Annotated in this window: 79 protein-coding genes and 2 pseudogenes; 50 read left to right on the top strand and 31 right to left on the bottom strand. The window is 45.2% G+C overall.

Going from position 1 to position 84,696, the window contains the following annotated elements; all coding sequences use genetic code 11:
- A pseudogene (locus GMES_RS22825) lies at positions 1-224 on the bottom strand (hypothetical protein); the annotation flags it as partial.
- Between the two features lie 206 nt (positions 225-430).
- On the opposite strand from GMES_RS22825, the gene GMES_RS11655 reads away from it, so the two are divergent.
- The 3 genes from GMES_RS11655 to GMES_RS11645 all read left to right on the top strand — a co-directional run bounded on the left by GMES_RS11655 (position 431) and on the right by GMES_RS11645 (position 2,132).
- Positions 431-742 (top strand): hypothetical protein, encoded by a 312-nt coding sequence (locus tag GMES_RS11655; protein ID WP_033187101.1) that lies wholly within the window; start codon positions 431-433, stop codon positions 740-742.
- A gap of 129 nt (positions 743-871) precedes the next feature.
- Positions 872-1,291 carry a GFA family protein gene (locus GMES_RS11650; protein ID WP_006992896.1) on the top strand — a complete coding sequence of 140 codons (420 nt, stop codon included), beginning with the start codon at positions 872-874 and terminating at the stop codon, positions 1,289-1,291.
- Positions 1,292-1,604: 313 nt separating this feature from the next.
- The gene (locus GMES_RS11645) at positions 1,605-2,132 is read left to right on the top strand and encodes a DUF3750 domain-containing protein (RefSeq protein ID WP_006992895.1); all 528 of its coding nucleotides are present in this window, start codon (positions 1,605-1,607) and stop codon (positions 2,130-2,132) included.
- Positions 2,133-2,225: 93 nt separating this feature from the next.
- On the opposite strand, the gene GMES_RS11640 is transcribed toward GMES_RS11645, so the two are convergent.
- From GMES_RS11640 to GMES_RS11630, 3 genes are read right to left on the bottom strand one after another with little or no spacing between them, the layout of a single operon-like run.
- Positions 2,226-3,152, bottom strand: a complete 927-nt coding sequence (locus GMES_RS11640) for a polysaccharide deacetylase family protein (protein WP_006992894.1) — start codon at positions 3,150-3,152, stop codon at positions 2,226-2,228.
- Positions 3,152-4,135 carry a polysaccharide deacetylase family protein gene (locus GMES_RS11635; RefSeq protein ID WP_006992893.1) on the bottom strand — a complete coding sequence of 328 codons (984 nt, stop codon included), beginning with the start codon at positions 4,133-4,135 and terminating at the stop codon, positions 3,152-3,154. Before GMES_RS11635 ends, GMES_RS11640 begins: the two co-directional genes overlap by 1 nt.
- Positions 4,136-4,180: 45 nt before the next feature.
- Positions 4,181-4,840, bottom strand: coding sequence for an isochorismatase family protein (locus tag GMES_RS11630; protein ID WP_006992892.1), 660 nt, complete (start codon positions 4,838-4,840; stop codon positions 4,181-4,183).
- Between the two features lie 328 nt (positions 4,841-5,168).
- On the opposite strand from GMES_RS11630, the gene GMES_RS11625 reads away from it, so the two are divergent.
- The 5 genes from GMES_RS11625 to GMES_RS11605 all read left to right on the top strand — a co-directional run bounded on the left by GMES_RS11625 (position 5,169) and on the right by GMES_RS11605 (position 10,495).
- Entirely contained in the window at positions 5,169-5,897 is a 729-nt protein-coding gene (locus GMES_RS11625) for a hypothetical protein (RefSeq protein ID WP_006992891.1), read from the top strand.
- A complete protein-coding gene (locus GMES_RS11620) occupies positions 5,897-7,141 on the top strand; it encodes a class I SAM-dependent methyltransferase (RefSeq protein ID WP_006992890.1) in 1,245 nt (414 codons plus the stop codon). Before GMES_RS11625 ends, GMES_RS11620 begins: the two co-directional genes overlap by 1 nt.
- A complete protein-coding gene (locus GMES_RS11615; RefSeq protein WP_006992889.1) occupies positions 7,138-7,515 on the top strand; it encodes a hypothetical protein in 378 nt (125 codons plus the stop codon). Before GMES_RS11620 ends, GMES_RS11615 begins: the two co-directional genes overlap by 4 nt.
- A 407-nt stretch (positions 7,516-7,922) precedes the next feature.
- Positions 7,923-9,869, top strand: a complete 1,947-nt coding sequence (locus GMES_RS11610; protein ID WP_006992888.1) for a TonB-dependent receptor plug domain-containing protein — start codon at positions 7,923-7,925, stop codon at positions 9,867-9,869.
- Between the two features lie 134 nt (positions 9,870-10,003).
- Positions 10,004-10,495 carry a DUF6314 family protein gene (locus GMES_RS11605; protein WP_006992887.1) on the top strand — a complete coding sequence of 164 codons (492 nt, stop codon included), beginning with the start codon at positions 10,004-10,006 and terminating at the stop codon, positions 10,493-10,495.
- 58 nt (positions 10,496-10,553) lie between these two features.
- Here the strand turns inward: GMES_RS11605 and GMES_RS11600 are convergent, their stop codons facing one another.
- Positions 10,554-11,414, bottom strand: a complete 861-nt coding sequence (locus GMES_RS11600) for an EamA family transporter (protein ID WP_006992886.1) — start codon at positions 11,412-11,414, stop codon at positions 10,554-10,556.
- Between the two features lie 503 nt (positions 11,415-11,917).
- Here GMES_RS11600 and GMES_RS11595 point away from each other — a divergent pair.
- Positions 11,918-12,946 carry a YHYH protein gene (locus tag GMES_RS11595; protein WP_006992885.1) on the top strand — a complete coding sequence of 343 codons (1,029 nt, stop codon included), beginning with the start codon at positions 11,918-11,920 and terminating at the stop codon, positions 12,944-12,946.
- Between the two features lie 2 nt (positions 12,947-12,948).
- The gene (locus tag GMES_RS11590; RefSeq protein ID WP_006992884.1) at positions 12,949-13,455 is read left to right on the top strand and encodes a hypothetical protein; all 507 of its coding nucleotides are present in this window, start codon (positions 12,949-12,951) and stop codon (positions 13,453-13,455) included.
- A 533-nt stretch (positions 13,456-13,988) separates the two neighbouring features.
- Here GMES_RS11590 and lpxL read toward each other — a convergent pair.
- Positions 13,989-14,888, bottom strand: coding sequence for an LpxL/LpxP family Kdo(2)-lipid IV(A) lauroyl/palmitoleoyl acyltransferase (gene lpxL, locus GMES_RS11585; protein ID WP_083879606.1), 900 nt, complete (start codon positions 14,886-14,888; stop codon positions 13,989-13,991).
- Between the two features lie 242 nt (positions 14,889-15,130).
- On the opposite strand from lpxL, the gene GMES_RS11580 reads away from it, so the two are divergent.
- The 15 genes from GMES_RS11580 to GMES_RS11515 all read left to right on the top strand — a co-directional run bounded on the left by GMES_RS11580 (position 15,131) and on the right by GMES_RS11515 (position 29,507).
- A complete protein-coding gene (locus GMES_RS11580; protein WP_006992881.1) occupies positions 15,131-15,583 on the top strand; it encodes a hypothetical protein in 453 nt (150 codons plus the stop codon).
- Between the two features lie 162 nt (positions 15,584-15,745).
- Positions 15,746-15,922 carry a Txe/YoeB family addiction module toxin gene (locus tag GMES_RS22255; RefSeq protein WP_081974907.1) on the top strand — a complete coding sequence of 59 codons (177 nt, stop codon included), beginning with the start codon at positions 15,746-15,748 and terminating at the stop codon, positions 15,920-15,922.
- Positions 15,923-16,223: 301 nt separating this feature from the next.
- Positions 16,224-16,532, top strand: a complete 309-nt coding sequence (locus tag GMES_RS11575) for a RedY/HapK family protein (RefSeq protein ID WP_006992880.1) — start codon at positions 16,224-16,226, stop codon at positions 16,530-16,532.
- A gap of 8 nt (positions 16,533-16,540) precedes the next feature.
- Positions 16,541-17,383, top strand: coding sequence for an SDR family NAD(P)-dependent oxidoreductase (locus GMES_RS11570; protein WP_006992879.1), 843 nt, complete (start codon positions 16,541-16,543; stop codon positions 17,381-17,383).
- Between the two features lie 76 nt (positions 17,384-17,459).
- On the top strand, positions 17,460-18,356 hold the full coding sequence (locus GMES_RS11565) for a polysaccharide deacetylase family protein (RefSeq protein WP_006992878.1): 897 nt from the start codon (positions 17,460-17,462) through the stop codon (positions 18,354-18,356).
- Complete coding sequence (locus tag GMES_RS11560) at positions 18,353-19,183, top strand: HpcH/HpaI aldolase/citrate lyase family protein (RefSeq protein ID WP_006992877.1); 831 nt, start codon at positions 18,353-18,355, stop codon at positions 19,181-19,183. Before GMES_RS11565 ends, GMES_RS11560 begins: the two co-directional genes overlap by 4 nt.
- A 16-nt stretch (positions 19,184-19,199) precedes the next feature.
- Entirely contained in the window at positions 19,200-19,718 is a 519-nt protein-coding gene (locus GMES_RS11555) for a MaoC family dehydratase (protein WP_006992876.1), read from the top strand.
- Between the two features lie 16 nt (positions 19,719-19,734).
- Positions 19,735-20,910 (top strand): acyl-CoA dehydrogenase family protein, encoded by a 1,176-nt coding sequence (locus GMES_RS11550; RefSeq protein ID WP_006992875.1) that lies wholly within the window; start codon positions 19,735-19,737, stop codon positions 20,908-20,910.
- Positions 20,911-21,009: 99 nt separating this feature from the next.
- Entirely contained in the window at positions 21,010-22,200 is a 1,191-nt protein-coding gene (locus GMES_RS11545) for a CaiB/BaiF CoA transferase family protein (protein ID WP_006992874.1), read from the top strand.
- A gap of 50 nt (positions 22,201-22,250) precedes the next feature.
- The gene (locus GMES_RS11540) at positions 22,251-23,411 is read left to right on the top strand and encodes a CaiB/BaiF CoA transferase family protein (RefSeq protein ID WP_006992873.1); all 1,161 of its coding nucleotides are present in this window, start codon (positions 22,251-22,253) and stop codon (positions 23,409-23,411) included.
- A 16-nt stretch (positions 23,412-23,427) separates the two neighbouring features.
- Positions 23,428-24,489: a chromophore lyase CpcT/CpeT gene (locus GMES_RS11535; protein WP_006992872.1), complete on the top strand. Its 1,062-nt coding sequence runs from the start codon at positions 23,428-23,430 to the stop codon at positions 24,487-24,489.
- A 305-nt stretch (positions 24,490-24,794) separates the two neighbouring features.
- Entirely contained in the window at positions 24,795-27,083 is a 2,289-nt protein-coding gene (locus GMES_RS11530) for a TonB-dependent receptor (RefSeq protein WP_006992871.1), read from the top strand.
- Positions 27,084-27,205: 122 nt separating this feature from the next.
- The gene (locus GMES_RS11525) at positions 27,206-28,615 is read left to right on the top strand and encodes a flavin monoamine oxidase family protein (RefSeq protein WP_006992870.1); all 1,410 of its coding nucleotides are present in this window, start codon (positions 27,206-27,208) and stop codon (positions 28,613-28,615) included.
- Between the two features lie 82 nt (positions 28,616-28,697).
- Complete coding sequence (locus GMES_RS11520) at positions 28,698-29,018, top strand: MliC family protein (protein ID WP_006992869.1); 321 nt, start codon at positions 28,698-28,700, stop codon at positions 29,016-29,018.
- Positions 29,019-29,195: 177 nt separating this feature from the next.
- On the top strand, positions 29,196-29,507 hold the full coding sequence (locus GMES_RS11515) for an EthD family reductase (RefSeq protein WP_006992868.1): 312 nt from the start codon (positions 29,196-29,198) through the stop codon (positions 29,505-29,507).
- A gap of 34 nt (positions 29,508-29,541) precedes the next feature.
- Here the strand turns inward: GMES_RS11515 and GMES_RS11510 are convergent, their stop codons facing one another.
- Positions 29,542-30,489, bottom strand: coding sequence for an NAD(P)H-dependent flavin oxidoreductase (locus tag GMES_RS11510; protein WP_202807747.1), 948 nt, complete (start codon positions 30,487-30,489; stop codon positions 29,542-29,544).
- A gap of 498 nt (positions 30,490-30,987) precedes the next feature.
- On the opposite strand from GMES_RS11510, the gene GMES_RS11505 reads away from it, so the two are divergent.
- The 3 genes from GMES_RS11505 (at position 30,988) to zapE (ending at position 33,869) form a co-directional block, all read left to right on the top strand.
- Positions 30,988-31,410 (top strand): PaaI family thioesterase, encoded by a 423-nt coding sequence (locus tag GMES_RS11505; RefSeq protein ID WP_006992866.1) that lies wholly within the window; start codon positions 30,988-30,990, stop codon positions 31,408-31,410.
- 218 nt (positions 31,411-31,628) lie between these two features.
- The gene (locus tag GMES_RS11500) at positions 31,629-32,507 is read left to right on the top strand and encodes an alpha/beta fold hydrolase (protein WP_006992865.1); all 879 of its coding nucleotides are present in this window, start codon (positions 31,629-31,631) and stop codon (positions 32,505-32,507) included.
- A 135-nt stretch (positions 32,508-32,642) separates the two neighbouring features.
- Positions 32,643-33,869, top strand: a complete 1,227-nt coding sequence (zapE, locus tag GMES_RS11495; protein WP_006992864.1) for a cell division protein ZapE — start codon at positions 32,643-32,645, stop codon at positions 33,867-33,869.
- A gap of 68 nt (positions 33,870-33,937) precedes the next feature.
- Here the strand turns inward: zapE and GMES_RS11490 are convergent, their stop codons facing one another.
- A complete protein-coding gene (locus GMES_RS11490) occupies positions 33,938-34,957 on the bottom strand; it encodes a GGDEF domain-containing protein (RefSeq protein WP_039987290.1) in 1,020 nt (339 codons plus the stop codon).
- Positions 34,958-35,489: 532 nt separating this feature from the next.
- Here GMES_RS11490 and GMES_RS11485 point away from each other — a divergent pair.
- Complete coding sequence (locus GMES_RS11485; protein ID WP_006992862.1) at positions 35,490-36,872, top strand: alkaline phosphatase D family protein; 1,383 nt, start codon at positions 35,490-35,492, stop codon at positions 36,870-36,872.
- A 111-nt stretch (positions 36,873-36,983) separates the two neighbouring features.
- Here GMES_RS11485 and GMES_RS11480 read toward each other — a convergent pair whose 3' ends face one another.
- The 5 genes from GMES_RS11480 to GMES_RS11460 form a co-directional block, all read right to left on the bottom strand.
- Positions 36,984-39,452, bottom strand: a complete 2,469-nt coding sequence (locus tag GMES_RS11480; RefSeq protein WP_039987288.1) for a TonB-dependent receptor — start codon at positions 39,450-39,452, stop codon at positions 36,984-36,986.
- Positions 39,453-39,699: 247 nt separating this feature from the next.
- A complete protein-coding gene (locus tag GMES_RS11475; protein WP_006992859.1) occupies positions 39,700-40,266 on the bottom strand; it encodes a VOC family protein in 567 nt (188 codons plus the stop codon).
- Between the two features lie 137 nt (positions 40,267-40,403).
- Complete coding sequence (locus GMES_RS11470) at positions 40,404-41,102, bottom strand: Crp/Fnr family transcriptional regulator (RefSeq protein WP_006992858.1); 699 nt, start codon at positions 41,100-41,102, stop codon at positions 40,404-40,406.
- Positions 41,103-41,127: 25 nt separating this feature from the next.
- Positions 41,128-42,147: a VOC family protein gene (locus GMES_RS11465; protein ID WP_006992857.1), complete on the bottom strand. Its 1,020-nt coding sequence runs from the start codon at positions 42,145-42,147 to the stop codon at positions 41,128-41,130.
- A complete protein-coding gene (locus tag GMES_RS11460; RefSeq protein ID WP_226990289.1) occupies positions 42,147-43,229 on the bottom strand; it encodes a VOC family protein in 1,083 nt (360 codons plus the stop codon). The genes GMES_RS11465 and GMES_RS11460 overlap by 1 nt, the downstream gene beginning before the upstream one ends.
- Before the next feature lie 107 nt (positions 43,230-43,336).
- Between GMES_RS11460 and GMES_RS11455 the strand changes: the two genes are divergently transcribed.
- The 3 genes from GMES_RS11455 to GMES_RS11450 all read left to right on the top strand — a co-directional run bounded on the left by GMES_RS11455 (position 43,337) and on the right by GMES_RS11450 (position 44,537).
- The gene (locus tag GMES_RS11455; protein ID WP_153811076.1) at positions 43,337-43,558 is read left to right on the top strand and encodes a hypothetical protein; all 222 of its coding nucleotides are present in this window, start codon (positions 43,337-43,339) and stop codon (positions 43,556-43,558) included.
- A 60-nt stretch (positions 43,559-43,618) separates the two neighbouring features.
- Positions 43,619-43,771: a hypothetical protein gene (locus tag GMES_RS22460; RefSeq protein ID WP_006992854.1), complete on the top strand. Its 153-nt coding sequence runs from the start codon at positions 43,619-43,621 to the stop codon at positions 43,769-43,771.
- 292 nt (positions 43,772-44,063) lie between these two features.
- Positions 44,064-44,537, top strand: coding sequence for a GNAT family N-acetyltransferase (locus tag GMES_RS11450; protein ID WP_006992852.1), 474 nt, complete (start codon positions 44,064-44,066; stop codon positions 44,535-44,537).
- A 139-nt stretch (positions 44,538-44,676) separates the two neighbouring features.
- On the opposite strand, the gene GMES_RS11445 is transcribed toward GMES_RS11450, so the two are convergent.
- Positions 44,677-45,579, bottom strand: coding sequence for a sugar phosphate isomerase/epimerase family protein (locus tag GMES_RS11445; protein WP_006992851.1), 903 nt, complete (start codon positions 45,577-45,579; stop codon positions 44,677-44,679).
- A gap of 47 nt (positions 45,580-45,626) precedes the next feature.
- The gene (locus GMES_RS11440) at positions 45,627-46,634 is read right to left on the bottom strand and encodes a LacI family DNA-binding transcriptional regulator (protein ID WP_006992850.1); all 1,008 of its coding nucleotides are present in this window, start codon (positions 46,632-46,634) and stop codon (positions 45,627-45,629) included.
- Positions 46,635-46,938: 304 nt separating this feature from the next.
- On the opposite strand from GMES_RS11440, the gene GMES_RS11435 reads away from it, so the two are divergent.
- The 12 genes from GMES_RS11435 to GMES_RS11380 all read left to right on the top strand — a co-directional run bounded on the left by GMES_RS11435 (position 46,939) and on the right by GMES_RS11380 (position 61,578).
- The gene (locus GMES_RS11435; protein ID WP_039987299.1) at positions 46,939-48,117 is read left to right on the top strand and encodes a Gfo/Idh/MocA family protein; all 1,179 of its coding nucleotides are present in this window, start codon (positions 46,939-46,941) and stop codon (positions 48,115-48,117) included.
- A 155-nt stretch (positions 48,118-48,272) separates the two neighbouring features.
- Entirely contained in the window at positions 48,273-49,325 is a 1,053-nt protein-coding gene (locus GMES_RS11430) for a sugar phosphate isomerase/epimerase family protein (protein ID WP_006992848.1), read from the top strand.
- A 123-nt stretch (positions 49,326-49,448) separates the two neighbouring features.
- Positions 49,449-50,669 (top strand): nucleoside permease, encoded by a 1,221-nt coding sequence (locus tag GMES_RS11425; protein ID WP_006992847.1) that lies wholly within the window; start codon positions 49,449-49,451, stop codon positions 50,667-50,669.
- A complete protein-coding gene (locus GMES_RS11420; protein WP_006992846.1) occupies positions 50,662-51,576 on the top strand; it encodes a hydroxypyruvate isomerase family protein in 915 nt (304 codons plus the stop codon). The genes GMES_RS11425 and GMES_RS11420 overlap by 8 nt, the downstream gene beginning before the upstream one ends.
- 53 nt (positions 51,577-51,629) lie before the next feature.
- The gene (locus GMES_RS11415; protein WP_006992845.1) at positions 51,630-53,315 is read left to right on the top strand and encodes a GMC oxidoreductase; all 1,686 of its coding nucleotides are present in this window, start codon (positions 51,630-51,632) and stop codon (positions 53,313-53,315) included.
- Between the two features lie 2 nt (positions 53,316-53,317).
- Positions 53,318-53,917 carry a gluconate 2-dehydrogenase subunit 3 family protein gene (locus GMES_RS11410; protein ID WP_006992844.1) on the top strand — a complete coding sequence of 200 codons (600 nt, stop codon included), beginning with the start codon at positions 53,318-53,320 and terminating at the stop codon, positions 53,915-53,917.
- Positions 53,918-53,986: 69 nt separating this feature from the next.
- Positions 53,987-54,751 (top strand): 3-keto-disaccharide hydrolase, encoded by a 765-nt coding sequence (locus GMES_RS11405; protein WP_033187064.1) that lies wholly within the window; start codon positions 53,987-53,989, stop codon positions 54,749-54,751.
- 308 nt (positions 54,752-55,059) lie between these two features.
- Positions 55,060-56,628 carry a sodium/sugar symporter gene (locus tag GMES_RS11400; protein ID WP_006992842.1) on the top strand — a complete coding sequence of 523 codons (1,569 nt, stop codon included), beginning with the start codon at positions 55,060-55,062 and terminating at the stop codon, positions 56,626-56,628.
- A 241-nt stretch (positions 56,629-56,869) separates the two neighbouring features.
- Positions 56,870-58,090, top strand: coding sequence for an aldose epimerase family protein (locus GMES_RS11395; RefSeq protein ID WP_006992840.1), 1,221 nt, complete (start codon positions 56,870-56,872; stop codon positions 58,088-58,090).
- 6 nt (positions 58,091-58,096) lie between these two features.
- Positions 58,097-59,104: a LacI family DNA-binding transcriptional regulator gene (locus GMES_RS11390; protein WP_006992839.1), complete on the top strand. Its 1,008-nt coding sequence runs from the start codon at positions 58,097-58,099 to the stop codon at positions 59,102-59,104.
- Between the two features lie 15 nt (positions 59,105-59,119).
- Positions 59,120-60,547, top strand: coding sequence for an MFS transporter (locus GMES_RS11385; protein WP_006992838.1), 1,428 nt, complete (start codon positions 59,120-59,122; stop codon positions 60,545-60,547).
- Positions 60,548-60,561: 14 nt separating this feature from the next.
- Positions 60,562-61,578, top strand: a complete 1,017-nt coding sequence (locus GMES_RS11380; protein WP_006992837.1) for a LacI family DNA-binding transcriptional regulator — start codon at positions 60,562-60,564, stop codon at positions 61,576-61,578.
- Between the two features lie 16 nt (positions 61,579-61,594).
- On the opposite strand, the pseudogene GMES_RS22820 reads toward GMES_RS11380, so the two are convergent.
- The 13 genes and pseudogenes from GMES_RS22820 to corA form a co-directional block, all read right to left on the bottom strand.
- Positions 61,595-62,100: pseudogene (locus GMES_RS22820) on the bottom strand (diguanylate cyclase domain-containing protein).
- A gap of 192 nt (positions 62,101-62,292) precedes the next feature.
- Positions 62,293-63,141 carry a GAF domain-containing protein gene (locus GMES_RS22020; protein ID WP_052013412.1) on the bottom strand — a complete coding sequence of 283 codons (849 nt, stop codon included), beginning with the start codon at positions 63,139-63,141 and terminating at the stop codon, positions 62,293-62,295.
- A 477-nt stretch (positions 63,142-63,618) separates the two neighbouring features.
- Positions 63,619-63,900, bottom strand: coding sequence for a carboxymuconolactone decarboxylase family protein (locus GMES_RS11370; protein WP_006992835.1), 282 nt, complete (start codon positions 63,898-63,900; stop codon positions 63,619-63,621).
- 320 nt (positions 63,901-64,220) lie between these two features.
- Entirely contained in the window at positions 64,221-65,120 is a 900-nt protein-coding gene (locus tag GMES_RS11365) for a F0F1 ATP synthase subunit gamma (RefSeq protein WP_006992834.1), read from the bottom strand.
- The gene (locus tag GMES_RS11360) at positions 65,113-66,699 is read right to left on the bottom strand and encodes an alternate F1F0 ATPase, F1 subunit alpha (RefSeq protein WP_006992833.1); all 1,587 of its coding nucleotides are present in this window, start codon (positions 66,697-66,699) and stop codon (positions 65,113-65,115) included. Before GMES_RS11360 ends, GMES_RS11365 begins: the two co-directional genes overlap by 8 nt.
- A 68-nt stretch (positions 66,700-66,767) precedes the next feature.
- A complete protein-coding gene (gene atpF, locus GMES_RS11355) occupies positions 66,768-67,676 on the bottom strand; it encodes a F0F1 ATP synthase subunit B (RefSeq protein ID WP_006992832.1) in 909 nt (302 codons plus the stop codon).
- Between the two features lie 3 nt (positions 67,677-67,679).
- The gene (locus GMES_RS11350) at positions 67,680-67,958 is read right to left on the bottom strand and encodes a F0F1 ATP synthase subunit C (RefSeq protein WP_006992831.1); all 279 of its coding nucleotides are present in this window, start codon (positions 67,956-67,958) and stop codon (positions 67,680-67,682) included.
- A complete protein-coding gene (locus GMES_RS11345; RefSeq protein ID WP_006992830.1) occupies positions 67,958-68,677 on the bottom strand; it encodes a F0F1 ATP synthase subunit A in 720 nt (239 codons plus the stop codon). Before GMES_RS11345 ends, GMES_RS11350 begins: the two co-directional genes overlap by 1 nt.
- Entirely contained in the window at positions 68,667-68,993 is a 327-nt protein-coding gene (locus GMES_RS11340) for an N-ATPase subunit AtpR (RefSeq protein ID WP_006992829.1), read from the bottom strand. Before GMES_RS11340 ends, GMES_RS11345 begins: the two co-directional genes overlap by 11 nt.
- Positions 68,983-69,375, bottom strand: coding sequence for an AtpZ/AtpI family protein (locus GMES_RS11335; RefSeq protein ID WP_006992828.1), 393 nt, complete (start codon positions 69,373-69,375; stop codon positions 68,983-68,985). Before GMES_RS11335 ends, GMES_RS11340 begins: the two co-directional genes overlap by 11 nt.
- A 4-nt stretch (positions 69,376-69,379) precedes the next feature.
- Entirely contained in the window at positions 69,380-69,769 is a 390-nt protein-coding gene (locus tag GMES_RS11330) for a F0F1 ATP synthase subunit epsilon (protein WP_006992827.1), read from the bottom strand.
- Positions 69,759-71,372: a F0F1 ATP synthase subunit beta gene (gene atpD / locus GMES_RS11325; protein ID WP_039987281.1), complete on the bottom strand. Its 1,614-nt coding sequence runs from the start codon at positions 71,370-71,372 to the stop codon at positions 69,759-69,761. Before atpD ends, GMES_RS11330 begins: the two co-directional genes overlap by 11 nt.
- A 196-nt stretch (positions 71,373-71,568) precedes the next feature.
- Positions 71,569-72,636 (bottom strand): magnesium/cobalt transporter CorA, encoded by a 1,068-nt coding sequence (corA, locus tag GMES_RS11320; protein WP_006992825.1) that lies wholly within the window; start codon positions 72,634-72,636, stop codon positions 71,569-71,571.
- A gap of 129 nt (positions 72,637-72,765) precedes the next feature.
- Between corA and GMES_RS11315 the strand changes: the two genes are divergently transcribed.
- The 3 genes from GMES_RS11315 (at position 72,766) to GMES_RS11305 (ending at position 78,508) form a co-directional block, all read left to right on the top strand.
- Positions 72,766-73,761, top strand: coding sequence for a D-cysteine desulfhydrase family protein (locus GMES_RS11315; RefSeq protein ID WP_006992824.1), 996 nt, complete (start codon positions 72,766-72,768; stop codon positions 73,759-73,761).
- Positions 73,762-74,118: 357 nt separating this feature from the next.
- A complete protein-coding gene (locus tag GMES_RS11310) occupies positions 74,119-76,164 on the top strand; it encodes a putative bifunctional diguanylate cyclase/phosphodiesterase (RefSeq protein ID WP_006992822.1) in 2,046 nt (681 codons plus the stop codon).
- Between the two features lie 292 nt (positions 76,165-76,456).
- Positions 76,457-78,508 (top strand): GAF domain-containing hybrid sensor histidine kinase/response regulator, encoded by a 2,052-nt coding sequence (locus GMES_RS11305; protein WP_039987276.1) that lies wholly within the window; start codon positions 76,457-76,459, stop codon positions 78,506-78,508.
- Between the two features lie 110 nt (positions 78,509-78,618).
- Here GMES_RS11305 and GMES_RS11300 read toward each other — a convergent pair whose 3' ends face one another.
- Both GMES_RS11300 and GMES_RS11295 read right to left on the bottom strand, forming a co-directional pair.
- The gene (locus GMES_RS11300) at positions 78,619-79,785 is read right to left on the bottom strand and encodes an endo-1,4-beta-xylanase (protein ID WP_006992820.1); all 1,167 of its coding nucleotides are present in this window, start codon (positions 79,783-79,785) and stop codon (positions 78,619-78,621) included.
- 158 nt (positions 79,786-79,943) lie between these two features.
- Positions 79,944-80,843 (bottom strand): LysR family transcriptional regulator, encoded by a 900-nt coding sequence (locus GMES_RS11295; protein WP_039987273.1) that lies wholly within the window; start codon positions 80,841-80,843, stop codon positions 79,944-79,946.
- Positions 80,844-81,005: 162 nt separating this feature from the next.
- On the opposite strand from GMES_RS11295, the gene GMES_RS11290 reads away from it, so the two are divergent.
- The 3 genes from GMES_RS11290 (at position 81,006) to GMES_RS11280 (ending at position 83,025) form a co-directional block, all read left to right on the top strand.
- Entirely contained in the window at positions 81,006-81,506 is a 501-nt protein-coding gene (locus GMES_RS11290; RefSeq protein ID WP_006992818.1) for a lactoylglutathione lyase family protein, read from the top strand.
- Positions 81,507-81,947: 441 nt separating this feature from the next.
- Positions 81,948-82,205: a hypothetical protein gene (locus tag GMES_RS11285; RefSeq protein ID WP_006992817.1), complete on the top strand. Its 258-nt coding sequence runs from the start codon at positions 81,948-81,950 to the stop codon at positions 82,203-82,205.
- Between the two features lie 136 nt (positions 82,206-82,341).
- Positions 82,342-83,025 carry a DUF4386 family protein gene (locus GMES_RS11280; RefSeq protein ID WP_006992816.1) on the top strand — a complete coding sequence of 228 codons (684 nt, stop codon included), beginning with the start codon at positions 82,342-82,344 and terminating at the stop codon, positions 83,023-83,025.
- A gap of 648 nt (positions 83,026-83,673) precedes the next feature.
- Here GMES_RS11280 and GMES_RS11270 read toward each other — a convergent pair.
- On the bottom strand, positions 83,674-84,657 hold the full coding sequence (locus GMES_RS11270; protein WP_006992814.1) for a hypothetical protein: 984 nt from the start codon (positions 84,655-84,657) through the stop codon (positions 83,674-83,676).
- Positions 84,658-84,696: the final 39 nt, after the last annotated feature.

Here is an 84,696-nt window from a genome sequence, read left to right as displayed (position 1 = left end):
GCGCTCTTCTACCCAGCCTCGGCGATGCTCGTAGCTCTGGCCAGAGTGCTTGTCAGTGCCACATAAATATGATTGACGCACGCAGCGGGAAACACAATGACAAATTTATCGGGAATAAAATTTGAACAGCTTTAGCTGGCTTCGAAGAAGTGAACGACATGGATGTTGTGAATAAAATAGGGCGTATCGATTAAACTAATTTGGCTTTTTCGAGGTTGAGGCATAATCCGTCTACCCGACAGAATGAAAGACAAATCAAGTGTAGTCCAGCCCTGAAAATTGACCATTTTTAACATGGGTGTCTTTACTTTGTCTTCACTTTGTGGGTGTCTTTACTTTGTTTTACTTTGTTTTACTTTGTTTTACTTTGTTTTACTTTGTTTTACTTTGTCATGCGCTACGGTGAAGTCAAAGGTCAATAGGAATATATATGAAGAAAATAGGATTTATAATAGTGCTAGCGTTTGCGATTGTTGGCTGTAAGTCGACCACAAATGAACCGACGGCTAGCAGAGAAGCAAAACAGATTTTCAGATTAACGAACAATATGACTTGTGCTAGTAGGAATGCGGGACAAAAAGAGTACTGCAATTGTTTCGTTGATAAGTTGGATGAGGTTACACCGCCGGAAGTAAAGCAAAAAATAGTTAGTGATAGAAAAGCTTTTCAATCAGAAATACTAGCCGTCATGTTGGATAACCGTGAGCAGTTAGAGGTCTGTGACCAATACAAAACTCCATAATCGTAAAATAGCTCTTTAGGTGCGTTAATAATCATGTCGCATAACAATAAAAATGAAGACGGATATCTCAGAAAAGCGCTGAGCTACCGCTTATTTTGGTGATATGTAATCGAAAGTAAGGAGGCTTTTATGGCGAATAAATATCGAGGTTCATGCCTTTGTGGTAGTGTGAAGTACGAGCTTTTAGGTGAGTTCCAGTCTTTCTTTTTATGTCATTGTACTCGTTGTCAAAAGGGTACAGGCTCGGCTCATGGTGCAAATTTGTTTGCTAAAGCTGGCACCTTAATCTGGGTAAACGGTGAAAGTGATGTCAGAACGTATAAGCATCTAAATTCATTTCATGCAAAAAGCTTTTGTTCAAAATGCGGGTCTGCAATCCCAACGTTTGCAGAAAGTATTAACAGTGTAGTGGTTCCGGCTGGCAGCCTTGATAGTCCAGTTCCAATTCCGCCTACTGCTAAAATTTTTGTAGGTAGTAGCGCTAAATGGTCTATGAAATTGTTCGATGTACCTAGCTACGAAAAGCTTCCAGAACAAGCTAAGAGCTAAACACATAACAAGAGACTATGGCGTCAACTGCTCATTTTTGAGCCACGATCTTGCGCCACTTATTTCGCTGGCCCACGGCAAAGCCCCAAAGCCTGCATGAGCCAACACCTCGATACACTTCTCTAGTGCAGTTGATGTATTTCGATATTAAGTAAACTTTGCAATTCAAAGTCCCTGTATCACTGGGCTATGACGAAATTGGTAACAAGTGTCTTCTTGCTTCGCCGATGCAATTTTGCTTTATTGTCAGTTAAATGGTGAATGAATAACCTGAGCTCTAGGTAGTAAAAACAAAATATTTAACGAGGGAATAATGAAAGTATTGGTGTTGATTGTATTAGTCAGCCTGTTGGCAGCCTGTACAAACAGAGATTGGCGCACGGCATCACGTGAGCCTGCAGGTCTTGCCCTTGACCCGGTAATAGAGACGCAAGCATCCATTGAGGTTTATGCCGCAGATGCCTTTAGTTGGCGTGGTTGGTTTGCGGTGCATACGTGGTTGGCGGTTAAGCAAGAAAACGAGCCTGAATACACTGTGTATGAAGTGGTTGGCTGGCGAGTTAATGATGGCTTACCTGCATTGCGCGAATACCAAACATCTACACCAGACCGTTTTTGGTATGGAGCGAAACCGGAAGCGGTTTTATCTATTCAGGGGGAGAAGGCCGCTGAGCTTATCCCTAAAATAACTGATGCTGTTAATAGATACCCTTGGGCGAACGAGTACACTTTATTCCCAGGACCAAACAGTAACACTTTTCCAGCCTGGGTGGGTTTGCAAGTACCTGAATTGGAACTAGAAATGCCGTTTCGGGCGATAGGCAGTGGTTACGCGGATTAGCAGGTCAAGCATTAATGAGCAGCAATTTTTTGCGTTGCGGGGTGAACACAACCCGCCAAATAAAAATGCTCAGCAGGTTGGTTATTTAGAATATTAAGGCATGACTTGTGACTTGAAGGCACTCAGAATATCACTGGCACTGGCGCTGTAAACATCTTGACTCATCACGTATTCAAGCACGCGCTCAAGGGCGCCAATGCGGTGTGGTTGTCCTAGCATCCACGGGTGAATATTTAAGCTCAGAATTCGACCGCCACTCTCTTTTGCTTCTTTTATTAAAAAGTCACAGGCATCGATCATTTGCTCTGCGTAGGCATCTTCACTGTGCAAGTTATTGAGCATGATAAATGCGTCGTCCAATTCATTGGATAACGGCATGGCCCATAAATGACCTTGCTGCGTCTTAAAGGTGTAGGGCATGTCATCGTTTACCCAGTCGCAAAAATACTTAATGCCATTAGCGGCCAACAGCTCAGGGGTGTTCTCACTTTCATTGCGCCCAGGGCTTAACCAGCCTGTAATGTCTTGTTCTGTTAATTCGCGTAATTGATTTACCGAATCTTGTACTAACTGGGTTTCTAGTTGTTTGTCTTGGCCGCCGAAATGCAGGGCATCCATGTGCATGCCGTGGCACATCACTTCATTGCCGCGCTCTTTAACGGTGTTGAGTAAATACGGATTGCGCTTGGCTAGCTCGGTGTTCATAGCAAAGGTAGGGGTGACACCGTATTTATCAAACGCTTTTAAAAAGCGGAAGATACCCACGCGATTTCCGTAGTCACGCAAACTAAAATGACGCAGATCGGGGTAGGGCATGGTCATGCCGCCTTGAATTTTAAACGGCTCTCCTTTTTGATCCAGCGGGAAAAACTGCAAAGGTACATTCACCCACAGTGCGAGCTTTTTGCCCCCAGGCCAAGTGACGTTGGGTCTGTCAGTGAGCATCGACCAATCGTAACGGTCGTGATCCATGCCATGACTGCGATGAGCGTATTCTAGGTATGATTTATCTAGCGCCATTATTTCGCTCCTTTATTGAAAGCAGCATTCAGGGCAGCAGCGTTGAAAGCCGCATTCTTTTGCGCAATGTCTGTTTTAGCGTGCTCGTAGTAATGCTCAAGGTAGTAATCAGCAATCTCTTTGCCTGTGGTCACCCACACATCATCGTGACTGGTGATGTAATCAAGCGCTTCTTCAAATGCCTTCATCCGATGTGGGCAAGACACCTGATAATTATGCGTAGGAATACACATAATGGTGCCTGATTCATTCGCTTCGGCATAAAGTCGGTCAAAGTTTTTCTTGAGCATCTGGCCATAACGTCTGGGCTCAATTTTGTTCACCACAAAGGCAATGGTGTCGTTCATTTCCAATGAATAGGGAATAGACACAAACGGTTTATTACTGCGTGTGTGAATAGGCGTGGGCTGATCGTCATGGAACAAATCACAGGTATAAATGCCGCCCTCATTGCCAAACAACTCAGTGCCTACTTCGGCGAAAAAATCTAAGGTGAGCTCTGAATGGGACAGAGCCGGTGCCAAATAACCCGCACATTTTTGCCCTGTGTGCCTGTATATCGTTTCCATGGAGTCTTTGATCATGTCGCGCTCTTGCTGCTCTGACATGCCGTAGGTGTAGCGAGTATTGTAAATACCGTGGCTGAAAAACTCCCAATTCCGCTCTTTGCACATTTGAATAATTTCAGGGTGATGGTCGCACAGCGCAGTTGATAACGAAATTGAGCCGCGAATGCCGTATTTATCCAGTAAATCCATTTGGCGCTGATGGCCCACGCGATTCCCGTAATCACGGATACTGTAGCCTTGTGTTGCTGGGTAGGGTTGCGGCCACGCTTTGCGAGATGGGTTAGCGGGCGGGTTTAGCTCGTAAAATTCAATATTCGGTGCCACCCAAAAAGCCATTTTTTTATCCCCTGGCCAACGAATTTTAGGGCGATTTTCGTAAGGCCAATAATCGTAAAATCCGGGATCGCTTTTCATATCTGTCTGCCTATTTTGTCCTGTCGTCTGCCGCTTAAAGTTTTATTACTTAGCGAGCCACTGATTCACTTCATCTAAGGTGAGTACGTCGGCGTATTTAAGAGACAAGTCTGTTAAATTCGCATAGTGATAACTCTCATGTTTATCCGCCACGCATTCCTCTGGCACTATGGTGCGATAGCCACGAGATAAAGAATCGACGGCTGTGGCGCGAATGCAGCCTGAGGTAGAGCCGCCGGTTAAAATGACCGTGTCCACTTGGTGCCATACCAGCAATGACTGCAACTGGGTTTCAAAAAAGGCTGAGGGCATCTTTTTAAGATAAACCACATCTTTGACGTAATCGATTTCGAGGCGATCATCAAACTCACTGCGCCTCGAATCAAACTTAATGTTTTGTAGTGAATCCGGGGTGTCCGTGCGCGTGCCCCAAATGCCGGCATCTTCAGCACCTTCCATGTAAGCAACATGGGTCCACACAACTGGCCAGCCTTTGGCGCGAAAGGTTTTCGACATCTCATTGATGTATTCCATTTGCCGCGGGTCGGTCTCGTACGCAGTGGCAAATTCATCTGTGCAGGTATAGGCCTTTTGCGGATCGATGTTGACCAACACCGCTTTATTACCAAAGCCAAAACGTTTACGCGCTGGGTTGTTTTTTACGTCGTTATAAATCTCTTTTGCGGTCTTAGTGGTCGTTTGCATTGGGTTACCTTCAAATCTTTGATAATTGTCATAGGTTTTATGGCTGATATTGACAACAATTTAACCTTGAATTGCGTTAAATTTTGGTGCATTTTATAGTTAATGTGCTATTGATATAACAATTATATTTATAACTCAGTTTTGGCACTCCATGCAAATATAATTGCTAACCAAATTGACATCGACCAATTCACTCAGTTGATTTAAGTGATACTAAATAAGCAACAGTTTTATTCAGGTACTTTTTACAGGGTAACTTAACAGGGTAGCGTTAAACCGTACCTCTTACTCTACAACGTACCTTACACAGATAAAGGCAGGCCCATACATGAAGCACAGAACAATTCGCGGTACGATCCAGTACACCAGCAGAAAACCAGAAAAATTCGGTCAAGAAAGAGGACGTGAGTTTTTTAGCATCACGACTCAATCTGATGGTATACAAGTCATGCATGCTCACTGCGAAATAGACGACGAGCCTAATGTGGTGCGCGATGTTGTGCAGTCTATGCGTCAAGACTGTAGCCCAATAGACTGCAGCGTTAGATTGTCTGTGGGGGATAAGTACGAAGGCAGCGGCTGGATCCGTTTTACCGATACGTACGCTGAATGTGAAACCCATAACCAAAGAGACGGGCGCATCAGCCAGCGGATTGAGCTTGAACAGGGCGTAAAATGGTTGCAATCGCATCCCATAGTTGGGGACGGTATTTTGATGAAGCTATACGATTTATCACAAGGGCCAGGTAAGACCTTTTTCCCAGATATTATGCTGACCTCACCTGATCATCGCGGCGCGACAGGGCCTTTATTATTCAAAATGAATGGCCTAGGTATTCGCTACGTAGGCGAAGAAAACATTGTGGTTCAAGCGGGTAAATTCATCGCTCGGCACTTCCAAGTGGTAGATACCGCAGGTAATTTACCTGAAGAGCATCCTCCCTATGACTTGTGGGTAAGTGCTGACGACGACTATTTGTTGCTTAAAGCCGGTGTAGAGGGCTACATGCAAACCCATTATGAATTAACCGATTATCAAATTATTGGAGGCGAATAATGAGTAACAGCAATGCGTTACCTTCGTGGGACGTGCTCACCAAGCACGATGTATTTCCGGTAGCGAGTCACGATGAAGTGGCTCGGCTGAATTTTCTGACGCATCTGAACGTGCATTTAAGCAGCCAAATATTGCCCGGAGTCAAAACCGCTTTTGATAAACAGGTTAAGCCCGCCATTATCGCGCAAACAGGCAAAGAGCCAACGTCACGCCATGACGTTCGCAAACATATGCTGAACAACGGCTACTTTCAAATGTGGAGTGCCCTGCGCCGTAACACCATGGAAATGCGCCACCAAGCTGCACGCGCTCAAGTGCTTGGGCAAATTGAAGGCATAGTGGCAAAGGTAAATAAGGCCTGTGAAAATGATGCCAATATCCAGCTAGATACCAGCGTGAGTATTCCGCCCAATGTGGGCTCTGTGGATATACATTGTCAGCCTGGCTGCTACTACCAAGAATACTTCGAGAACGATGTTACCGTAGCTGCAAGTTATGATTTAGGATTGTTCGTGACCACGGCCGGTCTATTAGGCGCGTTAAGTGACGGCGGCGGGCAGGGCATTGCTAACTGGCTTAAAACCCAGCACCCAGATTTTGCCCCTAAGCGTATTTTGGATATTGGCTGTACTGTGGGTCACAATGCGTTGCCATTGGCAGAACATTTCCCAGATGCACAAGTGATTGCAGTTGATGTGGCGCGCCCAAGTTTACGCTATGCCCATGCACGCGCCAAATCGCTAGGGTTAAATAACATTCAATTTGTACAAGCCAACGCTGAAGATCTCAGCCAATATGATGACGGCTCATTCGATTTAATTACCACTTCGATGTTTTTACATGAACTGTCTCATCAGTCTTTACCCAAAATACTCAAGAACATTAACCGCCTGCTAGCCGATGGCGGCTTGAACTTACACCTTGAACAACCCCAGTACACAGGCATGGACGTGTACCAGCAATTTATTCGCGACTGGGATACGTACTTTAATAATGAACCCTATTGGGGGCCGATGCATGAGCTTGATTTACCTAAAGTCTTCGCTGAATGCGGCTTCGACCCTAACGATTTATTTGATGTAGGCGTGGTATCCAAAGTAGACGAAAAGATATTTGGTAAGCCAAAAACAGACGGTGAAGATTACGGTCGCTCACCTGTTTGGAATGCCCTTGGGTTATGGAAAGGACAGCATGTAAAAAGTAACGCAAAAAAAGTCACAAATACAAGTGAGAATGCAGCATGAGCGAGATTAAAAAAGACCTGACAGAAAGCGAAAAAACGAATTTAGCAGGCAGTAAAGCCAAAGGTCAGCGCCCTTACTTTTTAGTCGATAAGCAAACTGAGCAAGCCCTATCAGTGGCCATGACGCTGGCCATGGAGCTGTCAGTGACTAAAGAGCGCTTATCGTCTCTTGAATGCATGTTGGTGGACAAAGGAATGATTGAAAAAGGCGAGCTCGATCAGTATCAGCCAAGTAAAGAAGAAGTCGCGAAACGCAGTCTTGAAACCCAAGCCTATTTAGCGCGCGTTTTGCGAATTATGCAGCAAGATAAAGAAGAGCTAGAGCGTGACGACCCTGATATGCAAACGGTGCAAGACGAGCTCACCAAATGGTGATGGTGAAATACGCCTAGAGGCACAATTACGCTGTGATGAGCCATCACAGGTACTCCTCAGGGGTTTTGCTGTTAGTCATTTTTGCCTTAATAACAATATTGCTCGCAGGCTAAAGGACATGCTTGTGAGCGCATTCTTTCTATATCCCACCTTCCTAGGTATCACTCAATCATATACAATCCTCGCCCGTTTAATACTGGGCTTGCCACTTCTGCCTATTCATGAAAAGTAACCTTATATCGGTCGGTTTCAGCCAAACGCTTAGCCTAGCCCGTGGAGGCACTTTTAGAATGCGCGTTAGACGTGAGAGAAGCGTCAAATAAAGCGCTTAGTAAAACACACCTTAAAACACAAATAGAAATGTGCGTTAAAAGAATACATAACAAAATGCGCAACAAGGATAAACGATGAATCGTGCTCTAATGATGTCCGCTATGTGCATCGCCTCTACTTTCTCAATATCTTCATACAGTGCCGCTATTGTTGGTCAGTATGTTGTCAAGAACGCCGGACAGAACATCGAAAAAAGCCCTTACGAAGGCGCTGAAGCAGACCGCGAAAATAAGACTGATAAAGCGGCTAGGGAAAGCGTTGAACAAATTACGATTGAAGGCGCAGCTACAGCGAATGAATCACCGGTCGGCACCTTTAACTCACCCATCTCTAATTTAGAATATGACCCTAGAGTCGACCTTCAATCCAGAAATATGGCTGAAGCACAGGCAGATGTGACAATCCGCGGCGGTATCTTCGAAAACACAGGCTTTAGCGTGGGCAGCGCCACTCTTATCGACCCACAAACTGGCCATTATGTGGCTGAGATTCCTATTGCTCCAGAAATGCTAACGGCACCGGCTATTTTAACCGGTGTCGATAATTCACTTTACGGCGCAAATAGTTCAGTGGGTTCTGTTGCCTATAAATGGCGGCCTATTCAAACTGCTGGCAGTGTTTCATTAGGGGCTGGTAACAATAATTTTAATATGCAAAGGGTACACAACGCCATTTCTTGGTCGGTGGATGATTCCTCAAAGTGGAAAGCTGGCGTTGAAGGTGAATATTCGCGCTCTGAAAGCGATGGCACCATAGACAAGGGTGATCACAGTTTTGAGCGAGCATCTGGGCGGGTACAACTAATAAGTGATACTTCGCAAACGGATCTATTTTTCGGTTATCAACAAAAGTTTTTTGGCTGGCCTAACCTGTATACCCCTTTCAATGTGAATGAAACAGAAGATTTAGAAACCCGTTTATTGATATTCAATCACCAGCAGCAATATGCTCAAGAAAGCACCTTTGAAGTGTCAGCTTATTACCGTCAGCAAAATGACCACTATGTATTTTCACGGGAAAACCCAGGGGCCTTTCAAGCGTTTCACGAAACCAAGGTAAAGTCAGTGGCGGTATCGGGTCGTCATATGACGGATTCAAAACTGGTGGTGAACTATGCAGCACAGTTGACCGCGGATGAGATTGAATCTACCACCCTTGAGAACAATTTCACCTCGCGGGATTACTACAAGTTCAGTGTAGTGCCAGAGTATGCAGTAGCCTTGCAAGACAACGAACACTTAACGTTTCGTGTTGGGGCGGCATATGATGACACCAATCGCGATGATTCCCAGGTTTCAGTGATAAGCGATATCGTTTGGCATAAACTGAATGCAGACAAATCTACGCGCACGGTGAATTTTTCCTATTCTGAAGCCACACAAGTCGCAGGGTATACCGCCATTGGTGGCAGTACGTCCAGCGGGTTGTTCAGAAGCAATGACACACTTGAGCGTGAAACCAGCAAAAATTTAGAGTTGGGCATGTCGTTAGATGAAGCAACGTGGCGCGTAGATTCTGCTGTGTTCTACCGCTGGGACAACGAACTCACTGATTGGACTTACAACTTTGACTCAACATCCGCGCGGGTGGCCAACCCAGTTGATATCGAAACCATAGGTTTGGAACTGATGGCAGTTGCGCGCTTAGAAAGCGCAGATTTAGTTACAAGCTATACCTACCTTGATAAATCTGAAGACTATCGAGAAGAAAATATCGACGCGAGCTTCTATGCGTTGAACTATCCCCCCCATCGTTTCACCCTGGGTGTGATCTGGTATCCTGCGGAAGCGTTTGAGCTAAAAGTAGACAATGAATGGCGCAAACAAGAAGATAACCTGTTGAGAAATGGCGACGACACGGCTTTTTTCACCCATATATCACTGACCTATTCGCCGCCGCAGCTCGAAGGCTTCAACGTGATGCTGGCGGTTGATAACCTGTGGGATGAATCTTTTGAAGAAATTCCCGGCACGCTAGGGCGCTCTGATCAATTATCTGTTACAGCTACCTACTTTTGGTAACAAGATCGCGTTACGTTCGCCGCCTTTTGATTGTCTCAGTGAATTTGGGAGCATTGTTTGAATGAGTTCTGATTTTATAAGAACTGCTTTAATAAATACTAGTTTAATAAACAAACAACTGTTGAGCACTGGTTTTGGTCACTAAAAACAACGTCGTCGCTCAAGCGGCTCAAGCATCTAACGCACATCAAACTGCAGAGACTTCACCAAGCGGTTCGCCTTCTAACCTCGCTTACTTTGTAGGAGCGTGGCAACTAAACAGGCAAATTCTACAAAGTAGTGGTGAAGTATTTGTGTTCGAAGGGCAGGCTGACTTTAGTTGGGCTGAGTCTGATTTGCATTATCACGAATCTGGGGTGGTCACTGCGCCAGATGGGCGAACGCTTCAGGCTGAACGCACCTATGTGTGGCGACAGCAAGCAGGCGGTAAAATTGAGGTGTTATTCGATGATAACCGATATTTTCATACCTTCAGTGCTGCTGAACCTTATGCCAAGCACCTGTGCGGTGATGATCTTTACGTGGTGAGTTATGCGTTGGAAGATGGTCCGCGCTGGGAGTCCACGTGGCAGGTAAAAGGCCCACGAAAAGACTATAAAATGACAAGCCTTTATAAACGTGCATAATCTACTTTGTGCCCAATTGAAAATATATTATTGAGATAAAGAGAGTTTAGGAGCTAACTTACCCCGCGGTTGTTTTACTGCGTTTTTGTGATAACCACAGTGCAATAGCAATAATAAAACCGCCCAGTGCAAGGCGACTAAAATCGGTGTCTCTTTGCCACAACAGTAGGTTCACAACAAGACCTGCGGGGATGAGTGCATTATTCATTATGGCCAACGTGCCCGCTGAAACCTTAAGCGCTCCTTGATTCCAAAAATAATAACCCAGTCCAGAGGCCACTATGCCCAGCCACAACAGTACTCCCCATTGGCTTGTTGTTTGCGGTAACCGATTTGTATCGCCGAATATAAAAAAGGCAGGTAAAGCGACAGCCAATGCCCCAAGGTAGAACCAGGCGAATATCGTGTGTTTAGCCAGTCCTGGTTGGAAAGTGGTGGCCAGTTTTCGATAGCCCACTTGACCAAGCGCAAAGCAAAGGTTAGCACCTTGCACAATCACAAAGCCTGTCCAGAAATTCTCGCTAATGCCGTCAAACCGAATGATTGCTGCGCCAAAGATGGCAATTAGCGCACACAACAGATGAAAAGGAGTGAACCGTTTAAATAGCGCATCGTTGAGCATAGCCACATAAAGCGGGGTCAAAATAGTAAACAGCAGGACTTCCGGTACCGACAAATAAAGAAACGAATGGTAGAAAAAAATATACATCATACCCAGCTGCAACGCGCCCAAAAAGGCCAAAGTCAGTTTTTGCTTGGCGCTGAGTAGTGAAAACTTCAAAAAGGGTAAGAACACCAAAGATGCCAGCAAAACCCGAGTAAGAACAGAAAAGTAGCTATCTACTGAGCCTGCTAAATATTCACCGATCAGTGAAAACGAAAATGCCCATAAAATGGTGACGGCGACTAAATAAAACACGGGTAACTCATTTGCAAAATTATGTGCGCGCTAAAGTATTGCATCGTACTTATTTAATCAAGGTTGGCGTTTTGTTTAGGGGATGAAAAATCAGTTGTTAGCTGTGGCCTACTAGCACAGCGCTAGCATACAGGTGCCCCCAGTGCATTTTACCTTTGCCATTATTGCGCTAAGCCTCTGGCGTTATTAGTCAGTGACCCTGGGGTCAGAAGCGTATTAACGTGTACGCAAAATACACGCTGCCCTAGTTCTTGGCTCAGTACGCTTATTCTTTGTTGGCCTTGGGCTAATTAAGGTCGCTCTATTTAACGTAGCTTTTTAACGTTGCGCTAAGGCCGCGCGGGGCTAAAAGTGCGCGCAATATCCTTATTTTCTCCACAATGTTTGCTCTTTAACTTTAGTAAGGTGATTACCAATTTCTGTCGGTGCGGCCGCCTTAGGCAAGGTTTATTCAGAACCTATGGATTAAAAAAATGGCTAGGCCAATAAAGAGGATTGTTGTGATGCGTAAAATAAGAAGTGCTGCTTTTGTTTCATTGAGTTTGGGTTTAGTCGCGTGTGGTGGAAGTGATAATACGCAGGTTGACCAGAGTGCTGTTGATGAAATTATCGTTGAAGATGATACCAGCACCGAGCCCGTCACTGATGAAGGGATAGTGACTGACGTGGATGCAACGCTATTTCTAACAGGGGAAAATGTCAGTGTAAACACAGTATCTTGCACGTTAGTTGATGGCAGTGACACCCTATGCTACGAAATCACTTCAAAGCATATCGCATCAGAGCATGACATGGGGCCGTGGTGCCCTGAAACTATATATGACACCGCAGAGAACGGCGGCCTATGGTTCGATAAAGGTGAAATTAACGATCTTGATGGTCCGTTTATCGCAAATTTAGCGACCTATTACGATGATCCGGGTTTCAAAATGTATGAAGACGACGGCAGTGTTCGTAGAATGGAAACCGCGCAAGAGTGCGCAGAAGGAGCAGATCCGAATATTGAAGACAAATATACTAATATGTGCGCGCAATGCTTACCCGAGTGGGTGAGTGCTCAGGTTTCCTACCTCATTCCCATCACGCCGGTGAAACAAAGTGAACCGGTCACATTAAGTGACGGACCAACCCTAGAACAGGCCGGCGTAGAATATGGCCCCTCGGTTAGAGGACTTGCATTTAACGGCGTGCGCTTTGACCACCCAGCAGATATAGACATTATCCTAGCGGGCTATCAAATTGCCCCAGTTGACGATGCGGGCGGCCATGTAAACAACAGTTTAGGCTATCACTATCATGGTGATACCGGCATGACAACGCGCATCGCCCAATCGGATGATCACTCAGCAATGATTGGCTATGCATTAGATGGTTTTGGGCTCTACGCAAAATTAGATGACGAGGGAAATGAAGCAGCGGAGCTTGATGAATGCCGCGGTCACTCTGATGAAATACGTGGCTACCATTATCATGTGTTGTCGCTGGAGAGTAATGAATTCCTAGATTGTTTCTACGGCGCATGGGCAGAGTAAACATGGGCAACATTCGTATTCTAACCAGTAAAGTTGTCGTGTTTATAGCACTGATGTGTTGTTCAATCAGTGTTCATGCACATGGGGTTGATTATTCAGTGCTGCGACTAAGTAAAATGTCAGAGCATACCTTGAGTTTAACCCTAACCTCATCATTAGATGCGTTTAGAAAGGAAGTCCGTCAGCACTTTTCAAAATCGCCTTACGCTACCCCTGAAGAATTTAACGAGCAACTGCTCGCGCATATAAAGAAAACACTCTTATTGACTGGGGAAAATAAACAAATCGCCTTAGGTGAGGGCACGGTAACATTAGGGCATGAAACGTCTGTGGTGTTTCGCTCTGTTACGTTGCCTAAGAATCTGCGGAAAATTACGCTGACCAACGGCGCGGTGAAAGACATATATAGACATGCCACAAAGCTTATTGTGACTGCGGAGAAAACAGGGACACAGACGCACATTCTGAATAAATCTAACGATTTTACCGCGACATTTTTTGTTGAGTAAGTTGGTTAACATGCGTATTTCGAATGATTCGCTAGTTGGCGTAGATAGCTTACTGTTTACTACGTTAGCGTTTGCTGAGTTGTTGTTTACTAATTTAGCCCTCTTTTATTAACGCCATTCTGCGTTAATAAATGCTCACTCAGCGAGAATGTAAAAGGGCTTAAACAAGGCGTTTGACTGAATGAGTAGTTGTACTTTTACGAAGTCGTGCATGGCGGTGTAAGCCTCCTAAAAAACGCCTGAAAGGAATGCCCCAGCCGCATTTGCACAGCGCTCTGAGTATTTAAAAGGGAACAACCATTACTGCACTTCGACGTTTTGTTCCAAAACCGCTGCATGCATTCTGAGAGGGCACTTAATAAAGCGAATTGTTATATAAGTAATGGCAAAACCTAGTACTAATAGGCGGGGGATTCTCAGTAGGAACAACCGTGTTCAAATTGCCTAAGTAGGTGTTTGAGCCATTGTGCTTTTTTGACTAGGGTCGAAAAGACATTCAGCCCGTTTTATTCTTAGGTTATATCGAGCGCTTTTTAGTAAACCGAAGGTTCCCCTGGTGGGCGAGTTTTAAAGCGGCGGTGAACCCACATGTATTGATCTGGCTGTTCGCGAATAGCGCTTTCAATCATTTGGTTGATAATGGTGGCGTCTTGTACATCATCACCACTTGGAAATTCAGCCTCTGGAATAGCAAAGGTGATTTTATATTGATTAGTTTCAAGGTCACGTTTATGGGCAACGAAGACCGGTTTGGCTTTGCCTAAGCGCATTAATTTACTGGCTGAGGTGACCGTAGTGGCAGGTATACCAAAAAACGGCGCGAATACAGAGTTCTTGATGCCGTGATCTTGGTCCGGTGAGAACCAGACTACGCGACCTTCGCGCAGTGAGCGAATGATGGCGCGCATATCAGAGCGTTCAAATACGTTTTTAAAGACACGTTTTCTGCCTTCGGTGATCACGTATTCAAAAACCGGATCATTATTTTTACGATAAATCACGTCCATATCCGCCACCAAGTTGACCATCATTCCCGCTAAATCTAAATGGGTATAATGACCTCCTATCAGCAATACGCCTTGATTGTTGGATGTCGCAGCTTGTAATACCTCTAATCCTTGTACGCTAAAACGCTTGCGCAGCGATTCGGGCTTAGCCCACCAAGCCCATGCAATTTCAAAAAAGCCAATGCCATTGGCCACAAAAATATCTTTAACCAGTTGTTCTTGTTCGGCTTTCGATTTTTCCGGGAAACACAGGGCAATATTGGTAGTGGTGATGTGGCGGCGCCGTTTAAGAAAACGATAGCCGATTTTGCCAAATGCACTGCCTGCTAACATTTTTACTTTAAAGGGAAGTAAGGCAATGATCCTAAGAATAAGTACTGCAAACCAGCTCGCCCAGTGTCTTGGATGTAGAAGAGATTTTGACATGAATTAATACGCCATCCGAAAAATTGAAATTACAGTGCACAATCTAGGGAATATAACAAAAATGCGTTTTTATAGGCACACATAGCAGAGATTATTTTTCTTCTTTTGCTGATTTTTGCATGCCAAATCTAAACATCAAGCAAACCCACGTGAGAAAACACCATTACAAATACATTGGAATACCCCTTGCTAAGGCCCAGTTATAAGCTGAAAAATTTCGGATCGAAGAGGGGGGATTCATAATGCAAGTTCATTCAAACTCGGTGTTAGCGCCACTTAGCGAGAATACACGTCTTAGCATCTCAGGCAGTGAATTGCCAAGTCGCGGCAATAAAGCGCAGCAACTCGCCCCAGCACTGCAAACCAAAAACCAACTAGGCTCTGGCGACGTGTACGATTTCACCAATATGTCACGCCGAGAATATAATCAACTGGTTAAAGCGGGGGAAGTTCCGCTTGGTTACGTTGTGCTGCCCGCGGATGGTATTGATCTCACATCGAACACCAAGGCGCAGATGCAAGCCGTGCAAGATGAAAAAATAAACTTCATAGACTATTACCAAATTAGAATTTCCTATCGAGAAAGTACCGGCCAATCGACGGAAAACTTCCGTGATGTGCTGGCTGACTTACAAAAACTGCAGGGTAAGGCCATAAACCCAGCGTTTAGCAAAAGTGTAGATACTTACGCTTAGCTGTTATCAGGTGATCCCCTCGATTTCGCAATTATCGATAAGTAATCGAATCGTAACCATGGTAGGCATGTGCCAAATGACTAAAACACTAGGTCATCGTTTAGCTATTTAGCCAGTTGTTGTTAGCTCAATATCTAGGTTCTAAGGGAAGCGGCGAAGATAATGAAAAGAAATTTCAGTGCGACTGAGCGACATGCGTTTGATGGGATTGGTAAACCCGAGCCTTTGAAGGAAAATTTATCCGGTTTTTGGTCACGAAGAATTGATGAAACAAACCGTCTAGTCTATGCAGGTACTGACTCTCACTTGACAATAATCTCATGTTGTTATCACTACTGAGTTGCTAGCCTGTTAACCTGCGGGGATGATTTACTCACTATCCAAAACTCCAAAACTCCAAAACTCCAAAACGTGCGCCTCTCGTCAATAACTAGCTGAGGAAGCAAGTAGGATCCTTATCTAGCATGAGTACGCTGTCTATCTGCTCATTTCCTGCCTTTTTATAATTCATCCATATGCTTCGTAATCAATCGCCAATTGCCTTTTGTCAATTTCTTAAAAGCTAATTTCAGCAATGATTGACTTGTCTTGTGGTGCCCTCTAAATTTGTCCGTACAAATTATTTTAGTCGAGGCAGCCAATGACCACCATAGTCGTATTATTCAATCTACAAGCCGGTGTTGATGAAAGTGTTTATCGTCAATGGGCCATACAAACGGATATCCCTACCGCAGGGGGCCTCGCATCAGTGGATTCGTTCGAAGTGTTAAAAGCAGAAGGTGTGTTGATGAGTGAGGCAACGCTGCCTTATCAATATATCGAAATTCTCAAAATCAATGACATGGACCAATTCGGCCAAGATGTCGCCACTCAGACTATGCAAAAAGTCGCCGCGGAATTTCAGCAATTCGCTGATAACCCTACTTTTATTATGACCTCAAAACTGTAGGTAACGCTATGTCTCAATACCCTGAATTACAAGGCAAAGTCGCCGTCATTACCGGCGCAGGTCGCCAAGCTGGACTAGGTGAAGCCATGGCAAAACGCCTAGCGTCAGAGGGCTGCAAAGTGGTGATCACTGACATCGGTAAATCTGTTAGTGAACACACCCCTGACAGTGCTATCGGTCACAGCGATGAAATGAACCAAATAGTTGCAGATATAAAGCAAGCGGGCGGCGAAGCCAGCGCGTTTGTGTGCAATGTACTGGATGAAAAAGATGTGCAAGCTGCAGTGAACTTCGCGGTAGATACTTACGGCTCAGTCGATATTTGGGTAAACAACGCAGGCATCGGTTACCTGATGAAGTCGATTTTAGACATGCAAGTGGATGAATGGGACGCCGTACTTGGGGTTAACCTGCGTGGCACCTTCCTTGGCATTAAATACGCTGGTGAACAAATGGTTAAGCAGGGCAAGGGCGGAAAAATTATTAATATTGGCTCTCAGGCGTCTAAATCGGCATTCGGCCATGCTTCCGCTTACACCACCTCAAAACATGGCATGAACGGCTTAACTCGCGTAGCGGCCATTGAGCTTGGCAGCCACAAAATAAACGTCAATGAAATTTGCCCAAATCACGTCACCACCGGTTTAGGCGCGTGGCAGAACGCCCACTTTTCAGAAGTGACAGGCAAAGGCCACGAACAGTATATGCAAGACATGCGAGACCGCATTCCTCTGGGCCGACCAGGCTTGCAAGAAGACACCGCCAAAGCATGCGCTTTCTTATGTTCAGATCAAGCCAGTTACATCACGGGTGAGTGCATGAACGTATCCGGTGGCGAAGAATATCACTAGCGATAAAAGTGCATCTTAAGTCGATGTAAGTCCTCAAACGCGCTGAAAAGAAGTTAAAAAATAAGAGAGCAATTTAATGTCAGATTTCAAATGGCCAAAAGACAAACGACTTGCCATGTCAATCGTGGTGAATGTTGAAGAAGGCTCTGAGTACAGTGTCAAAGAAGGCGATAAAGGTATGGAGCCGGTAGACGAATTACAAGTTCACCTCAAAAAGCCCATGCGCAATTACGGTAACGAATCGAATTATCAATACGGTATTAATGAAGGTGCGCCGCGCATCATCAAACTGCTCGATAAATACCAGATGCCTGCCACATGGACAGCCGCAGCCCTGAGCCTAGAACGAGCGCCACAAATTGCAGCGGCAATTCGCCGCCGAAATGATGAAACCTGCTCACACGGTTATCGCTGGGTATTTCAATTTCGCATGGACGAAAACGAAGAGCGACAGTTTATAAAAGATGCGGTCACCAGCATTGAGAAAACAACAGGTAAGCGACCTTTAGGTTGGTTGTCACGTTACTTACTCACCGAAAATACCCGTCGTTTACTGCAAGAAGAAGGTTTTTTGTATCACATGGATGATTACAGCGCCGACGCGCCATTTTGGGATGCGGTGCAAGGCACAAATGAACCCATGGTGATAGTGCCTTACGCCCTTGATTCAAATGATATGAAAATGTGGGTTGCGCCGTCGCTCACCCCAGATGCTTGGCTGAAATACGCCATTGGTACCTTTGATGTACTTTACGAAGAAGGCGCAGAGCAGCCAAGAATGATGAGCTTAGGGTTGCACTTGCGCATCATAGGTCGCCCTGGACGCATTGGCGCACTTGAAGCGTTCTTGAAGTACGTGAGCGAGAAACCTGGGGTGTGGTTTACCACTCGTCAGCAAATCGCTGAAACGTTTCAAGAGCAAGTGCCTGCAGCGAGCTACGTAGCTAAAGATAAGGTCGGAGCAACGTCATGAGCAGCATTTTACGCTCCTTGCTGTTTGTACCGGGCTCACGCCCTGAGCGCTTCGAAAAAGCATTAGGGGCAGGGGCTGATTTAGTTTGCATCGACTTAGAAGATGCCGTGCTCCCCGATGATAAAGACTCCGCGCGTGACGCTGTATTAGCCTGCGTGCAAAAAACGCCAACACTGTGTGTGCGCATTAACCCTGTGGGCACGCAAACTGGGGAAAAGGATTTAAAGGCTTTCGCTAATGCGCCAATAGCGCCTGATGTAGTCATGCTAGCCAAGTGTGAATCAGCAGAAGATGTACAACAAGCTCAGCGCGTTATTGACAAGGGCAACACACGTTTTATTCCCCTAATCGAAACGTTAGAAGGGCTTGAAAACGCCTACCAAATTGCCAGTGCTAGCGAACAAGTAGAGCACATTATGTTCGGCGGCGCCGATATGGCAGCAGAGCTGCGCTGTGAATTTAGTTATCAGCCACTGCTTTTTGTGCGCAGCCAGTTGGTGATCGCAGCGGCGAAGGCCAACGTTGGCCTGATTGATGTGCCCTATGTGGATATCAAAAATGAAGCTGCTCTGGTGGATGAAACCAACCAAGTCAAAGCGCTTGGGTTTAGCGGCAAAGCGGCTATTCACCCCTGTCAGATCAATGTCATTCATCAAGCTTTTATGCCCAGCGCTGAACAAGTGGCTTACGCCCAACAAGTCATGGCCGCAGTCGATGGACCGGATGCTGGCGTGGTCGTGGTAAACAATAAAATGGTCGACAGGCCGATAATTTTGGCCTGTCAACGCACCTTAGCGTTAGTTAAAAACGCGTCTTCAAATCGATAACCGAGAGAGAAAACTAATGGTACAGAACGTAAAAAAAGTCGGCGACAACCGTTATCGCGAAACCTTCGGCAGATGTTTTGAAGAGTTCACTGTAGGTGACATCTACGAGCATCGTCCAGGGCGCACCATCACCAAAACGGACAACACCTGGTTCACGTTGTTGACCATGAATACTCACCCGATGCATTTTGATGACGAATACGCCAAAGCCAGTGAATTTGGTAAGTGTATTGTGTGCTCTCCCTTCACTGTGGCCCTAATGGTGGGCATGAGCGTGACAGATGTCAGCCAAAAGGCCATCGCCAACTTAGGCTGGGAAGACATCAAAATGACGCACCCCGTTTTTGAAGATGACACCTTATATGCTGAATCAAAAGTGCTGGACAAACGCGAGTCTAAGTCTCGCCCCGGGGCTGGCATAGTGACTGTTGAAACCCTTGGCTTTAATCAAGACGGTAAACAGGTATGCAGCTTTGTGCGCAAGATGTTGATTGCCAAACAAGGTTACTCAGTAGAAGAAAAAGTTAACTATTAATTAGTAGAGGTTTGCTATGTCTGAAGCATGGTCAAAAGAAGATGAGTTAGGGATCATAGACATGATCGATAAATGGGTCGAGAACGACGTTCGACCTATTGCCAAAGAATATGATCAAGAAGACAAATACCCCCATGCTCTGGCTGAGCAAATGAAAGAGCTAGGCTTATTTGGTGCCACTATCGGCCAAGAATTTGGTGGCTTGGGTTTACCCGCATCAATCTACGCCAAAATCGTAATGAAAGTGGCATCAGCATGGATGGCACCCAGCGGCATCTTTAATTCACATTTAATTCAAGCTTCAGCCATTGAACGCTGCGGTACTCAGGCGCAAAAAGAACGCTTCTTACCCCGTATGGCCACTGGCGAATTACGCGGCGGGGTTGCCCTAACGGAGCCAAACGCCGGCACGGATTTACAAGCCATACGCACAACAGCAGTCAAAGACGGCGATGATTACATCATCAACGGGGCAAAAACCTGGATCACCAATTCCCTAAACGGTAATTCACTTGCCGTACTGGTGAAAACCGACCTTGATGCAGTGCCTGCGCATACCGGTACCAGTATGTTTATCGTTGAAACCAAAGACGAAAACGGTGAATTCAAAGCCGGTATAAGCGTATCAAAAATGAAAAAACTCGGTTATCGCTCCATCGATACCTGTGAAGTCGTATTTGAAAACGTGCGTGTGCCCGCAGCCAACTTAGTGGGTGAAAAAGAAGGTTCAGGCTTTAAACACGCCATTGGCGGCCTTGAACTTGGGCGCATTAACGTAGCTGCGCGCGGTGCGGGCATTGCCAGAGGCGCCACTGAATTAGCGGTGCGCTACGCACAAGAGCGTGAAACCTTCGGTAAAGCTATCTGCCAACATCAGGCTATTCAGCTCAAATTAGGCGAAATGGCCACCCAGGTGGAAGCCGCGCGTTTGTTGATTGAACAAGCCGCCGCCAAATACGATGCCAATGAGCGCTGTGACATGGAAGCCGGTATGGCGAAATATTTCGGCTCTGAAGCTGGGGTATTTTGTGCCAACGAAGCCATGCGTATTTTTGGGGGGTATAGCTACTCGGTTGAGTACGACATTGAGCGTTACTATCGAGATGCCATGTTGATGTGTATCGGCGAGGGCACCAATGAAATGCAGCGCATTATTATTGCCAAACAAATCATCGATAAAAACAAAATCTAACGTTAATAGCCACGCTTAGTAAATGCACCTACCAAGCGTGGCTTCATATCTAAGAGCAGTCAAAAGACAGCTAAAAAAAGCGTAAAAAAGGACACAGCCATGACTCCACTCCCTCTTGATGGTGTACGAATTATTGCCGTTGAACAATACGGCGCAGGCCCTTACGGCTCTATGTATTTAGCCGACTTGGGGGCAGAGGTGATCAAAATTGAAAACCCTGCCATCGGCGGGGATGTGTCTCGTCAAACGGGGCCATTTTTTCTAGGTGAAAACGACAGCTATTTTTATCAAACGTTCAATGTAAACAAGAAAAGCTTCACTCTGAATTTAAAATCAGAAGAGGGGCGTAAAGTTTTCGAGAAACTGGTTAAAACCGCCGATGCGGTAACCAATAACTTACGTGGCGATCAGCCGCAAAAATTGGGTATTACCTACGAGCAGTTAAAGCACATTAACCCGAAAATAGTTTGCGGGCATCTATCTGCCTATGGCCGAGACAACGACCGCGCCAATTGGCCGGGGTATGACTACCTGATGCAAGCCGAAGCAGGTTTGATGTCCCTTACTGGTGAGCCTGACCAAGCGCCAACACGCTTTGGGGTGTCCATGGTGGACTTCATGACAGGTGCTGTCGCTTCATTAGGTTTAACCGCAGCTATGTTAGGGGCTCACCGCACGGGTCAGGGGAGAGACGTAGATGTATCGCTATTCGATGTAGCACTTCATCAACTATCTTACCCAGCCACATGGTACTTAAACGAAAGCCATGTGGTGCAGCGCGTTGCCCGCTCGGCGCACCCTGCCACGGTGCCATGTCAGTTGTATAAAACCCAAGACAGCTTTGTATTTTTGATGGCCATGACGGACAAATTTTGGGATGTGCTGGTTGATATTCTAGATGATGAAGTCCTTAAAGAATCACGTTTTGCCCAAGTCGCAGGGCGGCGTGAAAATCGCGATGTGCTGACCACAGAAATCGATCGCGTATTGGCTGCTCACCCCACCGCACATTGGTTGGAAGTGCTAAAAGGGCGTATTCCTTGTGCGCCGGTTTACGATGTACCAGAAGCGTTGAATAACCAGTACATTCGAGACATTGGCATGGTGCAAAGTGTGCCTCATCCCCAGAATGAAAAAATGGAAATACTGGCTAATCCGATCAAGCTTGATGGTCAGCGATTAAGCGGAAAAGCAGCCGTGCCTATGGGCACAGATACCCAAGATTTGCTAAATGAGTTGGGCTACAGCCAAGCTGATATTGCTGAGCTTAGCGCTAATAAAGCCGTATAAAGCGACATGGTAAAACGTGCTTTCAATCGATTATTTATAAGAGGTGTCAGGTGAAGTTAGACGGCTATCGAGTACTCGACTTATCCTTGTTCTTACCCGGTCCGCATTTCACCATGATGATGGCGGATCACGGGGCAGAGGTCATCAGTCTAGAGCCACCCACAGGTGAGCCAGTGCGTGAAATCGGCCTGAAGCAAAACGGCCAGTCAGTGTGGTTTAGAAATGTGTTTCGTGGCAAGAAAAGCATCAACTTGAATTTAAAAAGTAACGCAGGAAAACAAGCGTTTTATAAGCTGTGCGAAACCGTTGATGTGGTGGTTGAAGCATTTCGCCCTGGCGTGGTTGAGCGCCTCGGTATTGATTTTGAAACGATTAAAAAAATTAACCCTAAGATAGTCTATTGCTCAATTTCTGCTTATGGGCAAACGGGGCCTAAACGTTTAAACCCTGCCCATGATTTGAGTATTCAAGCGGACTCAGGCGCTTTGCAAATCAATCAAGGACAAGATGGAAAACCAGCGCCACCGGCCATGCCGGTGGCCGATATGGCGGGCAGCTTAATGGCATTTTCTGGAGTGTTGATGGCGTTGCTACGCTGTCAACAAACCGGCCAAGGGGATTACCTTGATATTTCTATGCAGGACTCGCTGGTGGCATGGTACGCCAACGTAATGGGTCCACCGTTTGCCGAAAATCGCTCCCCTGAACCCAAAGACGAGCGCAGCTGGGGCGGCGCTGCCATGTACAATATATACCAAACCAGTGATGGCGAGCACCTAACGCTTGGTGGCAGTGAAGTTAAATTTGCCAAAAATTTGCTGACGGCACTGGGCAGAGAAGATTTAATTGCGCTTTGCTCTCAACCACCTGGTGTGGCACAACTGCCTGTCAAAACCTTCTTTCAAGCTACTTTTGCAACTAAAACCCTGAGCCAATGGAGCGAATTTTTGGCTGACATAGATGTGTGCTGGTCCCCTGTGCGCAGCTTAAACGACGCCGTGCGTGACGAACATTTAGCTCAGCGCGATATGTTGTTAACTGATGAGCAAGGTAACTTGCATTTAGGGGTGCCGGTTAAGTTCAAACAAGAGCCAGCACAACCCAACTTTACCTTGCCTGCGTTTAGCCAAGACACACAAAGCCTGCTTATCGAGCTGGGTTACAGTGATACAGATATTGCCACCATGCGCAGCGAAAATGCGTTTATTTAACCAAATAGGGAAAGCTATGAAACAGATTATTGCCGCATTATGTGTGGCCGCAAGTTTAGCCAGTTGCGCCAGCCAAGAAGGTGCCAGCCAAGAAGGCGCTAGCCAAAAAATCGCTTCAATGGCGTCAGCTCAGGTACAAGAAGACACCATTCAAGAAGCATTATTCCATCAGTGGTTTGCCGCTGAATTTGATAATCACGAACAGCACTGGCAAGACAATATATCTAAAGAAAAGGAGCCAGATTTACAGGTTCACGAGCATATTCATCACGTATTTGCGCCGCTCGCAACACCAGCACTTGAGGGCACCACTTACTTTGTAAAACAGTACATGGATGGCGACCCAAACAAGGTGTATCGCCAGCGTTTGTATCAATTTGTACAAAATGAAGAAAAGGGCGCCTTGCAACTGAATATTTATAGGTTCAAAAACGAAGCCAAATACGCCGATGCCCACTTGCACCCTGAGGTGTATCAGAGTTTGAGCACAGACGAGATAACAACCTATCCAGGGTGCGAAGTATATTGGCGATATAATGGCGAATATTTTGATGGCACCATGGGCCAAGATACGTGCATTATTGTGTCAAAGCGCAGTGCTAAAAAAATATTATTTAACGATACATTGCGCTTAACGGATAACGAAATTTGGATAGCCGATAAAGCCGCCGATGAAGATGGTAACTATGTGTTCGGCAACAAAGCAGGTATACCTCATAAAAACCGTAAGGTGGTCTATTTTACTGGCTGGGGCGGCACACGCATTGGCGGTAAAGATGCACCAGAAGATGCCAAGTGGGTGTTTAACCGTGATTTGCTACTACATAACGAAGGGCAAATAGTGCCTTTGCAAGACGCTAAAACCGGTGAGAAGTCAGGTTATTCGATTCAGTTAGCATTGCTGACGTATCAGAACACCTTTGACCCTATTTTCAAATTGGGTTTGATTGATGATGCCTCGGGCAAAACCATTACCTATATTTGGAGTGATCGCACTAACCCCACCACTGGCATGAATTTACGCTGGATGCAGGCAGGCTTAAAAATTAAGGAAAAACGGCCTCATTTTAGCTTCTGATACGTAGTTCACGACATAGTAAAACGCAAGCGGGTTATAAATTAACCCGCTTTTTTTATGTTTATTAGCAATGACTTACTAAGCCTTTCTCACCTTTTATTTTAACGTATTACTAACAGTTTTTGATCAAGGGATTACATTGACATTTATCAACCTATTCCCTTTGACAAATGTCAATCGTGGAAATTTTGGACGAATTTGTCCGTGCAAATTTGGCTAAAGTGATATTCGTCAGCTCGTTACACTCGTGTTTTCGGGAATGCACACAAAACCGAACTATTACAATAAAGTCAGAGGGACCACCCATGAACATGCATTACAGTCGCAGCAAATTAGCGCAAATGATTAAGCTAGCCCTAGTGGCTCCATTTGTCGCCGCGCCACTCGCGGCCTTCGCCCAAGAGGCCACGCCAGATACGGAAACCGAATTCAACAAAGAGGCGATTGAGTTAATTGAGGTCACATCGCGTTATCGTAAAGAAACGCTAAACAAAATTCCTATTTCTGTAACGACCTTCAATGCGGATGACATTGAAAAAGGCGGTTTGCAAAACATCAATGATATTGCCGTTAGTGCGGTGGGTATGTCCATGGAGAAAACCTTTGGTCGTCAATCTGATATTCCGGTAATACGCGGAGTATCGTGGATCCCGGGTTTCGGTTCACAAAAGGCTTCTTACTTTATTGATGGCGTGTATTTCGGTGGCTCGATTCAAAGCTTGCCTCTAGATTTGATTGAGCGTGTAGAGATTGTTAAAGGGCCGCAAAGTGCGCAGTACGGTCGCCGTACCTTCTCTGGCGCAATCAACTTTATAACTCGCAAGCCAGCTGATGAATTATCAGGTTACGTTAATGCGACCTTGGGCCAAAACGGTAACCAGAAACTGGCAGCTGGGGTATCAAGTAAGCTCAACGATATGTTCGCTTTTAGAGCATCAGTTTCCGCCGACAGTTACGACGGAGATTGGAACAACACCAAAGAAGACGGCCCAGATGTAGGTGGCGAGAAAACTAAATCTGGCATGTTAGGGTTGTACTTTACACCGAGTAAAAATACCGATATCTCCCTTAACTATATTTACAACGAAAACGACGATGAAACCCAACCATTTGGTTTCCAAGGTGCTGAAGAGAACAACTGCTTTTTAGACACGCGCCCTTACTACTGCGGAGAAGCTTTAACGGACCAACCTATCAGTATTGGTGGTGGTGGATTTTTAGATAATGATGATTATGGCCTGCGTAACACCAGTGAGCACATCAGCTTCAAATTAAATCATCACTTTGACTTTGGCACTGTTTCTTTGATCAGCGGTTGGAATTCCTACGATGGCGAAACAGGCTTGGATCAGACCTACAACGGCGATGAGCAATCGTTCAGTTTTGGCTTTTTCAGTGGTGGACCTTATTTCACGCCGGCTGACTCATGGTATACCCTTGATTCGTCTGGCTCAGATGAATACAGCCATGAAATTCGTTTCAGTTCCAGCGCATTTGACGACAGGTTATATTGGTCAGTTGGCGCTTATATTTGGCATTCAGAAGCAGAGCCGTCCGCGGTCGACAACTTCGCTGAAGAGTTAGATAACACTGCGTTTATGGCGATGGGAACGTATGAGTTTACAGACGACTTCCGTTTATCAGCTGAAATTCGTCGCTCAAGCGATGAAGTCACCACCGAAGCCTATGACACCCTTATTCAAAATGAACAATTCGCTGATGTCAGCAACGAGTTTGACAGCACTACCACGCGCTTTATCGGCGAGTACGATTTAAATGATGACACTTTAGTATATTTGACGCGCTCTGAAGGCAATAGCCCTGGAGGCTTTAACACCAGCACTTTGTTACCTGATGACTTAGTGGTGATTGATGAAGAAGACATGGTGATGTATGAGCTAGGAGTGAAGTCCACTATGTTCGATGGCAGCTTATACGTTTCTGCCGCGGCGTACACTATGGATTGGACTAAGCAGCAACTGACTGATAGCTATGATGAGGTTGAAGGCCCACCGGTTTCTTATACGTCTAATGCAGGCTCAACTGAAATCAAAGGAATTGAGATTCAAGCTAAATGGATTATCAACGAGCACTTCAACTTGGACTTTGGCCTGTCTCGCACCGATGCACAGTTTGAAGAATTGTTTGATTCTAACCAATGCCGCTTCTTCGCCCCTGGCGGTGCTTCTAGTTTCTGTGTAGGTGACAACCTGCGAGAGTTTGGTGACTTAAAAGGCAATACTCCGCCGCAAGTACCGAAAAACGAAGCCACGTTAGCATTGAATTATTCTACCCAAATTAATGATGGCATGGAGTTGTTCAGCCGTTTGGACTTCGCATACGACTCAACGCGTTATGCCCATGTGCATAATTTAATTGAAACTGGCTCACGTAAGTTGTTGCACCTTAAAACGGGTGTTCAGTTAGAGAATATACGGTTAACAGCCTGGGTGAACAACGTAACAGATGACGATACGCCAACGTATGTATTTAGGTATGTTGATGTACAAAGCTTTGCTTATGGTGCTCGTGCATTCCCTGTTGCGCCAAGTCGTGGTCGTGAATTTGGTATCACTGCTTCATACAAGTTTTAGTTTGATACTCAAACACAGAGTGTGATGCGCTAGTGGCTTACATTCTTTTCAACCCATAAAAAAGCGAGTTATCTCGCTTTTTTATTGACTAAAATTAAGTACGACTGAAACGGAGGTACCTTATGCATCGTCGGCAGATCATAAAAGGTTTAGCCGCTAGTTCATTATTTGTTGGGGCTGGTGGAATAGTTGCGCCGCTTTGGGCCGCAAACCATAACAATGTTGATATCATTGTTATTGGTGCTGGATTGGCGGGGCTTACCAGTGCGCGTTACTTAAAAGAGCAAGGCTACAAAGTGCTAGTTTTGGAAGCGCGGGAGCGCGTTGGCGGGCGTATACTTACGGTTAATTCCCACGGCATAAACGCGGAAGCAGGGGGGCTTCAAATTGGTCAAGGGTACGGCATGATGCGCACTTATGCCCAGCAGCTAGGTTTACCGTTGGTGTCTTTGGGCAACTACGCCAAACAAAATACCTTTGTGATAAACGGCCAGCGCATTAGCGCAGCTGAATGGCCTACCCATCCGCAAAATAAGCTCCTCGGCGATGACAAAAAAACCTTACCTTCAAGCTTGTATTACAAAGCGTTGGGGCAGGGGCCAAAGTACGCGTTGCCCTCTGACTGGACGTCAGCGAAATACGCGCCATTGGACATTTCACTGAAAGAGTATTTTCAACAGCAAAATATATCAGTAGAAGCGCTACGCCTAATGGAGGCGAATGTAAACGCATCTAGCCTACAAGAACTATCTGCCGCCGATGCGCTTTATCGTTTGAGCTTAGCGAAAATAGGTGGAAGAGGCGCACAGAAAATCCAAGGGGGCAATAGTCGCTTCACCCAAGCGCTGGCTGATGGTGTTGGGGATGCTGTTCATACTAACAAGGTGGTAAGCCATATCATAAATGCAGCGAAAACAGTGAGGGTGCGCTGTGAAGATGGCAGCGAATATTCAGCTAAGCGCTGTATCATCACCACCCCGTTTTCTGCGTTAAAGGAGGTGGCCCTTAACAGCGATATAAGCGTGCAGAAGCGCCGCGCTATTAAGGAAGCCGTTTATACACCAGTGACTCAAGTACATTTCGCGGTTAATCAGCAGGCGGATGTGTCCATTTTAGAAGCGACAAATCTATGGACAGACAACACCCTTGGGCGTGTATTTAGTCAAGTCGATGAGAGTGGTTCTTTAACCTATCTCACCAGCTGGGTAAATGGCCAACAAGCAAAGGCCTTGGATAAGCTGCCAGCCAATCAGGCCATTAGTATCGTCAATAATGCACTAGAAACATATTACCCTGGACTTAAAGGCAAAACCGAGGTGGTACACCATCAGTCATGGGCAAACGAGCGCTTCTCTAAAGGGGCGTACATTCAATTTTCGCCTGGGCAAGTGCAAACGCATGTTTCTCATATGACGAGTGTCGAAGGTAAGTTGCATTTCGCCGGTGAGCATACAGAGTTTATGTACTCAGGAATGGAGTCTGCGATAATATCGGGTTTGCGGGCGGCGCAAGAAATCAGCGAACGACTATAAACGTTCTTAGTCGCTGCGCCGATTTTCTATCGACTATTTAGGGAGAACCAATATCAAAGCTAAAATGAAAACGGTGCTACTCATGCCATTATTGATGGTTGGCTTACAAGCATGTAGCCCAGAAGCTAACTTAGAAAATAAAAAGCGTGCTGAGGCAGAAAAGGCAACGCAGTACACGCAAGTGCTTTTTGAATGTGTGGGTAACATCCCAGTTACCGTGCGCTTTTATAAAGACAGTGAGCGAGCGGTCATGATACGCAACAACGAAAATATTGAGCTTAAACAAGAGCCCACCGCTTCGGGCTTTTCTTACACTAATGGACCGAACAGTATCCGTGGTAAAGGTGATGACCTAGTGTTGCAAATAGGTCGTATGGCGGCGATAAATTGTCACGCTATGTAAGCAAGTATGTAGTTCACGCTTTATAAAATGGGTTACTAAACATGACTGTGACACATAAACCACTCGCGCAACGGGTTAGCTTAGGACATACTTGAACAATCGTTCACTTTGATGCGTGACATGCTTGGTTAAGTGTTAAGCATCAATACTCAATATCATCTTAATAGGATAAATTTAATGATTAAAGTCAGTGTGTTATATCCAAACAGTGAAAGCGCTACCTTCGATATGGGTTACTACCGAGCTACGCATTTGCCGCTTGTTGCTGAGTTAGTCGGTGAGGCGCTTGTTTCAGCTCATGCAGATCTTGGTATAGCAGGCGGGGCACCAGGTGAGGCCCCTGCGTACATTGCTATGGGGCATTTGGTCTTCGAATCAGTAGAATCATTCCAAAAATCGTTTGGCCCTCATCAAGGGGAAATTTTGGCAGATTTGACTAACTTCACCAATACCCAGCCAACCGTTCAAATCAGTGAAATAATTCAATAGAGTTAGCTTTACGTTAGTCAGTTAGCCCTCAGTTCTATAGGGCTAGCAACCTTTTTTTCGCTGTTTCGTACTCAGAGGTTAGTTTATTAACGAGATCTTGGGTGGATTGAATTTGTTTGATCGCGTTAATGCCCTGGCCACAGCCCCAGATATCTTTCCACGCTTTCGCTTTTGAACTACTGCCTGAGCCAAAGTCCATCTTCAAAGGGTCGCTTTGGGGTAAGTTGTCAGGATCCATACCTGCCGCCACGATAGACGGCTTTAAGTAATTACCATGAACTCCGGTAAATAAATTGGTGTATACGATATCGCTCGCCGCGTAGTCAACTAAGGCTTGTTTATAAGCTTGGTCTGCGTTGGCTTCTTTAGTGGCGATAAAGGCTGAGCCGATATAGGCTAAATCAGCGCCCATGGCTTGCGCCGCTAATACGTTTTGGCCTGTAGAAATAGCCCCTGACAGCAAAACAGGCCCATCGAACCATTCTCTTACTTCTTGAATAAACGCCAAGGGTGAAAGTGTGCCTGCATGACCACCAGCACCAGCCGCTACGCAAATCAGCCCGTCGGCGCCTTTTTCAATTGCCTTTTTAGCAAAGCGATTGTCAATCACGTCATGCAAACAAATCCCGCCATAAGAATGAATAGCGTCAAATACCTCTGATCTTGCCCCTAATGAAGTGATGACAATCGGCACTTTGTGCTTTACGCATATTTCCACATCGTGCATTAACCGATCGTTTGAGCTGTGCACTATCTGATTGACTGCGTATGGGGCGGCCGGGCAGTCCGGGTTAGCTTGATTGTAAGCATCTAGCTCTGTGTTTATTTTGGTCAGCCAGGTATCTAACATTTCGGCAGGGCGCGCGTTTAACGCGGGGAATGAACCGACAACTCCGGCCTTACACTGGCTGATCACGAGTTCTGGTCCTGAAATAATAAATAGTGGCGCACCAACCACGGGGAGGGAGAGACGACCTTGCATGATTTTTGGAATAGACACATTATTCTCGATATTTAAATTAGGGGTCAATTAGCGATCTAAATAACCATGGTTAAACAGCTTAAAGTAGCGACGAAAATTCGATAGGTTGTAAAATAACGTTCTATTTACAGTCCCAACTCGGCATTGGCATACATCAGCCTATTAGTGGTGTAATGAATACCTAAACACATCTCAACAGATCAAACGGCCAAAACGGAAAGAGGTAAATAAAGCCTCACCTGCCGTCAACGTCAAAGTATATTCGCTTTAAGAACGCTAAACTAACGATTGAAATTTATACTAATTCATAGTTAGCATTTATCACAAAATGTGCTTTCAAAAAAGTCAACACAACGCAAAGCCTATTGAGTGAGATTCGTTACGTTATAAACACTCATCATCAGATGAAATTATCCATGATCTTCTGTTTCGATAATAATCGCTCTTGTGCATTACGTGACATATTCACTTATCAAATGAAACACAGGTAGCTATTTTATGACGAGTAAAGAACAAGCAATTGAAAAGATAAATCAACATGCCCCTAAGTTCATAAGTTTACTGGGTGGAAAGCTGGTTGATTTTGATGTTGAAAAAGACGCTTGCCGATTTGAATTTAATATAGGAAAAGACTATTGCCATTCTATAGATGTGGTACAGGGCGGTTTTGTTACGGCCATGTTAGATACAGCGATGAGTCATGCGGTGATGGCACTTAATAAAGATATTATCAATATTTCCTCGTTAGAAATTAAAACCACTTATCTGGAGCCAACACGGGCAGGAAAGCTGCGAGTCGAAGGTTGGGCAGTCAGAAAAGGCTATAAAGTCGCCTTCGTCGAAGGCCATATTTATAATGAAAACGACGTACTAACGGCCACGGCAAGTTCGGTGGCTAAGCTATCAAGAAGAGCTGAATAATATTTCGCGAGGGCGCCATATCATTGGTTGCATCGGTAGTGTCTGGTGCACATGCCAAGCGCAATGGCCCTGATGAATAAATCTACGCAGTATCAGTGCCTATTTGCCTGAGTATCGAGTCGGACTATTTGCTTGAACATGCAGCCAGCGTTTAGTGTTTTCATAGGCTTAATTTTTCAATAAGCACTTCATATTTCAATCTAAATTCGGAAATTCAAATGTCGCAACGCCACCCTAAAAGTTACTCTGTCCGATTACATGAAGGCCAAGAAAACAGCACTGCTTTGAACGTTTATGAATGGCAGGGCAGTGGGCCGCCTTTATTACTGGTGCACGCCGCTGGGTTTCACGCTCGGGTATGGGACAAGATTATCGGCCAATTGGGTGACAGGCATGTGTACGCGGTTGATTTGCGCTGTCATGGGTTAAGTGAAAACTCTGCATCCCCTTACAGTTTTCAGCTATTTGGCGATGATCTTGTCGCGTTAATCGAAACCCTAGATTTGAACGACATTACAGCCTGTGGTCACTCAATGGGCGGGCATGTGGTTTTGCAGGCAGCGACGAAATTACCCAGTCGTTTCAAACATATTTTATTATTAGATCCTGTTATTTTTAGCCCAAATTCCCGCGACCCGGCACAAACCGATCCGGCAAAAAGCCCGATTGCGTCGAGGCGCAACGAATGGGCGAGCGCAGATGAAATGTTTTCGCGTTTTAATAGCCGCCCGCCTTTTAGCGATTGGGATCATCAGGTGTTAAGAGATTATTGCGAATATGGCCTTTTGCCAAAAAGCGACAGTGAGCTGTTTGAGCTAGCTTGCCCGCCTTTGTGCGAGGCGGCGATTTATCAAAGTTCTGGCAACGGCTTGTTGCTTGAGTATTTGTCCTCAATTACTGCGACGGTCAAAATATTGCGGGTAAAAGAACGCACACCAGAGGACGCGCCTTTTGATTTTCGCCCGTCCGCCACATACAAGGGGTTAGTTGGGCTCATTCCTCGAGCAACCGAAAATTACTTACCCGATCACACCCATTTCATCCCTATGGAAGACCCATACTTGGTTGCCGAAGAAATCAAAAGCTTAGACACGTAACGACACTCTTCTTAAATGAAATTTACGTGAAAGAGATTTTGCAGTGAGTAGTAACCGAGTAAATTTCATTTGGCGAGTTGCTCAAAAGTCGTTAGAGTTCTGCTTTACTGACACTTTCGACTGGAACCATTAACCATGCCTGATGGGCAAAGCCTTCGCTCAATGTCACTTTCACCATCACCACTTAGTGTTTATCAGTCTCAACAGGGTAAGACCTTGATTGAAGACGCTAGCCAGCGTGAAGCGATAGAAGCGCTTGATCGTCTTTATCACCAACTTACTGAGGGAAACCTCCGTGGGCCTGCACAGGTAAAAGGGCTTTATTTGTGGGGCGATGTGGGCCGGGGCAAAACCTTTTTGATGGACTTGTTCTACGATTGTTTGCCACAAGAAGGGAAGTTACGACTGCATTTTCATCGCTTTATGGCGCGGATACATCAGTCACTTAATGAGCACAGCGGCCAGCTAAACCCTCTAGTAAACGTAGCAAAAGCGCTCGCCCAACAACTGGGGGATGAGCACCGCGTGATATGTTTCGATGAATTTTTTGTATCAGACATCGGCGATGCCATGCTGTTATCTGGCTTGTTCGAATGCTTATTTAAAGAAAATGTGGTGCTCATTGCCACCTCGAATATTCCCATCGACCGTTTATATGAAAATGGCTTAGCTAGGCACAAATTTTTGCCCTGTATAGCACTGTTGCAGCAACATACCAATATGCTGCATCTGTGCGGCGAGCAGGATCATCGTTTACACCATTTAAGCACTTCGTTAAGTGAGGCGGATTTAGACAGCTTGTCCACTTATGTTGGCGTTTCAAAAAATATGAACTTCCCCGCTGTGTTTGCTCAGTTGACTGAGAACGTCGATAGCACACATATGACCAACGCAACGATAGAAATATGCCATCGTGATATTCCCGTGCGCAAGGTTACCAAAATGAAAGCTGGGAAAAATGTTGTTTGGTTTAAATTTAGTGCACTGTGCGAAGGGCCGCGCTCTCAGCTTGATTATATGGAAATTGCATCGCACTTTCAGACTGTGATGATCAGCGAGGTTCCTCAATTAGGGGCGAAGGTCAGAGGCTGGATAAAAGCTAGGGGCACAGAGGATGGCATTGGAGATAATCAGGCAACCAGCACTGGAGAGAGGGTGTTGTCATACTCAAAGAATGATGACAAAGCGAGACGCTTTATTAGTCTCATCGATGAGCTGTACGACCAAAATGTTAGGCTTTACCTAAGTTGTGATGTACCGCTAGAAGAGCTGTATTTAGACGGAGCTCTTACTTTCGAGTTTCGCCGAACGTACAGCCGTTTAATTGAAATGAGCCGTGGAATGAGTAAACACTCGCCATAAAAAACTAGGGCAACTCACTGGCAATATGTACGTGTGAAATGATTTGGTGGAAGGGACTGGTGAGGCCGCTAGTGACCAATCACTTTATTACGACCAGTTTCTTTAGCTTGATACAGTCTCTCATCAGCCAGTTTGTAAAGCTGATTCAACGTTTCACCATCGCTTGGCCAATGGGACACCCCAATACTGACACTAATGTTAATGAGTATGTCATCAATCGTTATGGTGTTTTCTACCGCTAAACGTATTCGCTCAGCAACATTGTGAGCCTGCAGTTCAGTGGTATCCGGGACAAGCATACAAAACTCTTCTCCCCCAAGGCGGAAAGCCCAGTCATTTAAACGGCGTGTTTCATTGATAAGCCGAGCTACCTCAATCAGTACTTTATCGCCCACATGATGACCATACTTGTCGTTCACTTTTTTAAAGTGGTCTAAATCAATGAGTAGCATTGATACTGATCGTTGTGTTTCAGGGAGACTTTCACACAGCATCTCAAAGCTGGAATCTAGCAATAGCCGGTTGTTCAAGCCCGTTAATGGATCGATAGCCGCCATTTGTTGAAGCCGCTTAACCATTGCCGCTCTTTTGGATTCATAAGTGTACGACAAGGCCCAAATAGCTGATAAACATAGGCCTATATTCGCTACTGATATGGGCGGCATTTCAGGCGAGCTAGAAAATTGAGCCTTAAATAGGATTGCCACACCGATCAAAACATATACACAGGTAAACACATTGCCTAAGGTGATCCCAAGTAGAAGGTAAGACAAGACAGGAATTAAAAATAGCCAAGTATATAGCGCAGCGATGAAGGGCACTGTATATATCCCTATCAGAATTACCGTGTATACGGAAAATAAGAAGACCGATGCCCAGAATGTCAGGCGAGGCGTTTTTTTGTGAATGGCGAGAATGCCGATTGACAGTATCACTAGCGCTAACTCGATTAGAGCCAAGACTTTTTGCCCAACCAGCCAATTATTCACTACGAAGATTGAGCCTGCGAAGATGATGGCACATAGCACTACCTTCAAGACTGTTCGTCGATAATCTAGCTCATTTGCCCATAATTTTGATCTGAACATTTACCTCAGTATTCCTTCGTCACAACGGTAATTGATATTGATTTACCCTTTACTGCATTAATGGGTGTAATACATGTCATAAAGTAATGTTCTCACTTTATTATACACACTCATTGTACGGAAATTTAAGTTCAATGAGATTCAACTAAAGGCTAAAGTCTTTTTACGTTTCGATGTTAGCTCTGCATAAGAGTGTTTGTTCTTTATACAAAGCAAAGTCGAATTAGCATGGTTATTCTTCACAAATGGATCATCACGCAGCATACATACGAAAAACGCTTTGCCCTGAAGGTTCGCTTGGGCACGATTACCTCTTAGTTGCTCTATTCTACATAGCCCACTAGATTACATAGCCCACTAGATCACATATCCGCCGCGGTGATCAAATCACCCGACAAAAAGTTACATTCTAGCCTATCGCCCATTAATGCATTTTTAACATCATGTACTAGGCTCACTTTTAGACTGAGTCAGATTTGACAGTTGTATTTCTCAGCCCTTCATTAACCCTTCTTTTAAAAAGGAACATAACATGGATGTACAAAATCTTACGGTTGGCCCTATTACGGGTCACACATCACATAATTTGGTGAGAATTTTTGGTCGGGCTGAATTGTCTATTTATGATGGTAGACCACGTAAAGCACACGGTGTTATTCAGTACCGAAAAATGGGGAAATCGACGTTCAGCACCCCTTTGTATTTCAAAATGAACCCCAATTTCGACTTAACGGGCGTGGTGGTATTAACTGAATTAGAAGAAAATACCGTCTATGAATATCAGGTTGGTTGGTTTTATTCCGAGGTAGATTCTAGCGAAATCAATGTCGACAAAGTACTGAATTGGAAGCATATTGATATTTACCAAATGAGAACAGCATCATCTGACATCTCGCAAGCAAGAACCATTGTGTTTGGCTCGTGTCGGTACGTGTTACGTCTTTTCGGCGGACTATGGTGGGATGATCGTAGTGATAGAACGTTCAAATCGATTTTAGAGCATACACAAGACAGCAAACAGGTTGATCAGCTCATTATGTGCGGCGATCAGATCTACGCGGATGACTTGAACGTCATTTGCGCCGATGATTCCCTAGACGAATACAATAAGCGTTACCGTAAAGTCTTCACGTCTAAATATCTGCGCCGGTTAATGTCCTGTACTCCAACGTATATGACTCTAGACGATCATGAAATTGAAGATAACTGGCCAGAATCTGCCGACGCCAAAGACTGGGTAACAAAATTTCCAGCCGCGATTCATTCATATGCAACGTATCAAGCCAGTCACAGTCCGCTTTTTGATTTAAACGGTAGCCGTATTACAGGCGCGCCAACGCACCTTTGGTACACATACAGTGACGGTTGCTGTGATGTGTTCGTATGTGACACTAGAACAGAGCGCGACCTAACCGATGGAGCCCAGGAAATGTTAGGGCCGATGCAAATGACAGCGTTAAAAACGTGGTTATGTGATGGCAGTGAGCGAGTGAAAATGATTGTGTCCAGTGTACCGCCCTATGAATCCCAGTCGTCAGATAAATGGCATGGGTTTATTCATCAGCGAGACGAGATTTTTGAGTGCATTAGAATAAACGAAATTCAAAAAGTGGTTTTTTTATCGGGTGATGTGCATGCCTGCATGGCGTCGCAACTAGAACTGAGTGAGAGTGTCAACGTGACCTCAGTGGTTTCATCAGCGCTGTTTTGGCCTTATCCGCATCCTAACAGGAGAAGCTTTAAACTCAGAGGAACGATTGATACGCTGACGAGTAGCATCTACAAGGTTAAAAAATCCAGTGAAGTTTTCCCGACGGACGCCTTTACGAAACTTCGGGTTTCTCCCAGCGGTTTAAGAGTGGAGTTCTATGCCAGAAAAGGGAAAAAGCTTGGCAGTAAGAGTTATAAATATTAATTAAGTTGATGACAAAAACGGAGCCAAGTGGCTCCGTTTTACTGTTTATAATCGCTTGCGTAGCGAGTCAATCTCAAAGGAGTCAACATTCAAACGCACAAAGCCTTGACGTTAAAAGCGATATGACATGTCGATACCCACTTGTCTACCGCGTCGAGCTGCACTAAAAAATGCTCGCGGTGAACCATTATCAGCCCCGTCAGGCGCGGTGTTGAGGGACGAAAAGGTAAAGTAAGGGATGCCTAACCAGCGAGATGTCAAAATAGGGGCATCTTCATCGGTTAAGTTTCTGGCATATAAACTCACCCGCCAGTTTTCGCCGTTGACGCCCATTCTGGCGCCCATAATGATAGCGCTAGGCACGTAGGCTAAGTTATGTACTTGTACGTATTTTTTTGACTCGTAGCTGGCATCAACATTAAAGAAGGCTTCGAGTTCGCCTGTGATGGGCGTGATGTATTCTAAAAATGCACTGGCTTGATGTTTTGAACTAAGAGGGAACGCGTTGCCATCGATAGAGCAACTAGCAGGCGTGGTAATACCAAAATCGTCGCGGAAATCCGTACCCGTTGTTGTGCCCGGTGTTAACACTCCGCCGCCGCTGGTTAATGACCACTGAAAGTCGTCACAACCTTTGGTAAATTTGGTGTCAGCTAGTGCATAGGTAAACCGCCCCGACAAGTTTTCGTTAAACTGGGCGTTGATATCCACTTCTACACCAAAGACTTCACCTTCACCTTGGCTAGTGGCGACTGAAGTGACATTACCCGAGGGCACATTTAAGGGCGTAGTCAGTTGAACGTCGCTCACATCGTTGTAAAACATAGACACAGTGGCGTACACATCGTTTAGGGCGCTGCTTTTTATACCGAGCTCAAAAGTGGTAATTTCTTCTTGCTCGTAAGTGGGTTTGCCCGTGTCAGCACCCGCTGATCCATTAATACCGCCGGGCTTAACCCCTTGGGCGACGATCCCGTAAAAAATAGTGCTATCGTCATAGCGATAATTGAGGGTGGCTCTTGGTGTGAAGTTGTTCCAACTGCCATCGGCTTCAAACGTCATAAGGCCGTCTGGGTCAAATTCTGTAACGGTTTTTTCTTCTTCGGCCCAGCGTGCTTCAAAGGTGCCATCAAGCTTATCGCTAAATTGATAATCAATAGACGCATAAACGGCCTTGTTGGTCACTGTACTGTTGTCTTGGAAAATACCGACTTTTGCGTCTTCAAAGGTGAGATCAAAACTGTCTCGGTCCTGGTCATAATAAAACGCACCCGCCATCCACTGTAGTTTTCCTTCAGGTGATTGCAGGGTAAGTTCGACTGTTTGGTCTTTGGTTTCTTGACGTGACGTATTGGCAAAGAAGGCCTCTTGACCCGGAGCAAAGGTGTAATTGACCGATGAATTATCGCCATCAGAGCCGGTGCTGATATCATCATCACGATAGCCTAGCGCCAGTGACATGCTATAGCCAGCATCGGTTTCATAATCTACCGCCAAACTTGAGATGATTAAATCGCGACCGACGCCGTCATAGGCGGTGCCATCGGCTGTGTCATAGGGGGTACCGAAAAATGTTGAGCCAGAAGGTAGAAAGCTATTAATCGGCACACCTGATACTTCGTTCGGTATACCGTCGGCATCCGCTTTATCGTTAAGGGCGATGGGCTGGTTTTTAATCTCGCCACAGAAGTATTGAAAGTTGTTCTCTGAACCAGACGCAGCCCAAGATGATAATGAACGATAGCCTGGTGCGCAGTTATTTTCGCTGGTGGGAGTTAAGAAAAACGGCCGTGTTTCATCTCTGTCTTCTTGGCTTTGAAATCGAAAGCGCACACCGAGTTTGTCAGAGGGAGCTGCATCTAAAACAACGCTAACTGAACGCGTGTCTTCACCGCCAACGATGTCATCGGTGACGATATTGCGCCAATTGTCATCGCCGTCAACTTGGTAATCTCGCACGCTCAAGCTAGCTGCTAACCAATCATTTAGGGGGCCGCTGATATACGCAGAAGCTGTGCGCTCTGCATCTTGCGCTAGGTTCAATTTTACGTTGCCAGTAAAATCTCCGTGGTCAGGACCTTTGGTAATGAAATTGATTGCCCCTGAATAAGAGTTTCGTCCGTACAAAGCACTTTGTGGGCCTTTCACCACTTCTACTCTGGCAACATCAGACATGTCTAAGCTCTGCACATCACCAGAATAGTAATTGCCGTCAATAAAGTAAGCCGCGCCTGACTCGACACCAAATTGTATACCAGCTAGTACGTTGCCCATACCGCGAATAACCGGGCGTTCCGTGGCGCGCCCAAAGGCTTTAGAGAAGCTCAACCCTGATGAAAAACGGGCAATATCATCAATGCTTTGAAAGCCTTGTTGCTCGATCATGGTGTCAGAAAAAGCAGATACAGCCACAGGGATGCGGTTTAATGACTCGACCTTTTTACGCGATGTAACTTCAATTATTTCCAGTGCATCGTCGTTTACCGAGACCGCCGGTGCTTCTTGAGCGAGAGTCATCAATGGTTGCGTCATCAAAATCGATGCAATCGCCAGAGGGAGCTTTTTTATTATTAATGTCATTGGCATTCCTGTTGAGTGTGGGTATGTACGGGCAAATTATTGTTTTATCGGTGTCAGCAATCTAGCACTGCTTACTCAGGGGCGGTTTGATAAAAATCAACAATCTCAATCTGCTTAAGTAACTGGTTGTGCAGTAAAGGAGTGGTAAAAGATTATATTTAAAGATAAACAGAAAAACACCTATATAACATAGAGTTACTAGGTGTTTTTTAGGGCTTGGTTATTCTTTTTTTATAGTAGAGTGGTATTAATCGCTGGCTTTGGCTGGGGCGTCGAGCAACTGATTTACTTCTATCCAATAACCGTCAGGATCGCGGATCATAGACACCATTACGGCGATTTTGCCACCGTCAGCTCTGGGGTATTCAACGTGATGTGGTGCCTCTATTACAGCCACCTTGGGGGATTGCTCTACGCTTTTCCATCGGGTGTCTAGGTCTGATACGTTCATCACCATAATAGGGTCACTAGGGACCGGCTCATCAAATTTTTCTTGGCGCTGGGGCTTTTCAGGGTATATGTATTGCAGTAAACCTAGTGCACCGATGAAGGTGTCGTTCGCTTGCATCAGCACCAGGCGGCGCTTACGGATTTCGCCGTTTTCCATAGGACTGTTGATCATCTGATCGTAAATTACGTTCAAGCCAAGCGCATCGCGATACAATTGCAACGACGTGTCGATGTCATTGACGAGAAAAGTCGTGCGGCGAATGTCCACTGAGATACGGTCTTCGTCGTTAACAGGGGCCGCAATACTTTGAATACAGGGCAGGGCACACAGCATAACTGCGAATAATGAAGATCTGATTTTCATGTTTGGTTTTCCATTCTTATTGTTACTGACGTTTTAGATGCTTGCTTCGTTTAGAAACGAATAACAATATCTACGCCATCTAAAAATGGCGCATTGATAATGATCAAGTGTGCTGCTTTGACCTGCTGGTGAATAAATTAATCAGCGTAGGAAATAAGCTTTTCGCTGTCGGTAACGGTGATTTGGTAGTTGCTTTCGATGGAGATTAATCCGTCTTTTTTCAATTTACTGAACCCGCGGCTGGCGGTCTCTAAACTCATACCCAGGTAATCAGCAATATCTTGTCGGCTCATAGGTAATAGGAATCGATGGGTACCTCGGCCTAATCTATGTTCCATATCTAATAGAAAGTGAGCTAGACGCTGATGGGCGGACTTCTGCCCCATGATGAACAGTTGATCCAAAATCAGCGACAAGATATGCCCAGTAACATCGTGATAGCGCTTTGCTACCGCTGGGTATTTATCGAAAATATCTTGCATTAATTTACGGCTAATGCGGATAACCACACAGTTGGTTAGGGCTTTTGCACTGAAACTGTAGCTGACATTCTCTGACAGTCCAGCAAGGTTACCCGTGAACAGAAAAGCAAATACTTGACGTGAACCTGACGCGGTAGAGCGCTCAAGCATTAATGAGCCAGACTCAGGAATGTATACGTATTCTGGTGCGTCTTTTTCTCGAAACACGTACTCACCTTGTGCGAAAGACACTTCTTCTGCATCTTCGGCTAGCTCATCAATGAAGGCATTGGCCCCTTCAACTTCTTTAAAATGGCTTCCGAAACATGAGGTAAGGGAAGTTTTAATGACTACTTTATTGATATCGAGTGACATGAATTCAGCCTATTTTCTTATTATGTTAATGCGTCTGATAAAACTCGATCCATGTTTGGTCTGGCGTTCTAATTGCCAGCATATCCACTAATCCATATGGAGGTAAATTCAGCGTCGCCTGGGATACAATTTGCACTTTTTTTTGTATTAAATGCGCTTTGAGAGCAGGTAAATTGTCTACTGGAAAACGCAAGGTGACAATGCCTAAATTCGGTGGTGCAGCTTTGGTGCTAACATTTTTACCCATAGCGCCGTGAAATTGAAGTAGTTCAACTGACCCTTCGTTTAGCTTTTGCGGGTGCAATATATACACCGAACGAGGGATTTTTGTGGTCAAGTTGTAAGGTAAGCCAAGCACATTTGGGCCCGCTTCTTTACTGGCGCCTTTGTGCTCTAAATACAATTGAAAGCCCAGTACATCACGGTAAAACGCCAAAGACGTATCAATGTCGCTTACCACTTGAGTGGAATTAAACACTCGGCTCATTTGCTTTACGTTTGGCCAGCCTTTTAGGGTGGGCTTGATGCGTTCAATCATGGCAAAACTAATGCCGTCGAAACCTGTTGTTATCCACTCCGTGACTTCATAAGGCTCGAAGGTAAATGAGACAGGGTCGCTTGTGCCGCGCCAGCCAGCGTCTTGCAACTGTTGACGTTTCTTCTGCATATCAGCCACTCGCACGTTAACATCAAATATACCGCCTACATCCCATGACTGAGTGTTAGCCCTAATCATCTCTTGCTGAACATTGTTTATTTGAATTAAACGCACGTAACCACGCTGTTCGCCTTTGTTGGCAAGCAGTACTTGCTTTAAGCTTGCCCTCTCAGGTAGTTGCCATAACTGCTTTAATTCTGGCGCGACCTCCTCTGTGGAGCGTACTTCCCAGCCTGCATATTGTTGATAAAACTGGCTGGTTTTTTCGATATCAGAGACGATAAAAACGGTTTCGGTAAACCCGTTGAGCGTGAAGTCTTTTGCATGGCCAAAAGGGATGATCAGCAAAGAGCTCAGTAATGTATAAATCAGTATGAAGGTGCGCATTAGGGTTGCACCTCAAACACTTCTATTAAAAAGCCATTGGGGGCTCGTAATGTGGCCACCACTGATTTACCCACGAGCGGATCGTTAACCTTTTTAGGCTGACTGACAATCGTTGCGCCATGCGCTTTAGCATTGTCCATTACCTGTTGTATCGAGCGTACAGGGAAGCTCCACATCCCTAAGCCGATATTCGGCAAACTAGGGGCATTTTTAGGCTTAATCGGTTCAATGTTGTGAAAATCTACGAACAGCATATGCCCGGTTGTTGCGCCTTTGCTGTAGACAATGGCGAATCTGAACTCGGTGCCATTGGGTAAGTTCATGGCACCTTTGTCACCAGCAGATTTGAATACCCTGTCTGAGCGAATTTCAAGACCAAGCACATCGGTATAGAAGGTAAGCTGTGATTCTGAATCTGTAATCACCTGTGCTGAATAGGCGGGCCCACCTTTGCCGTTAGTATCTGTCGGGCCTAATTGCGCCATGCCATTGCCCCGGGTGATAGCGACCCCGTGATTAAAATCAGGGGCGTTAAAAATGGTTTCGTCAATTTGATACTTGCTGCCATCGGCGCGAGGAATAGGGTAGCTTTCAAGGGTATTGAGTGCCCCAAAACCTATGGTACGAATGTGTTTGTCCAGCGCGACGGTATCCGTGTTGGGAAAGCCCAATGAGAATGGCCCTAACTCTCTAGAATTCCAACTATCATGGATAGTAGGCATAGGTTTACTCAGCACCAAAAGACGAATTTGTATTGCGCTGTCGATTCCTTCTCGATACAAACGGTAGGTTTGCCAACTTAAGTCATCTGGCATTTGCCACAGAGCTCGGTGCGCCTTTTCCAGCGCAGGGCTTATTGTTAAAGGCCCTTCAACCTGCATACCCATGCCGTCACGGTAAAACAATAAGCTTTGCTCTAAAGATACCGTGGCGATGGTTACGGTATGTAGCGGCATGGCAAGGGCGTCTTTTGCACTGCTTTTGGGGGCTAACGCATCGTTTGAATCTGCATAGGCATGTTTGGCAAGAGTGAAGCTCGCTAACAGTGCGCCCATGATTAAAATTAAAAATCGTATATTCAATTTCAAACTCATTAGAAATTTGTCCGTACAAATGTTGGTGTCACCAAATCATATACAAGTACTGAAAAAAAGGTAACTAAATGAGGGTCTTTGGGAAATTATGGATTTTGGTAGTTTTGTTAGGCATGAATAGCGTTGGCAATAGTGCGGGAAAACCGCTGCCAGCCTCGGGTATCACTGGGGTGTACGAAGTCACGATAGACACAGATGTTAGCGAAACACTCATTAGTTATCTGACTCAATTAGGCTTTACGCAAATTGATAAAGGTCAATTAGGCCCTGATCAAGCTTGCTCAATTTATGGAGTGGACAGCGCGCTCACGTCTTAGCGCTTACAAAATGGATCCATTGACAGCCATGGCCTTATACGTGTGCTTAAATGGTAATCATTGTTAGAGGAGGGTGTCGGCTACGCTCAATCTGAAACGGTTGGTCAGCGCATGATGGTCATGCGTACAAATGACGTGCAGCGTATACATGATGTGTTTGCTGATGCGCGCAAGGCTGGGCAAAAATGTTTCCCCACCGAACCTGTGTGTTGATTTATATGGAATGACGAAAGGCAAGCCAGATATCCTTACGCGCCGCACAGGCGTGCAAGAAATGGCGGTATACGGTGACTTATTCAACTTAGTGTTATTTCAGCGTTGCGATTATTCATTAAGTCCGTCTTTAATAAATAAGTATTTTTGTTAGTCACATAACAAACACTAAGTACAAACAACCACCATATTGCGCTTTACTTGTAGGCTATTGATTATATGAGTCAGTGAAAAATGGTAGTTTTAGCTCGTAGACCGAACAATTCACCTAGAAGAGAAGGAGCGAGAAGGAATGCAAATAGCCGTGGACACATTAAGCTGTGATGGAGTGCGAGGTTTGCTAGAAGAGCACTTGGCAGATATGTATGCCACATCGCCCCCCGAAAGCGTGCATGCGTTAGATATGCAGGCACTTAAACATAAATCGATTACGTTTTGGTCAGCTCGCGAAAATGGAAGTGTATTAGGTTGCGTGGCATTGAAGCGGCTATCAGATAGTCACGGGGAAATTAAATCTATGCGCAGTGCCCATGATGCCCGTAAACGTGGCGTCGGGGCAGCGTTGTTACAGCATTTGATTGTCCAAGCTAAGCTCATTGGAGTACGCCAGTTAAGCCTAGAAACGGGCACTATGAGTTACTTCGAACCCGCTAAAAATTTATATCGTAAATTCGGCTTTGTAGAATGTGGCCCTTTTGCAGATTATCCCCTAGATCCAAATAGTTGTTTTATGACGCTACTTTTAGATGCTTCAGTAGAGCAATAAAGCTACACTCAAAAAACAATGAAAAAGTCGCTCAGCGTGCGGGCTGGGCGACTTTTTAATTAAACTGGCTAGGCTAAAAACTAAAGATAAAATCTTTACCGTAAAAAGAACATTTACAGTGTAGACCAATCCTTGTCGTTTAGGCTAATAGCGCAGACATCGCCTTGTACCCCTGTTGAATGGTTTGCAATTTGTCGTCTGTTTTATCTCTTTCTACAAACCTGTGTTCTACACCTGAAAGTTGGGATTGCGCGAAAATAGGCGCGAAATCTATTGTACCAGTGCCCACATCAGCGAAGTTTCCTGCTTCGTCCATATCTTTTACATGCCACAATTTGAAGCGACCTGGGTGTTGTTTAAAATAGGCGATGGGGTCTTGTTTGGCTTTGAACATCCAAAACAAGTCCATTTCCATGGCCATGAGGTCTTTGTCGGTTTCATTGAGCAGCACATCATAAGGTAATTGGCCGTTACGTATTTCAAACTCGAATGCATGGTTATGATAAGCGAGTTTCAAACCTGCTTTGTTGCAGGCTTCACCAATCACATTGCACCGCTCAGCGAGCTTTTTGTATACATCTATGCCAGTGCCTCTTTGCTCTTCGGTTAAATACGGAATAACAAGATATTGATGGCCTACTTCAAGAGCATGATCGATAACCTGATTAACGCCTTTGTCAAATTCCGTGAGACCAATATGAGCAGAAGGGGCAGTTAAGCCTTCGTTGTGTAAAATGGTTTTTACTTCACTGGCTTTATGATCAAAATAGCCGGCAAATTCCAGCTCTTTATAGCCCACAGCGGCGACTAATTTTAATGTGGCGGGTACGCTTACCGCCATCATGTCTCGCAGGGTGTACAGTTGTAGCCCAACTGCCGCTGGGGTCTTGAGCATATTGGCGGCAAATGCAATAGAACCAGGCATGGCTGCTAGGCCCATAGCCGCAACACTGAGTTTAACGAAACGTCTGCGACTGTCTTGATGGGCTAAATCAAAGCGAGATGTTTGATCACAGACTAAGCTGTGGGCGAGATCTTTCATGTTTTTTCTCCGAGTGAGTGCGTGTGTTTTGTGTTTCAGCGAGTCGTCTATGACGTCGGCGCTGGGCCCGTACTAGCGCGCACTATTAATTCAAATGGCATGATGACTTTTGGCGCTTTGGTAATCTTGCCTTCGAGTAAATCAATCAATAATGACACCGCACTTTGGCCAAACTCTTCTGCCGGCTGAGCGATAGTGGTAAGCGGGGGATCGCAAAATGCAGAAAATGAAATATCATCAAACCCTGCAATGGATATATCCTGGGGGATCCGCAATCCCACTTGTTTAAAGCATTGCATTGCCCCAATGGCGGTTTCATCATTTTCACAAAATACCGCACTTGGGCGATGTTCACTGGCAATGATTTTCGTGGCTGCGTCGTGTCCGGATTGCAGGGTGAAGTCACCTGGATAAAGTAACGCTTCATCAAAGGTTAAGCCCGCCTCGGTTAGCGCATCGCGATAACCGGCTAAGCGCTCGCGAGTCAGTGGGCTTGATTGGGGGCCTTTGATGAGTGCGATACGCTTATGACCTTGCTCAATCAAATGCATTGTCATTGCTTTAGCCGCGGCGCGGTTATCTAAGGTTACAACAGGGCAGTTAATGTCGTGCATAACCTCACACGCATTGACCATGGGCAGTAATTCGTTGGGCTTATTGATAGATGCATCAAAGGGATTGTGTGCTCTTAATTGAATGAGCCCATCAGCCTGAGAGGTTTGCACCATTTTTGCGTAGTTCGCCTCAATGGTTTCATCACCGAGTGTGTTAGCAAGTAAAATGGTATAACCACGCTGGGCGGCCGCTACTTGCATTCCACTTATCACGCGAGCAAAAAATACGTTTGCCACCGTAGGTACCAGTGCTACCAAACTATGCGTTTTGCCTGAGCGGAACTTGACCGCCATTAGGTTCGGTTTGTAGCCCACTTCGTTTACGGCAAGCATTACTTTATTTCGCGTTTTTGGTGACACGCGCTCGGGTTGTTGCAATGCCCTAGAGACAGTTGCCACCGACACACCCGCTAGATTAGCAACCTGCCTAATATTACTCATAGAAACCTGTCGTTGTATATTTCACAGTGACGTTATTTCATACATAAAGTCAAAATGTAACCGTTAGCATTTAATGTAAAAATAATACCGCAGGAAAATTAAAAATCTAGCTATATTATTCAATAGAAGCAATTTTAAGTACGTTTTTGCAACGAAAAATTTACTTAGAGCGATAAATTATCATACTAATGGCTAATTACGGTTGACATAACCAAATGAAACCCGTTACATTTTAACGATATTATACATTTGTGTAACAATTGGCCGTGCGCCTAAACAGCATAGGAGCGATTACGTGGCAAAAATGATCAAAGTTCGAATGGGTATGGTGGGCGGTGGTGAAGGCGCGTTCATTGGCGCGGTTCATCGTCATGCTTTGGCCCTTGATGGTCAGATTGAATTGGTTTGCGGTGCGTTTAGCCGTGACGATGGCAATAACCAGCGAACAGCAGACACTTTGGGGTTAGATGATAACCGCGTTTATTCCAGCTGGGAGGCGCTATTAAAAGCCGAGCAAGCATTACCACAAAATGAACGCATGCAAGTGCTCATCATAGTGACCCCTAATCATTTACATGTGCCGATTTCAATCGCGGCGATTGAAGCTGGCTTTCATGTGTTTTGTGAGAAGCCTGCTGCTATTTCACTCGAAGAAGCAAGTAGCTTAAAAACAGCGTTGAAGAAAAGCTCGGTTTTGTATGGCCTTGCGCACACGTACTTAGGCTACCCCATGGTGTGGCAAGCACAGCATATGGTGGCCAGTGGCGCACTGGGTAACATTCGAAAAGTCTACGTTGAGTATCCGCAAGGTTGGTTGTCAGCTAATGAAGAAAGCCACAACAAACAAGCCTCGTGGCGCACGGACCCTGCGCAATCTGGTGGCAGCGGGTGTATGGGCGATATCGGTACCCATGCTTTTGGGCTAGTGGAGTTTGTGTTGCAACAACAGGTGACGTCGCTTTGCGCCTATTTAAAGACCCACGTAGATGGGCGTAGGCTAGATGATGACGGTGCTGCGCTTATTCGTACCGATGGTGGTGCAAGCGGTGTTTTGATCGCAAGCCAAGTGTGTGCCGGTGAAGAGAACGCGCTAAAAATTCGTGTATACGGTGATAAAGGCGGGCTCGAGTGGCAACAAATGGAGCCCAACTCGATTATTTGTCGTCCATTAGGCCAGCCCTTTCAGGTATTGCGTGCCGGCATGGGGCAACCAAGATTGTGTGAAGAAGCATCAGAGCGTTGCCGTACACCAGCGGGTCACCCTGAGGGGTATTTAGAGGCAATGGCTAACTTGTACCGCTATTTTGGCAAAGCAGTGAAAGCCGCAGATGAAGGCACTGAATCACAAATTGCCAATGAGTTAGGAAAAGCCGCTGGCGTACCTGGGATTGATTCAGGGATCAGAGGGATGGCATTTATCGATGCCATGCTAGCCAGTAGTGACAGCGAAACCAAATGGCATGCTGTGCCTAGCGCTGAATAAATCGTTAAAGATCGCGCGATAAAATCGAGCGATAAAGAGCACGCGAAAAAGAACGCACAAAAAAGCAAAAAAATGAAGCTGTTATGTCACGAACAAGTGATTAACAGGTAAACCGCACGGCGGCTTACCCAAGCGCACCAGTTAAGGAGAAGATTATGCCTGCTATTAAAGGCCCCGGAATATTTTTAGCCCAGTTTATGAGTGATGAAGCGCCTTTCAACAGTTTGGATTCGATTGCTACCTGGGCAGCCTCGCTAGGCTATAAGGGAATTCAAGTTCCCACTGGCGATACTGCAATTTTTGATTTGGAGCGTGCAGCGAATAGCCAAGAGTATTGTGATGAGGTGATGGCTATTTGTCACAAAGCGGGCGTGCAGATCACAGAACTTTCTACCCATTTACAGGGCCAGTTAGTTGCCGTGCACCCAGCATACGATGAGCTGTTTGATAGTTTCGCCCCTGAAGCGTTACGCGGCAAACCTGTTGAGCGTACCGAGTGGGCAATTCAACAAATGAAATGGGCTGCAAAGGCGAGCCAACGTCTTGGCTTAACGGCGCATGCCACTTTTTCTGGCGCATTTTTATGGCATTTAGCATATCCCTGGCCACAGCGCCCAGCGGGGTTAGTTGAACAAGGTTTCGCGGAATTGGCCAAGCGTTGGCTACCTATTTTAGATGCATTTGATGAGGCGGGTGTAGACGTTTGTTACGAAATTCACCCCGGTGAAGATTTACACGATGGTGCATCATTCGAATTGTTTTTGGATGCTGTTAACGGCCACCCGCGGGCGAATATTTTGTTTGACCCGAGCCACTTCGTTTTACAACAGCTTGATTACCTACAATTCATCGATTTGTATCATGAGCGCATCAAGATGTTCCATGTAAAGGATGCTGAATTTAATCCTAATGGGCGTTCTGGTGTTTACGGGGGTTATCAAGACTGGAAGGAACGCCCAGGGCGTTTTCGCTCATTGGGCGACGGCCAAGTCGACTTCAAAGGTATATTTAGCAAACTAACCCAGTATGGGTTTGATGGCTGGGCCATTTTGGAATGGGAGTGTTGTTTAAAAGACTCAAACCAAGGGGCTGCTGAAGGTGCGCCATTTATCGCAAACCATATTATTACCCCTGCAGGGCGCGCGTTTGACGATTTCGCTGGTGCAACGAGTGACGAGCAGCGCAATCGCAGAATATTGGGGCTATAAAGCTCAAAACGCTGCACAAATTGGCTAAGGGTCTTAATTGGCTTAGCGCCTTTAAGTGAAGCAATAGAAATGATGAGTCGGCACGGACGCATGCTTGCCAGTGCCATAATCAAGGGTTAGAAAATGAATACGATAACAACGCGATTAAGCGTGATGATGTTTCTGCAGTTTTTTATCTGGGGGGGCTGGTTTGTTACCTTAGGCACATTCTTGGCTAATACGTTGCAAGCCACTGGCGGCGAAATAGGCATGGCCTTTTCTACTCAATCATGGGGGGCGATTATCGCGCCGTTCGTGATTGGTCTCGTTGCAGATCGGTACTTTAACGCAGAGCGTATTTTAGGTGTGTTGCATCTCATTGGCGCAGTGTTGATGTATTGCCTGTATCAAGCGCCTGACTTTGATGCGTTCTACCCACTCGTTTTGGGTTACATGATTGCCTACATGCCAACCTTAGCGCTGGTTAACTCTGTGTCATTCGCACAAATGGATAACCCGTCGAAGCAATTTGGCAAGATTCGCGTATGGGGCACGGTGGGCTGGATTGTAGCCGGTTTAGCCATCAGCTATGCGTTCTCATGGGATTCCAAGCAAGCCATCGAAGATGGCATGTTACGCAATACATTCTTATTGTGCGCAGGCGCATCTTTGATACTCGGTTTGTTTAGCTTTACCTTACCAAAAACACCGCCAAAAAGTGCGGGGGAACACGTCGGGTTAAAAGAAGTGCTGGGCCTTGATGCACTAGCACTGCTTAAAGACAGAAATTTCTTAGTGTTCTTTTTATCTTCGGTTTTAATTTGTATTCCTTTGGCGTTTTATTACCAAAATGCCAACCCGTTCCTAACTGAAATAGGCGTGGACAACGCCACGGGAAAGATGACCTTAGGCCAAGTGTCTGAAGTGTTATTCATGTTAGCTCTGCCAGTGTTCTTAAACCGTTTTGGCATCAAAATCACTTTGCTCATCGGCATGCTCGCTTGGGTAGTGCGTTATGCACTTTTCGCCTTTGGCGATGCAGATGGCGGAGTGGCGTTACTGCTAGTGGGTATCGCACTGCATGGTATTTGTTATGACTTCTTCTTTGTATCTGGGCAAATCTACACTGATTCAAAAGCCGGAGACAAAGTGAAAAGCGCCGCTCAGGGTCTGATTACCTTAGCCACATATGGTGTGGGTATGCTGATTGGCTTTTGGGTTGCTGGGCAGATAACCGATAAATACACCACCGTAGCTGGCCACTCTTGGGTTGATGTCTGGTTGTTCCCCGCAGCGTTCGCCTTAGGTGTGTTTGTTATTTTTATGTTCACATTTAAGGACGAGAAGGTGTCAGGTAATGAGTAACTCACGTCGAAATATGCTCAAAGGTATTGCACTTAGTAGTGCCGCATTGGCGGCAAGTACAGTGGTCAGTGGTTGTGCCTCTAGCGAAAGTAACGAAATCGATAACAATGCTAATCAACCGGGCGTTGCTAAATTCAAAGGCAATATTAATCACTCCGTTGCTCGCTGGACGTACGGCGATTTATCGATTGAGGAGCTTTGCAAAGTGGTTAAATCGTTGGGTTTTTCTGCTATTGATTTAATCGGCCCAGAAGGTTGGCCAATCCTCAAACGTTACGGCATTGACTCATCCATGTGTAACGGAGCCGAGCTGAACCTAGTCGATGGCTTTATTCACCCAGAGTTTCACGATGAGCTTGAAAAGCGTTACCTAAAACATATCGATTTAGTGGCACAGGCAGGTTACAAAAACCTTATATGTTTCAGCGGCAATGCTCGAGGTATGAGCAAAGAGCAGGGGCTTAAAAACGCGGTTGCAGGCCTTAAACGTATTCTGCCTTACGCTGAAGAAAAAGGCGTAGTGATACAAATGGAGTTGTTTAACAGCAAGGTTGACCACCCAGATTATATGGCCGACAGCTCCAAATGGGGCGTGGATCTATGTAAAGCGCTCGGCTCTGAGCATTTTAAACTGCTTTACGACATCTACCATATGCAAGTAAACGAAGGCGATATCATTCGCACCATTCAAGATAATCATCAATATTTTGGCCACTACCACACTGCAGGTGTGCCGGGTCGCCATGAAATCGGAGATAACCAAGAGCTTTATTATCCAGCCATTGCTAGGGCAATTAAGGATGTAGGCTTTACCGGTTACCTTGCTCAGGAGTTTATACCCGCTGCTGAGACCAAAGCAGGCAAAATCGAATCGTTACGAGAAGCCATTCACATTTGTGATGTGTGAGCTCTAGCGATGACTTTTTCACACATTATGCAGCAAGAAGTTAGGGACCAGAAATGAAGAATAATCATTACGACGCAATCGTTGTTGGCTCAGGTATCAGTGGTGGTTGGGCAGCAAAAGAGTTAACCGAAAAAGGGCTTAAAGTGTTAATGCTAGAAAGAGGCAGAAACATTGAGCACGTAAAAGACTACACCAACGCCCACAAAGAAGCGTGGGATTACCCGCATCGGGGTGAACGCACGCAGGAGATGATTGAGAATTACCCTGTGTTAAAACGCGACTATCCTTTGAACGAGCCAACACTTGGCATGTGGACCAATGAAAAAGACAGCCCCTATGTGGAAGAAAAGCGTTTTGATTGGTTTCGCGGTTACCACATGGGTGGGCGTTCGCTCACTTGGGGTCGTCAAAGTTATCGATTAAACAAAGAAGATTTTCAGGCCAATGCGAAAGAAGGCATTGCGGTTGATTGGCCTATTCGTTACGAGGACGTGTCACCTTGGTACGATTACGTAGAGCGCTTCGCTGGCATCAGTGGTAGCAAAGACGGGCTAGATGTGTTGCCTGATGGTGAATATCAAACGCCGATGCCCCTTAACTGCGTGGAAAAAGACGTGGCGGCTAGAATACAGAAAACGTTTAAAGGCCAACGTCATCTAATTCCGGGGCGTACCTCTAACATGACCGAGCCTAAGCCTAAAGAAGGCCGCACGAATTGCCAGTACCGAAATAAATGTTGGTTGGGGTGTCCTTTTGGTGGGTATTTCAGTACGCAGTCATCAACGCTGCCAGCAGCGGTTAAAACCGGTAACCTGACGGTGCGCCCGTATTCTATCGTGACTGAAATTTTATACGATAAAGATAAGAAGCGCGCTAAAGGTGTGGCGGTTATAGATGCTGAAACGAACGAGACTTATGAATTCACCAGCAAGATATTATTCGTCAATGCGTCTTCATTTAACTCTACTTGGTTACTGATGAACTCAGCGACTGATATTTGGCAGGGTGGTTTAGGTAGCAGCAGCGGCGAGCTTGGTCATAACGTAATGGATCACCATTTTCGAATTGGCGCTCATGCCATGGTGGAAGGCTATGAAGACAAGTATCACTATGGCCGCCGCCCAAGTGGATTCTACGTACCGCGTTTTCGTAACTGGGGTGATGACAAGCGGGATTACGTGCGTGGTTTTGGCTATCAGGGCTCTGCGAGTCGTCAAGGTTGGGGACGGGACGTAGCCGAAATGGGCATTGGAGCTGACCTAAAGAATGCGATAAGCGAGCCTGGCTCTTGGCAAATAGGCATGACGGCGTTTGGTGAAATGTTACCTGATCACAGCAATCGTATTTTCTTAGATAAGACCAAGCGAGATAAATGGGGCTTGCCGGTGTTAGCTATGGACGTTGAGATAAAAGACAACGAAAAGCGCATGCGCAAAGACATGATGCAAGACGCGATTGATATATTCGAAGCCGCAGGCATGAAAAACGTGCAAGGCTACGATGCGGATTACTTCCCTGGGCAAGGTATTCATGAAATGGGTACCGCACGTATGGGTCGCGACCCTAAAACATCAGTACTCAATGGTAACAACCAAGTGTGGGATGCGCTAAACGTTTTCGTTACCGACGGGGCCTGCATGACCTCCGCTTCTTGTGTGAACCCTTCGTTGACCTACATGGCGTTGACCGCACGGGCGGCTGACTTTGCAGTTGAAGAACTGAAAAAAGGAAACCTGTAATCATGAGTATGAACAGACGCGAACTACTTAAAATGATTGCCGCTGCCACAGGCACGGCATTTGTAAGTGCTAATGCGATGGCTTATGTCACGCTGCCGATGAAAACCGTTCAAGAGACGGCGTTCTCAAAAGACGATATCGCATTTTTCAATGAAGTCGGCGAGGTGATTATTCCTCGTACTGATACCCCTGGGGCAAAAGATGTCAATGTCGGCTTTATGATGGCGGTGATTGTCACCGATTGTTATACCGCTCCTCAGCAAGCTGCGTTTAAAGATGGTATAGCAAAGATAAAGGCGTTGGCCAAATCAACTTATGGTAAAGACTTTCTGTTACTCAGCAACGACGAGCGCACTAGCCTGCTAGCCTCTTTGAATGACGAAGCAGATGTATTTAACACTAAGGCTAAGTTGGCGAGCAAAGGCGTAAAAGACGCAGAGAAACCCTTGCCGCACGGCTTTACACTGATAAAACAGCTGACGTTATTTACCTTTTTCACCTCTAAAGAAGGCGCGACCAAAGTGTTGCGTTATGTGGCTATTCCAGGGCGCTACGATGGTGAATTGCCGTATAAAAAAGGGGATCGCGCGTGGGCTACTTAGTAGGCAACTAATTGAGTGTTAAATGACACAATCACCCATGACAAAACTTTACCCCAAGGGACAAAATTGATGAAGTTAACCAAACGAATAAGCAATCTAACGTTATTACTGGCCGGTGCTATATCGCTGAGCCACGGCGTATACGCCGAGCAGAGCCAAGCAGAGCGTGAAGCGCAAGCGCAAAAAACCGAAGTGTGGGAGCCTGTCCCTAAGACTGTGTCAACCCCCGTGGGTAAAGCACCGTCAGACGCGGTGGTTCTTTTCAATGGCGATGATTTAAGTGCATGGGAAGCGCTTAAAGGCGGCGAAGCATCTTGGAGTATCAGCGGCGATGTGATGACGGTAAAACCGGGTGCTGGGGATATTAAAACCAAACAGAACTTTTGTGATGTGCAATTACATATGGAATGGCGCACGCCTACCCAAGTCGAGGGTATGAAAGGACAGCAGCGTAATAACAGCGGTGTGTTCTTTCAGCAGCGCTATGAAGTGCAAGTGTTAGATTCCTATGAAAACCCTACCTATTCAAATGGGCAGGCAGGCAGTGTTTATAAGCAAACCATCCCCCTTGCTAATGCCATGCGCCCAGCAGGTGAGTGGCAGTACTATGACATCATATATACAGCGCCGCGCTTCAAGGGTAAAAAGCTCACTGCGCCGGCCTACGTTACTGTGATGCACAATGGCGTTTTGTTGCAGAATCACACTGAAATTCAAGGTAAAACAGAATGGATCGGAGCGCCAAGTTATGAAGCCCATGGCTGCGCCCCTTTACAGCTGCAAGATCATGGTAATTTAGTCAGTTTCCGTAATATCTGGGTGCGAGAACTTTAACGCATACGTTAATAATAGTGTTAATTATTAGAGCCGCCTTTCGCGGCTCTTTTTACATCGGTTGTACAACGTATGGCCTACTCATTCGTCATTGTGTGCTGACTGATTATTGTACACTTCTACCAAGCGTTGGAATTTACTCTTGAGGTAAACCGATTTCATGATGTTGGCATTTAACGAAACGTTAGCGTATAGTTTTTCGCTTTAATTGATATAGAGTCAAACCTTATAAATACCGTCAATCTTACTTGCCTTTTTCTGAGTGGTGAGTGGTAGATTTCAACAAATAGCGACAAGGAAAATAACAAATGAACTATTCACTCGACCCAATTGATCTGGGGGTGTTTATTGTTTACGCCGCTGGGTTACTTGCCCTTGCTCTTTGGATATCCCGTGACGAAAAGTCACATGACAGAACCACGCAAGATTATTTTTTGGCGAGTAAATCCTTACCTTGGTGGGCGATTGGAGCGTCATTAATCGCTGCCAATATCTCAGCAGAGCAAATCATTGGTATGTCAGGTTCTGGTTTTGCGTTAGGCCTAGGTATTGCCTCTTATGAGTGGATGGCGGCCATTACGTTGATTTTGGTGGGGAAGTATTTACTGCCCATATTCCTTAAAAATGGCATTTACACCATGCCGCAATATTTAGAGCAACGCTTTGACAGCCGGGTAAAGACCACCTTAGCGCTTTTTTGGTTAGGGGTATTTATTTTCGTTAATTTGACCTCGGTTTTGTGGTTAGGGGGATTAGCAATACAGAGCGTCGCGGGCATTGATTGGATGTATGGCATGATCTTTTTAGCTGTTTTTTCCGTGGCGTATTCCACCTACGGCGGATTAAAGGCAGTGGCGTACACTGATATCATTCAAGTTGTGTTGCTGGTTTTTGGCGGCTTCTTTTTAAGTTACTTAGCGCTGCAACAAATCTCGGGCGGGGCAGGGGTGTTAAAAGGCTTTAACATATTGACTGAAAAAGTCCCGGGCCACTTCGACATGATTTTAAGCCCTGATAATAGCGAATACATGAATCTGCCAGGTATCTCGGTGCTAGTCGGCGGTCTGTGGGTGATGAACGTGGGGTATTGGGGTTTTAACCAATATATTATTCAGCGTGCGTTAGCAGCAAAGAGCATTCAAGAAGCACAAAAAGGTATCGCATTTGCAGCGTACTTGAAGTTATTAATGCCAATCATAGTGGTACTACCTGGTATCGCTGCGGTGATTTTATTTCCAGATATTGAAAAGCCCGACCAAGCCTATCCATCTATGATGTCACTTATGCCAGTGGGCATAAAGGGACTCGTGTTCGCCGCACTTGTGGCCGCTATTGTTTCGTCGTTGGCCTCGATGACCAATAGTATCTCTACCATTTTTACTATGGATATTTACCGTCCTGTGCGCCATGACAAAGATGAAAATCACTATGTGAACATTGGCCGCTTGGCAACCGTTACCTCTTTGGTAGTAGCGGTATGTGTTGCTCAGCCCCTTATCGGGCAGTCAGAGCAGGCGTTTCAGTATATTCAAGAATTTACCGGGTTGTTTTCCCCTGGGATCACAGTGATTTTTCTAATGGGCATGTTTTGGAAGCGTACTACCTCAACAGGCGCTTTGGCTGCTGCTATTGGCTCCGCAGCCTTCTCTGTATTGTTTGCCTTTTTCTTGCCTGAGCTGCCATTTATGGATCGCATCGGCATTGTATTTTTAATGTGCTTAGCTTTAACCTATTTCGTATCATTACGTGAGTCCGCGCCAAAAAATGATAGCAGCGTAGATTTAAGTGATGTGAACTTTGGTACTACGACGGGCTTTAATATCGCCGGCATAGGCTGTGTGTTGATACTCATAGGTTTGTACGTCACCTGGTGGTAATGTCTTTAATCAGGGCTGGTGCTCGGCCCTGACTTTTCTTCACTGTTCTATATATTTCCTGTTTCTTATCCCTTATCTCTTGTCTGTTCGATCTTAGTCAACGTTTTTGCATAGTATCGTCATTAACAATCAATTTTCTTAAATCAGTTTTTGTAGGTGAACCGATTTCATTTTGGCTGGAGTTTATCATCTTTTTATCGTATGTTTGTGGTAGTTCATGCAACTTTGATATGTATTATTGATGAAACACTCCACATTATTGATTCATGCTTATTTTCGGTTTAACCGGCTAGGGATTTTGCTTCGACCATTTTTATTTATTGGCTCGTGTTGTTTGCTCTGCCTACCTGCATTGCTCAATGCACAAGAAGGTGAGTCTAATGTGGTCGTGACTCAGGAAGTTTGGGGCCAATATGAAGGTGAAGAAATAAAACGTTTTACCTTATCTAATCAATATGGCATGCGTGTGAGTGTAACGAACTGGGGAGCCTATGTAACATCCATTGTCGTGCCGGATAAACAAGGGGCATTTGAAGATGTAATGTTGGGTTACGACAGCGCAGATGAGTATGTGCACGACTGTTGTTATAACGGTGCCACAGTCGGTCGCTTTGCCAATCGTATTGCCGGTGGGCACTTTCGAATCGATGGTAAACCAGTACAATTAAGCGTCAAACGTGATGGTGGTAACAAAGGCAATCATGCTCATGGCGGAGAAGTGGGGTTTAATAAGAAGCTGTGGCACGCACGCCAAGTGCGCGGTGGAGTCGAGATGCGCTATTTATCTCTCGACGGAGAAGAAGGGTATCCGGGCAATGCCAATGTAACCGTGTTGTATCGCTTAAATGCTAACAATGAGTTTACCGTTAGTTTTAGTGCTACCAGTGACAAAACAACCCCTGTTAATCTTATCTCTCATATCTATTTCAATTTGAGCGGTAACCAGAAGCGCGACATCGAGCAGCATAAACTGCGTGTTGACGCTAGCGATTTAGTGCAGGTCAAAAAAGGCCTATTGCCAACAGGAAAATTAATGAGAGTAGAGGGAACACCGTTCGATTTAACGATTGCGGCAACGTTACATGAGCGACTCACGAGTGAGCACGAACAATTGAAATTAGCCAATGGGCAAGATAAAACCCATGGTGGCTTCGATCATACTTGGGTGTTCAATCGATATGATGGTAAGTTGCAACATCAAGTTCAACTTTATGAGCCTGACAGCGGGCGAGTGTTAGATATTCTGACCACACAGCCAGGTGTGCACGTGTACACGGGTAACTTCATGAACGGTAGTCCAATCGGTAAGCAGGGAAAAGCAATGACATTTCGCAGTGGCGTCGCATTAGAAACGCAGCACTTTGCCGATTCGGTGAATCAACCTCAATTTCCCTCTACCTTATTAAGGCCCGGTGAAACATTCTCTGAATCAACCGTTTATCGCTTTGGGAGCAGACAGTAAAAAGCAATGGCAACCATTAAAGATGTAGCAAAATTGGCTGGTGTGTCACCAGCGACGGTATCTAGGGTATTGAGTTCCACCGTTGTCGTGAGTCCAAAAACCAAAGCCAGAATTGAAAAAGCAATTGCTGAACTGGATTTTAGGCCCAATGCCCATGCTCGGGCGTTAGTGAGCAAAAGCACGCACACCATAGGTGTGGTTATTTCACAGCTCGCCGATCCTTTCTTTGCGCAAATGGCCAGCAGCATTGAAAATGTTGCTAAAAAGCGCAAGTTTAAAGTATTGGTCAGTACCGGCTCATTAGATGCGCAAAAAGAGTTAACCGCCATAAAAAGTTTGCAAGCCCAGCGCTGTGAAGCCATGGTGGTGAACAGTAAAGCTTTAGCTGATGATGTCCTTATCGATTTGGCTCAGCGCATTCCTGGCTTCGTATTAATCAATAAATTTATTCCCGAGATCAGTGAGCGTTGTGTTTGGTTTGATAATATTGCGGGGGGAAAGGTGATGGCCGATTATATGGCATCCCTTGGTCATACCGCAATTGCAGTGATATCCACCAAAGAGCGAGTCTATGATGCAACTCACAGGCTAAATGGTATTCGTCAATCACTAGATGCTCATCAAATAGCTTTACCAGAGGAATATATTGCTCACGGCTCACCAGATTACGATGGTGGTCGCGCCGCCGTGGAAAGTCTCATTCAGCGCGGGGTGAAATTCAGCGCAGTGCTTTGCTACAATGATGCAATGGCAACTGGCGTGATCTCGGCATTGACGGATTTAGGAAAACGAATACCGGACGATGTATCAATCATCGGCTTTGATGATGTTCTGTTGGCTAAGTATTGTATGCCTAAATTGACTACGGTGAAGTACCCAATTGATATTATGGCGCGTAAGGCCACAGAATTGGCCCTTAGCCTTATAGCTAAAGACCAAACGCTTAACCAGAACGCGAAAGACTACCAATATAGGCCATTTCTGGTGAAGCGTGAGTCAGCTACAAAACGCTAGCGAAGTGGCGAGCACATGCTGACGTTACCCGATCTTTCTCGTCAGCATCTTATCGCTCTAGGCTTTGGTTTCTTAGCACTCTTTTTTGCAAACCAGAGCCTTAGTGCAATGGCCATTCCTTACTTTCAGATGACCCTAGGGATAGACCCATTTTGGTTAAGCCTAGTGATTGCCGCTCCTATTATGTTTGCCGCTTTTATCAGCCAATATGTTGGTCGAGTTTCTGAACGTTTACAGCATAAACATGGTAACCGCGGTGTCACGCTCCACATCTCTGGGGTGACCTCGGGTGTGCTATTTGGCGCGATATGGTGGGTGCCAAATACTTGGTCAAATGCTGACGTATTATGGTATGTGTTAGCGCTCAACTTCTTGTTCTCTATCGCCTTGACGTTTCTTACTATCAACGTTAAGTCGCTGGCATTTGAGCTAAGCCGTGACGAAACTCAGCGCGTTAAGGTCATGGCATTTGGCTCTTTGTTTGAGCGGTTTGGCACCTTCGCTTATTTTTGGTTGTTTCCCTTGGCACAATTGTCCATATGGGGCAGCATATATCTGGGGATCCAGTATGTGGGCTGGTTTATCGGGATCGTGCTGATCGCCTTTTTTTCTATCGTTAGCGCGTGGTGTTGTGCTCCAAAAAAGGTGACATCCCCGTCGATCAATACTGAGCAAAAGAATCCATTTGAGCGCAAAAAAGAAACGCCTGGAAATGCCCCTGTTTATATAAATATCGCCAAACCACCAACAGACGAAAGAACGAAGAGAGCCTTATTTTTGTTGTTAAGTTTGACGCTGATTAAATTTGGTGCAATCAGCATTTTTACCAGTTTTGATTTTTATCTTTTGGTGTATTTTGTAAAGGGCGGTGACGTTGCTGCAGGTGCTTACTGGAAGGGCATTTTATCGTCGACGTTTGCATTGGTAACGTTAGTCATGATCCCGCTATTTTCATACGTTACTATAAAGCTCGGTAAATTAAAGACTTTGAGTATCATCTACTGGTTAACTGCCTTGGGTGCGGTGTTGAAATGGTTTATTTATCAGCCAGGCAATGAGTGGGCTGTGATCATTGATGCATTATTAGGTGCGCCTTCTTGGGTGGCCATTTCCGTTATCATACCCAGTATGTTGGCCGATTTATGTGACTATGAGCGAAAACTATCCGGACAAAATAAGGTAGGGTATTTTGTTTCAGCGCAAAATAGAGTGATTAACATTGGCGTTGTGATGACGATGGTCGGTGCTGGTCTGCTGCTCAACCTAGTGGGTTTTGACGCTAATGCAGGGGAAGATCAAAGCCCAGGTAGTATATTTTTGATGCGTCTGTGCTTAGCGGGAGGCCCGTTAGTACTGTGTTGTATATCCTTAATGATCGTGAAGTGTTATCCCTTATCCGAACAACAAATGGCATTGAGTAAAGATGCTATACATGGAATCTAAAATGAGCTTAAGTCATGCCAACCATTAAAGATATTGCTAAGGCTGCTGGTGTATCACCGGCGAGTGTTTCACGGGTTATTAACGACGGGCCGAAAGTCGGCGCTAAAACACGTGAAAAAATAAAGCGTATTATGCGTGAAATGCAGTACCAGCCAAATGCTAATGCACAAGCAATCAATATGCAAAACAACGCGTCGATAGGGATTGTACTTGCTGACTTAACCGACCCTTTATTCGCCAAAATGGCTCATGGTATTGAAAAAGTCGCCGCGCAAAAGGACTTGCAGATTTTCCTCAACTCAGGGGCGTTTGATCGCGCCAGCGAGCTCGACGCCATTGAAGTTTTGCTGGAGCATCGTTATAAAGCCTTAGTGGTGCACAGCGCCATGATAGACGACGAAACCTTAATTGATTTTGCCCGTAAAGTACCAGGCTTAGTGTTACTTAATCGGCATATTAAAGAGATTGAAAATCGCTGCATCTGGCTAGATGACAAGTTAGGCGGCGCGTTGATGGCAGACCATATTGTAGATAAAGGCCATAAAAAAATTGCGGTCATTGGGGTGGATGGTATTCAAAATAACACCCGACTTCGCATTGAGGGAATGAAAGCCCAGTTAGCCAAATATCCAGTCACCTACGAAATCGAAATGTTAGAGCAAAGCGCGGCTACCTACGAAGGCGGTGAAGTCGCTGTACAAAACTTACTAGCACGAGGGGTGGAGTTTAGCGCTATTTTAGCCTACAACGATGCCATTGCGGTGGGGGCGGTGTCAATGTTGAAGGCTCATGGCATGACAGTGCCCGATGATGTATCAGTGGTTGGCTTTAATAATTTGATCTTGGCCCAATGCATGAAGCCTAAGCTGACGACAATTCATAATCCTATCGAAGCAATGGCTATGAAGGCGACGGAGCTGGCACTTACACTAAGCAAGGGAAATGGTGATAGTGAGCCAGATTACGTCATGGATGAGCACAAATACAGTCCTGTGCTAGTGGAAAGACAATCGGTAACGCGGCTCTCATGAGGTTTGATGGGCGTTTTTAAGGCGCGTTGTTTTCTTCAGTAATTTGGATTGACCCACTAGCGAAGTAATGAACACTGTTGCGCCCCCTTGCTTTTGCTTTATACATAGCTTGGTCGGCGTTTTTAAGCAGGGCATCCATGTCCGCAGCATCACTTGGATAGAACGCAATACCAATACTCGCGGTACAGTAAACGCTCTCATCTTGGATATAATAAGGCTTGGCCAGTGCATCTGATAATTTGCGCCCTAGGGCCTCAATATCTTCAGGGGAGATGGCATCACGCAGGACGATGATAAATTCATCTCCGCCAAGTCTCGCCGCGATATCACTTTTACGAATGCACCCTTTGATGCGTTTTGAACACTCCACCAAGACGATATCACCAGCAGCATGACCTAGTGTGTCATTGACCGCTTTAATTTATCAAGATCTAACATGGCAACAGCAAGTTCTTTTTTCTCTCGATCTGCTTGGGTCATTGCGCTGGCGAGGTGTTCATAAAGTAGGTTGCGATTAGGCAAGTACGTTAAGCTGTCATAGTTGGCTTGCTGCCATATTAATTTATCGGCTTTTTCTCGCTCAATCGCGATGCGAGTGAGATTAACAAACTGTTCTATAAGTTTGAATTCTTCAGTTTTTGGCGAGTATTGCTTTCGAAAATAGATAACGAAGCTGCCCAAAATTTTTCCGTTGTTGCCAATAATAGGTTCAGATCAACAAGAGGCTAACTGGGCTTTTTGGGTTAACTCGGTCCAATCCACCCACCCCGGATGACTAGCAATATCTGGCACAACCACACGCTTTGAAGAGAACGCCGCCTCTGCCCATGCGCCAATACCGTGACCAATGGTTAGGCCGTCTATAGCCTGATTGTAATAATTGGGAAGGCTAGGCGCTGCGCCAACTAATAAACGCCTGCCTTTTTTATCCACCAGTAGCACGCTGCATAACGCATTAGGGATTTCATTTTCGATGCCATTAATAATTGCAGGGAGTATTTTGGATAACTTACTGGAACTGGCGATTAACTCGAGAATGTTATTGTGAATTTGGTTTACCTTGTCTTTGTTTGATAATTGTCGATTTTTATTCTGCATAAAAACTGAAAATATTAACGAAAATAGGTTCGTTACCACAAACGACGCAATAATACGTGGAAAGGTGAAACTGTCGAATTGTTGAAACGTTAAAAAGCACGCTATGGTAATCAATACGAAGTTAAACAGGCTAGCAATCAGGGTCGGTAAGAGGTAAAAGCTGGCAATAATGATAGGGAAAACCCAATAAATTAACCCCGCGCCCTTAACGTGTATGCCTATTAAAATGGTGACTTGAGCAACAAAAGCGAATATTCCACTGAAAAGTTTAATTCTGCTAGTGAACCAAACCCCTAAGAAAATGGCGAAGATCCCACCTACTGCGACTACATCTACCAAACTATTAGCGATATCTCCTGCCAAAATACTCAGCACGAGAAAAGGGGAAAGTACTAATGTGGCTGCGCCTGTGATGGCCAGAAGAATTTTATCTTCTAAGGTACGATGCTGAAATTTAACCGTCATATTAGGTCACCGTAAAATGCATGGTGGCGTTCTCTTAAAGTGCAATAAACCAATGGATAAGATAGCTGAAATTAACCGTTAGTGTTATAAAAAACAATAAGATAAGGTAACAAATTTGTGCTGGATCAGCTGCCAACTTCGGTGTTAACACTGTTTGTATATTTTAGATGAACGAGTTTCGATCTATCTGGAAGTATTCTAACAATGAATCAACTGCTTAAGCTAAATGGTTAAGTTACAAGGCTGTGGCAAAGGGTTGTAACAAAGGGTTGTGACAGAAGTAAATTGCTTCAATGACGAACCCTGAGCCTGTAACAGATTCTGTGTAGCTTCTTTGAACACTTTTCTTGAAACACTAATGCTAGTTTGAATACTTTTGGTGTTATGGCCGCCTGGCTCGGCAAACGTCCGCTTTGCTTAAAAGCCACAGACTGCACTGAAAATGCCGTTTTGTAGGCCGCCCCCCCAGCGTTTTGTTTACAAAGGTAAGTCTTGATTTAGCTCGAATTGCTCTAGGGCTTCTAGTGCTTCGCAACCATAAACCATGGACGGGCCGCCACCCATTAATATTGCCACCCCTATGGTCTCCACAATTTCTTGCCTATTTGCACCGGCTTTAAGTGCGTCATGCACGTGAAAAGCAATACACCCATTGCAGCGCACAGATATCGCAATACTGAGTGCAATAAGCTCTTTAGTTTTATTGTCCAAAGCGCCTTTGGCGACAGCATTTACGTGCAGTTCACCGAAACCCGCCATCGTTTCAGGGATTTCAGAGATTAATTTGGCACTTAGGTCTTGTGGTTTCTGATAGGTGTTGATGTGATCAGTTGCTTGCTTTGATTCGGCCTTCTAATGTGATGAGTTTGATGAGTGAAAATGATCTACACGCCATAAAAGTTATTCACACAAAACGTGATGGTATATCTACTTTTTCATGCAAATAAGTATGCGCCCTTAATCAAATGAGCTATTGATGCAGGTCAAATGAAAGTCGTTTAATTTTTATGCGGCGGCCGGGTGTACGTGCAGGGGTGACAACATATTAGTTGTTCACACTTATCAGACTTGACTACGGATTAATCAGCACTTCCCAACGCTTCGAACCCACTGACCAAGTCTGATAACTCTTCATCAATGGCACCCTGGCGATAGCGATGAAATTGCCTCAATAGTAAGGTTTGCAACTCATCTATATTTTTTTCGGCACGCTGCATAGAAGTGAGTCTGCTGGCATTTTCACTGGCCAATGATTGTGTAGCGGCCCTGAACAAAGACGCAAATAGGTATTCACCAATCAATGCGCTAAAGCTTTTTTTAGGGGCCGTTAATAGCTCTGGAATGCACTTTGTTGGCCAAGCTTGGGCGTTAATTAGCTGCTGCCATTGGTTGTCTAAGGGGAGTATGCGCTGGCAAGTTGGCTCATATTGAGCGTTTAGGGCACTGTGATTGAAAAACAGATAGACCTCTTCTAGCTTATTTGTTTGCTGATGCCTGTGGATTTCTTGCAACAATTCTGTGACCAATGACCTAACCGTACCAATGGTGTTAGGCAAAACAAGGGGTTTTTGCAGCGTATAATGGCTGTCTTCTAGGCAAGTGTATATTCGCTCTCCCACCGCCCATATTAGTTTATCGTTAGCAATAGTCGCGATTTTCTCGCTCATAAATGCCAACAGCACATCATTAAATTGACCTACAAGCCCCTGATCTGAGCCAATGATGATAATCCCAGTCTTGCCACGCTCTTTGCTTAATGGTGTTATTTTCGTGCTCGGCGTTTGAGCGGGCATGTCGATATGATGGAAATACCCTAATAAGCCGAGTTGCACCGTATGATAATAATCATCTAAGGCATGCACAGCGTTCTCGTATTGCGTAATATTGACCGCCGCCATGGCTTTCATGGTGCGAACAACCGATTTTAAATCGTTTGCGCTGTGCAGTTTATGCTGTATGACACTGCTTGAGTCACCCATTGGCTTCTTCAACCATAAACTGAGCTTTGTCACCAGTGCGTAAAGTGCTTTCGGTAAAAGGTTTAAGTGTTTGGGATAACATGTCAAGAATGATGTGTTTATCATGCTCTTCTATGGTTTCAGCCTGTTCTAATTTTCCAATAATTGACTGGGGCAGGCTAGTTAGGCCCTCAATGGCAGCGGATTGAGCGCTATCCATAGCCGCTAAATCGATTGAATCAAACAGGCCATTTGTCAGTGCCAGTAATATCACAATTTGAGCAGCCACCGACTGTGGGCTTGACTCAGCTTGTTTAAGACACGAGCGAATGCGCTGACCGTGTTCGATTAACTGTAAGCTACTGGCATCTAGACGCGCCCCAAAGCGGGCAAAGGTTTCAAGCTCTTCGAACTGTGCGTAAGCTAATTTTAATGCCCCTGATACTTTTCTATATGCCGCTCGTTGTGCTTTTCCGCCCACCCTAGACACAGATTTCCCTACATCGACAGCCGGTAATATGCCGAGCGAAAACAGCGATGGCGATAAATAAATTTGCCCATCGGTGATCGAAATCAGATTGGTCGGTATGTAAGCTGACATATTTTGCTCTTCAGTTTCAATGATGGGCAATGCGGTCATCGACCCACCACCGTGCGCTTCATTCAAATGCGTTGATCGCTCAAGTAAGCGCGAGTGAAGATAGAATATGTCCCCAGGAAAGGCTTCTCTGCCCGGAGGCCTGCGCAGTAACAAGGATAGCTCTCGATAAGAGCGCGCGTGCTGAGTTAAATCATCATAAACAATCAGCACATCTTTGCCTTGCTCCATGAAATACTCACCAATACTGGTTGCTGCATAGGGAGCGATATAATCAAGCCCAGGGGGATCATTGCCCTCGGTGACCATGACCACTGTGTATTCAAAGGCATTGTGGTGCTTTAAGGTGGCAAGTATTTTCGCTACTGACGCTGACTTTTGGCCGATGGCGCAATAGACGCATAGCACGTTTTTGTCTTTTTGATTGAGAATGGCATCTATCGCGATAGATGTTTTACCGGTTTGTCGGTCACCCATAATGAGCTCTCGCTGGCCTTTGCCAATCGGGATGAGCGCGTCTAATACTTTGAGGCCGGTTTGCAGTGGCTCAGTGACTGGGGAGCGCGTCATTATCTCAGGGGCTGGGCGCTCTATTGCCATGCGTTGCTTGCAGGTCAGGTTGCCTTTACCATCAAGCGCACGACCAAGGGGATCAATGACTCGGCCTATTAAATCAGCCCCAACAGGTATGTCTACCACACGTCGTGTGCGCTTAACTTCATCCCCTGCGTTGAGCTGACTGTAATCCCCGAGCATGATGACGCCAATTTCATGTTCATCAATGTTAAATGCAATGCCGTAGATATCCCCAGGAAAGCGCAATAACTCTTCAAAGCCTGCGTTGGGTAAGCCATGCACGATGGCAATGCCGGCAGAAACACTTTTTACCGTCCCTATTTCTTGTAACACAAAGCTGGGCTGTACTCGCTGACGACTTTGCTCAAGGTGTTCAAACAGGTGCTGGTAACTTTGTTTCAGGTTGTTATCAACGCTGGGAGTCATTGCCCTTCCTTCTTGCTACTGTTTTTAGCCGTGCCTTGTTACCGGCGCTTTGGTATGTAAGCTTAAACTTAGGCATGGGGGATTTCAGCCTCAGGGTGGGCGGTATAAGCCTCAGGATTGTCAGTTCCCTCGTTTACATTAGGGCCTAAGGGCTTTTCTTTGACAGGGCTAAACCCTGCCTCAACGTCCTCTTGTAACTCAGCTAAGTAGTTGTCTGCACTCCAAGCGAGTTTCCAACCACCTATCGTAAGCTCGATACCGTTAATTAAGCTAGGTACGATACTTTCTGACAGCTTTATTGAATGGGCGTGATCTGATGGCGCTGTATTGACACCGCTATTTTGTGATGCGTCTTTTGTCAAAGAGGGCAAGCACTGTTGCAAGCAAGCGAGCAATTGTGTTCTTTGCGCCTGTGTAAGTGATTGAGCGCTGCGCACCACAATTTGATTGCCACTATTGGCCAATGCACGGGTAAGCGCAGCATGCTGATCATCATCCACAGTGTTAAGGCGTTGAACGAGTTTATCAATCATCTTTGTTTGTAAGTCGCCATCCGCTAGCTCGGTTAACACTTTGCGACTCAAGGCATACACTTCTTGAATATTCTGTTGCAATACATCTTGCTTAAGCTCGGCCATTTCTAAACGCAGAGCTTCTACCCGTTTCTTCACTATTTGTTCGGCGTTATGTCGTGCGTCATCAAGCAGGTTTTGTGACGCGGTTTGCGCTTCATTTTTAGCCTCACCAACTAGCTGCGTGCGTTCTTGCTTAATTTGCGCGAGTTTACTTTCATACTCAGTGCGTAAGTTTTCAGCTTGTGCTTTGCTGGTATCAGTATCCGCTAAAATACCGGCAATCTTCTTTTCTCTGGCATCTAAACCATCAATGATGGGGTGATACAAGAAGTGTTTTAGCAACCATAGCAACAGTAAAAAATTGATCCCTTGGGCGATGACCGTAAACCAGTCGATTGGCATGTTTTACCCCCCATTCTGGCTAATAAAGTAATTCCAGAAAGGATTACTGAATAACAGGATCATGGAAACTACAAAACAATAAATCGCTGTAGATTCAATCATGGCTAGGCCTACAAACAAAGTGCGGGTGATCGTTGATGAGGCATCAGGTTGTTGCGCTAACGCTTTAAGTGCACTCGCCACCGCTGATCCCTCTGCCAAAGAAGGCCCTAATACGCCAATGCCAATCGTTAGGCCTGCAGTGATGATGGAGCAAATAGCAATCAAAGTTAGGCTATCCATTATTTTTCCTTTGGTTGGTTAGGTTTAGGCGAACGTAAAGTAAGAGACTGCTGTTTAGTTACCACACTTGCGGCCCCTATATACACAGACGCAAGAACGAAAAATATATAGGCTTGTACCATGCCAGTGAGTAACCCCAGCACTGACATGATCACTGGGAATATAAACGGTGAAATAACCAGTAATATGGCCAAGATCATTGCCCCGCTCATCATGTTTCCAAACAAACGTACCGCCAAGGCGAGCGTTCGCGATAACTCCCCTATGACGTTAAAAGGCAGCATAAAAGGAGTAGGTTGTGTATAAGACGATAAGTAACCCTTAATGCCTCTATTTTTAATGCCGTAATAGGGTACGGACACAAATACGCACGCTGCCAGCGCTATGGTGGTGGACAATGACCCAGTGGGTGGCTCGAAGCCAGGAACAATCGTCAGTAAATTACTCATGGCAATAAACAGAAATAACGTTCCTAGAAACCCCATGTAAACTCTAGGCTTTGTTAAGCCTGCGTCCGTTATCTGTTGTTGTATAGTCAGTACCAACATTTCTAAGCCGTTTTGCCAACGAGAGCGATGCAGGCCTTTTTTAAGATTACGCGTAATAAGGTAAGAGGCACTTACCAACACGAACATGACGACCCATGTAAAGACCAGTGTGGCGCTGATTTTAAAAAAACCGTACTGCCAATAAATAATTTCATCAGGGCTAATGTGCATGAGGCAATTCTCGTTTTTCGTCCTGTGAATTTTGAAAGCGTGTTAACCATTTCGTCATCAATAAGCGGCCGAGAACAAACCCAAGTAAGCAGGCGATTAAGCGCCACATGTCATTTTCCGAGACCCAATAGAAAACCGCTAAGGCGGTTGCCATTCGCGCCATAATACCGCCTAAAAACCACGCCGCGGGCAGGGTTGACTGTAGGCCCTTTTGCACGGTGAACCAGAGCGCGTAAAAGAAACCGCACCCTAATAGCAGGCCAATTAACAAAGGTGTCAGTAAATCCGCTAACTGTGGTGTGAAATTAGACATCATGTTGATCATTTTCCTTGTTGTCGTTTTTTTGCACAGCCGCGTCCTCGTGCATGGCCGCGTATTCTTTGCTGGTCCACGCCCACGCCGTGAAACACCCCACAGCCAATCCCGCGAGCAGTAATGCAAGCGTCCATGAGCGGGGATCTGCATATTGCTTATCCAGCCATATGCCTATTCCAACGCCAATCAGAGTTGGAATAGCTATCGACCAGCCTATGGTGCCCATCATCCCTAGACCAAACCAAACGCCTGCATTTTTTTGACGTTTTGCTTTTAGCTTTAACGCGACTTTTGCATCAACCTGTTTGGCTAAATGGAGCCCATCGCTGTTTACGCTGTGCGTATTTTCGTTATCCTGTGGTTTATCGGAATGACCCTTCATCGATTTAGTGCCTCGACAATGCTGAAAACTGTTTCAAAAAGCCGCTTTCTAGTTTCGCCAAGACACTGCGTAGCGCTTGTTGTTCTTGATCCAGCGCTAGAAATTCTTGCTTTACGGCTTGTTGCAATTCTTGCAATGAACTGCCCCGAATGGCGCGGCGTACCGAAACCATGACTTGGTCACCCGTCTTAACTAGAATGCCTTGGTCAATAGCAATGAACTGAGACTGCTGGGAACCTTGTTGGTAGGTCAAAATACCAGGAACTAATGGGCTAATGCAGTCTAGGCGTTGAGGAAGAATGCCATGGCTGCCCGAGGGCGTTTCTATCACCAGATTTGTCACGTCGCTGAGCGTAGCGAACACCTGATAGGGCAGTAAAATGTTAACGTCCATTTTGGGTCTGCTCCAGTGACTCGTTTTGCGCACCTTGCTTAGAAAGGTTGGGCTTAGAAATGTCGGGTTTAGAGATGCTGGGTGCAGAGTTGTCCGGTTCAGAGTTGTCCGGTTCAGAGTTTTCCGGGTCAGGGCTGTTACTCTCATTACCACTGCCCTTAGGGCTGTTTTTCTCAGTAGCGCTATGTTTGGGTTTGATGGCTTCATCTATTTCGCCAATCATGTACAGCGCGCTTTCTGGATAATCGTCAAACTCACCCTGTAAAATACGCTCACAACCCGTAAGTGCTTGTTCAAGGGAGACAAACTTACCTTTCATACTGGTAAATTGCTCAGTGGTAAAAAAGGGTTGGGTAAAAAAACGTTCTAATCGCCTTGCTCTGGACACAACATCGCGGTCTTTTTTGGATAGTTGCTCAAGGCCTAACATGGCAATAATGTCTTTTAGTTCATTGTACTGAGCGAGAATTTGCTTCACTTGCCGGGCCACATCGTAGTGTCTTTGCCCGACGACCGTGGGCGTGGCCAGTTTCGAGCTAGATTGCAATGGATCCACCGAAGGATAAAACCCTTCACTTGCGCGTTTACGTGATAGCACCAAGGTGGCTGATAGGTGAGAGAAAGTGTGCACTGCGGCAGGGTCTGTAAAGTCATCAGCGGGGACATACACCGCCTGAATTGAAGTGACCGCGCCATCTTCAGTGTTGGCAATCCGTTCTTCTAATTCAGCCAATTCAGTGCCTAATGTAGGCTGATAACCCATGCGGGATGGCATTTGTCCCATTAAGCCGGATACTTCTGAGCCCGCTTGGATAAAGCGAAAGATATTGTCTATCAGCAGCAGAACGTCTTTTTTCTCATCATCGCGAAAATATTCAGCCATGGTAAGCGCTGCGTGGCCTATGCGAAAACGACTGCCTGGCGGTTCGTTCATTTGGCCAAATAGCATGACCATATTGTCGAGCACGCCAGCCTCTTTCATCTCGCGGTACAGTTCTTCTCCCTCGCGGCATCGCTCGCCGATACCACAAAAAATACTCACGCCTTGTTGATGACTGACCATGTTGTGGATCATTTCACTCAGTAGCACGGTTTTACCAACACCTGCGCCGCCAAATAAACCCGCTTTGCCGCCTCGCTCAAGTGGACATAACACATCAACAATTTTAATGCCGGTTTCAAATATTTGTAATTGACTGGATATTTTAGTCAGGGCAGGGGGAGCTTGGTGAACACTGCGCCACTTGCCATCGTGTTGATAGCTATGACCGTCAATAGGGGCGCCAAACACATTGAACATGCGAGACAAAGTAGAAGGGCCGACTGGCACTTTAAGAGGCCCGCCTGAATCTTCAACTAGCATGCCCCGCGCTAAGCCTTGGGTCGCCGTTAAGGCAATGGTGCGAATTTTTTGTGCCGATAATTGGGCGACAACTTCCAACACCACACTTTTGTTTTGGGCATAAATAACGTTGTGAATTGCCGGTATATGCTGTTCAAATATCAGATCAACGATACTTCCCCGTACAGCGGCCACAATGCCTGTATTCTGGGCGGGATTGAGTTGATGTTGCGCAGTTACCGATGTGCTCGCACTCGACATGAATTAAGTCAACTTATGGATCTCACCTTGTAGGTATTATGCAATAGGCTCAGAAAAGCATATTGACTCGCATCAACTTTAGGATTGAATTAAAAAGATTTTTCTCTTTCGAAGGAAAACATTTATGTTGAGCATCATAATTAGACCACAGCTAAATAACAGTCATACCGTCGCTTTCCCGCATTAAGCCCTATGATTAAATCCACTTGTGTTTTTTGAAGAATAAAAGCATGCCCACAATCATGAAAATCATGACCGCCCATACGCCAAGATAACCATAAGGGGCGTAGAGTTCAGGCATATTGAGTGGGCCTGCATCACGACTGAAATTCATGCCATAAATACCCACTACAAAGGTAGGGGGAATAAACAAGGTGGCGATGATCGTTAGCACTCTCATTACATCATTGAGTTTTAAGCTGACCACGCTCATGTAGAGCTCCATAAGGCCATTGGCCATTTCGTGGTAGGTTTCAGTCAATTCAAGAATAGAAATACTGTGGTCGTAACAATCGCGCAAAAATAGCTTAGTGTCGGATTCAATTAACTCTGACGTGTCGTCGCGAAGTAGGGTATTTAGCATTTCTCGGTGAGGCCAAATTTGTCGTCTTAACAGCAACACCTCACGGCGTAACAGGTGGATTTTTTGCAGTATGTCTTTGTCATGGTTTTCAAGGAGTAGCTCCTCGGTGGCATCAATACGATCGGCATATTGTTCTAGCACTGGAAATCCCCAATCGATAACCGTATCGATTAAACTATAAAACAGAAAATCAATGTGGCGTTTACGCAACCGAGAGGTGGGCAGTTTTAAGCGATTATTGATGGTGGTAAAGGGATTGAATTTACCCCCACAAAATGAAACAACCGTATTCTTCATCAAAAATAGACTGATTTGCTGCAAACTAACGCCTAGCTCTGTTTGTACTGGCAGGGTCAAGATCATGAAAATTTGTTCTTCTTGGATATCGATTTTGGGCCGTTGACCAAGGTTCGACACGTCTTCGATGAAGAGTTCATGAATACCGAAGTCTTTGGCTAATTGGGTGAAAGTGTCTTTATCAGGATCGCCTTGAACATGTACCCAGGTCTCATTGTTACTATCCAAAAAAGTGGCGCATTGTTCTGCAGTCGCATTTAGTTTTTCTACACACTGGCTAGCGTTAAAATCAAATAGAGAGAGCGTTAGTTCACCCTTTTTCTCATCGTGAATAACACCAGGCTGTGTACCTGGTTGACTGTACTGCTTGCGAAATAACTTCATTTCAATCCTTGGATTACGTATGCACTTGAGTGTATTGATTAAGCTCAATATATAATGAAAAATTGCAGTGGTGTTAACACAGGACCAAAAAAGTTGTAACGTTTATTCTCCTTTCGAACTTGGTTAATCATGATGAAAAACGTTGCGCATATTCCACGGGTAACTATCTCCCACAACCCAACAGCCCTTGAAAATTTGCCTAGATTATCTGAAAAAGTAGGATGCAAGGTGTATATCAAACGGGATGATTGCACCGGACTTGCTGGTGGCGGCAATAAAACCCGCAAACTAGAGTATTTAATCGCCGATGCTCAGCAACACGGGGCTGACACTCTGGTTACCGTGGGAGGCTTACAATCAAATCATGCACGACAAACTGCCGCTGCGGCCGCTAAATTTGGCTTAGGTTGTGAGCTTGTGCTTGAAGATGTTAAGGGCACGCCTAAAGCGGATTATTATCAAAACGGAAATGTGTTATTGGACACTCTACTTGGTGCCAATATTCATCACATAAGCCTAGAACAAGAGGTTGAAGCGTATACCAGTGCATTGCTTGCAAAACTAAAAGCCCAGGGACGCAAGCCGTATTTTATTCCTATGGGGGGGTCGAATGTGATGGGCAGTTTAGGCTATGTGCGCTGTGCCAATGAAATATTACAGCAATTGGCAGAAGAAGATCTTCATATCGATCAAATTGTGCTTGCTACGGGGAGTGCTGGCACCCAAGCAGGCTTGCTTGCAGGGCTGATTGCTGCTAACTCAAACATCTCAGTACTGGGGGTAGCAGTGAGTCGCTCGAAGGAAGCGCAAGAGCAATTAGTTGAAAAGTTGCTTAGAGAAACTTTAACTTTTTTAGACATTGATCCCAATCTGGCGAAAGGCAAAGTGGTGGCAAATGGCGACTATTTTGGCGAAGGTTACGGTATGACCACGCCAGCAATGGTGCAGGCTGTGAAGCGCTGCGCCGAGCTAGAAGGGGTGTTGTTAGATCCCGTTTATACAGGCAAGGCAATGGCTGGCTTTATGAATTTGTGCGCCACAGGTGAGATTGCAACAAATAGTCATCAGCTATTTATACACACAGGGGGCAGTCAGGGGCTTTTTGCCTACCGAGAGGCTTTTTAATGTGCTCAATTTTTAGTGCAGGTAGGCGGTTACTCATTGCTCATTTCTGAGATTCAGTATAGGGTTTATTTTTGCACCGCATAAAACGATATGCTGGTTAGTGAGCGGGACTAGGCGTACAGATCCGAGCGAATCGATCCAAGTGCACCAGAACAGGGAGTGGGATATGCTTTAGGTTGACATCTTTCACGTTCGGTTATAGCTCAGTAATACCCGGGTATTGCGCTAGAACAGCGTTGCCTGACATCGTTAAGGTGTCAAAGGGTCCGCGCCCAATTTGGGTGGTATACATGGCTGAAATCTTACGCATATATTTGTGTTTGGTTTTACTTTTAATGATCAATCGAATAATAAAATATGACTCTAGGCGTTTTTCGAGACTTTAAATCTCAGGCCATCATTGCTTTTATAATGTGTTCGTTACTGGCATTAACTGCCCACCGTTTGGGCTTAATGAACGTTTCACTTGATTTACTTTCTCCAGAAACGCTGGTGGCCATCGAGCATCAACATGAAGGTGGCATGCGCAGCGAGCTATATGTTGGCGATCATTTGGTCAGCATCGACTGCGAACTTTCTGATACCAGTACTTACTCCCTTTGTTTGTTAAAACTTAAATACAGTCCGGAAGAACATTTCTATCAAGGACTCAACCTTTCAAATTATCAATCTGTTGAAATAGTCGCCACATTAAAAAGTCCCTCAGGCAAAGAAAACATTAAACTTTATTTTAGAAACAATAATCCTGCTTATTCATTAGCACACATAGTTACTAGCGATAAATTTAACACCATAGAATTCGAACTGGGAGAAGAAAACACCATCTTGAGTGTGCCGAGTAAAGCACTTTTCGTTGCCCAGTGGTGGAAAAGAGAAAGAGGTATAGGGTATGGGCAATCTCATGTCGACATCTCAAACATCGTTTCTATTGAGCTGGTTATTGATGAAGCGAAGGAGGTTGGTGACTATGTCTTAACGTTGCACAGTTTGAGCATGTCAGGGGAAGCGATAACAGAGCCTGAGCTACTCAGATTGATTTTATTACTGCTTTTTTTGACCATAGTGCTGCTGACCATCAGGCAGAAAAATAACCTTAAAAAAATATCGAGTACCGATCCGCTCACCGGTTTGTTGAATCGACGAGGAATGATTTTAAAAGTAAGAAAAGAATTCAAAAATATTGTTGAGCACCATGCAATAAGCTTATTTTACTTTGACGTGGACGACTTTAAAAAGATAAACGATACCTACGGGCATCCCATCGGCGATGAGCTTCTGATCGCAATCTGCCAAAAGGTTAAAGCGATATTAAAAGAAATGGACTTTGAGCGACGCTGCGCTTTTGCAAGGTTAGCGGGAGACGAATTTATTTTGACCATTACTGACTGCAATAAGGATAAAGCGGTTCAAGTCAGTCGTAGAATCGGTCAGGTATTGATTGACCCAATCCCTGTCAGTAGTTGTGAAGTTAAGGTAGGGGTTAGCCTTGGGTTAGCATATTCCAGCGATAAAAATGTCTCCTTTAAAGAGTTGCTGTCGCAAGCAGACTCGGCAATGCGCTGTGCCAAAGAGCAAGGAAAAGGGCGATTTAAGGTATTTGATGACAGCCTCGCTTCAGCGATTTTTCTTAAAAAATCCATTGCTGAAAATTTAAAAAATGCGCTGATCAACCATGAATTCTCACTCAGGTTTATGCCTATATTTAGCTGTTCGGATTTAAAACCCAACCGCGTAGAGGTGCTTATACGCTGTGACTCAGACGCCATGCAAGGGGTCACACCAGACGTGTTCATTCCTATTGCGGAAGAATTCGGCATTATTCAAAATATTGACGTATGGGTGGTAGAGACCACCTTCGCTACCATGCAAACGCATTTTATTACGCATAGTCGTCCTTGCCCTGTTTTTTGCATTAACATTTCTGCCATTGAGTTACTCAACAGCAGTTTTCCAAAACAGTTGAGAACACTAATGCAAAAGTACCAAATACCCTCTGAGTCTGTTGAGTTAGAAATCACCGAAACCAGTTTGATTGAAGCCGGCGAAACGAGTTTAAGAATATTAAAAGAGCTTAAAAAGCTGGGGGTTAAACTCGCATTAGATGATTTTGGCACAGGCTACACAGCTTTTAATCAACTACTGGCGTACCCAGTGGATTGCTTGAAAATAGATCGTACTTTCGTGGCTGATATCGACAGCGAGCACGCCTCACATTTGCCTATGGTGAACGCGATCATGTCGATAGCCCAGTCATACAATTTAGTCACGGTGGGGGAAGGTGTCGAAACGCAAGGGCAGTTAGACTACTTACGTTCAGTATCCTGTAATTATGTTCAAGGCTACTTTCTCGCAAAACCGCTTCTACTTGATGATTATCTTTTGCTGCTAAACGAATACTCCTAAGGTGTTTAAGTGTGCTTGTTAGCGCTACAAGAGATAAAGGCTCAACAAGATACATGAAGTTCATATAACGCATTTATACTATGAAAGGCAGTTGAGCTAGGTTAATTGGCTGCTACAAGATGGATAATCGGTAAAAATAGGCGAATGCAATACGGACACGAAGCGGGTTTTAGTAAAGCCTCAACTTTGCTAATGAACAGTGACAGGATATAGTCGCATTACACGTGCCCTTCCACCAAGGATGTTGTTTTAGGGATTGAGAAGCGTACTTTAATAACTGAGAGAAATTGCGTTGCAGAATTTACAAAAACTGTATGAAATAACATCAGATAGTGCCTTGTCATACTCCCAGAAAATGGTTGCACTTTTACAATTAGGCGTTGATTACTTTCAGTTAGAATTGGGCATTATTAGCCACATTGAAGGCGAGCTTTACACCGTTTCATATGCTATTTCACCTGCAAATGATTTACTTAGTGGCACGACATTTAATTTAGGTGATACCTACTGCGTACATACTTTAGCTACAAATCAAGCTCTGTCTTTTTATCACGCAGGTCAAAGTCATATTGCTCAGCATCCTTGCTACCTTAATCTGGGCCTGGAGAGTTATATCGGTGCGCCAATTGTGGTTGAAGGTAAACGTTTCGGCACGATAAATTTTTCAGCGAGTGCCCCACGCAATCAGCCTTTTAGCACGGAAGAACTGAGTTTTATCGAGCTGCTTTCTCATTGGGTTGGCAATGAAATAGCTCGCCACGAGAAATTGACGCTGTTGAAAGAACAGCAAAAATTAATGGCGCGCCAGCAAGATATATTGGAGCAAATGGGGCAAGTTGCTGGAGTAGGGGCGTGGGAGCTTGATCTTACCGACGGTAAGCTTTATTGGTCCTCGGTGATGAAAGACATTCATGAGGTAGAGCAAGATTTCATACCGGATTTAGTCAACGGATTGAATTTTTATAAAGAAGGAGAGAATCAAACTCGTATAACTGAATGCGTCAGACGCCTTATGGCCCATGGCGGTAACTTTTCAGGCGAGTTTGAAATTATCACCCAGAAAGGAACACCGAAGTGGGCGGCCGTTAAAGGCAAAGCTGAGCTAGACGAGGGGAAATGTGTCAGATTGGTGGGGGCGTTTCAAGATATCACCGAGCAAGTCAATTCCCGCGAGCAACTTGAGCACAGGCACAAAGAGCTGTCATTGGCGCTCGAAGCCCGCAGTTTATTTTTAGCCAATATGAGCCATGAAATTCGTACGCCTATTAACGGGGTATTGGGCATGTTGCAAATATTAGAATCCTCTTCTTTAGATACTGAACAAACGCGGTTTTTGGGCTTAGCCAAAGACAGCGCCACGTCTTTGCTTGGGATCATTAATGACATCTTAGATTTTACCAAAATTGACTCTGGTAAGTTGGCGCTTGAAACCGTACCAATCGACCTGAATCAGGTTCTCGATAATTGTGTTGATATCTTTAACCCACGCGCAAAAGAGAAATCAATACAGTTGGTTAAACAACTCGAAAATACCCAAGGCGCTAGTATCATTACTGATCCAACAAGGCTACGGCAAATTTGCGCTAATTTGTTGTCAAATGCGCTTAAGTTTACCCATCAAGGGCAGGTGAGCATTACGACGAACCTGACGCTGCAGAAAAAAGGCATGGCTACATTGACTATTGCCGTAAAAGACACCGGGGTAGGCCTGACACAAGAGCAGCAAGCGCTGTTATTCTCACCTTTTAACCAAGCTGATGTGTCTACCACGCGCAAATTCGGTGGCACCGGATTGGGCTTATCTATTACACGCAAGCTTTGTCAATTGATGTCGGGGGATGTTAGCGTTAAAAGCGTACTGAACAAAGGCAGTGTGTTTTCGGCGCAAATTGAAGTGGGTATTATGGCTAAAAGTGCGCATTCTGCTGAGCCTGAAATGGCTGTATCCCAAACTAAAGACCTGAGCAATCTACATGTGTTGGTGGTTGAAGACAACGAAATCAACCAGGTGGTGATAGGTGAAATGTTGAAACAACGACAGATAACCTATGACATCGTTAATGATGGCCTTGAAGCGCTGGCCATTCTCGAAGTCGAAAAAAGTAGTATGAACCCATACACTTTAATTTTGATGGATTGCCAGATGCCAAATATGGATGGTTACCAAACTACCCAGCATATTCGGCAATTGTCGTCTAATGTAGCGAGCATTCCCATTATCGCGCTGACCGCGAATGCACTTTCTGAAGAGCGGGAGAAATGCTTTGCCAGTGGCATGAACGAATATCTTTCTAAGCCTGTTGACCAAGCAAACCTGTACACCATGCTTGAAAAATTTATCTAGGGAGTCACGGCCCTGCATCGCTTCAATGCAGGGCCTAGCCCATAAAAATATCAATAATTTAAGCTATCAAGCGCGAGCAAGGTTGCTGCATTGCACTGAGCAAGTAACTGTTATCGAACGGGCGTAGTCATTAACGTGTGATAGGCGGGCTTGGGTTGATTCTTGCGGTCAAACAACAGTGGGTAATCGGTTCGCCCGCGCATTGGCCAGTCGTTACGCCAACTATTGGCATCATTCACCCCCCAAAAAGTGACGCGAGATATGCTAGCTTGATGCTTTGAAAACACTGAAAATATCTCCTTATACCGAACGCTCAATGCATCGTGTTGCGCTTTTGGTAGCCCATTAGGGTAGGGGTTTAAGGCTTTTTGCAAGGCTAAATCTTGGCTGATATCCGCCCCTTGTTCTGCCTCGCTGGGAAAGGGTAGAACGGATACATCTAGCTCGGTGATCATGGATTCAATCCCCAAGGAAGCAAACAGCGTTAACGCATCGTCTAATTCATTCAATGCAGGGTGCGTTAACGAATAATGTCCTTGTAAGCCGACACCGTGAACAGGGACGCCTTTGTTCTGAAGCGACTTAATTAAGCGCGCGGCGCCAGCACTTTTCTCTGGTTTATATAAGTTGTAATCGTTGTAATACAATTCAGCATCTGGATCTGCTGCGTGGGCATAGGTAAAGGCTTTCTCAATGAAGTCATCACCAATAATCTGCCGCCACTTAGAATCCCGCAGGCTACCATCTTCATTGAGCGCTTCGTTAACCACGTCCCACCCTTTAATTTTGCCTTTGTAGCGGCTAACAACGGTTTGAATGTGCTCTTCCATTCGAGCTAACAACGCAGCTCTCGTTAACGGCTTACCTTGTGCATCTTCAAATACCCACTCCGGTGTTTGGCTGTGCCAAACCAGCGTGTGCCCGACGGTGAACATATTATTGGCTAAGCCGTAATCTACGTACTCATCGGACAGGCTGAAATCATAGGTATCAGGCTTTGGGTGAATGCGCTCCCACTTCAATTCGTTTTCAGGGGTAATCGTCTTAAATTGGGCGATGATTAAGGCATCAGTGTCTTGTTCGGTGCGCTTAGCTTGCTGTGCGTTAATAGCACTGCCCACTAAAAATTGGGTGCTGAAATAGGCTTTCAGGCTTTTTGTTAGGCTCACAGCCTCATTTTTAAGGCTCATGGCTGTCTCTTTTGAGCTCATGGCTGTAGCTGCCTGGCTCATGCTCGATATCGCCACTAACGTGAGTGCCATCAAGCAAGGTTTCATCGTTAACACCTTAGAATTCAACACGCTGAGCTTTGATATCAATTCTTTCCACGGACGCTGTCTTACTACGCACTGTCTTGACATAACGGTTCCTGTTATTAACTTGTTAATTTTAACATGATGCCGTTAGGCGAGCATTCTGACGATTATGTTTTTTGCTATACATCAGGCTTTATTTGTTGCTTATCCTTAAGCAATAACTTTATTTGCTGTGCGATAAAGCGCGCTCGTTTACTTTGCACAACATGAGTATGACGGCATAAATACAATGTCTCGTTTACGGGGGCAGTTAAACTGTGAATTCGTATGCGCTCTTGAGCATGAAAGGCCCGCGCAGCATAAAGGGGTAGCACGCTGAAGCCAAACCCGCGGCTGACAGGTTCGAGTATTAAACTAATTTGGTTAGAAAAGCCCTTTTCTTGAAATTGAGACGGGTGCTCGAACTGGCTAAAGTTGGCTTGTAACAGTGCTTGGCAATGTTGATGGCCGTCAGGATGACCTATATAGCCTAAGCGCTGCAACGTATGCCAGGTGAGGGTTTCTGTCTCATTTGAGGTGACTAAAACCAGTGTTTCTTGGGCAATTGCTTCGGTGATAACGTCAGCTGAGGTGCTTGGTTGTGTCATCACACCCAAATCAAATAGCCGCAGCCCAATATCCCGCTCGATGCTTTTATTCGGTGAGAAAGCGTGGCTGATGTGCAGGGCGGGGTGCTGAGCCTGAATATCCAATAAAAAAGGGTAAACGGTCAAGCCCACACTGCCAGGTGTTGCAACACGCACTTGTCCAAGATAGGGCTCATCTTGCTTCACATTTTGTTCAAGTAGCACCGCTGCTTGCAACAATTTAAGCCCATCTGCATGCAGGCGCATGCCTGCATCGGTTAAGGTAAATGACTTGCCCTCGCGGATCAGCAGTGCAGTGGCCAATTGTTCTTCCAATTTTTTAATTTGTTGGCTTACCCCTGACTGCGTCATAAATAGCGCTTCCGCCGTTTTTGTGAAGTGCCCGAGATCCGCCAGAGTGCAGAAGGTCTTTAACCAAACAGGATTTATCATTACAAAATGTACTTATTTAAATTTCAAATCATAATTTTTCATACTTTAACATGGAGAGTACAGTAGCGTCACTTGATTGATAAGCCATCAATTAAAACGCGGCGACTAAGGCATTAATGCTTCCGCCGGATTGAATTAACATCATTTCCTAGGAGTAATACTATGACCACCCCATATCCTCGTACATTTTCACACATTGGTATTTCAGTGCCAGATGTCGAAAAAGCAGTTGAGTTTTACACCAAGGTTCTTGGTTGGTACTTGATTATGAAACCCACTGTTATCGTAGAAGATGACAGTCCAATAGGTGAAATGTGTACCGATGTATTCGGTGCTGACTGGAAAAAATTTAAAATCGCGCATTTGTCCACAGGTGACAGAATCGGCGTTGAAATCTTCGAGTTTGCTAATCAACAAGACCCAGCAGATAACTTTGAATATTGGAAAACAGGCGTGTTCCATTTCTGCGTTCAAGATCCAAACCTTGAAGAATTAGCAGAAGCCATTGTTGCAGCAGGCGGTAAAAAGCGTATGGAAAAACCCCGCTATTACTACCCGGGTGAGAAGCCTTATCGCATGATCTACATGGAAGACCCGTTCGGCAATATATTAGAGATCTACAGCCACAGCTACGAATTAACCTACGCGGCGGGCGCATACTAACAGCGGTCAAATTAACGCAGGCACCGACTAACGCGGGTGCCTGCTTAATGGAATAAGTCTTAACACAATCTGCCAGCTCTTTACGTAAAGCGGAAGTTGGCACTAGAAAAATTGACTGACGTCAATGAACGATCAGGAGTCCCTCGACTGATTCTACCCTTCTGCATTCACTAAAATAGCTGACTAAAATATTTTTGATTATTTAGGCGTAAATCCCCTGTTTGGATATACAAGTTAAAGGGCTTTCCCATATATTCAAGAAAACGACCCAATCGCTCGTTTTTGTTCTTATCATTTTATCCAGATCGCCAGTTTTCCTTTATGTAGCAATATGATAGTTAGTTTGGTAATAATAGCGGAAGTATAAAAGTGAGCGATGCGTCGGCAGAAAAACGCGCAAATCGCGCTATATTAAATTGTTAGCTGCCAAAGGATATAAAGATGGAATTTTTAAGCCCTATTCAACTATTAATTTTAGTTTTGATAGTTGCCGCCTTAGTCGTACAAATTATTGCCTTTAAAAAAGGTAAATTTGTAGAAGTCGATTACTCATCAAATCAAAGGTTATCAATTGCAATCTCTGTCGCAGCTCCATTGATTTTTTGGGCTGTGTTCACTACTCACTATTTTCTCATAGCTTTTGGCATTGCTATAGGTGCGGCTTGCTACCAACGAAAAAAATGGTACAAATTCAAATAATGTCAGCTAACAAAAAAATTAAGTCACTCACTCCGTTCGCTGGGACGCATACATGCGGGGCGGCTTCGCCATTATGCCCCACATGCCTGCGCCCCTTATTTAAAAGTTAGCAATACAACAAACGGGGTTTCGCCAAATGAAGGGTCTACAAAAACTAGCTGGTATCGCAGCAATTTTCCAAGGGCTTATTTACATAGCAGCCTTTGTGTATTTTGGTGCTTTTTGGTCATATCCGGTTGATGGTAGTCCAGTCGAAAAAATGACTTACATGGCAGAAAATCAACTTCTATTTTCAATGATCTATTTTCTAATGTACGTGGTGTTTGGCGTTTTTCTGGCCATACTCGTTATTGGTATGTATGAGAGGCTTAAACATAAAATTAATCCCTTAATTACTATTGGATCTCTATTCGGGGGCATTTGGGTCGGTCTGGTGATTGCAAGTGGAATGATTTCGAACATCGGGCTTGATCATGCAATCGATCTGATGGATGCAAATCCAGAAAAAGCCCTTGATATGTGGATAATCGTTTCAGTGATAACAGAAAGTATAGGTGGTGGAAATGAATTAGTTGGCGGACTTTGGGTTCTATTGATTAGCGTAGCAGCTATACAAGAGGGCAGATTACCCCGGTCACTTAACTATCTCGGATATTTTGTAGGCATAGCGGGCATTGCAACGATTTATCCTGACAAACTATTTACTGAAATATTTGGCGTATCACAAATTGTTTGGTTTATTTGGTTGGGTATATGTTTACTAACCGAGGAAAATGCTAACAAATCAATCCAGCAGACCGCTAACGCGTCGGCTGATTGAGGCGTTAGCTTTACAGGGAGGTGATCATCAATATTAAGCGCATTACTCTTATTTTTAGCTTTTTGGTTTTGGCATACTTGCTAAGCACATACATGCACATTCGAGACATAAATAAATTTTGTGTTCAAAATAGTGTTGGCGTTCCATTTGAGGAATTAGCCCAAGAAGTAAATTCATTCATTCTCACGGAATCCCAATTCCACAAAGGCTACGTAGACGAGGACATTTGGGTAGAGTCAGAACTCGAATTTACCAGCTATTTGACCACCAAATTCTTCTCATGCAGTATAAAATTAAACTACCACGTGGAAAATTCTGAAGATATTGTAACTAGTGGGCATTTGATTGTTGAAGAAATCGGTTTTAAATGGCTAAAAATAAGCTTCATGTAAAGCTAACAAGGCATTGAATCGGACTAAATAAAGTGGGCCAAGTACTAACAAAGACAGCCATCTTTAGAATCGTATAAAAAACTATTCTGCTTAGGGGAAAATACCCGCTCAATAAGCGTCAAAGTGCTTTTGATCTGAGTGATTGAGAATGATTACCGGAATATTGAGCATTGACGGAGAAAACGCAGCGCAAGTTCAATTTTCAGGCAGGGGAGTAGGCTACAATATATGCATTAGATGTGTTAGATGTAATGTTTTATACGCGCTTTAACAACGCTTTCGCTTTGGTCATTCCTCGCAGACGTTGATGATGGGTGTGGCGCTTGAACGCATTCATCATTTGCTCCGCACCTGCGGCGTAGCAGAAGTGTTTTTCAAACTCAGTAGTCAAGGTTAACCATTGAGCAGAATCTAAGCCGAGTCGTTCTAAAATTGGGCTTTGAGTGTTATCGATATAACCGGCCTTATCATCACGAATACAGCGGCCAGTGGTATCGACCAGCTCAATATAGTCTTTCAGTGAGTAGGGAATACCTTTGGGCATATTCTCACAAGAATTTCCCACAAAGAATGTTAAAACGCTCGGTTGAGGTTGTTTGTTTTTAGCGGCGTGAATGCGTTTTTTGATACTGGTGTGCGTTGATGTTTCTGGTGTTTTTTCTATTTTTGCACGAATGGGATTCAAGTCCACATAGGCCATACACGCTAGCACTGCACTTTCATCTAATAACGCTTGGGACTTGAACCTCCCTTCCCAGAAACGGCCAGTGCAGCCGTCTTCTTTATTGGCTTCGCGAGCAATATACTCATTCAAGTCACGCATAAACCAGCTTATGTCGTACAAACGTTGCCGATAGGTTTCAACGGTTTCATCAAAGGTGAGTAGCTCTCCTTGGCTCAGCGTATCGCCATTCATGAATTTCTGAGTCAGCAATGTGCCTCTGTGCAGCTTGTGATAGCGCCTCAACACTTCATCGCTATCCCAATTATCAGCCAAGGCTTTATCCACACAAAGCACCACGTGCGTGTGATTATTCATAACCGCATAAGCACAAATGTCGATGGCAAATACTGTAGACAAAAACAATAAACGTTCTTCTACCCAACCACGGCGATGCTCGTAGCTCTGGCCAGAATATTTATCTACTCCGCATAAGAAAGACTGACGCACGCAGCGGGAAGCACAATGGTAATAGGGTGTATCGATTAAACTAATTTGGCTTTTTCGAGGTTGAGGCATAATCCATCTACCTGACAGAATGAAACACAAACTAAGTGT

The sequence above is a fragment of the Paraglaciecola mesophila KMM 241 genome (assembly GCF_000315015.1).
GTDB lineage: Bacteria > Pseudomonadota > Gammaproteobacteria > Enterobacterales > Alteromonadaceae > Paraglaciecola > Paraglaciecola mesophila.
The sequence above is the reverse complement of the archived record's forward strand: the minus strand, read 5'-3'. Positions and strand labels throughout refer to the sequence as shown.

Excerpts from the sequence above, each read along its gene's own strand:
- GMES_RS11655 (WP_033187101.1), top strand. The coding sequence starts at position 431 with ATGAAGAAAATAGGATTTATAATAGTGCTAGCGTTTGCGATTGTTGGC.
- GMES_RS11650 (WP_006992896.1), top strand. The coding sequence starts at position 872 with ATGGCGAATAAATATCGAGGTTCATGCCTTTGTGGTAGTGTGAAGTAC.
- GMES_RS11645 (WP_006992895.1), top strand. The coding sequence starts at position 1,605 with ATGAAAGTATTGGTGTTGATTGTATTAGTCAGCCTGTTGGCAGCCTGT.
- GMES_RS11640 (WP_006992894.1), bottom strand. The coding sequence starts at position 3,152 with ATGGCGCTAGATAAATCATACCTAGAATACGCTCATCGCAGTCATGGC.
- GMES_RS11635 (WP_006992893.1), bottom strand. The coding sequence starts at position 4,135 with ATGAAAAGCGATCCCGGATTTTACGATTATTGGCCTTACGAAAATCGC.
- GMES_RS11630 (WP_006992892.1), bottom strand. The coding sequence starts at position 4,840 with ATGCAAACGACCACTAAGACCGCAAAAGAGATTTATAACGACGTAAAA.
- GMES_RS11625 (WP_006992891.1), top strand. The coding sequence starts at position 5,169 with ATGAAGCACAGAACAATTCGCGGTACGATCCAGTACACCAGCAGAAAA.
- GMES_RS11620 (WP_006992890.1), top strand. The coding sequence starts at position 5,897 with ATGAGTAACAGCAATGCGTTACCTTCGTGGGACGTGCTCACCAAGCAC.
- GMES_RS11615 (WP_006992889.1), top strand. The coding sequence starts at position 7,138 with ATGAGCGAGATTAAAAAAGACCTGACAGAAAGCGAAAAAACGAATTTA.
- GMES_RS11610 (WP_006992888.1), top strand. The coding sequence starts at position 7,923 with ATGAATCGTGCTCTAATGATGTCCGCTATGTGCATCGCCTCTACTTTC.
- GMES_RS11595 (WP_006992885.1), top strand. The coding sequence starts at position 11,918 with ATGCGTAAAATAAGAAGTGCTGCTTTTGTTTCATTGAGTTTGGGTTTA.
- GMES_RS11590 (WP_006992884.1), top strand. The coding sequence starts at position 12,949 with ATGGGCAACATTCGTATTCTAACCAGTAAAGTTGTCGTGTTTATAGCA.
- lpxL (WP_083879606.1), bottom strand. The coding sequence starts at position 14,888 with ATGTCAAAATCTCTTCTACATCCAAGACACTGGGCGAGCTGGTTTGCA.
- GMES_RS11580 (WP_006992881.1), top strand. The coding sequence starts at position 15,131 with ATGCAAGTTCATTCAAACTCGGTGTTAGCGCCACTTAGCGAGAATACA.
- GMES_RS22255 (WP_081974907.1), top strand. The coding sequence starts at position 15,746 with ATGAAAAGAAATTTCAGTGCGACTGAGCGACATGCGTTTGATGGGATT.
- GMES_RS11575 (WP_006992880.1), top strand. The coding sequence starts at position 16,224 with ATGACCACCATAGTCGTATTATTCAATCTACAAGCCGGTGTTGATGAA.
- GMES_RS11570 (WP_006992879.1), top strand. The coding sequence starts at position 16,541 with ATGTCTCAATACCCTGAATTACAAGGCAAAGTCGCCGTCATTACCGGC.
- GMES_RS11565 (WP_006992878.1), top strand. The coding sequence starts at position 17,460 with ATGTCAGATTTCAAATGGCCAAAAGACAAACGACTTGCCATGTCAATC.
- GMES_RS11560 (WP_006992877.1), top strand. The coding sequence starts at position 18,353 with ATGAGCAGCATTTTACGCTCCTTGCTGTTTGTACCGGGCTCACGCCCT.
- GMES_RS11555 (WP_006992876.1), top strand. The coding sequence starts at position 19,200 with ATGGTACAGAACGTAAAAAAAGTCGGCGACAACCGTTATCGCGAAACC.
- GMES_RS11550 (WP_006992875.1), top strand. The coding sequence starts at position 19,735 with ATGTCTGAAGCATGGTCAAAAGAAGATGAGTTAGGGATCATAGACATG.
- GMES_RS11545 (WP_006992874.1), top strand. The coding sequence starts at position 21,010 with ATGACTCCACTCCCTCTTGATGGTGTACGAATTATTGCCGTTGAACAA.
- GMES_RS11535 (WP_006992872.1), top strand. The coding sequence starts at position 23,428 with ATGAAACAGATTATTGCCGCATTATGTGTGGCCGCAAGTTTAGCCAGT.
- GMES_RS11530 (WP_006992871.1), top strand. The coding sequence starts at position 24,795 with ATGAACATGCATTACAGTCGCAGCAAATTAGCGCAAATGATTAAGCTA.
- GMES_RS11525 (WP_006992870.1), top strand. The coding sequence starts at position 27,206 with ATGCATCGTCGGCAGATCATAAAAGGTTTAGCCGCTAGTTCATTATTT.
- GMES_RS11520 (WP_006992869.1), top strand. The coding sequence starts at position 28,698 with ATGCCATTATTGATGGTTGGCTTACAAGCATGTAGCCCAGAAGCTAAC.
- GMES_RS11515 (WP_006992868.1), top strand. The coding sequence starts at position 29,196 with ATGATTAAAGTCAGTGTGTTATATCCAAACAGTGAAAGCGCTACCTTC.
- GMES_RS11510 (WP_202807747.1), bottom strand. The coding sequence starts at position 30,489 with ATGCAAGGTCGTCTCTCCCTCCCCGTGGTTGGTGCGCCACTATTTATT.
- GMES_RS11505 (WP_006992866.1), top strand. The coding sequence starts at position 30,988 with ATGACGAGTAAAGAACAAGCAATTGAAAAGATAAATCAACATGCCCCT.
- GMES_RS11500 (WP_006992865.1), top strand. The coding sequence starts at position 31,629 with ATGTCGCAACGCCACCCTAAAAGTTACTCTGTCCGATTACATGAAGGC.
- zapE (WP_006992864.1), top strand. The coding sequence starts at position 32,643 with ATGCCTGATGGGCAAAGCCTTCGCTCAATGTCACTTTCACCATCACCA.
- GMES_RS11490 (WP_039987290.1), bottom strand. The coding sequence starts at position 34,957 with ATGTTCAGATCAAAATTATGGGCAAATGAGCTAGATTATCGACGAACA.
- GMES_RS11485 (WP_006992862.1), top strand. The coding sequence starts at position 35,490 with ATGGATGTACAAAATCTTACGGTTGGCCCTATTACGGGTCACACATCA.
- GMES_RS11480 (WP_039987288.1), bottom strand. The coding sequence starts at position 39,452 with ATGACATTAATAATAAAAAAGCTCCCTCTGGCGATTGCATCGATTTTG.
- GMES_RS11475 (WP_006992859.1), bottom strand. The coding sequence starts at position 40,266 with ATGAAAATCAGATCTTCATTATTCGCAGTTATGCTGTGTGCCCTGCCC.
- GMES_RS11470 (WP_006992858.1), bottom strand. The coding sequence starts at position 41,102 with ATGTCACTCGATATCAATAAAGTAGTCATTAAAACTTCCCTTACCTCA.
- GMES_RS11465 (WP_006992857.1), bottom strand. The coding sequence starts at position 42,147 with ATGCGCACCTTCATACTGATTTATACATTACTGAGCTCTTTGCTGATC.
- GMES_RS11450 (WP_006992852.1), top strand. The coding sequence starts at position 44,064 with ATGCAAATAGCCGTGGACACATTAAGCTGTGATGGAGTGCGAGGTTTG.
- GMES_RS11445 (WP_006992851.1), bottom strand. The coding sequence starts at position 45,579 with ATGAAAGATCTCGCCCACAGCTTAGTCTGTGATCAAACATCTCGCTTT.
- GMES_RS11440 (WP_006992850.1), bottom strand. The coding sequence starts at position 46,634 with ATGAGTAATATTAGGCAGGTTGCTAATCTAGCGGGTGTGTCGGTGGCA.
- GMES_RS11435 (WP_039987299.1), top strand. The coding sequence starts at position 46,939 with ATGATCAAAGTTCGAATGGGTATGGTGGGCGGTGGTGAAGGCGCGTTC.
- GMES_RS11430 (WP_006992848.1), top strand. The coding sequence starts at position 48,273 with ATGCCTGCTATTAAAGGCCCCGGAATATTTTTAGCCCAGTTTATGAGT.
- GMES_RS11425 (WP_006992847.1), top strand. The coding sequence starts at position 49,449 with ATGAATACGATAACAACGCGATTAAGCGTGATGATGTTTCTGCAGTTT.
- GMES_RS11420 (WP_006992846.1), top strand. The coding sequence starts at position 50,662 with ATGAGTAACTCACGTCGAAATATGCTCAAAGGTATTGCACTTAGTAGT.
- GMES_RS11415 (WP_006992845.1), top strand. The coding sequence starts at position 51,630 with ATGAAGAATAATCATTACGACGCAATCGTTGTTGGCTCAGGTATCAGT.
- GMES_RS11410 (WP_006992844.1), top strand. The coding sequence starts at position 53,318 with ATGAGTATGAACAGACGCGAACTACTTAAAATGATTGCCGCTGCCACA.
- GMES_RS11405 (WP_033187064.1), top strand. The coding sequence starts at position 53,987 with ATGAAGTTAACCAAACGAATAAGCAATCTAACGTTATTACTGGCCGGT.
- GMES_RS11400 (WP_006992842.1), top strand. The coding sequence starts at position 55,060 with ATGAACTATTCACTCGACCCAATTGATCTGGGGGTGTTTATTGTTTAC.
- GMES_RS11395 (WP_006992840.1), top strand. The coding sequence starts at position 56,870 with ATGAAACACTCCACATTATTGATTCATGCTTATTTTCGGTTTAACCGG.
- GMES_RS11390 (WP_006992839.1), top strand. The coding sequence starts at position 58,097 with ATGGCAACCATTAAAGATGTAGCAAAATTGGCTGGTGTGTCACCAGCG.
- GMES_RS11385 (WP_006992838.1), top strand. The coding sequence starts at position 59,120 with ATGCTGACGTTACCCGATCTTTCTCGTCAGCATCTTATCGCTCTAGGC.
- GMES_RS11380 (WP_006992837.1), top strand. The coding sequence starts at position 60,562 with ATGCCAACCATTAAAGATATTGCTAAGGCTGCTGGTGTATCACCGGCG.
- GMES_RS22020 (WP_052013412.1), bottom strand. The coding sequence starts at position 63,141 with ATGACGGTTAAATTTCAGCATCGTACCTTAGAAGATAAAATTCTTCTG.
- GMES_RS11370 (WP_006992835.1), bottom strand. The coding sequence starts at position 63,900 with ATGGCGGGTTTCGGTGAACTGCACGTAAATGCTGTCGCCAAAGGCGCT.
- GMES_RS11365 (WP_006992834.1), bottom strand. The coding sequence starts at position 65,120 with ATGGGTGACTCAAGCAGTGTCATACAGCATAAACTGCACAGCGCAAAC.
- GMES_RS11360 (WP_006992833.1), bottom strand. The coding sequence starts at position 66,699 with ATGACTCCCAGCGTTGATAACAACCTGAAACAAAGTTACCAGCACCTG.
- atpF (WP_006992832.1), bottom strand. The coding sequence starts at position 67,676 with ATGCCAATCGACTGGTTTACGGTCATCGCCCAAGGGATCAATTTTTTA.
- GMES_RS11350 (WP_006992831.1), bottom strand. The coding sequence starts at position 67,958 with ATGGATAGCCTAACTTTGATTGCTATTTGCTCCATCATCACTGCAGGC.
- GMES_RS11345 (WP_006992830.1), bottom strand. The coding sequence starts at position 68,677 with ATGCACATTAGCCCTGATGAAATTATTTATTGGCAGTACGGTTTTTTT.
- GMES_RS11340 (WP_006992829.1), bottom strand. The coding sequence starts at position 68,993 with ATGATGTCTAATTTCACACCACAGTTAGCGGATTTACTGACACCTTTG.
- GMES_RS11335 (WP_006992828.1), bottom strand. The coding sequence starts at position 69,375 with ATGAAGGGTCATTCCGATAAACCACAGGATAACGAAAATACGCACAGC.
- GMES_RS11330 (WP_006992827.1), bottom strand. The coding sequence starts at position 69,769 with ATGGACGTTAACATTTTACTGCCCTATCAGGTGTTCGCTACGCTCAGC.
- atpD (WP_039987281.1), bottom strand. The coding sequence starts at position 71,372 with ATGTCGAGTGCGAGCACATCGGTAACTGCGCAACATCAACTCAATCCC.
- corA (WP_006992825.1), bottom strand. The coding sequence starts at position 72,636 with ATGAAGTTATTTCGCAAGCAGTACAGTCAACCAGGTACACAGCCTGGT.
- GMES_RS11315 (WP_006992824.1), top strand. The coding sequence starts at position 72,766 with ATGATGAAAAACGTTGCGCATATTCCACGGGTAACTATCTCCCACAAC.
- GMES_RS11310 (WP_006992822.1), top strand. The coding sequence starts at position 74,119 with ATGACTCTAGGCGTTTTTCGAGACTTTAAATCTCAGGCCATCATTGCT.
- GMES_RS11300 (WP_006992820.1), bottom strand. The coding sequence starts at position 79,785 with ATGAAACCTTGCTTGATGGCACTCACGTTAGTGGCGATATCGAGCATG.
- GMES_RS11295 (WP_039987273.1), bottom strand. The coding sequence starts at position 80,843 with ATGATAAATCCTGTTTGGTTAAAGACCTTCTGCACTCTGGCGGATCTC.
- GMES_RS11290 (WP_006992818.1), top strand. The coding sequence starts at position 81,006 with ATGACCACCCCATATCCTCGTACATTTTCACACATTGGTATTTCAGTG.
- GMES_RS11285 (WP_006992817.1), top strand. The coding sequence starts at position 81,948 with ATGGAATTTTTAAGCCCTATTCAACTATTAATTTTAGTTTTGATAGTT.
- GMES_RS11280 (WP_006992816.1), top strand. The coding sequence starts at position 82,342 with ATGAAGGGTCTACAAAAACTAGCTGGTATCGCAGCAATTTTCCAAGGG.
- GMES_RS11270 (WP_006992814.1), bottom strand. The coding sequence starts at position 84,657 with ATGCCTCAACCTCGAAAAAGCCAAATTAGTTTAATCGATACACCCTAT.